64 protein-coding genes, 1 pseudogene and 1 riboswitch (2 of these 66 only partly in view) are annotated in these 115,343 nt (G+C 43.0%); of the genes and pseudogenes, 53 read left to right on the top strand and 12 right to left on the bottom strand.

The genetic code is table 11. The features are described from left to right. The 19 genes and pseudogenes from MAMMFC1_RS15950 to MAMMFC1_RS16035 all read left to right on the top strand — a co-directional run. On the top strand, positions 1-3,037 hold the end of the coding sequence (locus MAMMFC1_RS15950) for an SDR family NAD(P)-dependent oxidoreductase (protein ID WP_126309448.1). 8,207 nt of this gene lie to the left of the window's left edge; 3,037 of the gene's 11,244 nt are visible here — the last part of the coding sequence; the start codon falls outside the window, past its left edge; its stop codon occupies positions 3,035-3,037. Then, entirely contained in the window at positions 3,030-16,364 is a 13,335-nt protein-coding gene (locus MAMMFC1_RS15955; RefSeq protein ID WP_126309450.1) for an SDR family NAD(P)-dependent oxidoreductase, read from the top strand. Before MAMMFC1_RS15950 ends, MAMMFC1_RS15955 begins: the two co-directional genes overlap by 8 nt. A 16-nt stretch (positions 16,365-16,380) precedes the next feature. Then, the gene (locus MAMMFC1_RS15960; RefSeq protein ID WP_126309452.1) at positions 16,381-22,014 is read left to right on the top strand and encodes a type I polyketide synthase; all 5,634 of its coding nucleotides are present in this window, start codon (positions 16,381-16,383) and stop codon (positions 22,012-22,014) included. Position 22,015: 1 nt separating this feature from the next. Next, positions 22,016-25,585, top strand: a complete 3,570-nt coding sequence (locus MAMMFC1_RS15965) for a beta-ketoacyl synthase N-terminal-like domain-containing protein (protein WP_126309454.1) — start codon at positions 22,016-22,018, stop codon at positions 25,583-25,585. Then, positions 25,582-36,624, top strand: coding sequence for a non-ribosomal peptide synthetase (locus MAMMFC1_RS15970; RefSeq protein ID WP_126309456.1), 11,043 nt, complete (start codon positions 25,582-25,584; stop codon positions 36,622-36,624). Before MAMMFC1_RS15965 ends, MAMMFC1_RS15970 begins: the two co-directional genes overlap by 4 nt. A gap of 22 nt (positions 36,625-36,646) precedes the next feature. Next, positions 36,647-40,492 carry a beta-ketoacyl synthase N-terminal-like domain-containing protein gene (locus MAMMFC1_RS22735; protein WP_269471844.1) on the top strand — a complete coding sequence of 1,282 codons (3,846 nt, stop codon included), beginning with the start codon at positions 36,647-36,649 and terminating at the stop codon, positions 40,490-40,492. Beyond that, a complete protein-coding gene (locus MAMMFC1_RS15980; protein ID WP_126309460.1) occupies positions 40,492-41,241 on the top strand; it encodes a polyketide synthase in 750 nt (249 codons plus the stop codon). The genes MAMMFC1_RS22735 and MAMMFC1_RS15980 overlap by 1 nt, the downstream gene beginning before the upstream one ends. A 646-nt stretch (positions 41,242-41,887) precedes the next feature. After that, complete coding sequence (locus MAMMFC1_RS15985; protein WP_126309462.1) at positions 41,888-42,880, top strand: hypothetical protein; 993 nt, start codon at positions 41,888-41,890, stop codon at positions 42,878-42,880. Positions 42,881-42,935: 55 nt separating this feature from the next. Beyond that, entirely contained in the window at positions 42,936-43,451 is a 516-nt protein-coding gene (locus tag MAMMFC1_RS15990; RefSeq protein ID WP_269471893.1) for a nucleotidyl transferase AbiEii/AbiGii toxin family protein, read from the top strand. A 158-nt stretch (positions 43,452-43,609) separates the two neighbouring features. Beyond that, positions 43,610-43,738, top strand: a complete 129-nt coding sequence (locus MAMMFC1_RS22740; protein ID WP_269471845.1) for a hypothetical protein — start codon at positions 43,610-43,612, stop codon at positions 43,736-43,738. Positions 43,739-44,092: 354 nt separating this feature from the next. Then, positions 44,093-44,191 (top strand): annotated as a pseudogene (locus MAMMFC1_RS22440) (carboxymuconolactone decarboxylase family protein); the annotation flags it as partial. 73 nt (positions 44,192-44,264) lie between these two features. Next, the gene (locus MAMMFC1_RS22445; protein ID WP_232035854.1) at positions 44,265-44,414 is read left to right on the top strand and encodes a cupin domain-containing protein; all 150 of its coding nucleotides are present in this window, start codon (positions 44,265-44,267) and stop codon (positions 44,412-44,414) included. A 19-nt stretch (positions 44,415-44,433) separates the two neighbouring features. Continuing rightward, positions 44,434-45,150 (top strand): dihydrofolate reductase family protein, encoded by a 717-nt coding sequence (locus MAMMFC1_RS16005; protein ID WP_126309466.1) that lies wholly within the window; start codon positions 44,434-44,436, stop codon positions 45,148-45,150. Between the two features lie 16 nt (positions 45,151-45,166). After that, on the top strand, positions 45,167-45,592 hold the full coding sequence (locus tag MAMMFC1_RS16010; RefSeq protein WP_126309468.1) for an aldo/keto reductase: 426 nt from the start codon (positions 45,167-45,169) through the stop codon (positions 45,590-45,592). A gap of 62 nt (positions 45,593-45,654) precedes the next feature. Further along, on the top strand, positions 45,655-46,278 hold the full coding sequence (locus tag MAMMFC1_RS16015; RefSeq protein ID WP_232035825.1) for a flavodoxin family protein: 624 nt from the start codon (positions 45,655-45,657) through the stop codon (positions 46,276-46,278). 79 nt (positions 46,279-46,357) lie between these two features. After that, positions 46,358-46,744 (top strand): MerR family transcriptional regulator, encoded by a 387-nt coding sequence (locus MAMMFC1_RS16020; protein WP_126309472.1) that lies wholly within the window; start codon positions 46,358-46,360, stop codon positions 46,742-46,744. Between the two features lie 4 nt (positions 46,745-46,748). Continuing rightward, positions 46,749-47,045, top strand: a complete 297-nt coding sequence (locus MAMMFC1_RS16025; protein WP_126309474.1) for a flavodoxin family protein — start codon at positions 46,749-46,751, stop codon at positions 47,043-47,045. Positions 47,046-47,398: 353 nt separating this feature from the next. Beyond that, positions 47,399-48,217, top strand: coding sequence for an ATP-dependent sacrificial sulfur transferase LarE (gene larE / locus MAMMFC1_RS16030; RefSeq protein ID WP_126309476.1), 819 nt, complete (start codon positions 47,399-47,401; stop codon positions 48,215-48,217). Between the two features lie 113 nt (positions 48,218-48,330). Then, positions 48,331-49,353 (top strand): DUF362 domain-containing protein, encoded by a 1,023-nt coding sequence (locus MAMMFC1_RS16035; RefSeq protein ID WP_126309478.1) that lies wholly within the window; start codon positions 48,331-48,333, stop codon positions 49,351-49,353. 414 nt (positions 49,354-49,767) lie between these two features. On the opposite strand, the gene MAMMFC1_RS16045 is transcribed toward MAMMFC1_RS16035, so the two are convergent. From MAMMFC1_RS16045 to MAMMFC1_RS16060, 4 genes are all read right to left on the bottom strand, one after another. Beyond that, a complete protein-coding gene (locus MAMMFC1_RS16045) occupies positions 49,768-50,460 on the bottom strand; it encodes a DUF4405 domain-containing protein (RefSeq protein WP_126309480.1) in 693 nt (230 codons plus the stop codon). A gap of 139 nt (positions 50,461-50,599) precedes the next feature. After that, complete coding sequence (locus tag MAMMFC1_RS16050) at positions 50,600-51,232, bottom strand: flavodoxin (protein ID WP_126309482.1); 633 nt, start codon at positions 51,230-51,232, stop codon at positions 50,600-50,602. Between the two features lie 323 nt (positions 51,233-51,555). Further along, complete coding sequence (locus tag MAMMFC1_RS16055; RefSeq protein ID WP_126309484.1) at positions 51,556-52,977, bottom strand: sensor histidine kinase; 1,422 nt, start codon at positions 52,975-52,977, stop codon at positions 51,556-51,558. Next, the gene (locus MAMMFC1_RS16060; RefSeq protein WP_126309486.1) at positions 52,961-53,653 is read right to left on the bottom strand and encodes a response regulator transcription factor; all 693 of its coding nucleotides are present in this window, start codon (positions 53,651-53,653) and stop codon (positions 52,961-52,963) included. Before MAMMFC1_RS16060 ends, MAMMFC1_RS16055 begins: the two co-directional genes overlap by 17 nt. 353 nt (positions 53,654-54,006) lie before the next feature. On the opposite strand from MAMMFC1_RS16060, the gene MAMMFC1_RS16065 reads away from it, so the two are divergent. The 20 genes from MAMMFC1_RS16065 to MAMMFC1_RS16170 all read left to right on the top strand — a co-directional run bounded on the left by MAMMFC1_RS16065 (position 54,007) and on the right by MAMMFC1_RS16170 (position 79,801). Beyond that, positions 54,007-54,567 (top strand): MotE family protein, encoded by a 561-nt coding sequence (locus MAMMFC1_RS16065; protein ID WP_126309488.1) that lies wholly within the window; start codon positions 54,007-54,009, stop codon positions 54,565-54,567. Positions 54,568-54,695: 128 nt separating this feature from the next. Further along, positions 54,696-54,887, top strand: coding sequence for a hypothetical protein (locus MAMMFC1_RS16070; RefSeq protein WP_126309490.1), 192 nt, complete (start codon positions 54,696-54,698; stop codon positions 54,885-54,887). Positions 54,888-55,323: 436 nt separating this feature from the next. After that, entirely contained in the window at positions 55,324-55,656 is a 333-nt protein-coding gene (locus MAMMFC1_RS16075) for a hypothetical protein (protein ID WP_126309492.1), read from the top strand. Between the two features lie 105 nt (positions 55,657-55,761). Then, a complete protein-coding gene (locus MAMMFC1_RS16080) occupies positions 55,762-56,367 on the top strand; it encodes a DedA family protein (protein WP_126309494.1) in 606 nt (201 codons plus the stop codon). A gap of 186 nt (positions 56,368-56,553) precedes the next feature. Then, complete coding sequence (locus MAMMFC1_RS16085) at positions 56,554-57,027, top strand: hypothetical protein (RefSeq protein ID WP_126309496.1); 474 nt, start codon at positions 56,554-56,556, stop codon at positions 57,025-57,027. 92 nt (positions 57,028-57,119) lie between these two features. After that, entirely contained in the window at positions 57,120-58,259 is a 1,140-nt protein-coding gene (locus MAMMFC1_RS16090; protein ID WP_126309498.1) for a phosphatase PAP2 family protein, read from the top strand. A 45-nt stretch (positions 58,260-58,304) separates the two neighbouring features. After that, the gene (locus tag MAMMFC1_RS22450) at positions 58,305-58,481 is read left to right on the top strand and encodes a hypothetical protein (RefSeq protein ID WP_232035481.1); all 177 of its coding nucleotides are present in this window, start codon (positions 58,305-58,307) and stop codon (positions 58,479-58,481) included. A gap of 54 nt (positions 58,482-58,535) precedes the next feature. After that, positions 58,536-59,162 (top strand): flavodoxin family protein, encoded by a 627-nt coding sequence (locus tag MAMMFC1_RS16100; protein WP_126309500.1) that lies wholly within the window; start codon positions 58,536-58,538, stop codon positions 59,160-59,162. 590 nt (positions 59,163-59,752) lie between these two features. Beyond that, positions 59,753-60,211 (top strand): FMN-binding protein, encoded by a 459-nt coding sequence (locus tag MAMMFC1_RS16105; protein ID WP_126309502.1) that lies wholly within the window; start codon positions 59,753-59,755, stop codon positions 60,209-60,211. A 488-nt stretch (positions 60,212-60,699) separates the two neighbouring features. Next, a riboswitch (cyclic di-GMP riboswitch) is annotated at positions 60,700-60,792 on the top strand. A gap of 257 nt (positions 60,793-61,049) precedes the next feature. After that, on the top strand, positions 61,050-63,035 hold the full coding sequence (locus MAMMFC1_RS22455) for a methyl-accepting chemotaxis protein (RefSeq protein WP_126309504.1): 1,986 nt from the start codon (positions 61,050-61,052) through the stop codon (positions 63,033-63,035). Between the two features lie 396 nt (positions 63,036-63,431). After that, complete coding sequence (locus MAMMFC1_RS16120) at positions 63,432-64,298, top strand: DMT family transporter (RefSeq protein WP_126309506.1); 867 nt, start codon at positions 63,432-63,434, stop codon at positions 64,296-64,298. A gap of 164 nt (positions 64,299-64,462) precedes the next feature. Next, complete coding sequence (locus tag MAMMFC1_RS16125) at positions 64,463-64,723, top strand: type II toxin-antitoxin system Phd/YefM family antitoxin (RefSeq protein ID WP_126309507.1); 261 nt, start codon at positions 64,463-64,465, stop codon at positions 64,721-64,723. A 489-nt stretch (positions 64,724-65,212) separates the two neighbouring features. Then, on the top strand, positions 65,213-69,484 hold the full coding sequence (locus MAMMFC1_RS16135) for a hypothetical protein (protein WP_126309508.1): 4,272 nt from the start codon (positions 65,213-65,215) through the stop codon (positions 69,482-69,484). 37 nt (positions 69,485-69,521) lie between these two features. Then, entirely contained in the window at positions 69,522-71,186 is a 1,665-nt protein-coding gene (locus tag MAMMFC1_RS16140) for a hypothetical protein (protein WP_126309509.1), read from the top strand. 107 nt (positions 71,187-71,293) lie between these two features. Next, positions 71,294-72,946 carry a hypothetical protein gene (locus MAMMFC1_RS16145; RefSeq protein WP_126309510.1) on the top strand — a complete coding sequence of 551 codons (1,653 nt, stop codon included), beginning with the start codon at positions 71,294-71,296 and terminating at the stop codon, positions 72,944-72,946. 17 nt (positions 72,947-72,963) lie between these two features. Continuing rightward, complete coding sequence (locus tag MAMMFC1_RS16150) at positions 72,964-74,781, top strand: pentapeptide repeat-containing protein (protein ID WP_126309511.1); 1,818 nt, start codon at positions 72,964-72,966, stop codon at positions 74,779-74,781. Positions 74,782-75,246: 465 nt separating this feature from the next. After that, positions 75,247-76,800: an ArnT family glycosyltransferase gene (locus MAMMFC1_RS16155; protein WP_126309512.1), complete on the top strand. Its 1,554-nt coding sequence runs from the start codon at positions 75,247-75,249 to the stop codon at positions 76,798-76,800. Positions 76,801-76,944: 144 nt separating this feature from the next. Further along, positions 76,945-77,637: a response regulator transcription factor gene (locus MAMMFC1_RS16160; protein WP_126309514.1), complete on the top strand. Its 693-nt coding sequence runs from the start codon at positions 76,945-76,947 to the stop codon at positions 77,635-77,637. Further along, the gene (locus tag MAMMFC1_RS16165; protein WP_126309515.1) at positions 77,618-78,913 is read left to right on the top strand and encodes a sensor histidine kinase; all 1,296 of its coding nucleotides are present in this window, start codon (positions 77,618-77,620) and stop codon (positions 78,911-78,913) included. Before MAMMFC1_RS16160 ends, MAMMFC1_RS16165 begins: the two co-directional genes overlap by 20 nt. Before the next feature lie 69 nt (positions 78,914-78,982). After that, entirely contained in the window at positions 78,983-79,801 is an 819-nt protein-coding gene (locus tag MAMMFC1_RS16170; RefSeq protein WP_126309516.1) for an undecaprenyl-diphosphate phosphatase, read from the top strand. Positions 79,802-79,918: 117 nt separating this feature from the next. On the opposite strand, the gene MAMMFC1_RS16175 is transcribed toward MAMMFC1_RS16170, so the two are convergent. After that, positions 79,919-80,245: a DEAD/DEAH box helicase family protein gene (locus MAMMFC1_RS16175; protein WP_158618795.1), complete on the bottom strand. Its 327-nt coding sequence runs from the start codon at positions 80,243-80,245 to the stop codon at positions 79,919-79,921. Positions 80,246-80,334: 89 nt separating this feature from the next. On the opposite strand from MAMMFC1_RS16175, the gene MAMMFC1_RS21590 reads away from it, so the two are divergent. After that, positions 80,335-80,472, top strand: coding sequence for a hypothetical protein (locus MAMMFC1_RS21590; protein ID WP_158618796.1), 138 nt, complete (start codon positions 80,335-80,337; stop codon positions 80,470-80,472). 82 nt (positions 80,473-80,554) lie between these two features. After that, the gene (locus MAMMFC1_RS16180; protein WP_197723843.1) at positions 80,555-82,249 is read left to right on the top strand and encodes an MDR family MFS transporter; all 1,695 of its coding nucleotides are present in this window, start codon (positions 80,555-80,557) and stop codon (positions 82,247-82,249) included. Positions 82,250-82,382: 133 nt separating this feature from the next. On the opposite strand, the gene MAMMFC1_RS16185 is transcribed toward MAMMFC1_RS16180, so the two are convergent. After that, positions 82,383-83,054: a flavodoxin family protein gene (locus tag MAMMFC1_RS16185; RefSeq protein WP_126309519.1), complete on the bottom strand. Its 672-nt coding sequence runs from the start codon at positions 83,052-83,054 to the stop codon at positions 82,383-82,385. A gap of 294 nt (positions 83,055-83,348) precedes the next feature. On the opposite strand from MAMMFC1_RS16185, the gene MAMMFC1_RS16190 reads away from it, so the two are divergent. Together MAMMFC1_RS16190 and MAMMFC1_RS16195 are read left to right on the top strand one after the other, a co-directional pair. Beyond that, positions 83,349-84,020 carry a Crp/Fnr family transcriptional regulator gene (locus MAMMFC1_RS16190; protein WP_197723844.1) on the top strand — a complete coding sequence of 224 codons (672 nt, stop codon included), beginning with the start codon at positions 83,349-83,351 and terminating at the stop codon, positions 84,018-84,020. Between the two features lie 89 nt (positions 84,021-84,109). After that, on the top strand, positions 84,110-84,445 hold the full coding sequence (locus tag MAMMFC1_RS16195) for a pyridoxamine 5'-phosphate oxidase family protein (RefSeq protein ID WP_126309520.1): 336 nt from the start codon (positions 84,110-84,112) through the stop codon (positions 84,443-84,445). A gap of 102 nt (positions 84,446-84,547) precedes the next feature. Here the strand turns inward: MAMMFC1_RS16195 and MAMMFC1_RS16200 are convergent, their stop codons facing one another. Continuing rightward, positions 84,548-84,838 (bottom strand): zinc-ribbon domain containing protein, encoded by a 291-nt coding sequence (locus MAMMFC1_RS16200; protein WP_126309521.1) that lies wholly within the window; start codon positions 84,836-84,838, stop codon positions 84,548-84,550. Between the two features lie 170 nt (positions 84,839-85,008). Continuing rightward, a complete protein-coding gene (locus tag MAMMFC1_RS16205; protein ID WP_145987649.1) occupies positions 85,009-85,839 on the bottom strand; it encodes a nickel/cobalt transporter in 831 nt (276 codons plus the stop codon). Between the two features lie 488 nt (positions 85,840-86,327). On the opposite strand from MAMMFC1_RS16205, the gene MAMMFC1_RS16210 reads away from it, so the two are divergent. The 4 genes from MAMMFC1_RS16210 (at position 86,328) to MAMMFC1_RS16225 (ending at position 104,948) form a co-directional block, all read left to right on the top strand. After that, positions 86,328-86,867 carry a 3D domain-containing protein gene (locus tag MAMMFC1_RS16210; protein ID WP_126309525.1) on the top strand — a complete coding sequence of 180 codons (540 nt, stop codon included), beginning with the start codon at positions 86,328-86,330 and terminating at the stop codon, positions 86,865-86,867. Between the two features lie 25 nt (positions 86,868-86,892). Beyond that, positions 86,893-87,663, top strand: a complete 771-nt coding sequence (locus MAMMFC1_RS16215; RefSeq protein WP_126309527.1) for a DUF364 domain-containing protein — start codon at positions 86,893-86,895, stop codon at positions 87,661-87,663. Between the two features lie 412 nt (positions 87,664-88,075). Then, positions 88,076-95,773, top strand: a complete 7,698-nt coding sequence (locus tag MAMMFC1_RS16220) for a SpvB/TcaC N-terminal domain-containing protein (protein WP_197723845.1) — start codon at positions 88,076-88,078, stop codon at positions 95,771-95,773. A 58-nt stretch (positions 95,774-95,831) separates the two neighbouring features. After that, positions 95,832-104,948 (top strand): Tc toxin subunit A-related protein, encoded by a 9,117-nt coding sequence (locus tag MAMMFC1_RS16225; protein WP_126309529.1) that lies wholly within the window; start codon positions 95,832-95,834, stop codon positions 104,946-104,948. 85 nt (positions 104,949-105,033) lie between these two features. Here the strand turns inward: MAMMFC1_RS16225 and MAMMFC1_RS16230 are convergent, their stop codons facing one another. The 3 genes from MAMMFC1_RS16230 to MAMMFC1_RS16240 all read right to left on the bottom strand — a co-directional run bounded on the left by MAMMFC1_RS16230 (position 105,034) and on the right by MAMMFC1_RS16240 (position 107,411). Next, positions 105,034-105,687, bottom strand: coding sequence for a tetratricopeptide repeat protein (locus MAMMFC1_RS16230; RefSeq protein WP_126309531.1), 654 nt, complete (start codon positions 105,685-105,687; stop codon positions 105,034-105,036). A gap of 142 nt (positions 105,688-105,829) precedes the next feature. After that, complete coding sequence (locus tag MAMMFC1_RS16235) at positions 105,830-106,186, bottom strand: DUF3846 domain-containing protein (protein WP_126309532.1); 357 nt, start codon at positions 106,184-106,186, stop codon at positions 105,830-105,832. Positions 106,187-106,361: 175 nt separating this feature from the next. Then, the gene (locus tag MAMMFC1_RS16240) at positions 106,362-107,411 is read right to left on the bottom strand and encodes a response regulator transcription factor (RefSeq protein ID WP_126309534.1); all 1,050 of its coding nucleotides are present in this window, start codon (positions 107,409-107,411) and stop codon (positions 106,362-106,364) included. Positions 107,412-107,567: 156 nt separating this feature from the next. Here MAMMFC1_RS16240 and MAMMFC1_RS16245 point away from each other — a divergent pair, with 156 nt between their 5' ends. The 4 genes from MAMMFC1_RS16245 to MAMMFC1_RS21595 all read left to right on the top strand — a co-directional run bounded on the left by MAMMFC1_RS16245 (position 107,568) and on the right by MAMMFC1_RS21595 (position 111,825). Further along, positions 107,568-108,746 (top strand): GNAT family N-acyltransferase, encoded by a 1,179-nt coding sequence (locus MAMMFC1_RS16245; RefSeq protein WP_126309536.1) that lies wholly within the window; start codon positions 107,568-107,570, stop codon positions 108,744-108,746. Between the two features lie 276 nt (positions 108,747-109,022). Continuing rightward, positions 109,023-110,384: a sensor histidine kinase gene (locus tag MAMMFC1_RS16250; RefSeq protein ID WP_126309538.1), complete on the top strand. Its 1,362-nt coding sequence runs from the start codon at positions 109,023-109,025 to the stop codon at positions 110,382-110,384. Between the two features lie 572 nt (positions 110,385-110,956). Next, positions 110,957-111,595: an HD-GYP domain-containing protein gene (locus MAMMFC1_RS16255; RefSeq protein WP_126309540.1), complete on the top strand. Its 639-nt coding sequence runs from the start codon at positions 110,957-110,959 to the stop codon at positions 111,593-111,595. Between the two features lie 65 nt (positions 111,596-111,660). After that, complete coding sequence (locus tag MAMMFC1_RS21595; protein ID WP_158618797.1) at positions 111,661-111,825, top strand: hypothetical protein; 165 nt, start codon at positions 111,661-111,663, stop codon at positions 111,823-111,825. 285 nt (positions 111,826-112,110) lie between these two features. On the opposite strand, the gene MAMMFC1_RS16260 is transcribed toward MAMMFC1_RS21595, so the two are convergent. Further along, positions 112,111-113,229, bottom strand: a complete 1,119-nt coding sequence (locus MAMMFC1_RS16260; protein WP_126309542.1) for a zinc-dependent alcohol dehydrogenase — start codon at positions 113,227-113,229, stop codon at positions 112,111-112,113. A 334-nt stretch (positions 113,230-113,563) separates the two neighbouring features. Here MAMMFC1_RS16260 and MAMMFC1_RS16265 point away from each other — a divergent pair, with 334 nt between their 5' ends. Continuing rightward, positions 113,564-114,061, top strand: a complete 498-nt coding sequence (locus MAMMFC1_RS16265; RefSeq protein ID WP_158618798.1) for a GNAT family N-acetyltransferase — start codon at positions 113,564-113,566, stop codon at positions 114,059-114,061. Between the two features lie 276 nt (positions 114,062-114,337). Continuing rightward, positions 114,338-115,343 carry the 5' portion of a DUF6398 domain-containing protein gene (locus MAMMFC1_RS16270; RefSeq protein ID WP_126309546.1) on the top strand. It continues 578 nt past the right edge of the window, so the window shows 1,006 of its 1,584 coding nt (coding positions 1-1,006); it begins with the start codon at positions 114,338-114,340; the stop codon falls past the right edge of the window.

A 115,343-nucleotide genomic window follows, 5' to 3' on the forward strand; every position in this document is an offset into this window, starting at 1 on the left:
TGAGAGCTTAAAGATATGTCTTAAGGCTTCTGGGGCGTTAGATTGTCTCTATTTTATCTCAGAATGCCGAGACGACCACAGCGTTCCCGATTTTAATGCCATAATACAAAGCCAACAATACAATGAGCTTCAGTTATTACGGCTGATAAAGCAGCTTAAACGGCAAAATGGAACTGATAAGCAAATGGATTGTTATATTATTTCTCAGGATAATTATTCTGTTGGTGCTGCCGGTGTCAATCCCCGCGGTGGAGGCATTACCGGTTTGGCTTATTCGATTGCTCAAGGCGATCACCGGTTCTTAGTCAGAAATATTGATATATCCCAGGGAGATCTTTCGACAAAACAACAACAGGAAGAATTAATTAGACTTATAAGCAATGAGGCACCTACGAATAGAGGGGAATTAGTAAAAATCAAAGCTGGCCTCCGCTATAAGCAGGAATTTCGCCAGTTGGACACAAGTGCTTATACTTCCCAGGAGCCAAAGTTCCAACGGGGAGGAGTCTATGTAATCTTAGGTGGCAGTGGCACAGTGGGGGGAGTAATTACCCGCTGCTTGTTGCAAAAATATAATTCCAGAGTTGTATGGATTGGCCGAAAACCGGCAACGTCTGATACGATTCGTAAAAAGCTAGAATCCTTGCAGGCGGTGGGAGAACCTCCATTATATGTTCAGGCAGATGTGACTAATTTGGCAGAGATGAAAAACGCGCTCACAACAATAAAGCAACAGTACCCAGTTATTAATGGCGCAATTTTCGCAGGAATTGTCTTTAACTCCGAAAACTCGGTGACTAAAACAGATGAAGCTGAGTTTTTGAAAATATTAAATACTAAGACAAAAGGCAGCGTTAACTTTTACGCCACCTTTAAAGATGAACCTTTAGATTTTATGTGTTACTTTTCTTCCGCACAAGCCTTTTCCTTTTCGGGAGCTGCTAATTTTTCTGCTTATGCCACAGGCATTACATTTTCCGATGCCTTTGTCCAATTTATTCGCAGACAATCTGTATTCCCAATAGGAATTATTAACTGGGGGTTTTGGAAATCATCGATAGTAGAAGCAGGGGAGAAACTTATTAACCAAAATACCGGGACACTGCAAGATAAGGAAGGCTTTGAGTGTTTTGAGCGTTTTGTTAACTTATTACAACAAGGCAAGCTAAACCAGGTTATATGTTTAAAAGCTACGAAATCCGTGCTTGAGCTAATGAAATGTAAAGACAATGAAGTAGTATCACTAAATGAAAGCAGTATTAATTCACTTATCGGCTGCCTATGGGGAAACGAAAAGTTAGTTGAGCAGAAGCTGGCACTTCTTTATAAAAACACCAGTAATACTTCGGAAGAAATAAATAGCTGGCTAGCAAAAATGCTATTCGTGCAATTGCGGCGAATGGGTTTGTTCCGTCTGGGAGGAATTGCTAGAGACATTACATTACTCAGAAATTCAACCGGCATAGTAAATAAATATGATCGCTGGCTGGACGAATGTCTGAATGTTCTCCAAATGAGAGGCTATATACAATGTATAGAAGATATGATATATCCGCAAGAGGATTGGAATTTCAGTGATGAAGAGCTGGTAACGCAGCAATGGGAAGTCGTCAAAGAAGCTTATTTAAAAGATGCCGACTGGAAAGCGCAGGTAAGGTTAGCGGCTATATGCTTGCAGCGCTTACCGGAAATTTTGCGTGGCGAAATTTTAGCTACCGATGTTATGTTTCCAAATTCATCTATGGAAATGGTGGAAGGAATTTATAAAGATAATATTCTGTCAGATTTTTATAACTCTATAATGGCAGATGCCGTAGAGGAATATGTAAGACAGTGGGTAGAGGCGAAGCCAAAAACAATAGTGCGGATTATTGAAGTAGGTGCAGGAACTGGGGGGACGAGTAAAACTGTTCTGGCAAGATTAAAACCATATGTTGATCATGTTGAGTATTGTTATACTGATATTTCCAAATCCTTTTTGTTATTTGCGGAAAAACAATATGGGCCGGACAATCCTTATTTAAGATACAAACTTTGGAATGTAGAAAAACCGGTAGCGGCTCAGGGGATTGAAATTGGCAGTTACGATATAGTAATTGCCGCTAATGTTTTGCATGCAACAAAAAACATCCGACAAACACTCAGAAATATAAAAGCAGTTCTTAAGCGGAATGGAATCTTACTTATAAATGAAGTTACTCAGAAAAGTATATTTACCACACTGACTTTTGGATTGTTGAACGGTTGGTGGCTATATGAAGATGAAAATGCAAGAATTACCGGATCGCCGCTCATTCGTTTGGAAATGTGGAAGAAAATACTGGAAGAGGAAGGCTATAGACAAGTTCAACTTCCTACCGGTTCAGAGGAAAACACCGGCCAGGATATTATTGCGGCCGAAAGTGACGGTATTGTTAGAAAAGAGTTGGAAACTAGAATTGTTAAGGAGGATATAAAAGAGAACCCGGTAAAAGGCATAGCCGGTGTTTCTGACCAATCGGTTCATAACGACGCTATAATGTCATCTATCCCAACAGCGAACGGAAATGCGGATAATTATATTGAAAATGCAATTCGCGGGCTCTTAGCAGAGTTGTTGAAGGTATCACTAGATGATATTGATGGCCATGTTGCATTTTCAGATTACGGGGTGGATTCGATCATTGGGGTTTCATTAGTCAATCGGCTAAATGAATTATTGGGAACGAATATTAACAGTGCCGTTCTTTTTGATTATACAACGGCAGATCGGCTTAAAGATTATCTGGTAAAAACATATAAAAACCAGATTAAAATTCAATTGCCGTCACATTCATCCGAAGGGATACCTCTCCAAAATGATATTAAAATTAGCGATACTTTGTGTCAGTCTACTTCTGATTGTACACCAGGTATTTCTGAACTGGGTTTGTCTGAACAAACAGAGATTAGCATGATTAAAGATTTACAAAATCGATTTTTTTCTAATGAAATTTCTACAGATTTATTAGTAGAGACATTATCAAATAAATATAATAGGGGGGTTAATAATGGATAGCAATAACTTTAATAACATTGTAGAAAAGTTACGCATGAGGGAAATTACCTCCGATGAAGCTAAGGCGTTGTTCAATGTGCTAAAAAATCAAGAGACAGCCAATCTTTCTCAACAGCGGGATAATTATGGGCATAAAGATAGGGTAAAATTGGGTTTGTCGGACATTGCCATTATCGGGATATCCGGACAATTTCCTGATGCCAATGATGTGAATGAGTTTTGGAACAACTTAACAACCAAACATAGTGCAATTCAAGAATTGCCATCAAATTATCTTCGGAATGTAACAGGAGAATATTATAAGTGGGGCGGCATTCTCAAAGAGCGGAATTGCTTTGACCCCCTATTTTTTAATATCTCTCCTCGGGAAGCGGAATCTATGAATCCTCATCAGCGCTTAATCCTACAAGAAAGTTGGAAAGCATTGGAGGATGCCGGATATAATCCTCGGCGGTTTGCAAATATGCCGGTAGGTATTTTTATTGGCGCCGAACCCACGGGATATATACATGAATCATTTACAGGCGCTTCGGATGCTATTATCGCATCACGTCTGTCCTATTACTTAGATCTGAAAGGTGCCGCTATGGTTGTAAATACAGGCTGTTCTTCGTCGGCTTTGGCTATTCATCTGGCTTGTGAGAGCTTGCGCAGTAAAGAATCGTCTTTAGCCATAGCGGGAGGGGTTTTTGCCAAACTAGATCCAAGCGGATTATTACGGTTATCTCAGATTGGGATGCTGTCTCCTACCGGAAGTTGTAATGCATTTGATGAATCGGCTGACGGCACGGTTTTAGCAGAAGGGGTAGGCATTGTTGTCTTGAAGCGGCTTGAAGAGGCCATTGCTGACAGTGATCATATATATGGTGTTATTAAAGGATCAGGGGTGAATCAAGACGGAGCCAGTAATGGCATAACTGCGCCAAACGGAATAGCACAAGAACAATTAATTACCAGTGTATATAAACGTTTTAATATTAATCCTGAGGATATTTCCTACATCGAAGCGCACGGAACAAGTACCAAACTAGGTGATCCGGTTGAGGCCAATGCTCTGGTACGTGCCTTTAAGCATTTTACCGGAAAGACTGGATATTGTGCTATAGGCAGCGCCAAGTCATATATTGGCCACACGGCAGCAGCGGCAGGGGTTATTGGTTTGATTAAGATATTACTGTCTTTGCGTTATCATAAGATACCGGGCATTAATAGTTTTAAGAAACTAAACCCCCTGATCGAATTAGATAAATCTGCTTTTTATATAAGCACTGATTTATTGGAATGGAAATCAGAAACTGGCAAGCCGTTAATGGCGGCCCTAAATTCCTTTGGCCATAGCGGTACTAATGTTCATATTGTTATCGAGGAGTGTATTCCTACTCCCAGAACTTGGCGAAGCTCTGAAGCTGATAAAATCAATCCGGTACTAATTCCAATTTCAGCTAAGACGGAAGATTGCTTGTTAGCTTATGCCCAAAATCTATTGATGTTTTTAAAGCGGGCATTGCCGGAGTCTGAAACAATCATAAAGTATTATCAGCAAAACAGTAATGAGGTTTTTCCAAAAGTAGGAACAGTTATTGGTAGCCCGCCGCAGGAAAAAAATATTGAAAATATCGCGTATACTCTCCAGGTGGGACGCGAGGCTATGCAAGAAAGAGTGATCTTTCTAGTACAGGATATTTATGAGCTTATCGGAAAATTAGAGGAATTTACCGCAGGCAAGCAAATAATTGACTGCTGTTGGAAGCAGGTTGGGCAGAAAAAAAATAATATACGATTCTCTGGCTCAGAGGAAGATCGGCATGCGATGGTTGAAAACCTAATAGCAAAACGTGTTTTTGATAAAATTGCAGAATTATGGGTACAGGGATACAGTATTGACTGGAATATGCTTTATGGAAAGGTAAATCCTAGTCGCATCAGCCTGCCTGCATATCCTTTTGCCAAAGAGCATTATTGGATGCCTGATGAGGTTAAAGCTGCTTCTAACCCGATTGCTTTCAATAACATTATTCATCCGTTGATTCATCAAAATACTTCCGATTTATCAGGACAAAGATTTAGTTCGTATTTTACCGGACAAGAATTTTTCCTTGCAGATCATGTTGTGAAGGATCAATTAGTTTTACCTGGGGTCGCAACGCTTGAAATGGCCCGCACGGCGGTGTATGAAGCAACAAGGCTTTTAACGAAAGAACCTACAATTATTCGTCTCAGAAATGTAGGGTGGGTTCGGCCAATTGTCGCCGGAAACGGACTGGCGAAGGTGCATGTTGCGCTTTCTCCTGAAGACAATGGTGAGATAGCTTATGAAATTTATAGTGAGTCTGAAGAAACGGACTCTGGTTTTTTGATTCATAGTCGGGGTGGTGCAATGCTAAGTCCGGCTGTAGAAACCGAGGCATTAGATATTGCGGCCTTGCAAGCAAAGTGCAATAAGCGCATTATTGACGGGTCTGAGGTTTATGATGCTTTTAAGGTAATGGGGGTTGCGCTTGGGCCGGCATATCGAGGTGTTAAAAAGGTTTATGTGGGGGACGAAGAGATTTTGGCCCAAATTTCGTTGCCTCTATCTGTTCAAGAAACTAAGGATAAATTTGTTCTTCATCCTAGTATGCTGGACTCTTCTTTACAGGCGTCGCTTGCTTTGAGAAATGTTACCGGGGATGCAAAATTAGCTGATTGTGTTGAACTAGATAAACCTGTTCTTCCTTTTAGTCTGGAAGAAATCGAAATTCATAGCAGTTGTCCAGCTTCAATGTGGTCTCTGGTTCGTTTCGGAAAAAACAGTGAAGGGAGAATCCAGAAGCTTGACGCCGATTTATGCGACGAAAACGGGAATGTATGTGTGCGCGTTCGGGGAGTTACCAGCAGGGTGTTGGAAGGTGCAGTTGGCTCGGTAGGGTTATTGCCGGTAAACGGAACATTAATGCTTAAACCGTGCTGGCAAGAACAATCTATTAGTCAAAAAGATAGGGTGCCTGCTTCCTATGGTAATCACCTGGTACTTCTTTGTGAACTTAATGATATTTCCAAGGAAACAATTGAAACGCAAATAAATGGAGTGCGTTGTATTACGTTAAAATCTCAGCAGGCAGCTATTGAGCAACGGTTTGAGACCTTAGCAGTTTTGGTATTCGAAGAAATTAAAAATATTCTTAAAAACAAACCAAAGGACAATGTGTTAGTTCAGCTTGTTATTCCTGCTCAAGATGAGCAGGAACTTTTTGTCGGACTGTCCGGATTGCTGAAAACCGCTCATTTAGAGAATCCAAGATTAATCTGGCAACTTATTTTAATTGAAAACAAAGATACTCTAAGCATAATCGAGAAGCTGAGAGAAAACAGCTGGTATGCTGCTGAGGGGCAGATTCGATATTGTGACCGAGGAAAACGTTGGGTTACAGCTTGGGATGAAGTAAAAACACCTCTCGAGCCAGTGAAGTATCCATGGAAAGATAAGGGGATATATTTAATTACTGGCGGAGTTGGTGGCTTAGGACTTATTTTTGCCAAAGAAATCGCAAGCAAAGTCAAGGATGCTACATTACTGCTTACCGGACGGTCAACACTTGATACTAAAAAGCAAGCTGTACTGGATGATTTGCGAGCAATGGGAGCCCGGGTTGAATACAAGGCAGTTGATGTGACACAAAGTAAAGCTGTTAATAGCTTAATTCAGAATGTTAAGGAGAAGTTTGGCAATGTGCATGGCATTATCCATAGTGCCGGAATTATTCAAGACAATTTCATCATTAGAAAAACAAAAGAAGAACTGCAAGAAGTCATAGCACCAAAGGTCAGAGGCTTAATAAATCTTGATCATGCCACTAAAGATTTGGAGCTTGACTTCTTTATTTTGTTTTCCTCAATTGCGGGCGGAATAGGGAATCCCGGGCAGGCTGATTATTCCACAGCAAATGCTTTTATGGATGTTTTTGCAAAATATCGTAACACATTGGCGGCAAATCGGTTACGGTATGGTCAGACACTATCAATTAACTGGCCTCTGTGGAATGAAGGCGGAATGCATATTGATAAACAAAATGAGAACAGAATGCGGCAAACAACGGGAATGGCTGCTATTAATACTTCCTCCGGCATTCTTGCATTATATCAAAGTTTGGCATCCGGCCACCATCAAGTAATGGTTGTCGAAGGCGAACTTAGACTGCTTAGGGAAACTTTTTTTGGTCAATATCCTGAAATGGAAGCAGTTTCCAACATAGAAAAAGGCGTGAATAAATCTGTTGAAGATCAAGACATGTTTAGGCAAAAGACTATTCAGTATTTAAAACAGTTGCTTTCTTCAGTTATCAAGCTGCCTGTACAGCGGATTGAGGAATCTGTACCGATGGAGAAGTATGGTATAGATTCAATCATGGTAATGCAGCTGACTGCTCAATTGGAAAAAACGTTCGGCTTGCTGCCGAAAACACTTTTCTTTGAATATCAAAATATTCAGGAGTTAGCCGAATATTTTCTTGAATCTTACCGGAAGCAGTTGGAAGAATTAATCGATGGTGGGGATAAAGCGGCACCAACTACTGTAAAAGAACCTGAAAAAATTGCCAGGATAGAGGAGCCGATATTGACTAGCAGTCGACGTAGGCAGCCAGTAGTAACTTCTTTGCCAAGCACCACCAGAGAAGCACAAACAGATGAAGCCTTAGATATTGCAATTATTGGTTGTTCCGGACGGTATCCACAAGCTAAAAATATTGGGGAATTGTGGAAGAATATCAGGGACGGTAAAGACTCAATTACCGAGATTCCGTCTGACCGTTGGGATTACAGATTATACTATGATATTGAGAAAAACAAGCAAGGAAAAACTTATTGCAAATGGGGAGGTTTTATCGAAGGAGTAGATCAATTTGATCCGTTGTTTTTTAATATTTCACCGCAGGAAGCGGAAACTTTGGATCCCCAGGAACGTTTGTTTTTGCAATGCGTATATGAAACATTAGAAGATGCCGGATATACCCGGGATAGTCTCGGTTTTGATTTAGAAGGTAATGTGGGCGTTTATGTAGGCGTTATGTATGATGAGTATCAGCTTTATGGTGTAAAAGGCGGGATAAAAGGGAGTCCGGCTGCGCTGCCGGGTTATTCAGCATCTGTAGCTAACCGAATTTCTTATTTTTGTAATTTTAGTGGACCAAGTATGGCGATTGATACCATGTGTTCCTCGTCACTGACGGCTATTCACTTGGCTTGTCAAAGTATTCGGCGGGGCGAATGCAAGGCGGCAGTTGCCGGTGGAGTTAATTTTTCGATTCACCCCAATAAGTATTTATTGCTTGCTCAGAAAAACTTTGTGTCAAGCAAGGGGCGGTGCGAAAGCTTTGGTCAAGATGGTGACGGTTTTGTTCCTGGCGAAGGTGTAGGGGCAGTGTTGCTCAAACCTCTAGCGAGAGCAATTGCCGATCGGGATCATATTTACGGAGTTATTAAAGCAACTGCAATTAATCATGGAGGTAAAACCAACGGCTATACCGTTCCTAATCCGAATGCCCAGGCTCGTGTTATTTGCATGGCTCTCCGGGAAGCCGGAATTAATCCCAGGACAATAAGTTATCTGGAAGCTCACGGAACGGGTACCGCTTTGGGAGACCCTATTGAAATAGCAAGCTTGACTAAAGCTTTCAGGGAGTATACCGGTGATAAGCAATTTTGCTCAATTGGCTCAGTAAAATCAAATATTGGACATTGTGAAAGTGCGGCGGGAATTGCAGCTGTAACCAAAGTACTGCTGCAACTTAAATATTGTCAACTAGTGCCTTCGTTGCATTCTAAGGCGCTCAACTCCAATATCGATTTCATCCAAACGCCCTTTAAGGTTCAACAAGAACTTGCCAGTTGGAACCAGCCTGAGATCAGCATTAATGGAAAGACTAAGAAATATCCGCGAATTGCCGGAGTTTCATCTTTTGGTGCTGGGGGATCAAATGCCCATGTGGTGATTGAAGAATACCGTACTGATGACTTAAAAGAAGTGAGTGATGAGACTACGCAGAGCAAGGTAGGTATTGTGCTGTCTGCCAAGAATGAGGATCGTCTAAAAGAACGAGTGCAGCTCTTATTAACGGCTATTCAGGAGAAAAAAATTACCGATAACGATCTAATTAATATGGCTTATACTCTTCAAATTGGCCGTGAGGCCATGGAGGAACGTCTGGCGATAGTAGCGGATTCTATCAAAGAATTGGAAGAGAAACTCACGAGTTTTCTTGCGGAACAGGAAGGGATTGAAGAGTTATACCGTGGCCAGGTAAAACGTAATAAGGAATCAATGGCTGTTTTTGCCGGTGATGAAGATATGGCAAAAACAATTGAGGCTTGGATAATTAAAAGAAAATATACAAAACTTCTTGAACTTTGGACTAAGGGACTAATGTTTGATTGGAACAAATTGTACAACGACTGTAAGCCTAGCCGTATTAGTTTGCCCACCTATCCCTTTGCCCGGGAGCGGTATTGGGTATCTGGCATTGAACAAGAATGTATGAGTATTCCTGCTGTCACTTCACCGATAAGCTCAGTCATTCATTTATTACTGCACCGCAATACCTCGGATTTTTCCGAGCAGCGGTTTAGTTCAATTTTTACCGGAAAGGAGTTCTTTTTTGCAGATTATCTAGTAGCTGGACAGCCGACTTTACCTGAGACAGCTTGTCTGGAAATGGTACTGGTTGCAATAAGGCAGTCAACAGGAGACTTAATAGATGGGCAAGCCGGAATTCATTTTAAAAATGTCATTTGGGCTAGAGCTATCACTATAGGGGAAACGGCAAAAGAAATCCATATTGGACTTTACCTGGAGGGTGACGGCGAGTTTGCCTATGAAATTTATAGTTTAGAAGAAAACCTTGGTGAACGGGTAGTGTATAGCCAGGGCATTGCTATAGTAAGTCCGGTTAAAAATGGTACACGACTGGATATCAATACTCTACAAGCACAATGTAACTACAACAATCAGGTGCTGAGTCAGTACTATGAGACTTTTAGAGCATTAGGAATTGAATATGGATCGGCATACCGGGGAATTGTCAAGATATATGCTAGCGTAGGCATGTTATTGGCAAAAATCGCTTTACCTGCCTGTATTTCAGATACTAGCGATCAATTCTCTCTGCATCCCAGCATAATGGATTCAGCGCTACAAGCAGCAAGGTTATTAATTGAGTCAAATAATGCGGCAGGGCTGCAAAAATGGCTAATTCCTTTGAATATTGATGAAGTTGAAATAATTGAAAAATGCGCATCTTCCATGTGGGCCGTAGTCAAATACAGGAGTGATAGCCAAACAGATTGTGAACGGTATAAAGCAGATATTGATCTTTGTGATGAGCAAGGTTCAATTTGTGTGCGGATGAAAGGAGTATCATTTACAAGGATTGGCCAGGAAATGGAGGCAAGCGAAAAATTCATGCCGTCAGGGCAGTTGCTGTTTGAGCCAAGTTGGAAGGAAAAAGATATCGGCCATGAACCTACCGTTCCAAGCTATACTAAGCATTTAGTTATACTTTGCGGGACGGAAGAAGAAATATCCAGGGAAACTATCGAAACCAACATGACCGGGGTTCAATGCCTTGTGCTGCAATCTCAACAAAACTGCATTGAGGATAGGTTCCAAGATTATGCTGTTCAGCTATTTCAAATAATCCAAAGCAGCATGAGAGATAAAAAATCGGAAAAAACATTTATCCAGTTCGTAGTACCTCTTTGTGAAGAACAACGGCTTTTTTCGGGACTCATCGGACTTTTGCATACCGCCAGGTTGGAGAATCCTCACATTATTGGACAACTGGTAGAAATTGAAAACTGCCAGAATATTATACGACAACTGACAGAAAATAGTTGTTCACCTCTTGCTAGCCGGATTAGGTATCAGAATGGCAAACGCTTGGTTGCCGGATGGAGCGAAGTACTAGCTGTACCCAAGACACCGAAAATGCCGTGGAAAGATCGGGGAATATATCTAATTACTGGTGGTGCCGGTGGGCTTGGTCTTATTTATGCAAAAGAAATTGCCCGTAACGTTAGAGAAGCAACTATTATACTTACGGGACGGTCTGAACTTAACAGCAACAAGTGTATAATGCTTGAAGAGCTAAACGCAATGGGAGCTAGGGCTGAATATCTGCAAGTTGACGTGGGAGAAAAAAATGAAGTTATTAATTTAATTCTGAGCATTCAAAAAAAATTTGGCAGTCTTAATGGCATCATCCATAGTGCAGGTGTAATACGGGACAATTTTATATTGAAGAAAACCAAGGAAGAGATTTTGGAAGTTTTAAGGCCTAAAGTTACTGGGCTGGCCAACTTGGATCAAGCAAGTAAAGACCTTGAACTTGATTTTTTTGTACTGTTTTCTTCGCTATCCGGAAGCTTTGGTAATACGGGACAAGCTGATTATTCCGCCGCCAATGCGTTTATGGATGTGTACGCCGAATATCGTAACATTCTGGTAGCTGCAAAGCAGCGTCAAGGGCAAACATTGTCAATTAATTGGCCTTTATGGGAAGAAGGCGGCATGCATATTAATGAAGTTACTGCAAAAATAATGATGGAAAACACGGGTTTGAGCGTAATGAAGACTTCAACTGGCATACAGACCTTTTATCAGAGCCTGGCGCTAACTCATAATCAAATAATGATTGTTGAAGGTAATTTGAAGCAAATCCGGGAAACATTGTTTTCCGTCGATACTAAGCCTATATTGGTGGCTGAGGCTTACCTCCCACAAGTAGACTCGCGGTTGCTCCATGACAAGACTTTGTTTGAGCTTAAAGGGCTATTAGGACGGGTTACCAAACTGGGTATAGATAAAATTGACGCGGATGAACCGTTAGAGACATACGGTATTGATTCGGTTATGATAACTCAGCTCAATAACTGGTTGACTGATATTTTTGGTGAATTATCGAAAACCTTGTTTTTTGAATATCAGACATTAGGCGCTTTAGCAAAATATTTGATTGATAATTATGCTAAAGAATGTATCGACTGGACGGGACTTGCGCCTAAAGCGAACACAGTATCCCACGCAGCTTTGGTGGCAAATAGCAATAATGCATCTATCAGTTTGACCTCTCTGAAAGCAAAGAAAAAGAAGAAAGATATTGTTACAGTAAAGGCTCCCCAAGCCGAAACTCGGGAGCCAATTGCTGTTATTGGTATGAGTGGACGCTATCCCCAGGCAAAAAATTTGCAAGAGTATTGGAGAAATTTATCTGCCGGAGAAGATTGTATTTCATTAATTCCTAATACTCGATGGTCATTGGATGAATTTTTCCATCCTGACCCGAAAGAAGCTGTTGCGCAAGGTAAAAGCTATTGTAAATGGGGCGGATTTATTGAAGATGTTACCGCCTTTGATCCACTGTTTTTTAATATTTCGCCACGAGAAGCGATTACTATGGATCCTCAGGAACGACTATTTATTGAAACTTGTTGGGAAGTAATTGAGGACGCCGGCTATACTAGGGAGCAACTGGCTACCGAGTATAAAGGGAGAATTGGTGTTTTTGCCGGAATCACCAAAACAGGTTATGAGTTATACGGCACGGATTTGTGGCGACAGGGAGAAAAAGTATTTCCCCATACTTCATTTAGCTCGGTGGCCAACAGGGTATCCTACCTTTTGAATTTGCATGGACCAAGTATGCCAATTGATACGATGTGCTCGTCTTCCTTAACTGCAATTCATGAAGCATGCCAACATCTTTACCGGCAGGAGTGCGATATGGCAATTGCCGGCGGTGTGAATTTATATCTTCATTCTTCAAATTATAATATATTATGTGCCAATCGAATGCTTTCATCAGATGGCCGATGCAAAAGCTTTGGAATTAATGGTAATGGATTTGTACCTGGCGAAGGAGTAGGGGGTATTTTATTAAAACGGTTATCACAGGCAATTGCCGATAAAGATCATATTTACGCGCTTATCCGCAGTACCAGTATTAATCATGGTGGTAAAACTAACGGATACATAGTGCCTAATCCGGTAGCCCAAGGCAATCTCATTCGGGATGCACTGGATAAAGCGAGAGTTAACGCTCGGACAATCAGTTATATTGAAGCGCATGGAACAGGAACAGAACTAGGTGATCCTATTGAGATCTCCGGACTTGTTCAGGCATTTGAGAAAGATACGCAAGACAGGGAATTCTGTGCTATCGGTTCGGTAAAATCAAATATTGGACACTTAGAAGCCGCAGCGGGAATTGCCGGAATTACTAAAGTTATATTGCAAATGAACAACCAAAAACTTGTTTCCAGCCTGCATGCCGAAAATTTGAATAGTAATATTAATTTTCCAAAAACACCATTTGTCGTTCAGCGGGAACTTAGCGGATGGAAACGCCCGGTAGTCACGATTAACGGAGAAATAAAGGAGTATCCAAGAATTGCCGGCATATCTTCGTTTGGTGCGGGGGGAGCGAACGCTCATGTGATTGTTGAGGAGTATGTGCCTGAAGAATTGCGGCCTCTCCCTATTAGTATTGATAATAACAAACCTGTAATTATTCTACTGTCGGCAAGAAATGAAATACGGCTAAGGGAACAGGCAAAACGGTTGTTAACTGCAATGAGGCAGCAAAATCTTTCAGACACAGATTTGGTCAGCATAGCCTATACACTCCAGATTGGGCGGGAAGCAATGGAAGAGCGGTTAGGCTTAGTTGTGCGGACGATGAAAGAATTGGAGCAAATGCTCGAAAGTTTTGTTGAAGGGGTTAAGGATGACCAAAGCGCACTGTATCGTGGTCAGACCAAATCTTTTAAAGATACTGTGGTTGCTTTTTCAGTAGATGAAAATTTATCCAAAACAATTGATGATTGGATTACTAAAGAGAAGTATGATAACGTTTTAAGTCTTTGGGTCAAGGGTTTGAATATTAATTGGAACAAACTTTATAGCGATGGTAAGCCGCAACGAATTAGTTTACCTGCCTATCCCTTTGCCAAAGAGCACTATTGGTTACCTGAAATCAATACCACAAGTGCTGGCAAAGGAACCGAAACCTCTACTTCGGCTTGGATTCATCCAGTCCTTCATCAAAATAATTCTGATTTCTACGCACAAAGGTTTAGTTCACTCTTTACAGGCCGGGAGTTTTTCCTGACAGACCATGTCGTGAATGATAAGCGGGTTTTGCCTGGGGTGACATATCTTGAGATGGCTAGAGAAGCAGTTATACAATCATTCGGAAATTTGTGGAATGGGAAAAATGTAATTCAACTTAAAAATGTTGTTTGGAACCGTCCTGTCATCGTAGAGGAACAGCCAGTAAAAATATATATCAGTCTTTCTCCGGAAGAAGGCGGCGAAATTACCTATGAAATATACAGCGAATCAGAAACAGCTAATGCGGAGTTGGTAATACATAGTCAAGGCAGTGCGGAATTGGGTTCGTTAACAATACCAACCTTGGATTTGTCTGCAATTAAGTCTCAAGTGTGGGAAAAGACGGTTTCCGCCACCCAGTGTTATGAGATATTCCGTATTATGGGAATTAACTACGGGCCGGGTCACCAAGGCATTAAAATGTTAAATGTGGGAGCTAATTATGTTTTGGCTGAGCTTTCTTTACCTGTTTCTGTAGCCGAAACCAAGGATATGTATATAATGCATCCAAGTATGCTGGATTCGGCTTTGCAGGCGGCTAGTGGATTAATGATGAATACCGGGGATTTGTCATCAGATAGTAGCAGGATATTAAAACAGTATGTACCGTTTGCGGTGGATGACATAAAAATATTTGGAAAATGCTCTAAAACTATGTGGGCTCTTATCCGCTATAGTGATGGCAGTAAAATCGATGGTAAGATACAGAAGCTTGACATCGATTTATGTGATGATAACGGAACTGTATGCGTAAGGATGAGAGGGCTTTCCTTCAGAGAAATGGAACGCAGCGATAGTATCGCCGAGTCTAACGCAACTGTTGGTATGCAGCTAATTTGCCCTTGCTGGAAGCAGCAAGTAATAGACCAAGAAGTCGCAGATCCTGTCTATAACCAGCATTTGGTGATACTGTGTGAATTTGATGGAATTACACCAAAAGATATTGAAAATCAAATTAGTAATACACGGTGTCTTAGTTTGCTAACTGAAGAAGAGGGTATAGAGGCACGGTTTCAAATTTATGCGACTCAGGTATTTGAAGAGATACAGAGTATTCTTCGGGGCAGACCAAAGGAGCCTGTATTATTACAGGTTGTGATTCCGGACAAAATCGAGCAACAGGTATTTTCCGGTCTTTCCGGTATGCTGAAAACGGCTATGCTTGAAAATCCGATATTTATTGGTCAAATAATTGAAATTGAGTCTGGAGAAAATGCCGGATTGATTGTAGAAAAACTTAAGGAAAACAGTCGAATTTCTCGGGATAACCACATTCGCTACCAAGACGGCAAGCGCTGGTGTGCCGATTGGAGCGAAGTACAAGTATCCCCCGACGCAATAAAAATTCCTTGGAAATATCAAGGGATTTATTTAATTACAGGCGGTACTGGCGGTTTGGGGCAAATTTTTGCCAAAGAAATTGCGCAGCAAGTTAAAAAAGCTACTCTGATTTTAACAGGGAGAAGACCACTTACTGAGGACAAACAAGCTTTGCTGCAGGAATTGGTTTTGCTGGGGGCTAAGGTCGAATACCAGCAGGTTGATGTGTCGAATAAGGAACAAGTTGTGAATTTGATTAAAAGCATTCGTGAGAAATTTGGTAATCTCCATGGCATTATTCATTGCGCGGGCATACTCAAGGACAGCTTCATTCTGAAAAAATCCAGCGAAGATGTAAAAGAAGTTTTAGCCCCCAAGGTTTCCGGACTGGTAAATCTGGATCAGGCAAGCCGGGACTTACCTTTGGAATTCTTTATTCTTTTTTCTTCTCTTGCTGGGGTTATCGGTAACCCAGGTCAAGCAGACTATGCTACTGCTAATGCTTTTATGGATGCTTATGCCCGGTATCGAAATATTCTGGTGAAATCAGGACATCGACAAGGGCATACACTGGCGATTAATTGGCCGTTATGGAAAGAGGGTGGAATGAGTGTAGATAAGGAAACACAGAAAATGATGAGAGAAAAACTAGGCTTTGTGGCTATGGAAACGCAACCTGGTATTCAGGCTCTTTATCAGGCCATGGCTTCCGGCAATGAGCAGGTAGTGGTAATGAGCGGGATAAGGCAATTTATTGATAATGAATTTGTTTATGCAAATTATGAATTATATCATGACGTAGTAACAAGAATTTTTGAAGATCAATTAACTGAAGAACAGTTTATAAATTTAATTTTGAGGTAAAGAGGAAAAGAGTGATATGAATAATCAATTAAGTAAATTGTATAAGCAATTACAAGAAGGAAAAATTAGTCGGGAAGCTGCGGTAAAACAAATTATTGAGTTTAAGTTGCAGCATAAGAGCGTGTCTTTTTCTGCGGACAATGATTTATCGACAGAAATAGTAAAAGTACCTGTTACTACCTTAGATAAAAATAAAGTAATCGCTGAATTTGACAATGATTTGCTTCGAGAAAAAGCAATCCATTTCTTCAAAAAGCTGCTTTCGACGGTAATCAAATTGCCTGTGCAACGGATTGAAGCCGATGCTCCCATGGAGAAATACGGAATAGACTCGATTATGGTCATGCAAATGACCAATCAATTAGAAAACACTTTTGGTTCTTTGCCAAAAACATTGTTCTTTGAATACCAAAGTATCCAGGAAATAGTTGGCTATTTCCTGGATACTTACCGGGAAAAACTTGTGGAATTGCTGGCGGCCAAGAATGAGACAGAGACGTTCAGCAATAATCCTCCGATTTCCCCGCCTGCTGAGCGTCCGGTAAGTCAAGGCCTTCGTAACCGCATTGCACCAGCCATTGCAAAATCCCGGGGAAAAACAGCCCAAGGGCCTTTTGATATTGCAATAATTGGTGTTTCCGGCCGTTACCCCGGCGCAAAAAACATCAAAGAATATTGGAAAAATCTTCAGGAAGGTAAAGACTGTATAAGCGAAATTCCGAAAGACCGCTGGGACTACAGCCGTTACTTTGACGAAGATAAAAACAAATCCGGAACAATCTATAGTAAGTGGGGCGGGTTTATCGAGGGCGTGGATCAGTTTGATCCTCTTTTTTTCAATATTTCACCACGGGAAGCGGAGTTTATTGATCCTCAGGAACGCCTGTTTTTGCAATGTGTCTATGAAACATTAGAAGATGCAGGCTATACCCGGGAAACCGTCGGCATGAACCGGGAGGGTGGCGTAGACGGCAATGTAGGTGTTTATGTAGGAGTGATGTATGAAGAGTACCAACTTTACGGCGCCCAAGAGCAGATGATGGGTAGGCCAATAGCCCTTACTGGCAGTCCGGCATCAATAGCCAACAGAGTATCCTATTTTTGCAACTTTAACGGACCGAGTATTGCCATAGATACCATGTGTTCCTCCTCTTTGACAGCTATCCATTTAGCCTGCCAAAGCCTGCAAAGCGGCGGCTGCCAACTTGCAATTGCGGGAGGCGTCAACATATCGGTTCATCCCAACAAATACTTAATGCTCAGCCAAGGTAAGTTCTTATCCAGCAAAGGGCGGTGTGAAAGCTTTGGCCAGGGCGGTGACGGCTATGTACCGGGAGAAGGTGTCGGTGCAGTATTGCTCAAACCACTGGACAGAGCCGTCGCGGACGGTGATCATATCTATGGAGTAATAAAAGGTATCGCCGTAAATCATGGTGGGAAAACCAACGGGTACACAGTTCCTAACCCCAATGCCCAGGCAACTGTTATTGGACGGGCATTAAAGCAAGCACGAATCAATCCAAGAATAATCAGTTATATTGAAGCCCATGGCACAGGGACATTCTTAGGAGATCCGATTGAAATCGCGGCTTTGAGTAAAACATTTCAAGAATATACAGCAGATAAACAGTTTTGCGCCATTGGCTCAGCTAAATCAAATATAGGGCATTGCGAGAGCGCGGCAGGTATTGCCGGAGTGACCAAAGTACTATTGCAACTGAAATATCATCAACTAGTTCCCTCTTTGCATTCCGATGTACGTAACCCTAATATTGATTTTGGCAAGACTCCATTTATCGTCCAACAAGAGCTTGGCGAATGGAAAAGACCAAAAGCTGCGCTGGATGGAGTCATGCGCGAATATCCAAGAACCGCCGGCATTTCATCTTTTGGTGCGGGAGGTTCAAATGCCCATGTAGTGATTGAAGAATATATACCTAATTCCCGGGAAGTGCAAATACCATCGTCACCCGCAATAATTGTATTGTCAGCTAAAAATGAAGAAGGGCTTAAAGAGCAAGCTAAAGAGCTATTATGTGCCATTGAAGAGCAATGCTTCGCTAATACTGATTTGGCTTCCATGGCTTATACTCTCCAAGTAGGACGAGAAGCCATGGAAGAACGGTTAGCTATGACAGTAGGTTCAGTGCAAGAACTTGAAGAAAAACTTAGGGATTTTGTGCAAGGAAAAGATAATATTGATGATTTATACTACGGTCAGGTAAAACGCAATAAGGAAACGCTGGCAGTTTTAGCAACTGACGAAGATATGACGAAAGCAATAGACGCTTGGTTCAGTAAAAGAAAATATGCTAAACTTCTGGAGCTTTGGGTCAAAGGCCTGAATATTGACTGGAACCGGCTGTATCCTGATACGAAACCGGAGCGAATTAGCTTGCCTACATATCCTTTTGCAGTTGGGCATTATTGGGTTCCGATAACTAAGGCGGATTATCCTAATTTAGCCAAGGAAAACTTCGTTGACGATAGACTTACGGTACAGAAAAAGATTTGCACATTAAAAAAACAGTGGAAACAATCTATAGCTACGCCAACTAAAACTATGAGCCGTTCTATTATCATCCTGTCAACGCAAGAAACTGAAGGGGTAGCGATTGAACTTTCCAAGCATTTTGCTGAGAGCTATGTTTTAAATATTAATGATATTGAACCAAAATACAGTCTACCGGAGGACTGGCAAACTTATGATGGTTTTGTAGACTTGGTCGGTTGCGGCAGTGAGAGTAATGAATCGCTGGTTTGGATCGTATTACTGCAACATTTGATCGAGTTAGGCCAAAGTAGAGGCTTAACTTTGCTATGTGTTACAAAAGGACTGGAATCTTACAATAATATCACGATTAATTTGGCCGGAGCTTGCCGTGCTGGATTGTATCGCATGCTGCAAAGTGAGTATAGTCATTTGCAATCACGGCATATTGATGTTGAGCCATGTGTTGCTGATAGTACACTTGCTCAGCAGATTGCTACAGAGTTTTCAATTGATAGTGATGATTCGGAAATCTGCTATCGGGACGGAACCCGTTTTGAGGCTTACCTTGCGGAAACCGGAGAATATGTGAACAGGCAAAGTCTTGTGAAGTTCCCCGAAGACCACGTCCTTTTGGTTACAGGTGGGACACGCGGGCTCGGACATTTATGCGCGCGGCATTTTATAAAAAATTATGGTGTCAAAAGATTGGTTATAACAGGACAAGAAGCTTTGCCTGCACGCGAGCAATGGAACTTCTATAAGGGATTAAATAATACTTTGGCGAAGAAAATCCGGGCTATTGAAGAGATAGAAAGCCAAGGAATACAGGTATGGGCACTTGCATTAACAAAAGAAAACAATTCTCAACAGATTGTGAATGAGATTAGAAAAAGTATGGGACCCATCGGCGGGGTTATCCATTGTGCCGGAACTGGTGATTTTGATAATCCTGCATTTGTCCGGAAATCAATTATTGGAATTGAGCAGGTACTAAATCCCAAAATTAGCGTACTGAACGATTTATATCAAGCGGTAAAAAATGAGCCGTTGCAGTTTTTTGTCATGTTTTCATCAGTCTCGGCGATTATTCCTGCTTTAGCTTCCGGGCAGAGTGATTATGCCATGGCTAACGCCTATATGGATTATTTTGCGGAAGCTAACAATTCTGGCTGTCCAATAATTAGTATTCAATGGCCTAGCTGGAAAGATACTGGCATGGGAGAAGCGAAAAGCAAGGCTTATCAGCAGAGTGGTTTGTTAAGCATAACTGATACGGAAGGACTGGATTTTCTAGATTCTATTCTTGCACACAAGGCCGGTCCCGTAATTCTTCCCGCCGTGGTAAATACGGATTTATGGAATCCACACCAATTAATGAAGCGTAAAATTCAAAAACCGATAACAGGGGCTACAAAGTCTGAAAAGAACAATTATGTGAAGTCAATAACTACTGCAAATAATCTTATAAAAGCAACTCAAGAATGGTTGGTGGCGTTATTTTCCCAGGAATTAAAAATAGAACCTTCTCAATTAGATATTGATATTCCGTTTCAGGATTTTGGTGTAGATTCTATTTTCTTGGTTCAATTGTTGCGGCAAATCAATCAACTGTTATTAGAGGAAATAGATCCTTCGAGTTTCTATGAATATTCTACCATTGAGTTATTAGCCGGGTGGCTTGTAGAAAACCATGCTTCCTCACTAGAAACGCTGGTTGCTGTAGATACGCAGAATTCCTCAGCCGATTTGTCTTTTAGTCCGTCTCAGAAACCGGCGGTGGTTTCTTTAATAAAAAGGTTACCTCAAAACTGGAATTCAGCGGATATTGCAGTGATTGGAATGTCTTGCCGATTTCCCGGGGCAAATAATTTAGGAAAATATTGGGAGATGCTATTGGCAGGAAAAACATCAATTGGCGTTGTTCCTCCAAAACGATGGGGAAAAGCAAATAATTATTACGCCGGTTTACTTGACAATATAACAGATTATGATCCTGACTTTTTCCAAATACCCAAAGAAGATGCCAGAGTCTTGGATTTGCAAGCTTTGCTGGTGCTGGAGGAAAGCCTTAAGCTTTGGTATCACGCGGGCTATACCCCCAAAGAAATAAAGGGGCGTCAAGTGGGAGTCTATCTAGGAGGAAGAAGTCGCCACCAGCCTGAAGAAACTATTCTTAGTCGAGCACACAATCCAATTATGGCTATCGGTCAGAATTATTTGGCGGCTAATATATCACAGTTTTATGATCTTCATGGTCCCAGTGTTGTTGTGGATACTGCCTGTTCTTCCGCCTTAGTTGCGATGAATATGGGGATTCAAGCCCTGCACACTGGCGAAATTGACTCTGCCGTTATAGGGGGAGTGAGCTTATTAAGTACCGATGGAGCGCACCGGACTTTTCAGCAACGCGGAATTTTAGCAAATGAACCGCAATTTCATATTTTTGACAAACGATCGCACGGAGTGGTTTTAGGAGAAGGCGTAGGGTTAGTGCTGCTGAAAACAGTGGAACAGGCGATTGCCGATGGGGACTATATTTACGCTGTAATTAAGGCAGTGTCAATTAACAATGACGGCCGGACAGCTGGTCCTACCTCTCCGAATTTCCAGGCGCAAAAAGAAGTTATGCAGGCTGCTTTAAGTAAAAGCGGTAAGTGTGCAGAAGAAATTAGTTATGTGGAAGTTAATGGTTCAGGTTCTGAAGTTACCGATTTACTCGAACTTAAAGCAATACAAAGCGTTTATCGTCTTTCCAACAATGCTTCTTTGGGATTAGGCTCAATTAAGCCTAATATTGGTCATCCGCTATGCGCGGAAGGCATAGCAAGTTTAATAAAAGTTTCGATGATGCTGGAACAGGGGCAAATGGCTCCGTTTTTATCTGGCGAACAGCCAATGACACATTATAGTCTGGAATCCTCCCCATTTTATTTTTGTCGTAAACAGACTGCTTGGCTAAATAAGCCTCGCACTGCAGCTATTAATTGTTTTGCTGACGGAGGTACAAATGCCCACGTGATTTTGGAAGCATGGTCAGATACTGAAGCGCGTAAAATAACGCGATATCCATTAATTCCCCCGGAATTGAACCGTTCCAATGTGCAATCTGGAATTGTCTATAACAGTATTTGGAAACAAAAATTAGTGGAGGCATAACATGCAAAATACAATTGTTTTGGATGCCAATCATCCCCTGGTTAAGAATCATCAGATTAATGGATTAACGTTATTACCGGGGCTGGCATATATTGATATGTTATATCAGCTATTGTGCCAAGCAGGCCATGATTTTACCAGACTTGAACTACGCAATCTAACAATTTATAATCCGCTGGCCATAAACGATGAACAGAGTATTATACTCAACATTTTGTGTTGTGAAACAGGTGAAGGCTGTTGGCAGATCAGGATTGAAGGTCAAAAACAGTCCAGTGGAGCGCAACCAGTAGATAAAGAACTATACATTACCGCCGAGATGTATCTCAGAGAGCCTGTGATGTATGATGAAAAACTAAATCTTAGTCAAATAAAAGAAATCGCCCAGAACACTATCAGCTTAGATAAAGTTTATGAGCACTGCCGGCGTGAGAGGCTTGTTCATACCGGATTTATGAAAGCGGAAGGAGTGGTATATGATATAGCTACAGCGGCAATTGTTGATATTGCCATCGGACGGGATGCCCTCGCCAGCAAAGAAGAGGTAATGTTTCACCCGGTTTTAATTGACGGCAGTGCAATAGGCGCTTGGGAAAAAGTTGCCAGTCCGGAAACCGAGGAGCAAAAGTTATATCTACCTTTGTATTATGAATCATTTCGTGCTTCGGCTCTCATGCAAGAACGATGCGTAGCTAGACTAAAGATGGATTCTTTTCGGCAGAATAAAGAGCTCGTTTATATAACTTTAGAATTTTTTAATACACAAGGGGAAAAAATCGCCGAATTAAAAAACTTTGCTGCAAAATTAATTCGTGATACTAGTGCAATAGGTCTAAAACAACAATATCCACTATTATCTACTGTACAACCCAATATGGAGATAAAGACAGGGATAGGGACTTACGCTAACCTAGAAGCAATGGAAAAGTTATTGGAAGAACTATTTGCTGCTAAATTACAGCGACCAATAAAAGATATCAAATCTGATGCCGGATTTTATGAAATGGGAATGAATTCAGTCCGGTTATTACAAATGGCAACTGAGCTTGAAGAAAGATTGGCAATCAAATTTGCACCCACATTATTATTTGAATATTCAACAATTGCTGAATTGGCTTCTTACCTAATTAAAAACTATCAAGACCAAATGAAGCAGTTTATTTCTACAGAACAAACCACTGTTGCTGATGATAAAATGGCAAACTACAACTTTAATGAAGACGTAGTAAAAGTAAGATGCACAGAAACAGCTATTAATAACAATACAGAAATTGCCATTATTGGTATTGCTGGACAATATCCTGGGGCAAAAAATATTGACGATTTTTGGTGCAACCTGCGTGATGGTAAGGATTGTATTACAGAAATCCCTCCAGAACGTTGGGAACATAGCAAATATTATGATACAGACAAAAGTAAGCCGGAAAAAACTTATTGTAAGTGGGGTGGTTTTTTAAAAGGGGTGGATGAATTTGAACCACTATTCTTCCATATTTCGCCTAAAGAAGCCGAAGTCATGGATCCGCAGGAACGACTTTTTTTGGAAAATGTTTGGAATCTATTTGAAAATGCAGGTTACACAAGGATGACTTTGCAGCAACAGTACCAAGGCCGGATTGGTGTATATGTTGGTGCAATGTATCAACAATATCATGCGTTTGAATCAGATATAATGACAAAATCGCTAATATCCTTGTCTTCTTACAGCTCTATTGCCAATAGAGTTTCTTTTTATTTTAATTTTCAAGGTCCGAGTATTGCTGTAGATACTGCCTGCTCTTCCTCGACAGTTGCAATTCATATGGCTTGTGAAAGCTTATTAAGAGGAGAGTGTAAGTTAGCTGTTGCCGGGGGAGTAAATCTTTCGATACATCCGCAAAAGTATTTGGGACTAAGTCAACTGCAAATATTAGGGAGTAGTATTAATAGCAGAAGTTTCAGCAATGGTGATGGATATCTTCCGGCAGAAGGGGTAGGCGCTGTATTACTGAAACCACTTTGGCAGGCTATCCAGGATAAAGATAGAATTCTCGCTGTGATAAAATCAACAACAAGCAATCATGGCGGACATTCAAGTGGATATAATGTTCCCAATCTTAATGCCCAAGTACAACTGATTGAAGATAATTTTAAGAAATCTGGGATTGATCCCAAAACCATCAGTTATGTGGAAGCTGCCACTAACGGGTCGCAAATAGGGGATGCTATTGAGGTTGCTGCGTTAACGAAAGTATTTCAAAAGTATACTAACGAACAGCAGTTTTGTGGGATTGGATCGGTAAAATCTAACATCGGCCACGCTGAAGCCGCCTCAGGTATTTCGCAATTAACTAAAGTGGTATTGCAGTTACAACATAAGCAATTAGTACCATTAATTATAGCGGCGGACTTAAATCCTAATATTGATTTTAAAAATTCACCATTTTATTTGCAGCAAAAACTCCAGGAGTGGAAACGCCCGGTGATAGTGGTTAATGGGGAAAATCAAGAATGTAAACGCCAGGCGACAGTAAGCTCATTTGGAATGGGGGGAACGAACGCTCATATAATTGTGGAAGAATATGTCCCGGATAACCAAGAACAAAATATAGTCGGCACTATGCAACCTCAAATCATAATTTTTTCCGCTAAAAGTCAGGAGCGGTTAGGGGCTGTTGTCCGTCAGATGCTTATGTTCGTGAAATTTTCCAGTGAATGTCTTTTAACAGATATTGCATATACTCTCCAGGTAGGGCGTGAACCCATGGAATATCGGATGGCGATGCTTGTCGGTACTCAGCAAGACCTAATCCATGGATTAGAAGAATATTTAAGAATAGCGGTACTGAACGGTAATTTCGATGAAGCGTTGGTACCGATTTTTACGGGAAACTTAGAAACAGAACAATCCGATATCAGCAAATTGTTGTTTGGTGAAACAGGAAAAATATTGGCACAAAAATTATTGCAAGAACATGACTACAAAAAACTTGCAATTTATTGGGTTCAAGGTGGTGGTGTTAATTGGGAATTGCTGCATGAAGGGCAAAATGCTAAAAGAATTCCTCTGCCCACTTACCCATTTGCCAAAGAAAAATATTGGGTTTCAACTGGCCAAACGGAAGAATGCGGTAGTACGTTAAATCAACTTGTCACAATGAATGCAGAATTTATTTGCCAAAATGAAATAGAGGATAGTATTCAGCAATACATTAGCCAATTTCTAGCGAAAGAGCTAAAAATCGTCCAGCAACAAATTAGATTAGATAAAAACATCCAACAGTATGGGGTAGATTCTATTATTCTCACGAAACTTATTCGTGATATTGAGCATTGTTTTACCACTACCATTACAAGACGGGAAATAATTGAATACCGGACGATAAAATCTTTAGCAGCTTATCTAGCACAAAAAATTAAGTCAGGAGTTCAACAATGCGGAACACCAACTGCAAACATAATATCGGAAACAACTCAAGAAACAGAAGCAGTAACAAACGAACAAGTTGTTGGTGTTCTAGAACAATTTGTACAAGGAAACATTAGCGTAAAGCAAGCGCGAATTTTATTAGAAGGAGGAGAGAAAGTATGACTCCCAGAGAAATCTTAGATGCTTATAAGAATGGAAAAATAACTATCCGTGATGTTCAAAAAAGTTTAAGCGCACTTGAGAACGAACCGTTAATTATTCCTTTGTCCGAAGGACAAAAGGGCTTATGGATGTTGCAAGCAATGTCTCCTGAAATGAGTGCTTATAATATTCCTATATGTTTTCGTATTTGTCAGCAGGTGGATGTTGAGCGGTTCAAACAAGCTTGTCGTTTGGTTATGGAACAATATCCGGTTCTTGCCGGTACAATTAGACAAGATGCTGGCGCTCTCAGTCAGATTGTCAAACCAGCAGAGCCGCTGGCCTTTAACCAAGAAGATATTTCAACCCTTGAAAATCAAAACATTGTACCCTATCTTAGGGAAAAAACAAAAGAACCAATTTCATTGGAAAAAGGTCCTTTGATGCGCATTTATCTTTTGTCTCGCTCAACGCAAGAGTATATTATTCTCTTTATTATTCATCATATTGTGTTTGATGGAAACTCGGTTGCCCCCTTTATCTCAACATTAATAAATGCTTATCAAAAGCTGGTTCACGACGAAACTCCCGAACCAGTCGTACTTTCGCAAAATTATAATGAGTTTGTGAAATGGGAACAGGAAATGCTGGCAACTGAGGAAGGGGAGGCGCATCGTTCTTATTGGAAAAAACAACTTGTAGAACCCTTGCCGATTCTGGAGCTGCCGACCGACCATTCTCGTCCTATTAACACCAGTTTTGCCGGAAAAGTAGCTTCATCCAAGTTATATACAGAATTGAGCAAGCAAATAAAGTCTTTTACTTATTTGCAAAGCATAGATATATCTGTTGCTTTTTTGGGTATTTTCAAATTGCTGCTGCATCGTTATACAAATCAGGAAGATATTATTGTAGGAATACCAACTATCGGGCGTCCGCACGAGCGGTTTAACTCTTTGGTTGGTTATTTTATCAATATGATTGCAATTCGAAGTCAAGTAACAAGTAAGCAGATTTTTACACGATTCAGTCGGGAGTTACAGTTAACCCTTGCTGATGGGTTAGATCATGCCGCTTATCCTTTTCCCGTATTGGTCCGGGAACTAAATGTGCCGCGTTTACAAACAACCGCACCGGTGTTTCAAGTTGCCTTTGCCTATCAAAATTTTTCTCAATTCCAGAATCTGCAGCATCTCTGTCAACAATATCAGGAGATACTTCCCTTTGAGTTTGTCGAAAACATCCATCAGGAAGGCGAGTATGAACTTGAACTGGAAGTAGTTGAGCAAAAGGATAATTTTCTGCTGAACTTTAAATATAATCCGGATTTATTTGATGCATCAACAATTGAACGAATGATAGAGCACTATAAGAACTTGGTTCAAGAAGTGCTTGAAAATTCCGATATTCCGTTTAGTGAATATCAATATCTATCGCAAATAGAGAGGAATAGCATTTTTTTAGATTGGAATGCGGCTAAGAACGATTTTTCCACAGAAAGCTGTATTCATGAAATATTTGAGGAACAAGCCCGAAAAATGCCAGACGTAATTGCGATAGTTTTTGAAGAAAACTACTATACATACCAGGAATTAGATAAGCAAAGCTCGTTGTTGGCAAGCTATCTGCAGACATGCGGGGTATGTCCTGATTGCCTAGTTGGAATCTGTATGGAACGCTCTCCGGAGATGGTTGTGGGGATATTAGGAATCCTAAAGGCAGGAGGGGCATATGTACCAATGGATCCAAACTATCCGGACGAACGACTGGATTATATGATCCAAGACAGCGGAGTTTCCCTTGTTCTTACCCAATCTGCCTTAATGGATAAAGTGCGGACGTTAAGTAGAAATCGTGCTAAGTCAATTGTTTTAGACAAGATGTGGGAAGAAATAGCAAGCACAAATAAGGGAAGGATAATTGTAAAGCGCGAAGTACAGCCTCGCAATTTGGCCTATGTCATTTATACATCTGGCAGTACGGGAAAGCCCAAAGGGGTTATGGTTAGCCATGCAAGCATTCTTAATACGTTGTATTTTTTGCAAGCAAATTACCCTATGACCAATCAGGACTCTTACTTGTTAAAAACAAATTATGTTTTTGATGTGTCTGTAGCAGAATTGTTTGGTTGGTTTATTGGTAATGGGCGCCTTGTCATTCTTCCGCCAAGCGGAGAGAAATCTCCCGAAACTATTGCCGATTGTATTAGCAAGTATAAGGTTACTCATATTAATTTTGTGCCGTCAATGTTAAATGTTTTCTTAATTGGGGTATTAGATAATAAGTCGTTTTTGGAAAATTGCCCACTTAAGTATATAATGGTTGCCGGCGAGGTTTTTCCAAAAGAACTTGCTAACAAAACAGTAACCACTTTTCCCAACGCCAATGTTGAAAATATATACGGACCAACAGAAGCATCCATTTATGCCGCGTTCTTTTCCTGTTCGAAAGAAAAACTGATACAAAGAACCATTCCAATTGGTAAGCCCATTTCGAATGTAAAGCTATACATATTAGATGATAATTTACAGATTGTTCCAATTGGTATTCCGGGTGAACTTTGTATAAGTGGCGAAGGTTTAGCTAGAGGATATTTAAATCTACCTGAGCCAACGGCTGCAAAATTTATTGAGAATCCCCTTGAACCTGGAACGAAGCTTTATAAAACGGGTGACCGTGTTCGCTGGCTGGCTGATGGGAATATTGAGTTTTTAGGCCGGATTGATCACCAAGTTAAAATCCGGGGTTATCGCATTGAATTAGGAGAAATTGAAAGTCAACTTGGTACCTATTCCAAGGTACAGGATTGCGCGGTTGTTTTGAAAGAACAGGACGGCATTAAACGGCTTATTGCCTATTATACAACAAATAATGATGATAAAAGGGCTCTTGATCCACAAGAGCTGCGTAAACATTTGAATTCTCGTTTACCCGAATATATGGTACCTGCTTTTTATAACCAACTGGAGAAAATGCCACTTACAGCAACCGGTAAGCTAAATCGGAAAGCATTAATGAACCAAGAGGTTATAGTTACTGGAGATAAACCTGCAATTACTGAAAATAGATGTACAATTGGTTCAAAGTCTAATATTGAAGACAGGGTATTAAAAATATGGAAAGACGTGCTAAAAGTTAGTAATATAACTCCACGGGATGGCTTTTTTGATGTGGGAGGAGATTCTATTTTAGCAGTCGTGGCAGCACAAAGAATTAAAGCAGAGTTAAATTGTGATTTTACAGTAACAACCTTGTTTAAATACCCAACTGTCCAGGAGATTGGTAAATATATTGCAGGGTTAGAACTTTATGACAACGCTCATAAAGTTAATTTAAACAATGAAGCTTATGATAATCAAGATGAAATTCAAACGTCTTACCCTGAGTACTACCAAAATAGTTTGGCCATTATTGGTATCTCATGTCAGTTTCCCGGAGCGAAAAACCATATTGAGTTCTGGAAAAACCTAATAAAGGCTAAGGAAAGTATTCGTTTTTTTTCTAAGGAAGAGCTTGCAGAGTTAGGGGTATCGAAAAAACTGACCGAGCACGCTAATTATGTTCCGGTACAATCAACCATAACGGGGAAAGCGTTGTTCGATCCGGCATTCTTTAATATTTCACCTAAAGATGCAGAATATATGGATCCCCAATTAAGGCTATTACTGCTTCATTCCTGGAAAGCAGTAGAGGATGCCGGTTATACTCCGGAGCAGATCCCGGATACAGGTGTGTTTATGTCGGCAAGCAATAGTTTCTATCAAATCTTATTATCCCAGACTATGACAAATAACTCAGATGAATATGTATCATGGATTTTAGCGCAGGGTGGGACTATTCCGACAATGATTTCACACAAGTTAGGTTTGAAAGGACCTAGCTTTTTCGTTCATTCAAATTGTTCGTCGTCGTTATCTGGATTGTATTCGGCTTATCAAAGTTTACAAGCCGGCGAAGCAGAGTATGCCTTGGTGGGAGGTGCAACGATATTTCCTACTTCAAACATAGGTTATTTGCATCAACCTGGATTGAATTTTTCAAGTAGCGGACATGTTAAAACCTTCGATGCTTTTGCCGATGGAATGGTTACAGGAGAAGGGGTTGCGGTAATCATACTAAAGAAAGCGTTAGATGCAATTGCCGACGGAGATAATATTTATGCCCTACTACGGGGAATTAGTTTAAATAATGATGGAGCCGATAAAGTTGGCTTTTATGCGCCAAGTGTTAAAGGTCAATCTGAAGTGATTCGGAAGGTACTTGCGCATACCAAAGTTTCCCCGGAAACTATACAATATGTTGAAGCGCATGGGACAGGCACTAAATTGGGTGATCCTATCGAGTTTACGGCTCTAAGTGATGTTTATAAAGAATTTACGGATAAAAAACAGTTTTGCGGTATCGGGTCTGTGAAAACCAATATAGGGCATTTGGATACTGCCGCAGGTTTAGCAGGATGTATTAAAGTTGCGTTAAGCTTGTACTACAATAAAATTCCGGCATCACTTAACTATAAAACGCCAAATCAAAGTATTGATTTCAATAACTCTCCCTTTTATGTTGTTGATACACTTCGTAACTATCAAGATACACTTACCCCTCTCCGGTCGGCACTAAGTTCGATCGGTATAGGGGGGACTAATGCCCATGCAATTTTGGAACAATATACCGCTATTGATACACTAAAATCACATTCGGACTGCGGTAATAGCAATAATTCATCCTTATTCATAATCCCGCTATCTGCTAAGGATAATGAACGTCTTAAAATTTATGCTCAGAATTTACTCAATTATTTGGTACATAATCGGGAGTATGTTTACAATTTGGCAGATTTATCCTATACATTACAAGTAGGGCGAAAAGCAATGGATAGTAGAGTAATATTTACTGTACAGTGCATTGATGAATTAATAGAAAAACTAGAAAAGTATATTGCCGGAGAAACACAGGATTGTCTAGTGGGGGATGCAACACAATCCCGCGAATTTGTGCAATTGTTTGAAACGGGTAAAGATTGTACTGAAATGATTCAGGCTTTGTTAACGAGAAAAGAATATAACCGTCTCATGGAGCTATGGGTAAAGGGATTCAATATTGATTGGAATTTATTATATAACAATACTAAACCGCAGCGAATGAGTCTTCCCACATACCCATTTGCGCAGGTGCATTGTTGGCCTGGTAATGATAGTAACAATAGACAATTAACTGAAAAGGTTGGTGTTTCGCTTCATCCCTTAGTACATCAAAATACCTCAAACTTATTTGAGCAACGGTTCAGTTCGGTTTTTACCGGCCAAGAATTTTTCCTATCAGACCATGTAATTAAAGGACAGCGGATTTTGCCGGGGGTAGCTTATCTTGAACTGGCTCGGGAGGCAGCGGAACAGGCAGCAGGGGAACTCGAGGAAAAAAATAGTAGTATTCGACTGAAAAATGTGGTTTGGACTCGGCCTGTCATCGTAGGTAATGAACCTGTCAAGGTACATATCGGGCTATGTGCTGAAGAAAATGGAGACATTATGTATGAAGTCTATCAAGATTCAAAATTTGAAGCCGAGCATACCGTTTATAGTCAAGGAAGTGCAATGTTTAGTACTGTCACGGATGTTCCAAACTTAGATATTAGTGCATTACAGGCTGAATGCAACCAACGTGCTTTTTCAGCGAAGCAGTGTTATGAGTTATTTGAGTCTATGGGTTTTGACTATGGCCCGGCACACCAGGGAATTAAAGAGCTGTATGTGGGACAAGCGAAAGTATTAGTAAGGCTGGGGCTACCTTTATCAGTGTCAGGTACGGAAGAAGATTTTGTCCTTCATCCAAGTATGATGGATTCAGCCTTACAGGCATCAATCGGACTAATATGGGGTGTTGGCGGCGCTGTTAAGCCGGCGATGCCTTTTGCTCTTGACGAACTTGAAATACTGCAGCCATGTACTGCGTCAATGTGGGCTTTAGTTCGGGCCAGCGGCAATAGAGTAATGGACGATAAAATTCAGAAACTTGATATTGATTTATGTGATGATCAAGGGCTAATTTGTGTCCGCATGAAAGGGTTCTCAATTAGATTGCTGGAAGACGAAGGTGTCTTGACAGAAACTTCGGCAACAACCGGGACTTTATTATGTTTTCCTGGCTGGAAAGAACAATTCGCTCTTTCCCAAGGCACAATTGCTGAATATGTTAGGCATTTAATAGTCCTTTGTGAGCCGACAGGAATTGGCGTGAAAAATATTGAGACACAAATACCCGGCGCGCAATGTGTAGTTTTACAATCTGGACAAAATTGTATAGCGGAGCGGTTTCAGGCCTACGCGGTTCAATTGTTTACCGAAATTCAAAGCATAATTAGAGAAAAACAAACAGGTTATACATTAATACAAATTGTAGTTCCTAATCAAAAAGAACAACAATTATTTTCCGGTTTATTAGGATTGTTAAAAACAGCTATGCAAGAGAACTCAAAACTAGTAGGTCAACTAATTGAAATAAGCCCAGAGGATAATTCCGGGCAAATTGTGGAAAGGCTTAAAGAGAATAGACTCTGTCTTGATCATCATATACGGTATTTAGACGGTAAACGGTGGATTGTTGAATGGAGTGAAATAGAGGATAGTGCTGAAGAAGTAACGCACCCATGGAAAAACCAGGGGTGCTATTTAATTACAGGCGGTACTGGTGCTCTGGGGCTTATTTTTGCTGAAGAAATTGTAAGAAAAGTGCAATCCGCTGCTTTGATTCTTACAGGCAGATCTCCGCTTACTAAGGATAAGCAAGCTAAGCTTAGAGAATTGGAACAGATGGGCGCTAAGATTCTAATTAAGCAAGTTGACGTAACTCAAAAAGCGGCCGTTGATGACCTTTTTCAGACAATCAAGAAAGACTTTGGGAGACTTGACGGCATAATTCACGGAGCCGGAGTGATTAGTGATAATTATATTATCAAAAAAAGCCAGCAAGAACTGCAAACCGTTCTTGCCCCTAAAGTGACCGGACTAGTCAATTTAGACCAAGCGAGTAAAAATATGCCGCTCGATTTCTTTATATTACTCTCATCTGGCTCTGGAGTTGTTGGAAATCCGGGGCAAGCTGACTATGCTGCTGCCAATGCCTTTATGGATGCTTATGCCAGATATCGTAACGCTCTGGTTATGGCGAAACAACGTCAGGGTCAAACTCTGGCAATCGATTGGCCACTCTGGAAAGATGGCGGGATGAGAGTTGATGCCAAAACTGAAAAAATGTTAGGCAGAAATACGGGAATGATTGCCATGGATACTTCAACAGGTATGCAAGCCTTATATCGGATTATAACTGCCGGCAAGGAGCAAGTAATCGTTATGGTAGGCGAAGTTGCAAAATTGAAACGCAGTTTTCTTTCCGCTGCGGCAACTACAGTGCCGACAATTAATATAATGCCTGAAGTATCTCAACCGGAAATTGATATTAGTAACTTAGAATACAAAATACTGGCGGACTTTTCACAAGTAGTTTCTACTTTACTGAAGGTCAGGGTTGAGGACATTGATGTTAATACGGAATTTACTGAATATGGATTTGATTCTATTGCGCTGACTGAATTCGCCAATGTGCTTAATCAAAAATATAGTCTGGATTTAAATCCTACTATCTTTTTTGAATATGCTACCCTCAAGAAGCTGACTAAATATGTTCTGGAAAAATATCAATCATCAATTGGGATACACTTCACCAAAAAGCGGGAGCAGCTTTTTGCTAAACCTACTGCAAAGAAAGACATAGGTACGCATCATCATGCTCAGTTTAAAAGAACTTCTACGTTAGTAAAATCGCAAATTGATAGCAAAACAGAGCCTGTTGCAATTGTCGGAATGAGTGGTTTATTCCCGATGGCTAAGAATTTAAATGAGTTTTGGGAAAGCCTGGCGGGAGGCAAGGATTGTATTACAGAAGTCCCCAATGACCGTTGGGATTGGCGTGAGTATTACGGCGATCCGGAGAAGGAAGCAAACAAAACAAAAGTTAAGTGGGGCGGATTTATTGAGGGGGTAGATGAATTCGATCCACTATTTTTCGGAATATCCCCTAGAGAAGCTGAAGTGATGGATCCGCAGCAACGCTTGATGATGACTTATATTTGGAAGGCTATCGAAGATGCAGGTTATTCAGCTCAAAGTCTTTCAGGCACACAAACCGCAATATTTGTTGGCACAACAAGCAGTACATATAGCTTATTGCTTGCTAAAGCTAATATAAATATCGAAGGCTATTCGTTTACGGGACTGGTACCTTCCGTAGGTCCGAACAGAATGAGCTATTTTCTCAATGTTCATGGCCCCAGTGAACCAATAGAAACTGCCTGTTCTAGCTCTTTGGTTGCCATACACCGGGCTGTCTGTGCCTTAAATGATGGAGCCTGCGAAATGGCAATTGCCGGCGGAGTCCATATTATGCTAACACCTGAGGCTCATATCAGCTTCAGTAAAGCCGGAATGCTATGCGAAGATGGACGCTGTAAAACTTTTTCAGATAAAGCCAACGGTTATGTACGCGGTGAGGGTGTCGGAATGCTTTTTTTAAAAAAATTAAAGGATGCCGAAGAAGCAGGTGACCATATCTATGGAGTAATCCTTGGAACTGCGGAAAACCACGGCGGTCGAGCTAATTCGCTGACAGCTCCTAATCCCAAAGCTCAGGCGGAAGTGCTAAAGGCGGCATATATCAAGGCAAACATTGATCCAAGAAGCGTGAGTTATGTTGAGGCGCATGGAACAGGAACAGAACTGGGTGATCCTATTGAAATCAATGGGCTAAAGACAGCCTTTAAAGAACTTTATCGGCTAACAGGAGATACTGAAGTCAGCAATGCTCATTGTGGGTTGGGTTCGGTTAAAACCAATATCGGACATTTAGAGCTTGCCTCAGGAGTTGCCGGCGTAATAAAGGTATTATTACAACTTAAACACAAAACTCTGGCGAAAAGCCTGCATTGTGATACTTTAAATCCGTACATACAATTAGAAAACAGTCCCTTTTATATTCTCCAAGAAACTAAAGAATGGAAAACACTGCATTCTCCAGACGGTAGCGAATTGCCACGACGTGCAGGTATAAGTTCTTTTGGCTTTGGCGGTGTTAATGCCCATGTTGTAATAGAGGAGTATATTCCCCAAGCGCTGGCACTTTCTCAAAGCAGGGTGTTTAGTGATAATCCGGCAATTATTTTACTTTCGGCTAAAAATAAAGACCGGCTTTATGAGCAGGCTAAGCAGCTTCTGGCTGCTATTCAAGAACAACAGTTTACTGATGATGATTTAGCCAATATGGCCTATACGCTTCAAGTCGGACGGCAGCCTATGGAAGAGCGGCTGGCTGTAATAGTTGATTCTATTCAAGAACTTGCAGAAAAACTTTCAGGCTTTTTAAAAGAACAGGATAATGTATCTGATTTGTTTCGCGGGCACGTCAAGAGTAATAAAGATACTATAACAATTTTTGATGCAGACGAAGAGTTGCAAGAAGTCATTCATAAATGGATTCAACGTAAAAAATACGATAAACTTTTGGATTTCTGGGTTAAAGGCCTTAATTTTGATTGGCAAAAGTTATATGGAGATAGTAAACTTAATCGCATTAGTTTACCCGGATATCCTTTTGGTCGGGAGCGATATTGGATACCAACTGCCGAAACTAAACCCTCGGAAGAAATCATGAAAGTTGCTTCTGCATCTTCGCAGCAGCAGGATTCCTCCATTTTAAGCAAGCCCTCAATAAAATTAACTGTTTCCCCTAATATAGTACAATCAACAACAGAGAGTATTTCTGACACTTCGGATAACCCAAAAGCTTTAGTATTAAGGAACTTATCAAATGATGCTGTTTCAGATACAAAGATTGTAGAGCAGCCTGGTAAATCAATAAACGATTCGCTGATAACACTTTCAACATTGCCTGAAGAACATCATGACAAACCTAAAGCTCCTAATAATATTCAAGCTTTTTCACCAGATGTATTGCTGGAAGCATTGGCAACAAGCTTGGCGGAAGTTTTATACATAAAGCGTGAAGATATTGATATCGATGAAAAATTTATTGACTTAGGGTTAGATTCGATTCTTAGTGTAGAATGGGTTAAATTGCTTGAAAAGCAGTATAGAATAACTGTCCAGGTAATTAATGTCTATAACTACCCAAGCTTGAGTGAGTTCTCCACGTTTTTCCAAAAGGAATTAGATAAGCATAACCGGGTTGCAACAGATTCAATTATTCAAATACCGGAAGAAGTAACACCAGCAGTAGAAACAGTGACTTCCGCTTTTGAAACAACTAAAACGCAAACACAGGGAAAAATTGTATCGGTAGCTGTATTGCAGGAAGAATTGGCAGCAAGCTTAGCGGAAGTACTATATTTGAAACATAATGATATCGATATTGATGAGAAATTTGTTGATTTGGGTTTGGATTCAATTTTAGGTGTAGAATGGATTAAATTACTTGACAAGCAGTACGGTACATCCATCCCATCAACCAAGCTATATGATTTTCCTAATCTTTGTGAATTTACTGAGTTTTTCAAAAAAGAAATAGATAAGAAAACTGAGTATTCGCAGCCAAGTATTCAAGAATATTTGGAATTGGCAAATGATACTCAGGCTTCTGAACTCAATAAAACCAATATACAAATAGAGAAATTGGAGTGTAATACCGGAGGCACGATATTAATGGAGGAACTGGCAACAAGTTTGGCAAGTGTTTTATATGTTCCGTATAACGAAGTCAATATAGATGAGAATTTTATAGATTTAGGGTTAGATTCTGTATTATGTGTAGAGTGGATACAGACCATCAATAAAAGGTTTGATTTATCAATACCGGTAACTAAAATCTATGATTGCCCTAGTTTGCGGGAATTTGCAAAGTACCTGGAAACTGAGCTGTATAAAGAAAGAGAAAAAATGAATCAAGAACAAGCCAAAGTTGTTCTTTCACTTGATGACATATTACAAAAAGTACAACAAGGAACTCTGGCTGTTGAACAGGCAGCCAATTATTATCAACATCATTATAAGATTTAAAAAAAGGAGAGTTAATGTTGCTATGAATGTACATGATATTTTTGGCAGATTGCAGGCAGGCGCAATAAGTCTGGAAGAAGCAAAAAAGAAATTAGCTACTGAAACAATATCAGAGTTTTCTGATCTTAATCTGGTAAAGCCGCTTCCCGCAGAACAAACTTTAACAAAAGAGATAAAGTATCAAGATGGTATTGCTATTGTGGGAATGTCAGGCAGGTATCCTGAAGCAGACAATCTGGAACAATATTGGGATAACTTGGCCAATGCAAAGAATTCAATTAAGGAAATTCCTAAATCCCGGTGGGATGTGAGTCAATATTTTGATCCGCATCCTGCACAAAAAGGAAAAGTCTATTGTAAATGGTTAGGCGCATTAGACGATATTGAATATTTTGATCCGTGTTTTTTTCATCTTTCGCCATCGGAGGCAAAAACTATGGACCCGCAACACCGTATCTTTTTACAAGAAAGCTATAAGGCATTTGAAGATGCAGGCTATAATCGTCAAATGCTTAGCAACAAAAAGTGCGGCGTTTATCTAGGCGTAATTATGAGCGGCGAGTATGGTCTACTAATGTATAAAAGTCAGGCTGGCTTAATAAGTGTAACAGGTAATAATTTTGCGATAGCAGCGGCCCGTATCTCGTATTTCCTGAATCTTAAAGGACCGGCACTTCCAATTGATACCGCATGCTCTTCTTCACTGGTAGCAATACATTTAGCATGCCAAGCGCTGTTAAACAAAGAAATTGATATGGCATTAGTCGGAGGGGTTACTTTATATCTAACACCGGAGTCATATATTGGTCTGTGTTCAGCGGGAATGTTATCACCTGATGGACGGTGCAAGCCATTTGATAATGATGCCAATGGTTTTATTCCGGGAGAAGGCTGTGGAACGTTAGTTTTAAAAAGATTAAAAGATGCTGAACTTGATAATGACAATATTTATGGTGTAATTATTGGCTCAGGAATTAACCAGGATGGTAAAACAAACGGAATTACTGCCCCGAGCGTGAATAGCCAAATTGAGTTAGAGCGGGAAATATATAGCAAATATAACATACATCCTGAAAGTATTAGTTATGTTGAGATGCACGGAACAGGGACTAAATTAGGTGATCCGATTGAATTAGAGGCATTGGCAACAGTATTTAAAGAAAAGACTAATAAAAAGAATTATTGTGCAATAGGTTCAGTAAAAAGTAATATTGGGCATACTTCGGCGGCTGCCGGAATGGCAAGTATCCACAAAGTTTTGCTTAGTATGAAGAATAAAAAACTAGTTCCTACCCTACATTTCAACAAGCATAATGCGCATTTCAATTTTGATGATTCTCCATTTTATGTTAATACTAAAGTTCGGCCTTGGGAGAGAGGAACAGGGACTTTACGTCGTGCGTGTGTTAGCTCGTTCGGCTTAAGCGGTACAAATGCTCACATTGTCATCGAAGAATATCAGTCCAAGAATGATGTTAATAATACAGCAGTTGCTACTAAGGCTAAAAAACCGATATTGTTTGTATTATCTGCGAAATCTGAAGAACAATTAAAAATTTATGCAGAATGCATGATGAGGTATGTTGAAGCACATGAAGATATTGACCTTGACGACATGGCTTACACCTTGCAAGTAGGCAGGGAGGCTATGGACTACCGGTTAGCCTTTCTGGCAGATTCGCGGACAGTCTTATTAAAAGCGTTACATGATTTTACTCATGATAATTCATCAATAGGATTATTAACGGCTCAAGTAAAGAATAGCAAAGCTGAAGTGGCGCTTTTTCAGGAAGACGAAGATGCTAAAGCCTTACTTCAAACTTGGATCAGTAAAGGCAAACAAAATAAAGTTGCTGAATTGTGGGTAAAAGGTCTGAATATTTCTTGGGATCAGTTATATAGTTATACAAAACCCCATCGTATTAGTTTACCTACTTATCCTTTTGCCAAAGAGGGCTATTGGGTGGCTAACAAAACAAAAACTATTAATGGCGCTGCAATGGTAACAAATGATTCTTGGACGGATTTAGGCGGACAAAAGCTTAATTCGGAGTCTTCTAAGCAACCTTTACAGTCGATAATTCCGACAAAAACAGATGTTTCGAAAAAAACTGATAGTGGCAGCAAAATTTCGTTACCATCCATCTCAGCTTATCAGAATTTATCTAAAGAAACTATAAGTAAAAATGAGCATTTAATAACATTATCTTCAACCAACATTTCATTGCCTCAAACAGGAATAAATGATAAATCTAACTCTGAGATTCATGCTCAAGTTCCTATTATCATCAATTCACTGCAGGATGAGTTGACAATAAGTTTGGCCAAAGTTTTGTCAATGAAGTGCAGCGATATTGATCTAAATGAAAAGTTTATTGAGATGGGCTTAGATTCAATTATCGGAGTTGAATGGATTCGCACAATTAATGAACGCTACGGAACTAATATTGCCGCGAATGAGGTTTATAATTATCCTACAATCATCGAATTTGCCGGGTTCTTAGAAAAAGAATTAGCAAAGCAAGGCGATACAAAACAGGTTAATACAAGGCTGGTTCCTTCTGGAGAATTATTGCAGCAAGAATTAACAACAAGTCTAGCAAAGTTATTATCCATGAAACAGGGCGACATAGAGATGGAGACGAAATTCATTGAAATGGGGCTGGATTCAATTATTGGCGTGGAATGGGTCCGAATTATTAATGAACGCTACGGAACCAATATTTTGGCAAATAGTGTTTATGATTATCCGACCATGCGGGAATTTATTGCTTTTCTGGAGAAAGAGTTGATTCAATGTAAAGGGAATTTAAATCATTTACATGCAGGGGGTGATGTAAATGCTCCCTGCGATGAAGCATTACCGGAATCTCAGGCGGAGACAGAGGACGTAATTAGTTGCCCGGCAGGATTTGGTGAAGTGAACGGAATTGTAATTGAATGGTCACAATTTCCTGAACTTATTCATCTAAATCATTCCAACAGCGGCAGGCCTGTGTTTTGGTTTCATACTGCGTTAGGGGGAGTAGAATTATACCAGGTACTTGCTAATAAGTGCCAACGTCCCTTTTTTGGAATTCAAGCACGGGGATGGCTAACTGACCGGCCGCCATTACGCGGAATTCAAGCTATGGCTTCCTATTATGCGCATATTGTTCAGTCGGTACAACCCAAAGGACCTTATGATCTAGGTGGATATTCTTTAGGTGGAACTTTGGCTTACGAAGTCACTCGCCAATTGCAGGAACTAGGAGAAGCGGTCAATTCAATTGTTATGTTGGATTCACTGGACACTGTTGGAAGAAACAGAGTAAAGTCTTCGCCTCAAAATGTATTTTTACAAACAATTAACTTTGCGTTATTACCTACAATGCTGCAAGAACCAGAAAAAGCGGCAAAAATACTTATTAATAAGAATGAAATTGATGAAGTGCTGGGGGATGAAGAATATTTTGAGCGATTGTTTATGTTGGCTCAGTCGCGTGGATTAAATAAAGCTAAAGATGAAATATACACACTAATTCAACAAAAACAGAAAGTCCAAAACGCTTATGAAACCGAGCGTTTTAATATTTTACCCCTGCCTAATCCTCAAGCAGTAACATGTTATTATTTTCGCAATAAAAGTGGATTATTATATGCTGAATTCGAATCGTATTTAACCAATACCGCCAGTCATTCTTCAATAGATAATACAAAATATTGGGGAGAATGGGAACGATACCTTCCAAATTTTTATATGATCGATGTCGATGCCCCTAACCATATGATGTTATTATCGGAAGCTAAGTCTTGTGAAAAGATTTTTGCTTTTTGTGAAAAATTATATTCTGAAAAAGGTATGTTAACATACGAGGGAGAGAAATAATGACAGAAGCGGTGGTGAGTTTACAAGAAATTGAGCCAGGCATTGTTCAACTTACAATGCAAGACCGGATTAATAAGAATACATTTTCAGAAGAATTGGTTACCGGGCTAATGCAATCGTTTGAATTCATTCAAGCTAATTCAAGTTATAAAGTGGTAATTCTTACAGGATATGATAGTTATTTTGCCTCTGGTGGAACTAAAGATGGATTATTAGCCATAAATGAAGGTAAGGCAAGTTTTAGTGATCTTAATCTCTATAGCCTTGCCTTAGATTGTAAGATTCCGGTGATTTCGGCAATGCAGGGGCATGGAATCGGCGGTGGCTTTGTGATGGGGCTATTTGCCGATTTTGTGATTCTCAGTCGCGAAAGTGTCTATACTACTAACTTTATGAAATACGGATTTACGCCAGGAATGGGTGCCACATACATTGTCCCGAAGAAATTAGGATTTAGTTTGGCGGAAGAGTTATTACTAAATGCTGCTAACTATCGAGGTGCGGAACTGGAGAAAAGGGGTATTCCATTTACCGTTTTACCTAGAGCCGCAGTAATGGACTATGCGCTTGAATTGGCTCGGCAAATAGCCGAAAAGCCAAGGCTATCGTTAATCATACTAAAGGAACATTTGGTTGCGCCGTTGCGTAAAGAACTTTCCAAGATAGTCGAAGAAGAGCTGGCAATGCATGAGAAAACATTTCATCAAGCTGAAGTTAGAGAACGGATAGTTGCTTTATTTGGAAAATAAACAATTTTATATATCGAATAACAATTATGGCAAAAAATTCCTACCAGAATGTATATGATATTCATTTGTCTTAAAAAATGTTTCGGAAATTACTTGTAAGAACAAAAAGAACACTACCATCGTTAAGCGCGGTTAAAGACGTCCTAATTGTGGTGGTGTTCTTTTTAATATCCAAGGTTTCAAAGATAAGTCTGCCAGTGTTAAAAGCTGGGAAGGAAAGCAGTTTGCTTTGTGAATGCATTAATGAAACAATTTTCCCCAAAAGTAGCTTTCATATTAATTCATGATCAGAGAAAAACCAGGTGTGGGGACTTGCGTCTATTTGCGATAATGAGGTTTATGCAACATTTGCCTCTGTATAAACTGCATAAACACCAAAATGAAAGCTAGGAGGTTGCAAACGTGCGCCAATCCTAGCTTTTTTATTTTACACAACTGAATTTTATCGGACCATAATCCTATACCGCCCCCAATTTAAGTGAGACGATTGTGTTACCGAGACTTGTTGTTCTAGAAACTACAATTATTTACAAAAGTAAGAAGGGAGAAGTATTTTTTTGGCGAACAAACTACATTAATTTATTTTTTTGGTGTATTTTGGGGTAAAAACATAAGGTATGAATGGATTTGAGGGGGATATGTGTAGATGTTAGAGGTAAGTACTAATCGAAGGTATAGCTTAACTATTCCTTATTTTGTAGATTTAACAAAAGAAGCCAATTGGGAATGTCAGGATAGTAAACAAACTTGCTTTTTAACCCAGAGAATTCATTTATTTATTAAGAAAAGAAATTTAGGGACTGAAGTGAGGACCGGTGAAATAATCGCAGCGTATTCTAGTCCTAATGGAGTCAAATCCACCCAAGAGATAACTGGTACCTTTGAGCACTCTTATGTTAAGATTGATCAAACGATTCAGGACACCGTGGATGCTACTGAAATAGCAGGCCACATATTTAGTGATTGGAAAGCAAATTTGAACATCGCAGGTGGGTATAAGCTATCATCTAACATTAATGCAAAAATTTCAGAAGTTGTTAAGAATTCTACGAAATGTTCTTCTCTTTTATCAAAAACTGTTGGAACTAAAAGTATAACAAGTGCCGCCATTCGTAGGGAAATTTCACCAGATAAAGACGGAAAAACATTCTGGGTCAAACCTTATGTTCAATATGCATATGACATATATCTTTCTTATGTTGACTTTTTACTTGTGGAATATAAAAAGTCCTTCTTAGGACTTAGGAAAAAACGTCATAAGTTTCCAGGACCACATATGAACAGACATGTTTTCAAAATGCCTCTTTTTTCAATGCATGTCTGGGAATTACTTAGATACAGCGACTGGCTTGTTGAAGAAAAGGACTATGAATTACAGGTTGAAGACCCTCTCGAAGTAGAAATTGCTCCGTTCATGCAATGGACAGTTCCATATATGCCAATACCTGTTGAAGGAATACCAACATTGTACCAGATATCTAATGCAGCTTTTCCGATGAAATGGGTAAAGCGCAAAGGTGACGGATGGACGGAAGAAGAGCTTCGGCTTCTTGAACAAGAAGAATACGAAGGTAGTGAATTGACGCGAAAAGGATGGTTCTTATCAAACAGTGAATTTGAAATGAAACAAAGTAACTAAGAAAACTTCTTAGGGGGTTCAAGAATATTCTTTTGAGATTGTAAGCTTAACCGAGATCAGGGAAGGTGATGTGTATCCAGGCATTCGCGTGGGGCTGAAGGCGAAATACCCGCCCCTGGATGTTCCGTTATCCGTTGATGTTACGACCGATGATAGAATTACGCCGCGGGAAGTGGAATATACCTTCCGGCTCATGTTTGATGAGCGTACTATTAACATTTTAGCTTACAATTTAGAAACGGTTTTGGCCGAAAAAATAGAAACCGTGCTTTCACGCAGTATCGCCAATACCAGACCGAGAGATTTTTATGATATTTACATCCTCCATACATTAAGAAAAGGTGAATGCAATCCCAGCGTATTGAAAGAAGCATTGGCAAACACGGCGGAAAGACGGGGCAGCCGGCATATTTTACAAGAACACGCGACCATTTTGGATGCCATTCAAAGCAGTGACACTTTGCAGGGGTTTTGGACAAAATATCAAAAGGAATTTAACTATGCGCAAGACATTGCGTTTGACGATACTTTACACTGTATTCGTGAAATGATGAAAGGCATTTGTGAATAAAAAGGGAAAAGAGCTTGTGAATCCTATGCGGGGTTGGTGCAACAGCCCCGTTTTTATATGGATGATGAAATGCGGAAAAGGGGTGGCACGCAGCCGCCCTTTTTTATTATGCTCGAAGCGGAACCGGTAATGGAGTTTCGAGGAGGCGAGTTTGGTGGATGTATTTAGATGCATTGCTTTCGCGGGGACAGGCGTATAAGCTGAAGCCGCAGGAAATTAACGTAGATGGATATTCTGGAGTGCATAATAAATTGTGGGTACCGAAAAAGATAAAAGGTATTATCTGACTTGACGAGTTGAATGGCAGTATTGTTAGAGCTGCAGCAAGCTGGCTAAAAAACTCAGAAAGAATATAGATAAAACTTATCTTTTTCCTATGGAAAATGTAGGGCATTTCTATCTGGGAATCGCTTGACATGGAGTAAACTCCATGTCATATACTAGCAGTAATAAAAAACATTAGGAGGTAAAATCTTTTTATATTACCTAATTCTATTAAAAAATGTAGAAAAATTACTTGACTTGGAGTTTGCTCCAAGTTTTAAACTAAAAGAAAATAGATCATCAATATAGTAGAAATTTATGAAGGGGGGAATTGTATGGCAATTACCCGTACCGGCCTTGATTACAAAATGCGTGAGATGATTACCTTTTGCTTTCTGTCCGCACAGGGCGGCTGTGAGCCGCAGCTTACCAGTCATGCAGCGGCAAACATGCGCATTGCCAATGACAAGCAGTTTTTAATTAAAATCATATCCCAGTGTCTTCCGTATATCGGATATCCAAGAAGCCATAGAGCTGCGTCCGGGAGATGTGGTAAATATTCCGCCGGAAGCAAAACACTGGCATGGAGCAGCCCGCGACAGTTGGTTTTCCCATCTAGCCGTGAAAGTGCCTGCCGAAGGTAGTTCCAACGAATGGCTGGAACTGGTGGATGACGAAGTCTATGGCAAGCTGAAATAATCAATCGGGAGGTGCGCCTATGGACAGACCGTACATCATATGCCACATGGTGACATCGCTGGACGGAAAAGTTACCGGCGACTTTTTGGGAAAAAGTGCATACAGCGGACTCATTGAGGACTACTACCGAATACATCGGGAATATAGCGCAGACGGCTTTCTCTGCGGCAGGGTGACGATGGAGGGCAGTTTTCCTCAACCGCCCGTTTCGCCGGCGATGTACGGCGGTCCGCCTATTGCGCGGGAGGATTATATCGCGGAGAAGGCGGCGTTTTATGCGGTTGCCATCGATCCGCAGGGCAAGCTTTGGTGGAGCGGCCGCGCCATTGCCGACACTGACGAAGGCTACGATGGCGCGCATATCATCGAAGTGTTGACACAGAGTGTTTCCGACGCCTTTTTGGCGCATTTGCGGGCCAAGGGCGTTTCCTATCTTTTCGGTGGCAAAACCGAGTTGAACCTTGCCCTTGTTGCCCAAAAGCTCAAGCGGCACTTTGGCATGGAAAAGCTGCTGCTGGAGGGTGGCGGCATTGTCAACGGCTCCTTCCTGCAGGAGAGCCTGATCGACGAAATCAGCCTGGTGGTAGTGCCCGCAGCCGAGCCTTCGGAACAGGCGGTTCCGCTCTTTAAAACAGGCAAATATCAAATCGACGTTGCGGCGGCAGCTTCGCTTCGGCTGAAAGAAGCGAAAAAACTGGACGGGGGCGGCCTGTGGCTGACCTACCAAAAACAATAATGAAGGAGTGACCAACATGTACAATTTTGTTTTTCAAAACACAACGAAAATCTATTTCGGAGAAAATCAGCTGGGACATCTGACCGGCACGATTCAAAAAGATGCGAGCTTCGACAGTTTGGATTTTCGCCGCATGGTTCCACGCTTCACGCCGGAAAATATCACGGCAAACCAAGAACTTGTGAACCTCATACAGAATATGGCTGCCGTTAAGAACATAATGCCGGCGCAGATTGCCCTCTGGGTGCTTGCGCAGAAACCGTGGATTGTTCCGATTCCCGGCACTCGTAACATGAAACGCTTGGAAGAAAATTTAGGGGCGGCAACCGTCCCGCTCTCTGAACAGGAACTTACTTTGTTGAATGCAGCACTCACTAACATCAAAGTGTCAGGAGATCGTTATCCGGCAGGTTCCGATGCAGCTAAGCGGGTAGGGAAATAGGGCGTTTACGGCGTACAATATCAGCCGTGTCATTTAATAAAGGAGTGAACACAGTGAAAGTAATGCTGGTTAATGGCAGCCCCCACGAAAAGGGCTGCACGTATACGGCGCTTATGGAAGTTGCCGATACTTTGGAGGTGGAAGGTGTCAATGCGGATTTCTTCTGGATTGGCAATAAACCTCTGTCAGGCTGCATTGCCTGTAAATCCTGCGTAGAAAAGAAAAAATGCGTGTTTAACGATAGCGTCAACGATTTCCTTGATCTCGCCAAAGATGCCGATGGATTTATTTTTGGTTCTCCTGTGCATTATGCGGCCGCAGGCGGAGCGATTACTTCCTTCATGGACCGGGCATTTTATGCAGATTTGCTTGCCGGCCGACAGTCCTTTTATCTGAAGCCGGCGGCAGCCGTTGTATCCGCCAGAAGAGCAGGAACAACCGCCACCTTTGACCAGCTAAACAAATATTTCACCATATCGGAAATGCCGGTTGTTTCATCGCGATATTGGAATATGGTTCATGGCGCTACGTCGGAAGATGTGAAACAAGATTTGGAAGGGCTGCAGACTATGCGCATACTGGCACGGAATATGGCCTGGTTCTTAAAATGTAAGGAGGCTGGCATGAAAGCCGGCGTTCCATTCCCGAAGAGAGAAGAAAACATATTTACCAACTTTATTCGATAAAGAAGCACTATTCCTTTCAATATCCTGACTTGAAGCTAACTCAAGGTGTTATGTATCGAATTAGGAGGTGCGAAACTGCATGACGATTACAGAAGCAAGTCAAAAATTTGATATTTCACAGGATACGCTTCGCTATTATGAACGCATCGGACTCATTCCCCATGTGCATCGTAATAAAAGCGGGATCAGGGATTATACGGAAGAGGACTGTAATTGGGTCGAATTTATCAAATGTATGCGGGATGCAGGTCTGCCGATTGAAGTATTGCTCGAATATGTTGAGCTGTTTCAACAGGGTGATGAAACCATTCCGGCAAGAAAAGAACTGTTTATCGAGCAGCGTAGACAGCTTCTAAAAAAAATGGAAGATATGCAGAAAACGCTGGAACGCCTGAATTATAAAATTGCAAGTTACGAAGGTGCAGTAGTTGATGCCGAAAAAACGTTAAAAAGGTCGGAGGATTAGTCCTGTGAGTAAAACAGTATTGATATTATCTTCGAGTCCGAGGAGAGGCGGCAATTCGGATCTTTTATGCGATCAATTTATGCTTGGCGCGAAAGAGGCGGGTAACAAAGCAGAGAAAATCTTTTTGAGAGACAAAAAGATTAATTATTGTGTGGGCTGTGAGGCCTGCCAAGGCAATGTCGGTAATTGTGTTCAGCAGGATGACATGACGGAAATTCTGGAAAAGATGATCACAGCCGACGTCGTTGTCATGGCAACACCTGTTTATTTTTACACCATGGATTTAGGGTGGTGTGCCTAACTGCAAAAAGTTAACCAATTGTAATCCGCGAAAAAAGCTATCGGAACATTCCATAGCTTTTTTCTAATTGTATAAGAAGAATACCACACGTCAGGCATGTGGTATTAAAAGTTTATAATTATGTAATTAGAGTGCGATTTTAATGTACTTCTTAAAAAAAATACTTGACTTAGTGTTAACTCTAAGTGTTACTCTCATTATAAGAAAGTAAAAATTGCGCTTGCCAAAGCAAGTAAAATAAAAAACAATGAACCAGGGCAAAAAGAGGAGGAGCAACAGCTTGCCTTCAGGAAGCGACAGTGAAGGTTGTTCTGCAATAGAAGTCTAGAATATGGAAAAAGGGGCTGGTAACTATGAATGTTGAAATTCAGTCTAAACTGGATCACTTAATGGAATTATTAGCTGGTCTTGGCAGCGTCGTTGTAGGATTTTCCGCCGGAGTTGACAGTACATTTTTGACGGCTGCCGCCGGCCGCAGCCTGAGGGATAAAGCGATGGCTGCAACCGCTTATTCGGCTACCCTGCCGGCGTCAGAGAAGGAGGAAGCGGCAGCGATTGCCGATCAGTTGGGTATACACCACGTTTTGCTGCCCATTGATGAATTGGAGAGCGCAGAATTTGCCGCCAACACCGGACAGCGTTGCTATTATTGTAAAAAGACCCGTTTTGGCGTTTTGAGCCGATGGGCCAAAGAACATGGCTACGCCTGGGTACTTGACGGTGCCAATGCCGATGACTGCCTGGATTACCGGCCAGGCATGAAAGCAATCGGAGAACTGGAAGGAGTACGCAGCCCGCTCTTGGAGGCTGGCTTAACGAAAGCGGAGATACGGGAAATTTCCCGGGAGTGGGGGCTGCCTACCTGGAATAAACCCAGTGCCGCTTGTTTGTCATCCCGGGTGGCCTACGGTCTGGCGATTACCAAAGAGCGGCTGGGGCAGATCGAGCAGGCGGAAAAAGTGGTAAAAGAATTTTGCAGTGGCCAGATCCGGGTACGTCATCATGATAACTTAGCCCGTATCGAAGTTTCCCAGGCTGATATACCGGTTCTTGCCGCACCTGAAAATGCTCGGCGTATCTATGATGCTTTAAAGCAATTGGGTTTCAACTTTGTTACTCTGGATCTGGCCGGCTATCGTACCGGCAGCATGAACGAGGCGCTGGAGAGGTAGTCCATGGCCGTGAACTGCACGAAATTGGTGAAATTGAAAAGGACGATGAAGAATACAGAAATTGCAGATTCTGGAGTACAATAAAAATAATAAGACGTTGGGGGTGTATTTCCATGAAAGAAATTAATCGTCGTGACTTTGTAAAAATGGCAGGCGCAGCCGCTGCTGGCTTAACTTTATCACAAGTTCCTGGCTTGGGAAATGCTTTTGCACAGGTTCCGGTTATTGGGAGTACTTACGTGCCAAAAGCTGGCGGCAATGGCTCTTGCGCCAAGGTTTACTTTACGGAGCATATCGATGCTCAGCATCTAACGAAGCTATATGACATCATCAATGAAGGGATTTATGGTAAGGTGGCGATTAAGCTTCACACTGGTGAGCCGCATGGGCCGAATATTTTGCCGCGAGATATGGTGAAAGATTTTCAGGGACATGTGCCAGACAGTACAATAGTTGAAACAAATACGCTTTATCGGGGCAGCCGTTATACGACAGAAGATCATAGAAAGACGCTCGAAACAAACGGTTGGACGTTCTGCCCGGTGGATATCATGGACGAGGAAGGTGATGTGTCACTTCCAGTGCGCGGTGGCAAGCATTTGAAAGAGGTCGCAATGGGAGCGCATATTACCAATTATGACTCCATGATTGTGCTCACACATTTCAAGGGACATGCTATGGGAGGATTTGGCGGTTCGTTAAAGAATATCGCGATTGGCTGTGCCTCGGGACAAGTTGGCAAACGTCAAGTGCATGGTGTAGTAGACAAAATGCCAACGGATTTCGGACAGTGGCCGATGCAGGATTATCTCATGGAACTGTTGGCGGATTCTGGTAAAGCAACTGTAGATTATTTTGGCAAGCATATTGTATTTTTAAATGTTATGCGCCGCATGTCGGTTGATTGCGATTGTGCAGGTGTAAGTGCGGCGGAGCCGACGATTGGCGATATAGGTATTGTTGCATCTACGGACATTTTGGCAGCGGATCAGGCATCCATCGATATGGTTTATCGGCGGCCCGATAATCATGATCTTGTAGAGCGCATCGAATCGCGTCATGGGCTTCATCAGCTTGCGGCTATGCGTGATCTTAAGATGGGCAACGATAAATACGAGCTCATTTCGATTGATTAGTTTTATAGCTAGGAAAAAAGCAGGGTTATCGTTACCCGGGGCCAGACAGATGCCCTTCCGCCTCACGCGGGGGAAAGTAGCGGTATTTCTTGATTTCCTTACCACTGTACTGGGATGATTAGTGATTTTTCTGGCAATAGAAGCCAGAGATTCACCGTCCAATAATCCTTTCTCAATCTTAATCAGGATTAGCTATGTTGTTCAACCGAATGGACAAATTTTTTAACGACCCCGCCATACCGATAAGGGTGGATGATTTTATTCCTATGTTACAACTTTGAGTAGGCTCAAAGTCAATAGGTTTGTAGATAATAATTTAATGTAGAAAGTCCTTAGCTGTAACAACGGGTCTTTATCTATTCTAAGATAAGAAATTTCGAAAATCCTATTGACTTAGCTTAATAAAGCCCAATTTTATGAATGGAGGAGAATATTTTTTGCAGAGTTTCGCTGCAGCAGTTTTACCGTGTAATAAGTCACGCAGACACAGAGCCCCATGATGGACAGGTAATCAACAAAAAAGATCGCCGGGGATTGGTCATAGTTCCAGAAATCAAAGGTATAATATAAAATCAGCTTGGCGCCTATTTCTCGGCTAAAGAAAGCATATACTCCATATAACGCAAGCAACACCGCCATAATTTGCAGCGCCAAGGTTCGGCTGCGGTTCGCCGAAGTCAGTTTCGCCTTCTTTCGCACCGCATCCATAATCATTCCCCAGTGCATCCCCAGATGTACAGAAATAAGGATAAAGCCCCAATAGGTGAACAGCATATGCAGCTTACGGGCGAATAAGCCGCCGTTTAGGTTCAGAAAGGCAAATACAGTGCGGGAAAGCATTACACCGCTTAGCAGCAGCGCCAGTATCGTGATAAGTAGCAGCAGATTGACTACGGTATGAAAAATACGAAGTGTATTGTACCTTCCCTTCAGCAGTGACTTATACCATCGCCAATTCAAAATATTGTGGATGGCAAATAGTACAAACAAGCTAACGCCCAATAGCTCATGAATGGTGGTCCCGGTTAAACGGCAAGCCATTGCTATCAATATGAGAACGGTCATAATAAGATCAATGATCAGTTTGTAAAGCGCTTTTGTATTCAAAACATCCTCCTTTCCAGAGTGAAAAATGAAGTGGCCTATCTAGCTTGCAGCCAGCGGTACAATCAATACGGGCTTGTACCGCTGGCTGAGTTCAAACAAAACATCCACCGGGCTTTCCAAGTTAGCTGGTAGCGTTGCATTATTTTACCATGCCGATTTGGCGAAGCCATGTGGCTACATCATTCTGGGCGTTTCTTACACTCGAACCCCGGACGGCGAGACCATCAAGGATATTGGCCTGCGGGCAAAGCTGACGAAGGTCGCTGACACTTCGCCCAAGGCGGCTGCCTTCGTGGGTGCAGAAAGGGATGATGGTTTTTCCAGAGAAATTATATCCCTCCAAAAAGGTAAATAACGCCATGGGCATCGTACCCCACCAGTTGGGATAACCAAGGAAAACCACATCGTAAGCAGCCATATTCGGTACTGTTGCGGTAAGCTTTGGCCTGTAGTTGCTTTCCTGTTCCCGCTTGGCCTGCTCAGTAGTTGCATTGTAATCCACGGGATAGGGGTCTACCGTCTTAATCTCGAACAGATCGCTGCCAACGTTGGCGTGAATTTGGTTGGCAATTTCACGCGTATTGCCGGTTTTCGAAAAATAAGCGATAAGCATACTGTCCGTTTTGGCATTTTGCGGACTGGTTCTTTCCTGAGCGGCCGCATTGGGGCCATTGCCCGCATCGCCCAATCCCGGCAGTTTAAAGCCGCATCCGGCTAGACCCAGTGATAATAAACCATAACTAACTCCATTGATAAATTGCCGTCTGTCCATAAAATCTCCTCCTGTTATTCTCCTTTCATACCTGTATCGCCTATTAGCGAAATAGGTGGTCAAAAGGTTGTGGGATGACCGACTGCATGGTCAAAGAACCGTCATAAAGCACTTGACAGTGCCGTTCGCCTTTCGTTGGGTATCTTTCAATATTTCATAAAGTTCCTCTGTTTTTAAGCGTAGCCGCTTATTTTTTTATCTTACAGTATGGAGTTAACTCAAAGTCAAGAGAATTTAACCAACTTCAGTAAAAAATTCCTGCTTTTTTCTTGATACTAAATAAAATATGCGGGACCAACATTTTTGCCGATCCCATCCTGTTATTAGCCTAATTGTTTTATCAATGGAATTTTAACAGTGACAGTTGTACCCACTCCAGGCTTGCTGGTCAGTTGAATGGAACTAGAGTGCTGCTCGGCAATCCAACGGGCGATGGACAAACCAAGACCAGTACCACCGGTGGCTTTGGAACGGGATTTATCCACCCGATAAAACCGGTCAAAGATTTTTGGTTGATCTTCCTCTGGTATGCCTATTCCAGTATCTTTAATAGTGATGTCTAAATAGTGGTCTGCCTTTTGAGAGATCACGCTAATCGTTCCGCCTTCGGGTGTGTACTTGATGCTGTTTTCGATAAAAATTCGTAGCATTTCTTTGATAGAAGTGAGGTCGGCATAGATGGCAGCCGGGTCATTTTGGGGAAGTTCAATCCTATGGCCTGGGGCAATAAGTCTGGTTTCCTGAACAATATCGGTGATAAGGGGCTCCATAGCTACTGTTACTTTATTGATTACTTGCTTACTTTGGTCAGCACGTGCCAGAAACAGTAATTTTTCAATGAGTCTGTACATGTTGGCCGCTTCTGATTTGATTGCACTGATGCCTTCCTGAAGGGCAGCAGGGTCTTGCTTGCCCCAGCGGTCAAGAATATCGACATACCCGCTGATTACCGTAATCGGCGTGCGCAATTCATGAGAGGCGTCGGCAACGAAGCGCCGCTGCTGTTCGAAACCGGTTTGAATCCGGCTGAGCATGTGATTGAAAGTTCTGGCCAATTCTTGCAGTTCATCGTTGCTGTCGGTCACTTCGAATCGTTTACCAAGCTGGTTGATTTCAATTTCTTTGGCGGTTTCGGTGATGTTGCGAATGGGGCGCAAAATTTTGCGGCTTATATAGATGCCGGATACAACAGCAACGAAAAGTCCCAGTGCATTGGTCACTAACAAACTTTTAATAAGGTTCTTGATGAAATGTACTTCTTCCGCTATCGGCTTCAAGAAATATAGTTGATAGCTTTCGCCGCTCTGCTGAACCACCACCTGATTCGTAAAAAAGAAATAATTCCGGTTTATTCGGACGATAGTTAAATACGGGCTCTTTAGCGGGACAAACTTCGTAAAGCAATAGTCTTCGTCCAGCTCTTCCAATAATACCCGGTTTCCGGCAGCATGAGGGGCACTGTCAATCAGCAAACGGTTCTGTTGGTCCAAGACTTTTAGTATCACACCTGGTGCAAGAAGATTCGCCTCCAGCATATTTTGATCCAGCGGCTTTCCTGCCGCCCAATAGTGGTTCACGCTGTTCATGCTTGCGCTGATATCGCTGTTCGCCTGCTTGTACAGCATATAATACAGGCCCGCCACGGTCAACGTGCTGGTCAGGAGCAAGATGCAAGACAGAATGGCTGCATAAAGAATTGTTAGTTTAACCGATACCGGTATGGCAAGTTTAATCTTTGACCACATAGCCTACGCCCCTTACCGTGTAAATGTATTTTTGCCCGAACGGTTCATCCAGTTTGCTGCGTAGGTAGCGCACATATACATCTACCACGTTGGTATCGCCCATATACTCGTAACCCCAGACCTCCAGAACGATGCGCTCGCGGTCAAGGACCCAGTTTTTATGGCGCACCAGATACTCCAGAAGGTCATATTCTTTCTTGGTCAATTCCACATGCTGTCCGTCAATTTGCACTTCATACCGGCTTGGAAACAACACCATGTTTTTTACGGAAAGCACGTCCTCAGTCTGTTGTTGTGCAGAAACATTATGTTTGCGAAGCGCCGCTCGAATACGTGCGAGAAGTTCCGGAACGACAAAAGGCTTGGTTATATAGTCGTCGGCTCCGGTATCCAGCCCCGCAACCTTATCTTCGATGTCGCCCCGGGCTGTTAACATTATGATCGGAACCGTAGAGACTTCACGTACCCTTCTACAAATCTCTACCCCATCCATCTCCGGCAGCATCACATCCAGCAGAATCAAGTCAAAATTTTCATGAATGATTCGGTCAAGGGCCTTCCGTCCGTTAGCTTCGATAACCGTCGTAAAACCTTGATGCACTAGTTCTAATTGAATAAAACTGGCAATTTTAGCCTCGTCTTCCACTATTAAAATTTTTATAGTTTGCGTTAACATTCTTTGGCCTCCCACGTTTAACTCTAATTGCGATAAATTAGACAATTATATAAAAGCATTTTTTTCAACGGATAGAAAGAGATTATCGATAATTCTAATCTGATTCTAATCTTCGTTTAATTGCCATGTAATGTTCACCTGCTATCATGGATTTGTAAGAAAGCAGAGGAAACATTCTTTATGTCCAGAGATATCAGGATAAAGACGATGAACACGAACAATATATTGGCTGTTTCTTAGCGAAGGACTTTATCCCCCTTTTCAACCACGCTGAATCCACTTTATATTTACAGAAAAAATGAAAATTATGCAACACAATCGTCCAATCAAACAGATAATTGGAGGCAATAATTATGGCGGAACCAACCAGAAAACGTAAGGTATTTACTTGGGTTACAGGAGGAATTTTAGTCTTGATGCTGGTAGGAACAGTGGCAGTATCGATATATCTTAAACTATTACCATTTGAATTTTCTCCAAAATTCCCATTTGTGTCACGTATTGATAGTACCAATACCAATTCCAATACCAATTCCGTGAATGTATTGAACGACAATCAACAGCAGGCGGCGAATCCGTCGCCGGTTACAAACAACAGCGCCGCGGTGCCTGCCAATACACAAAGTACGGATGCTATATCACTGGTCGCCTCTACTGCGACAAATGCCACTTTGGCCAAAAATCAAAACAACAAGAATATAACAAAAGTATCCCAAGTGTATTCCAATATGAAACCGGAAGAAGCAGTCGCCATATTAAATAATTTTGATATCAAAACAGTAAGTGACATCTTACAAAAGATGGATGAAAATCAAACGGCCAAGATATTAGCTGCTATGGACCCCAAACGAGCTTCAGCTATTTCGCGGGAACTGCTTCAATATCGATCAACACCTAATCCAGAAACGAACTAAGCCACCTGGTTTCATCTAGGTACGGGGAAATATTCCTTTCCGCTGTTAGTAATTTTCCGGAATATTATAGTCGGCAATTTTAAATGCCAGACTACTTACATAGATACCCTAACGAAAGGAGGGTCAATATGAGCGCTTTGGCCATTTCTCCATCCGCACAGCATTTGCCTATCCACCAAGCCACAGCGGCAATGGCATTGCGAGTGAAGGACAACGATGGGGATTACGACAATGGTACGGGCAGAGATGATGCTGTAAGAAAGACGCTACAGGCTGCCGCGCAACCTCACTTGGGTGCTAACGTCAATATTAAAGTTTAATAGTAGCTCCATATTGTTGGCGGGGGATTATATCTCCCGCCAACTTATTTTGTTGAGAAAAAAGATCCGGCGCGGCCTTGTCATAGCAGTAGCTGATTCGCCCCATGCTGGGGAGAAAACCGTGTCTCTTCAATAGGTCACGGTAAGCTTCGCGTGCGTACTGGGCACCTCGATCCGTATGATGAATGATCCCTTATGATGGGCCACCTGCTGTAAGGTTCTCATACAAAGGCTTTGTGACACGTACTTAGCCTGCAATGTTCCGACTGCCTTAATTGGCTTCAAGCGTAGCTCCAACTATACGAAGGCATCTTTTCCGACATATAGGAAGAGGCAGCCCTGATTTTTAATCAGATTCTAATCTTGGTCTAATGGCTGTGTAATGTTCACGGGGTATTATAGTCTTGTACCAAATAAACACAGGAGGAACTAATTCATGATAAAAACTTTCATTGCTCAGGCCAAGAATACTGTGGTGGCCAACAAAAAGAAACTTTATGGCATCGTAGTCCTGGCTGCCCTGATTGGCATACTAACCGTCGGCGCGCATGCGATGTTTCAAGTGCGCGGGGTGGTTACAGGTGTCGGCAACAATAGTATTACCGTAGCCAATTTCTTTCGGACTCAAACGGTCGACCTTACCGGATCAACGGTAAACACAGCCAATATTAAGATCGGCGACAAAGTGAAAATCCAAAAGGATCTTCACGGTAATGTTCTTTATGCCCGGACATCTTTGGACAAAGACGGCGAGCATGACGATGACTAAGCCAGCATTCAGCCCATTGTAAATACAACAGCGAACGGCGGGCTCTGATTACGCTCTGGCCCCGCCGTTCGTTTCGCCATAGCGACTACCGAAAGGATGGAAAAAATGGAACAATTTTATGCATTGATCATTCAATATATCAATGTCTGGGGCTACGCCGCGATCATCGTCGGCATGGCGATGGAGAGCGCCTGTCTGCCCGTTCCCAGTGAACTGATCTTTGGTTTTGCCGGCTATCTGGTCTTCCTGGGCCGCATGGACTTCACCACGGCGGTTATCGCCGGGGTGGTCGGAGGGCTGCTGGGCTCGGTAGTCTCTTATCTGGCAGGCTACTATGGCGGGAAGTCTTTCGCGGAAAAATACGGAAGGTACATTTTTTTGTCAAGGCGGCATGTTGACTCTGCGCAACAATGGTTTGACCGCTACGGGCTCAAAGCCGTCTTTTTGGCCCGGCTCCTGCCCGTCGTCAGGACCTTTATCTCTTTGCCGGCCGGTTTTGCGCATGTCCCTTTCAGCAAATTTGTATTCTATACGGTATTGGGGTCAATACCTTGGACAACCGGCCTTATCTATGCCGGGATGCTGCTCGGCGAGAACTGGCATAAGATTGAGGCCATGGGTCACAGCGCAGCTCTGCTGGTAGGGCTTGGCCTGGTGATAATGGGAATACTGTGGCTCAGGCGGCATAGGGGAGAGGTCGACGCCAGCTAGCTATAGGCCAAAATGTGTAACAAGGGCCAAGAAAGTTAAGGAGCCAACCGGAAACGCGCGGCAGGAAGGCTCGCCAAAGCGTGCTGGGCGGCGAATGGCTATTTCCATATATAACCGCGGAGAAGATAGCTCTCCGGGATTACCGGGGAGCTAATCGCGTTTTTAACCTGTCTTTTAGCCTTCTCGTTGCATCGCCCTAAGTTTACTGCTTTATTTCGGAGCCGGCTGGCTGATTGGGACCCGATCATTCGCGGTCGGCGGGCCCACTATTCGCTCGCTGCTCTGTCGGCGGCGATATTTCTGGTTACTCTCCCTTCCAGTTTTCGCGGCTATCTTCAGGAATGGCAGATTATGATGCCGTCGGAGGCGAAGGCCAGCATCATGCCGCCACTGGTGGCGAACCGGGATCTTCTCGTCGTGTCGCTGCAGCTGAAGAAGCCGGGTACACGGTGGGGCAGGCTGCGAGCCATTCGACAATTTGACCGTGTGGCCGCGCCGCTAGTCAATCTGGCGACAATCTTGACGGTTTTGGCAACCAGCCTTGTGCCGAAAAATGGCACCCTGCTGTTGGACTATACCTTAACTCTGATGGGGCAAGGCCTTAGTGCGCGGGATGCGGTCATTGCAGCAGGAAAAACGAGGCTAAACCAATCGTTATGACGACTTTGACCATGGTGGTGGGTATGCTGCCTACGGCTTTGGCAATGACGTCCGGAGGCTGTGGACGAATGTTTTAAGGGGGTTTAGGATAAATGGAGCGGGTACGGCGGTATGCTATTCTAGTATGTCTCCTGTTAGCAGGCCATTTAGCAATTGCCTACGGAGCCGAAAGCGTCGAATCTCCAGCCGTTTTTTCCCACGGGGACATTCATATTGCGGCGAGCCGGGTAATCGAGAGGCTGATGGTTGCCGGCGCAGATGCTACGGTGCGGGGAACTGTCAAAGAGAGTATTGTGATCATCGACGGGAATTTGCATCTCGCGCCCACGGCCAGAATCAGGGAAAGCGTTATAGTGCTAGGGGGCCATGTGGAGCGAGAAGTCGGGTCCGAAGTGGAAGGGTATTTGATCGCTGTTCCTCCGCAGGGTTTTCCAATGCTGAAGCTGTTGACCGTATTGCTGTTTCTTTTAGCTATATTGAGTCTGATAGCCCTTCCGCTCTTGGCGTGGCTAATTTTTCACATGGGCCAAAGATTTCCCGCTTATCGGGTAGCAAGGGATTGGTTGTTAAATATTCAGCGTCGATGGCCGCTTTTATATATTGTGCTAACCTTGGGATTTAGCTGCAGTATGCTGGTATTGTTTATGGAACTTGCCTGGAAAACAATATTCCGCCATGCGATGGGGGTGTTTGACAGCTCCATTATCTGGCTTGTACGATATTTTGCCACTCCTGCGCTAGACCGAGTTATGGTTTCCATTAGCGATCTTGGCTTCGGCTTTTCGTATGCAGCTATTGTTGTAACGGTTTTCGCTGCTCTGGCTGTTTATCGTCGGTGGCTGGAGGTGGAGGGCTTGACTCTTAGTTTTGCCGGTGGGGCAGTGCTTAACTATGTGTTGAAAAATCTGTTTGAGCGGGCTAGGCCGGACGCATTTCATCTGGTAGCTGCAGCGGGATATAGTTTCCCAAGCGGACATGCGATGGTTTCGCTATGCTTCTATGGCATGTTAGCTTTTTTGTTGGCGCGCACTGTATCGTCATGGCGATGGCGCTATTTCTTGGTCATAGTGACCGTGCTTTTGGTTATAGCGATAGGAATCAGCCGGATTTATCTAGGGGTTCATTATCCTAGCGATGTCGTTGCGGGTTATACAGGCGGTACCATGTGGTTGATGTTTTGTATATCGCTCCTCATGTTGGGGGAGAGAAAACGCAGGAAAGTCAAAATTTAATCGCTAGGCAGGCAAAAGGGCAACGCCGGCGCAGATCGCCCTGGCATGGGTGCTTGCCCAAAGGCCGTGGATTGTTCCGGCACGTGGAAGCTGGAGCGTCTGGAGAAGAATCTGGGTGCGGTGGACGTTGAACTGACAGGTGGAGAACTGCGTAATCTGGATGACGCGCTTTCGAAGATAGAGGTTCCGGGGAGCCCTATCCGGAGGTTCAGATTTTGCTAAGAAGCGGGTAATTAAGGGGAAACTGGTCTGACATAAGATGACGGAGGGAAAAGCATGAATGTTTTATTAGTAAATGGTAGCCCTCATGCCAATGGCTGTACCTATACTGCACTTGCAGAAGTGGCAAAGGTGCTGAATGCCGAGGGAATTGACACCCAGATATTCCAAATTGGAACAAAACCTCTGGCCGGTTGTATTGCCTGCAGAACTTGCTCAACAATCAGGCGCTGCGTTTTTTCCGACTGTGTTAACGACTTCCTTGATCTCGCCAAAGATGCCGACGGATTTATTTTTGGTTCTCCTGTGCACTATGCGACCGCAAGCGGAGCGATTACGTCTTTTATGGACCGAGTATTTTTTGCGGATTTGCTTACAGGCAAACAGTCGTTTTACTTAAAACCGGCTGCGGCTATTGTTTCCGCCAGAAGGGGCGGAACAACTGGAACAACTGCCACTTTTGACCAGCTAAACAAGTATTTCACCATATCGGAGATGCCTGTTATCTCGTCGCGATATTGGAAAGTTCACGGTACGACGCCGGAAGATGTGAAGAAAGATTTGGAGGGGCTACAGACAATGCGCGTGCTGGCAAGGAATATGGCATGGTTCTTAAAGTGTAAAGAGGCAGGAATTAAAGCCGATGTTCCATTCCCGGAGCGGGAAGAAACCATATTATATTGACCAATTTTATTCGGTAAAAAAGCATTGTTCCTTAACTTGTTAAAGGACAAATTGCCAAATTTTATTTGTTTGATTTGCGGACTAATCCCGAACTTAAAGAATATAAGAGCAGCCAAGCCATGGATCAAATACTTACAAAGCCTTGTTTGGACTGCAAGTTGCCGCCAACCGAAGTGAGCGCGTTTGGAGACAGAACACGACATGTTAACACAAAATTATTCTTAACTTAATAAATCGTGGAAGGAGATTTATCTACCTGGAACAAAATAATCTACTTGGAGAATTTTATACAATGATAAGTTCCAGGGGAGGACTCAATTGCAGGATTTTTTTGTCCAAAACATGTATCTCGTATTCTTTGTCTAAAAGCATGGCAAGCGGAAAGAAGGATGAGAAGCGATATTGACGCGAAAATGATTATGGCGATCTTTTCGGCGCTGGTGGCCTGTAGAAACACACAAGGATGAAATCAGGATCGGGTCCACGCTTGATCGAATATCTGGCCGAATTTACAATGAAGGGGCTTTCTGGATTGCTCTGCCGAAACGCCGAAAACCGTAGAAGATTAAGAATGAACAAGGAGTGAAATAATGAGCAACGACACTAAACCAAAGCGGAAAATTAAGATGTGGGTCGTACTATTGATTATTTTCGGGGTTCTGATTGTCGGGGCGGCCGGAGGATTCCTCGCCGACGCACCCGGCAGGCACGAAATTCAGGAGCTTGTGATTCAGGATGTGGATTTCAAAAAACTGCGTGATGGTACTTATGAGGGAGCGTATACGGGGACAAAAAGCCATTCCAGAGATACGCAGGTTGAGGTAACGATATCCGGCGGCGGGATAACCGCTGTAAAAATATTAAAGGGGGCCTTGGACAAGACAGGAAAGCCCGCCGAATTGACAGGAGGGTTAAGCATAGAGGATTTGTTTGGCAATGTTATTGAAGCGAAAACGCTTCAAGTAGACACTATCAGCGGAGCGACGCTTACATCCAAGGCACATCTGAAAGCATTAGAGAACGCACTGAAGCAAGCGCAAGGAAAATAGGGGAAATAAATGAATCTTATATAGGAGACACGGGGACAAATAAGGGCGCACATCCTGTACCGGCTGCTGCGCCCCTGTTCTTTTATTATAGTCACATAGGATGTCTCCTAAATTGCTCGGGATTCTTAAAACTTTTTTCTGGGAGTTGATATTTCATTTTGAAGAAAGCAGGCAAGTGGCAAGTCGCGGCGGGCCGGATTGCCGAAAATACACGCAAAAAAATCGAAGCGGATACAGGTAAGCCTGTTATTACAAAAAAGAACACTCGGTGAAAATTTCTGTAATTGCAGTAATAGCGGAAACAGCTACCATTAGTGAACTGGCAAAAATGATGCGTATTGATCGTACTACTTTGAACCGTAATATGAAGCCAGCAGTTAGAGGATGGAAGTTAATCTGAAATTTTTTTTAAATATAAATTATTATTTAATAATCGTTAAAGAGGATTTTTGTGGTAAATGTCGAACTATATAAATTAATGTAGAATGTAGAAAAATAGGCAAACTTATCCGAAAGCTAAGGGCGCAAAGCCATGGGTCTAAGGGACGAACTAAGGAGCCTATGATTGCCAGGTTGCGATTGAGCGCATTCAGTCACAACTGGCATTTTTAATTGTTCTTTGGAGAAGTCTTGGGGGGAGCGGATGAAGACGTTTATTTGCCTTGATTATGGATAGTGGTTTTTCGTCGGTTTTACAGAGTAGCCCTGCGGAAAATGCAGTGGCAAAGTCAAAGAAATTCTTCGTTGCGAGGAGGAGAGAAGACCCAAATAATCCGATACCTAAATCTATTTTATTTTTCGTTTAACGCAATAAACGAATTTTTTTTAGGAGGTTTTTATGGGCATTCTAAAATCGCGACTGACTATCCTTATTACCGCCGTTATCGTGATAAGCTTGTTACTTGTTGGCTGCTTAAGTTATATTAATCAACGAGATATTATCTTGGGGGATGAAAAAGAAGTTTTCCAAAAGATAGAGCTTAGTGTTAACCAAAGCATTGCGGAATATCTGCTCCGGTCGTCTTCCGTCGCGTCTTCCATTGCCTATAATCCAGAGGTGGCGCGATTATTAAGTTCTCAGGACCGGGATGGGTTGTTTCAGCTAATGAACCCGATATATATAAAGTTAAAAGAACAGGGCTTGGAGCAGATGCAATTTCATTTATCCCCAGCCAATTCCTTTCTCAGGGTTAACGCACCTGATAAGTTTGGGGACGACCTATCCGGTTTCAGACAAACAGTTGTGGAAGCTAACAAATCGCTTAAGCCGGTAGTCGGCATTGAGGCCGGAGTCACTGGATGGGGTTTTCGGGCCGTTATACCGATTTACTATAATAATGTGCACGCCGGTAGTGTTGAAACGGGTATGAACTTTGACACTCAATTTCTGGAAAAGCAGTTAAAAACGAAATACCCAGGGGAGTATTACCTTTATGCTCTAAACCCCGATGGGTCGGGTAAATTGCTCGCTGCGACTAACCAAGACGATACGTTAGCATTGCCCGTTGGTATTGTACAGAAAATAGTATCCAGCGGGACAATGTCTTATGGCTATAGTGATAACAATGACAAGGCATATGTCGTTGTTCCGGTTAAAGACTATTCCGGCCAGATCAAGGCATTTATAAAAGTAGTTTTAGACCGACAGGAAACACTCAGCCAGTTAAGAAAAAATATGCTGATTACCAGCGTCCTAAGCGTGGGTGTTTTGCTTATTGCCGTGCTATTGATTCTCTTTGTGATGAAACGACAGCTAGTACGGCCAATACAACTGCTATTAGAAAAAATGGAGATAGTGGCAAACGGTGATTTGAGCATTGGCTTCGACCAAAATAAGCGGGGTGACGTTGGGCGTTTGGAAGGTGCAATAAGCAATACGTTATACCACCTTCGCGCCCTGATTGGCCATATACAGCAGGCGGCAACTCAACTTGCTTCTTCCAGTGAGGAATTAACCGCCAGCGCCGATCAGTCAGCCCAGGCTGCTAACCAAGTGGCTACCGTTATTGGCGAAGTGGCGAGTGGGGCGGAAAGACAACTTGAAGCGGTGGATGCGGCCGCCGCAGTCGTTGGGCAGATGTCGGCCAACATCCAGCAGATCGCTGCCAACGCCAACGATGTTGCCAGCGCATCAGCCCAATCCGCTGAAACCGCGCAAGATGGCAGCAAAACTGTTGAGAATGTTATCAAGCAGATGGAAAATATAAAAAATGCCGTTACCCGTTCTTCTGAGGTAGTCACGAAGTTAGGTGAACAGTCTAAGGAAATCGGACAGATAGTTGATACGATTTCCGGTTTAGCCAGTCAGACGAACCTACTGGCCCTCAATGCCGCTATCGAGGCGGCACGGGCTGGCGAACAGGGCAGAGGGTTTGCTGTGGTGGCAGAAGAAGTTCGAAAATTAGCCGAACAGTCGCAAGACGCAGCTAAGCAAATCGGTGACTTGATTGCTATCATACAGCAAGACACAGACAACGCTGTGATTGCGATGAATGAGGGGACAAAGGAGGTTCATATCGGGTCGCAAGTTGTGGTTGATGCCGGTCACGCCTTTAAAGAAATTTTTAAATCGATCAATGCGGTGTCAACTCAGACAAGGGAGATTTCTGCAGCTATTCAGCAAATGGCTAGCGGCAGTCAGCAAATTGTGAATTCCGTTCGGGATATAGATGCCATCAGCAAAGAAACAACTAGTGAAGCTCAAACGGTGTCCGCTGCTACCGAAGAACAGTCAGCGGCCATGGAGGAAATCGCGGCATCCAGCCAGGCCCTCGCAAAAATGACTGAGGACCTAATGCAAGCTGTCAGGAAGTTTAAAATATAAGATATAAGATAAATTATTTACTAAAAATTTGGTGCCAGCCTTTTGGCTGGCACTTCAATATTATTGGCTTTAGCCGATGGAGCGCGTGAATTTTGGCTCCACAATAAACCACCTGCTATGCTAGAATTTGGATATAGTCCGGATTTTGCAATCTATGTTAATAGGCAATGATTGGCATGGAGGTGTTTGGCAAGTAATGGTGAATTATATGAGTACTAATAGTTTTCTTTTGGTAAAGGGTGGAAAAGAAGTGAAATTTCAAGTTGCGGACACTACTCCCATATAAAATATTATCCTGAGTATGTTGCAAATGCGTGGGATGCAGATGCTACGGAGTTCAAATTACTATACTATACCAACTAGAATAAAACTAAAAGATGAAGAAAGGATTAAGCAATGGCAGAAGAACAAAAAAAGGCAGCTTTTTTCCTAGTTTTAACAGCTATTCTTTGGAGTACAGGCGGTGTTTTAATTAAATTAGTGGACTGGCATCCTATGGCACTGGCAGGTGCTCGCAGTATTATTGCAGCTTTAATAATTGGAACGGCTTTTCGTAAGCAAAGACTTTCGTTTTCCAAGCCACAGTGGGCAGGAGCAGCAGCCTATTGCTGCTGTGTCAGTTTATTTGTAATTTCCACTAAGTTAACCACAGCAGCGAACGCTATTTTACTGCAATATACCGCTCCGATTTATGTGGCTCTTTTGAGCGGCTTGCTGCTTGGCGAAAAGACTACTCGCCGCGATTGGCTAACAATTTTTATGGTATTAAGTGGAATGCTTTTTTTCTTTATAGATAAATTAACGACCAGTGGTATGGTGGGAAATATCTGCGCAGTTGCATCGGGAATCGCTTTCGCGCTATTCATTATTTTTATGCGAATGCAAAAAAAAGACTCGCCTTATGGATCAGTTTTGTTAGGTAATTTATTAACTTTTGCACTCAGTCTGTTCTTTTGGTCAGGTAATTCGCTGCAACCCTCTAATTTACTCGGCATCTTACTGCTCGGAGTCTTTCAACTGGGACTCGCGTATGTCCTCTACTCGTATGCCATACGGTATACTACCGCACTGGAAGCTACTTTGATTACGTCGGTTGAGCCTATCTTAAATCCGGTTTGGGTTTTTATATTTCTCGGGGAAATACCCGGCTTCTATTCTCTAATTGGCGGTTTAATCGTACTGGCCACCATCACTTTACGTTACAGTTTAAATTTTAATGCAGTGAAAGAAACTACTCTATTGAATGTCGGGGAGACAAAATAAAATAGGCTGTATCAAGACGAACATCAATAGACACTTTAGACACTTTCCGCGAAATTATAAATCTAAGTATCTTTCCAGGAGCTTACAACAAAGTAGGCTCCTTTTTTCATTGATCGTAGGGCGTAATTGTGGTACAGTAAAGCCATAAAAAGGAGGTGGAGACTATGCCTCGGATTATTCCAATTCGAGATTTGAAAAACACAAGTGAGATTTCTCAAATGTGTCACGCATCCAATGAACCTATTTTTATAACCAAAAATGGTTATGGTGATATGGTAATCATGAGTATGAAAATATATGAAGAAAAAATGTTCATGCTTGACGTATACAGCAAGCTCATTGCATCCGAGGAACAGTTGGCGGAAGGAAAAGTGCTGGATGGTGACGCTTCGTTAAAAAGCATAAGAGAAAAATACAATGTATAGATTGATTGTCTCAGAACTTGCGCATCAAGATTTAGACAATATTGTTTCGTACATTGCCATAAAATTGGCGAATCCTATGGCAGCTAGAGATTTCCTAAATGAAGTGGATAGCTGCTGCTATTATGAATATTCTAGACTTTATAATCATCTGCCAATCACAGGTGATTTTTTTATGCCTATTTTCAAGGGGTGATTCCTTGCGCATAACCATTTCGTTTACTAAGCGAAAACTGGATTTATTGTAAAGCAAAGTCTTCAGAAGCTGGAATTTGTGACAAACGGATAATCCTTTTGCCTTGAGAAAAACCGTTGGATATATAAGTTATTTAATTTTATTTGCAAAAAAATCAAAATAAAATCAAAATTGGAATTATTTAACTTGTGGAGTATCAGCTTGATGTATAATACTATTGATATAGGAAAAAAGAGGCAAAATATCGTTTTAAACATTACTAATCATTTGATAATTGAAAATAAGGGGGAAGCTGTATGAATATCGACCATTCCAAAATGGAAAAAAGGACATTTCATTTTAATTTGAATCATTGTTCGAAAATCCAAAACTTTAAGCTTGCGGTCGGAGCAACCAAATATGAAATAAAACGTCACACCCCTGAGACTATCGCGTTTTACCGACGTGAAAACCGGTTTCTAGCCTTAATGGCTGAAGATGAGATTCGAAATATTACCCATTATGCTGAGGAAATTGCCCTGCCGAATGAGACAGTTCAAATGCTAAAAGTGACATTTGATACAGGGGACACGTCGGTCAATATTCCGGGATTGGCGTTAATGTGGGTTCATGTTCCAGCAGCTCATCGCCTCAAGCACCGGCAGAAAAAGATCAATGCCGGCAGCAAAATTCACCATCCTAAAGTAAAGTTGCTTTGCGATTCAAAACCTTTTTCTATCGATGAAATGCTCAGGATTTATGGCGAAGCCGATTATACAATTACCCCCATGGATATTGCGGTAGCGATAGTGTTTCAGCATCCCCAACTTGCAAGCATCGACCCGAAAACTGCCGCCATCGTCCTCGATGATCATATCAAGAAAGCGCCGGACCTAATTAATTTTGCAAATTCCATTTCCGCTCAGGGTCCCGCGACCCCCGCGGGAGGATGGGCCACCATTTGTCCCTCAGTCGACAAGGACGGCAAGGCATTAACATGGGGAAAAGACTACCCTTCCCATAAAGAGGGCGATGTGGTCTATCAATATAAGCTTTCTGCCAAAACCCTGGACGCCTCGGGCGATTCATTAAGTTATTCCTTAACCTCATCACAGGACGATGACGCTCTTAAAAATATTACATGGTCTGTCAATCAGGGTTCCGGCGCCATGAGTGTTCAAAATTTATCCACCAGTAAACTTCTGGCTACAGCTAGCGATAATAGTGGTTATTCCTTTACAGTAAACTGCAAAACAGCAGGTTGCGGCCTGACGGTTTACGATAATTCACTGAAATATTCCAAGACAGATAGTACTTTTTCAATTAATGTCAAGAACAACTTTCTTCGTACTTTAAGCGCCTATGTCGAGTTTTATGATGAGGCGGGCAATGTCGTTCATAAGCCGGATAATTGGAAAGAGAACTTACCCGATTGGCTGCAAAGCATTTTTGAGACAGACAGTAAAAAGTTCATCTCTTCCGTAACCTGCGTTAATGTCATCTTGGGGATTCCGATGCCCACCGACCCAACGAATCTTTCATTCTCATGGCCGGAAGAGGCTGTATCTTGTAAGATCATGCTTGGTGGTGCGGGAACCAGCGAGTGGGACGAAGCTGTCGATTTAGGGGGAGTATTTTTAACCGGCATATTCCAATTTGGCATTCCCCTTCTGTTCCTGGCGGCAGGGGCCGTCATCACCAGCACAAGCTGGTTTAAATCGTTTATAGCCGATAAAGATAATGTTGCTGCCGCTCTTGGAGTCACCTTTGGTATAGTAGGGGGCGGAACAGCGACCGCCTGCGCGGTTTTTAATGTCAAAAAGGTATTAACTATTCTCGCCGACGCGATAGCCGGCATTATTGCCGGGCCGGGGCTTGAAAAACTGGCTGTCTATATATGTGAAAAGTTAACAGAGGCCGAAATGGAAGAGGCCATTCCCTATGTCGGCATGGCGACTGCCATTGCCAACCGGGCCATCCAATTTGGTGAGATAACCGAATCAACCGTTGAAATCCTCTGTTCGCCCGCGACCTACAAAGTCGATGTCAACCGCACACTGCCGCTCCAAGTGAAGATCCATCCCGATCCGACGCATGGTACCGCCGAAAACCCAGCGGTTTGGCCTGAGGTTAGCGACCATTACCAGGTCATTGTCCAGTATAAAGGCGGCACCAACTTTATTATGACCGGCGATATGCCAACAACAACTAAAAGCGAGCCATTGATCCTAACCTTCCCCCAACTGCCGGCAGGGGGAGAAATCCAAGTTTCCTGTGGTATTTTTTCCGAGACGAACTGGCTGGCGGGCAAATGGACCAGTTCCTGGGTGAAGGCAGAGCTTCCGGTCGACCGGGACATTTTGGCTCTGGAAGGGAGCATCCAGGAAAATCTGGTGCCGTTAACTGCAGATACATATTACTCATATAAAGAAAAGATCGTTTACGACCCAGTCGCGGCGGCCCACCGTTGGCAACCTGCAATGTTCGTACTGCCTGATGGTTCTGATAAATCGCTTGATAGTGCAGTTATTTCAGACGCAATCCGACAAACTTTCAGTGATAGCGCCATTAATTTATCCACATCGGCAAGCGTCCAGATCGTTAAAAAAGGCAGCGAGTGGAAAATTAACGATGGCGCTGACAGCTATGATGTCAAAAAAGTTCAAAAGGATAGTATTGGTAATATGGAAATCCAGGTATATACTCATAATCAACCCCTGCAGACTGTTGATTGCCTCAACCCGTCTAATGATGGTCACAATCTTGGAAAATTGGTGGATATCACCATTAATGATCATGCATATATGCTGGGATATTGCTGGATGGCCTCCGGTCAAAACATCATTCCCGACGGCGGTCAACAGCCGACTAACGTTCAGATGTATACCTTCCAAAACATTAATGTTCTCGGGTGTCCCGAAGACTCTTTAAAGTTTCCGGCATACGGGTTTTCCAAGCAGCCGTATATACTCTATGATCAGTTCGGACCGGCTCCGCTTTTCGCAATGCCCATCGCGTATGAAACGGATCTGGACAGCGGAAAAATCACCCCCCAGATAAGTACTTTATTTACCACTTATGGTTATCCGCTTCCCACAGATGCAACCGTAACGATTGTTGTTCAAGGAACCGAATGGTATGTGGGTGAACCCGGCAAGCAACCGGCATACGACATCAGGCGGGTTACCGATCAACTTGAGGTTCATCCTTATCCTTGTCAACCATACAGTCCAAATAATTTCTATGTCGATCCTGTCGGCGATGTGTATCATTTGCGCCAAATAACCTTGGACAATGAAACGCCGTTGGATATGTCGCGCCAAAAAAGCTGGGGCTGTTTCACTGAGCCGCATATGGATGCCTTTGTGGTGCATCCGCAGGGTTATGTACTAGGTGTCAGCTGGATGAACAGTAAAATGGAGATTTTGAAGCTGCCGGATCAACCGACAACCGATGATCAGGCTGCTCCTGCCATTATCGTCGCGGGAGAAGGCGCACGTCAAGGCTTAATGAGTGGTCCGGTTGCCCTCAATGTCACACCCGATGGACGGGTTTTGGTTCTGGAGACCGGCAACAGCCGCATTCAGGCTTTTGATATCAACGGCAATCCGGTACCATCCTTTGACGGCTCGGCAGTTGCCCAAGCCGCCGCCGCCTTTGCGCCGAATTTGGATGATCAATGCGTCCCTCTTGCTCTCCGGCAGGTTTATGCGGATGCGGGATCTCCGCTCAGCGAAGAATGGAATCTGCAGGACGGCGATATGATTTACAATATCAACCGAAGGGCTGATGGACTGACTGTCACCATGCAGGGCGCCAATATTTCGCAAAACTGGCAGATCGATAATGAAGGAACCTTGTATCAGTTGAAAATTTCCGGTCAACAGATCGATGTTTCTCAAAATTCCCGGACACTATTCACGTTGGACGCGGAATATGCAGCTTTGCTGGATATAGGAATCACCGATGAAGTTCGGGCGGCCTTCCAGGCGCAAACCATAACATTATCCCCAAAGGCTCAAATCGCCGGTGATACGTTTATTTTGTCCGCCGCTTCCGAAGAGACGCTGGCCCTGAACAGCATTCCCCAGGAACTCATCGACGGCTTGAACGCTAGGCTAATACATATCGGAACCAATCCCGCCCTGCACTCGGAGGTAATGGTCATTGTCAATAAGCCGGGGCAACAATGGCTAATCCGGGATCTTCCCCAAAGTAACGCTTATAGCGTAACCTTTGACAAAGATCATAACCGGCTCAACATGGTGAACTGCCTAAGCTACATGCCTCTTTACAAAAAGACTGGCGAGACCGATACAACCTATCTGGATATGGCATCTGAGATCAAAGGATATATTTATGTCCTGGCCTATAATGACGACGGCAAAAAGATAGCCGACTACTATATCGACATCTACGAACCTGGCGGGAAATGGCTGAGCAGGACTTACGGCGTCAATGCCGGCAAGTTTATTGTGGATATGTGGCGCAATATGTTCACGCTGAACTTCGAATCGCAATTAGGGCCTGGCGGCCGTACCGAACCGTCGGTCAGTGAATGGATCCCTTCGACGCCGGACGGCAACTAACCTTAATTCGATCAAATTAATTAAAGGAGGCCCGCCTGTGGGTGCAATTACAACCGCAGTATCCCAGAATGGCATGAAATATTTTCTTTCAACTCCCAGCATGATTGACACGATTAAAAATTGTTTGGCCGGGCAGACAATCAACCATGATAAAATCTCTAACCTAAATATCCCAGTCGGGTTAACCACAAGTATCGTAGACATGGAAATTAACATGTACAACGGCACCACCTCCAGCGTCAGCGTGGTTTGGGACAACAGCGCATTTACCCAGAGCGACAACGGGAAGTTCAGCCTGGGTTTCACGGCTTCATTCGATGTTAAGTATGAAAAATGGCATGAAGAGGGCACCAGGCTCAAAACCACCACCTCAATCCCGGTTAAAACACCCTTCGATCAAGACTGCAAGGACCAATTCCACTTTCATGTCGATTTGGAATATCACATTGATCTCGTTTTATCCATCAGCGACGGCAATTTTGTCTTTCAGGTCAAAAAAGTGACCCAGCAAGATATTGAAGAATCTGACATCCACATCCCGGACGACAGCGAAATCTCAGGCATCGAGGACACATCCTTCCTAAAAGATATTCGCGACAACATCAACAAACACTTTGTTGATGAGATCGACTTTTCCAGCGCCGTCAAAAGCGCCTTGAATCCGAAGCTGGCTTCCATCCCCAATAGCGGACATCTAACCGATAACATCATTTTCTTCTTTGCTCCGGATCAGATCGCCTTCCCCAAAGATGGGGACGGCAACTACTACACTCAAAGTTCGGTTTCAGGTCAAGTAACATATAAAGGTCAACCGTATCCAGGTGAGCTCCCGTCCGTCCCGCCGATGCCGGACAATATCCCGGATAAACACGTCCATTTAAATGTGACGGATTACGTATTCAACGGGTTGTTCTGGGGTTTCTACAACGACGGGCTTTTAGAGCTGGAAGTCGTAAAAAGCATGTTGGCTGATCCCCAGGAATTAAACACTAACTATTACAGAGACACCTTTCCTCCCATATATAAATTCGCACCCAATTGCGATATGACGGTGGATGTGGCGGCTATTCAGGCCCCCGCCCAACAAAATCAAGCCGCCTACGAAATAACTGACACCACGATCCAAAATCTGACCGGTAAAGTCCCCGACGATGTCTTGAAAACCCTGGCAGCCGATATGGAAGGTTTAATTTATATCGACATTGATGATTTTAATTCCGACTTGAATACCTACCTCGGCGCGGATAATTTTAAGCTTTACGGCAACCTCATTGACATCCAAGCGCAAACCATCGCCTCCGTCGTCCGCCACAGCATGTCCTTTGATGTGTATGCCCTTATGCCGGACAGCGGTGGCAATACCCAGAAAACATTTATGTTTGAATGCAATGTCAGCCAGACCGATTACCTGAACGACTATGTTCTAGGAAACCAGGCCGACGTTCAGACGCTGAAATTTTATTTTAATCTTCACGACGCTAATGCGACCCTCGTCAAGTCCAATGTTCCCGGTTTGACGACGCAGTATGATTTTAACATGCTATGGAGCTTCATTATCCGGCCGGAAATGGCCAAAACCATACAAAAAATGGGTGATAACGGGGTGCCATTGCCATCAGTAAAAGGATTCCTTTTTGAAAATGCCACAGTCGATTTATTTGAAGGCTATACATCAATTGCTTCTGATATTAATATCGGATAACGATAACTATAGCAGCCTGTTAGCCGGATATTTTGAAAAAACGTTTTGATTGCGGTGAGTTAACCTCACCGCAATCAAAAATAAACTTTTTATAAGGAGGCTCACATATGGGCGCAATTACAGCTGCAGTATCCCAAAAAGGCATGAAGTATTTTTTTGCCACTATTATGGCGGACACAATCAAGAACTGCCTGGCCGGGCAGACGATTAGCCATGAAAATATTCCAAACACTGGTAAAATTGTCGGCACGTACATCGAAAACATCAATATCGACATGGATAACGGCGCCACCTCCAATGTCAGCGTCGCTTCAAATGACAACGCATTTATCCAAAGCGATAGTGGAAAGTTCACCATGAGTTTCTTGGCCTCATTTGATGTCTCGTTTGAAAAATGGCATGAAAAAGGAAGATATTGCGTTCCTAGCAATCCGCCGGACGTTGTTTCCTTCGATGACGACTGCCGCGACAAATTTCACTTTCATGTCGGAAATCTGGAATATAAAATTGATCTCTCTTTATCCGTTAGCAAGGGCAATTTTGTTATAGATGTCACCAAGGTGACCCAGGGAACAATTCAAGAATCCAACATCCACATTCCTGACGATAGCGAAATCGCTGGCATCGAGGGCAACTCCTGCGTCCCAGGCCGATTTCTCAGCGGCATCAATACGCACTTTGTCGCCGGAATCGATTTTGCCAACAATATTAAGAACGCTTTGAACACTAATCTGGCTACCATCCCCAACAGTGGCCACCTAACCGATAAAATTGTCTTCTTTTTCGCGCCGGATCAGATTGCTTTCCCCAAAGATGGTGACGGCAATTATTACACCCAGAGCTCGGTCTCAGGTCAGGTGACATATAACGGGGCTGCGTATCCTGGTCAGATCCCTTCTGTTCCGCCGCAACCAGACAATGTTCCGGGCAAACACATTCATTTTAACGCTACGGATTACGTATTTAATGGATTGTTCTGGGGTTTTTACAACGACGGGCGTATAAAGCTGGAAGTTGTTAAAAACATGTTAGCCGATCCCCAAGAATTAAATACCTCGTATTACAAAGATACCTACCCCGCTATATTTAAATTCGCCCCCAACTGTGATATGGTGGTGGATGTAGCGGCTATTCAGGCCCCAACCCAACAAAATCAAACCGCCTACGAAATAACCGACACCACGATCCAAAATCTGACCAGTAAAGTCCCCGCCGACGTCTTAAAAACCCTGACGGACGATATGAAAGGTGGGATCTATATTGGTATCGACAACTTCAACTCCGACTTGAATACCTACCTCGGCGCGGATAATTTTAAGCTTTACGGCAGCCTCATTGATATTCAATCGCAAACCGTCGCCTCCGTCGTCAGCCATAGCATGTCCTTTGATGTTTATGCCCTTATGCCGGACACTGGCGGCAATGTGCAGAAAACCTTCATGTTTGAAGCTAATGTCAGTCAGACCGATTATCTGAACCAGTATGTGCTTGGAGTGCAAGGCAACGCTCAGACGGTGCAGTTTTATTTTAATCTCCACGATGCTAATGCGACTGTCGTCAAGTCCAATGTTCCCGGTTTGCAGGATGATTTTAATAATTTCTGGCTCTTCGTCATCCGTCCGGAAATGGCCAAAACCATACAAAAAATGGGCGACACCGGGGTTGCCCTGCCCTTCGTCAAAGGCTTCCTGTTCGAAAATGCCACGGTAAATTTATTTGAAGGCTATACGTCGATTGCTTCCGATATAAAAATCGGATAATAAAATAGGAGAGTTATATGATAGGAGCTTTTTTTGGCAAATATGCCTTCCAATCCAGAACCGGCGATCTCCAGAGCTGGTACGTTACTTATTCCAGCGATGACAATGGCACAATCCTGAAAATGGCGGCGACGCAGATTACCGACACCGAAAAATTTGCGGTTTACCGTACCGGCGAAGATGCGCGTTCTGTCATCTGTCTTTTTAACTGGCAATTTGTGACCGTAGATCATAGCAGCGGCTGGCTCATGGCTTCCTCTGGGCTGGACCAGGCCGCCACGCTGTATTTTGCCTTCTCCGACTACGACCTGGCTAGTCTGACCATGTTCAACCAGGATGGTGAGTTGGTGATGATGCGCTATACAGTAAAAAATCCCACGCCGTTTCTTCTATTTCCCAATATTTCCGATAATGCCGCGGCTGTTCAAGCCGCGGATAATGCCTTTTTCATCCTACAGCTAATACCGATTACGCCTGGTATTAATAGTCTACGAAAGACGGGAGGATACAAAAACGGTGACTTTAAGCGAGTCGATTTGACAAATGTCGATTTATCAGGGCTTGATTTGAGCGGAGGCGATTTTGATGGCGCCATTCTCAGCGGCGCCAATTTTTCGAATGCCGCGCTGACCGGGGCGAACTTTAAAAACGCTTGTCTGAAAGGGACTATTTTCTGCGGGGCGAACCTAAGTCAAGCTGACTTCAGCGGCTGTGACATCACTTCCGCGATATGGGACAAAGACGTGGTCGCCAGTCAAGCCATCTTCAGGGATTGCAATGCCGTAAAAGTAAATATGGAAGGCGCGCAGTTCGATCGGGCCGACTTTACCGGAGCTGATTTTGACGGCGCTACATTCAAAGGCGGCAATCTTCAGAGGGCTGTGCTGCAAAATGCCAATTTTTCAGGAACAACATTCGAGAGCGCGGATCTGAGCGGAATCATTGCCGGAAAGACTACCGGTTCGCCCGGAGTTAACCTATCCTTTGCCTATATGCCTGATGCCAAATTAACGGATGCACATCTCAACGGGGCCAATCTGTCTCACGTACAGTTGTACGGTTCATCCGCCCGGGCCGACAATGCCGTGTTAGAGGAGGCCGATCTAAGCTTTTCCAATTTTACCGGCATGGATTTATCCCAGGTTCAGCTCCAAGGGGCAATCTTGGATGAGGCGATTTTGGCGAATTGCGACCTGTCCGGCGCGAACTTAATTCCTTCGGAGGATGGCCAGGCAGTGTCCTTTGTGAAGGCAAACCTCCAAGGGGCGAACTTTACGGGTGCTATTTTAAAAAAGGTCAACATGAGTAACAGCGCAGTAGCACTCAGTGACGGTGTGCCACTGTTTACGATAATCTCACCGGATTATATCTCAGATTTGAACAAAGGCATTTTTCCTCAAGGATTGGCTGATGATTTTTCAGCGCATGGCTATTGCCTCTCCGACAACCCCACGGTTACAGTCATCAATCCCAATTCTACCTGGAATGTTTCCCAAAACTTGCCCCTTGAGGAGCTAGGACTCGGATATAGCGAATTTTTGCTTCAAAACTCGCAAGGAAATTTGAAGGTTTCAGGGAAAACTATAGTAATAAACCGGATGAATGATAAAAAAGAGTTGGAAAAATATTTCGTAGCCGTGACGGCGACCGGCATAAGCGACGATCTGCTTGACGAGGATAGCACTTGTCCTAACCAAGCGACCTGTAAAACGAATACCCGGAATCATGTCTCATGGACGGACATGATGACAGCCGCCACCCCACCCAGTCCGCCCAAGTGCATTCCTGATCCGTATCACTGGTGTCCGCAAACCTGTACCTGTCAAAAAAGTTGAATATAAATCTAACCCCATTTTCGCGTATTAGTATCGTTTACGGAGAGATCATCCGACAATGATGAAAAAGATGGCATGTAATCATAGAAAACCGCACTTGAAAAAGTGCGGTTTTCTAATACCTCTTGTAACAACACTATTTATGAACTGATCATATCTTAAGGAGGCTGAAACATATGTCTGATGAATCCAACAGTGTTACCAATCCGGCCCCGCCGACTCCCGTTCAAATCGATATCGCCAAAAATCGCGACAGCGATTGACGGCTATTTCCTTTTCATAATATTTTCAGATTGACTTGTTACACTCAGTCTGGCAAAAGCATTAACGGGCGGTAATGTTTTTCATCATATCGCCTAAGGAAGCTTATGCTCGATGTTGCGTGCTCTGCAACGCTGAATATGCGTTTGGGGAAATTGAACGAGACAAAATGGAAAAGAACTATGGAAAGGGACTATTGACACAATGACAAATAAAAAAAAATGGCTCTCGATTGCGCTGATTTTATGTGTAGCCGGTATACTCATGTTTACCTTTCTGGGAACTTATCCCTTGTTGGACCCAGATGAGCCTGTGTATGCCGAGACAGCCAGAGAAATGCTGCAATTCCAGGATTTTATTTCCCCCCGGATTTATGGCGATTTCTGGTATGATAAACCGCCGATGTATTATTGGCTGGTGGCAGCGGCATTTAAAATTTTTGGAATTGGTGAATTTGCCGCCCGATTTCCTTCCGCTTTGCTCGCGGTAAGCGGGGCTGTTCTGGTCTATTTATCGGGCCGGGAACTATTCAATGAACGGGCCGGCTTGCTTGCGGCTCTGGTGTTGGCCACTAGTCTGGAATATTTCTATCTCGGCAACGCCGCTGTCACCGATATGACACTGACCTTTTTCCTGACGGCAGCATTGCTGTCGTTTCTGCACCGGAAATATTATCTGTTGTACGGATCTGCCGCACTCGCCGTAGTGACAAAAGGCCCGGTTGGCATCTTTTTTTGCGGTGTGATTATTATCCTGTACCTGGTCTTGACAGGTAAATTAACAATGATGAAGAGGATGAAGGTAGTTAGCGGGGGCGTACTTTTTGCACTGATTGCCCTGCCGTGGTATGCGGCGATGTATTCTCTCCATGGAATGGCCTTTATTGACACTTTCTTAGGTTTTCACAATGTAACCCGTTTTTTGCAGCCGGAGCACGCAGCCGGAGCAATCTGGTATTACTATACTCCAGTGTTAATCCTGGGCTTTTTCCCGTGGTCTGCTTTCTTAGTCCAGGCCTTCTTTACAGGGCTCAAGGAAAAAGGAGAATATCACAATACGTGTGTTTTCCTGGTTATATGGGCAGCGGTCGTATTTTTGTTTTTTTCTATATCACAGACAAAACTAGTCTCTTATATCCTGCCGATGTATCCTCCGTTAGCGTTACTGGTCGGTTATTATTTTGACAAAGCATGGGCAGAGGAGCATCATCGGGCGTTAAAATACTCTGCCAGCGTTTTCGGAATAGTGGCCGCACTCCTGATCTCAGGCTTGGTTTATGCCGGAACGGTGGTAATGGCAGAACTGATGCCTTCTGTCAAGATTATGACAGTGATTTTAGCAGTGCTGGCGGTTTCGGTTCTGTTTCAAAGCTTTCGCCGTAACTTCCGCGCTGTGTTTACCACCTATGTACTGGGAATGATGATATTTTTAGTTTTTTTAATGTCGCAAGCCCTTCCCGTTATTACGTCTGCATTTTCTGTACAACCGTTTGTCAATGAATTTAAACAACATTATGACGGACAAGCCCCGGTTTATGTCGCAAAATTTTACCGGCCCGGTCTCATGTATTACAGCGGTATGGCAGGCGCTGAACTAAGCCAGGAGGAATTGGCGGCGGTTGCAGCCGGCGAAAAAGACAGAGCATATTTTATTATGAAAAAGAAGAACTATGAAAAACTGTCCCCGGAGATTCAGAATAAACTTCACCTGCTCGTTGTTCGAGAGGATAAAACTCTTCTAATTCGCGAAAACAATTAACATAGTAAAGGACAAGCAAAGAGACCGATTTCTGCTGGCGGTAGCTAAATTTAAGTATCAGCTGCTAAAAAGTAGCGGAGGATTGTCCTATTATTTAATCACGGAACAGGAGCGTCGCTGGCGCTGAAAAAGGAAGGGGTTTGGATGAGAGTATTACTTGCCGAAGATGATGCTAAGCTGGGAAAGTTAATCAAGCATATGCTGGAAAAATCCGGGATACAAGTTGACTGGGTGTTAAGCGGGGATATGGCGCTGGAGTATGCACTTTACGATCCGTATGATGTGGTTATCCTGGATTGGATGATGCCCGGACAAACCGGCATTGCCGTCTGTGACCAACTGCGTAAACGGGGTTATCACGGAGCTGTTTTGATGCTGACAGCAAAAGACGCTATTGATGACCGGGTGCTGGGCTTGGATACGGGAGCCGATGATTATTTTGTTAAGCCATTCGAGTTTGCGGAGCTGCTCGCCAGGCTTCGCGCCTTAGCTAGGCGCAGTAGTGTGAGATTAACGGAAAACATTTTGCAGGTCGGCAACTTAGTCTTTAATGGATTGACACATTGTGTACAACGGGGTGATACGGAAATACAGCTTACCAGTCGCGAATTTCAACTGCTTGATCTGCTGGTCCGCAATCAGGAACGCGTAATCCCGAGAGAAGTTATTTTAGAGCGAATATGGGGCTTGGAAACCGATGTTTCTTCGAATAATCTGGATGCCTATGTACGGTTGCTGCGGCGAAAACTTAGTCCATTTGAGGATGTAGTCGTGATACAAACTGTCCGGGGCATTGGCTATAAGCTGGAGGTCCAAGATGTTTGCGAAAATCCGTAACAGGTTAACTCTGCGGTATGCAATGGTCATGATGCTGCTGATGATGGCTTTTATTGTCGCAAGCTCCGCAGGACTGCTTTGGATCCTTTATCAGGAAGAACAGCAGGACCTGCGGTCTTTCGCAGAAGAAGAGGCCAGAGAGCAAGCTGGGATGTACAAAGAAAAAACTGCTTTTTTTCAACTGCCACCGAAGGAAAATAAGGATATAAATCACGGTGCAAAGATTTTTTATTATGTTTTCGATACCAATAGACAAATGGCTGCTGCCGAGGAACCATCACATGGAATTCGAACCGGGGTGTTACGCATTATACACAATTGGGACGCACCGGATGGAGAAGTTGAACTGAAGAAATTTCATCTTCCTAATGGAGACAGAGCCGTAGTCATGTTATGCAGCATGAAAATATACGACGAATCCCAAGTGCTGGGCACCATTTTTGTGGGGGAAGATATCAGCGCTTATTATCACATGCTAAAAATGTTATTCATCATGATGGTGATAATTTCTATTATTTTCTTGATAATTGCCGCTTTTGCCGGACATTTATTAGCGGGGAAGGCAATGATTCCAATTAAGCAGGCTTTTTCCCGGCAACGTGAATTTGTCGCCGATGCCTCCCATGAACTGCGTACCCCCCTTAGCATCCTCCAGACTTCAGTAGAGGCAGTGCAGAACGATGATGACCAAAAGCTATCGCCATTCGCCATTCAGGTGCTTGATGACATGAAAAGTGAAATCCGCAGGATGACCAAACTGGTAACCGACTTATTAACCCTTGCCCGGGCTGATGCCGGAGCAACCAATATTATAAAAGAGAAATTCGATCTGGTTGCCATAACGGAGCCGCTTATTCACTCACTACAGCCGTTAGCGGTGGTGAAAGAGATTGATTTGAAAATGAGCGGTGATGAAACGGTTCCCATTATGGCCGACCGCGAAAGAATAAGCCAACTGCTCTTAATTCTGGTTGATAATGCGATCAAATATACTCCTGCCGGCGGTAGGGTGGATGTTTTGATCAAAAGGACAGCAGCTCCGAAAACATCGGTTACGATTGCCGTGCATGATACGGGTGAAGGCATTCCGGAAAACGAGCGAAAGCTAATCTTCGAACGCTTTTACAGAATAGATAAAGCAAGATCACGGGAAGAAGGAGGTACTGGCCTTGGACTGTCTATCGCCAAGTGGATAGTGGATGTCCATGGCGGAAAAATAAAAGTGGAAAGCACTCCGGGAAAAGGTAGTACCTTTATTGTTAGTTTACCCATGTAATCTTTGGGCGGGCACAGACGGATTTAGTAGCATTCGGCAAATTATTCAAAAAGGGAGCAGGGTGTATATATGTTGTGGTATATTGCGATTATTCTTGGGATTGTGCAAGGTATTGGCGAATTCTTACCCATATCCAGTTCAGCACACTTAATTCTCACTCGCTGGTTTTTTGACTGGGACCCCATTATCAGCCGTTCAGGGGGAAATATTGATCTAGTCTTAGATGTGGCCCTCCATGTCGGAACATTGCTGGCAGTGCTTATCTATTTTTTCCGAGATTGGCTGCAACTGCTTACACACGGTCTATCCACAGGGATTAAGACGCGAGAGGGAAAAATGTTTTGGTATCTCGTGGTGGCTACCATTCCCGGAGGGATCGCAGGACTTGCTTTGGAATCGGTAATTGAGAATTTTATTCGATCTCAGATTCTGATCATTGCCGTGAGTTTAGCGATTATGGGGATTATTCTTTACTATGTTGACAAAAAAGCGGTACAAATCGTCAGTTTTGAAAAAATTACCTTTAGGCATGCAATTCTGATCGGTATTGCCCAGGCGTTAGCCCTGATTCCCGGCGTATCCCGTTCCGGTATTACTATGACTACAGGACGACTGTTAGGCTTTTCACGGGAGGCGGCCGCCAAATTTTCTTTCCTGTTGGCCACGCCGATCATTGCCGGTGCTGCACTAAAGCAAACTCCCAGCATCATTCATAACATTGCCAATCCCCTGTTTTTGGCTGGAACCATTACAGCGGCTATAGTAGGTGTTATCAGCATTGGCTTTTTACTCAAATATCTTAAGAGACATAACTTTGCTATATTTGCAATATACCGATTAGCAATAGCAGCACTCATCATTATTGTCTATGTGGTCCGGGGTGCTTAAAAAAACAGTAGACTTGGCAGCGATTGAAGGATAATAGATTATGAGAAAAATCAATTGAGTGGTGGCGGAAAAGCCGGTTTGAAGTGGAACTTTTTCCACCTCAAGCCGGCTTTCTCCTTAATATAAGGTATATTTAAGACTCAATTCCGTAAAAGCGTAAATTGCCCCTCGCTGGTACAGTTTGCTAAAACTTACCAATGATAACAGGCCGTCTTTCTCTAGGGAATAGGTGTCAAGGCCGAACTGAGCAAATGCTTCCCTGACTTCATCTTCTTCCTGCCACCAGCATCCTTTAAAAACATGAGCGTCTTTTTGCAATGCATGCTTAAAAAATGAGGCTTCCAACTCAAAAATTTCATTCTTAGAATTTGTTATAACCATAATGTGTTCGCTCTGATTGAATTTGGCGCAAAATAAATCGGCTTTAGCAGTAGAGGTGATCACATTAAAGAATTGAAATTATATCCGGGTATTAGGGCTTTGACGCTGTCGCTTAACCTCAGCTTATCCTAATACCCGGATGGCATTTTTTAATGCGACATATTAGCATTGCAAATGATGTAAATACACAAACCGGCGGCCACGACCAGTTAAAGGTCAAAGCAATGCAAGTACGCAGTTCTCCAAGGCTGGAGTTGGCCTGCCGCCACTATTATACGAAAGAAAATTAACAGGATAATTCCTCCCTGTCATGTACATTATAGTAGGGTCAAATTATACTTGGGTCCAAATCCAAGGGAGGCGAAAATGCACTTGTCTGCTAAAAGTCAACATGCAACGCTCGTGGCAGGACTATTACTGGCAATGTTTTTTTCTTCGCTGAATCAGACTGTAGTTGGGACCGCTATGCCGAGAATTATTGGCGAACTGGGCGGGTTAAGCATTATGACGTGGGTAACCACTGCTTATATGTTAACCTCGACAACAGTAGTGCCGATAGGCGGTAAACTTGCCGATCTCTATGGCCGGCGAGTGGTTTATATTACCGGGCTAATCATATTCATGTCGGGATCTGCCCTTTGCGGAACCAGCAGCAATATGCCGCAATTGATCTTCTATCGAGCGTTGCAAGGTATTGGCGGCGGTATCATGATGCCTTTGGCGATGACGATTGTAGGGGATATATTTACCCCTGAGGAACGCGGGCGATGGCAAGGGATTATGGGGGCCATATTTGGGCTGGCATCAGTAATTGGCCCGACTATTGGAGGCTGGATTGTTGATTATTCATCGTGGAAGTGGGTATTTTACATAAATTTGCCAATTGGACTTTTAGCGACAATTACGATATATCTTGGATTAAAGAATGAAAAAATACTGACTGACAAAATAGTTATTGATTATTCAGGCGCTATTACCCTGATTACCGGAACCGTAGGTTTGCTGTTAGGATTAAACCTCGGCGGTACGGAATACCCGTGGTCATCGTGGCAAATCCTTGCTTTGATGGGAGTGTCGCTGATATCCTGGCTGCTATTTATTAATTTTGAAAATAAGGCTGTCGAACCCGTATTAAGTCTAGCATTATTTAACAATAGGATTTTCACGGTTTCCAACATTGTCGGATTTTTAATGGGTTTAGGAATGTTTGGTTCAATCATATTTTTGCCTCTATTTTTCCAGGGCGTGCTGGGCATAAGCGCGACCAGTTCAGGCAACACCATGTTGCCGATGATGATTTCCATGATGATTACAAGTGTTGTCGTTGGCCAATTTGCAACTAAGATCGCATTTCGGTCAATGTATATAGCCGGGATGGCTTTAATGTCAGTTGCTTTTTTTCTCTTGAGCACTATGACAGTGAACACGACACAGCTCGCAGCAATGCTGTATATCGTTATCCTAGGGATTGGAATCGGCATAGTAACACCTATACTTACCCTCGCTGTGCAAAGCGCTTTTGGACCGGAACAGCGCGGGGTGGCAACTTCAGCAACTCAATTTTTCCGGAGTATTGGCGGGACTATAGGCATTACAGTACTCGGGGCATTTTTCAATAGTTATTCAGTAAACATGATGCGGCAAGAATTTTTTCCTGCCGTACAGAATGCACCATTGGTGATGACCGATACTGTGTCAGACATGTTGACAAAGGCTCAAACCGATCCCCGCAGTTTATTCAATATTTTGCTCAGTCCAGAAACTCTTCACAAGATGACGATTAATATGCAGCAGTTATTGCTGCCGCCACTCAAAAATACCCTGGCCGATTCGCTGCATATTGTCTTTTGGGTTGCCATGATCGTCTCGATTGTCGGTATCCTCGTCAGCCTGCTAATGGGGAAAGCGAAGCTTAATAACAAAAACAAAAGGTCAATGGCAGAGCAGGCAGGTGTAACCTTATATACTGACAGGTTAGCTGCCGAAATGGAATTGGCTGCTGATCTTGTTCCCGATCTTATTGATGGAGACCACCCCAAACGAAAAAAGGACTGCTATCGGGGGTGAGTATGGGGGTCATATGGGCCTTGCCAATTACAAGAAAGAAAACAAAATGACCTCTTGTCGAATCTATGTGGATTGGGCAGGAGGTCATTGCTTTCGCTGCTATTCAGATGTTGGCAATATTATAGGGGTCTGCTCACGAAACGGAAAAAGGATGAGAGATATAGGGGAGAGAGTCAATTTCACCGCGAAGAAACTGGCCCAGTAAGTTGCCTGCGTTTGTGGCTTCTTCCCATACCGGCTGTTTTTCAACAGCGATACAATGATCTTTTGAAGCCTTTATTTTATTGGGAAATACATGGGGTATTCCGCTATTTTTGCAGTTATCGCCGTAGCCGCAGGTAAGGCATGGTACATTTCCTTCAATAGATAATTCAGCTACGTGATGCATTCTTTCCATAAACAATTCTGTTGCTATCGCATCGAGGGCTCCATCTCTTATCTCTTTAAACAGGCCGGAAATAATGGTGATGACGTACTTATTTTCATTCAAGCTATGCAAGTGCCGCATTGACCATAGTCTTTCGAGAAAAGCTTTGGTGAAACCGTCCAATACCCTATATGGCGTATATCCTCCAATTACCAATGCCTGGGCATCCAGTAATTTTTTAGCCAGTGCCGGAAAATCATCATTGACTTTGCAAATATTGTCTTCCACACAGGCTTTACAGGCCAGGCACGGCCGTACATTAACAGTGCTTAGCTTTACAAATTCGAAGTCTAATCCAGTTGCCTTTAGTACTTGCAATACCAAACGGTCGGTGTTGCTGCCGGGCACAGGGCTTCCTGATATACCTAATATTTTCATTTTAGATCTTCCTCCATCTTCCAGTTTTAATTTGTTTCCTTCCTTCTTTGGCCGTTGGCCTTTGGCGAAAATTTCTGCAGCTTCAGGATTTTGGCGACTATTATTATAATTATAATCGCTTTCAATATTAATAGCTGTTAAGTATTTAACATACTACCCGGTAATATCATGCCAAAATAGAGGAGGAACTTGACAGAGCCAGTAGTGTTTTATAAGATCATACTATACCATAATACTGCCACCGTACTACTTGATGGCTATTTTGAGTTGTGAGGCTCAGCGGGGGTGAATCAATTGGATAAGAAGCGTTACTTGTGTTTGCATGATATTCCGCTTTTTTCGGGGCTCAGCATGGAATTTTTCCGTCAGATCTGCCTGGCAACTGATAAACAACACCTTACTAAAGGACAATCGTTATTTCGGCAGGGGGAAGTATCAAACCGTATTTATATAATCAAAGAAGGTTATTTTAAGTTGTTGAGGATAACTCCGGATGGAGATGAAACAATTTTGCAGTTCGTAGGCCCGGGTGAGATCATCGGCGAAACCGCATTGTTTCGCGCTGATAAAGCTCAGTTAGCTACGGCGATTTCCGTGGGAGAAGCCAAGGTTTGCAGTATTGATCATAATACATTTGAAAAAATCATCAAAAACCAGCCTAATTTAGCCTGGGAGTTGATCCGGAATCTCGGTGACCGTCTTTACGGCGTTTGGGAACAATTGTCTGAGACAAATAGTCAGACGACCCAGGAGAAGGTACTCAGTCTGATGATCCGAATGGCTAACGAACATGGTGAATCCTGCCACGAGGGTGTCCGGATCACAATTCCGTTAACCCAGCAAGAAATTGCCTCCCTGGTTGGAGCATCCCGGGTCATGGTTGTGCAGGCGATAAAAGAGCTAACGATGCAAAATTATCTTTGTAGGGAGAATCGGTATTATATTCTAAAAAATAAATGCTTCTAGATGATATGCTGTTAAATATTTAACAGCGGATTTTCATATGAACCACTATGCTAGTGTTAGTAGGTAACTAAAACTAAGGAGTGGTTAAAATGACAAATGAGACACAATGCACAAAGAGCCTTATTACCATTAATTCCGAAATAAAAGATGTAATCCTGGCATCTCCATTTATCGCCCTGGCATCGGTATCCGAGACCGGCCAGCCCCATTTGATTGTTGTAGGAAAAGTAAAAGAAATCAGGGACGATAGTCATCTGGTTTTTGGCGTATACAAGATGGATGTGACAAGACAAAATCTGTCGCAAACAGGTGATCTACAGGTTGTAGCCGTTTCCGGAAAAGTGGGCTACCGCTTTACCGGTAAAGCGGTAGTCCAAGATTCTGAACTCGTATTTTCAATTCATCAAGTTGATACGTTATTGTAATTTACGAATGTTTTATATGAAAAATTAAAGCATGGCCTAAAATTGGACCGCCCGATAACTCGGGCGGTCCAGGCTTTCGACAAAATATTGTCAATAGTCTTTTTATTGTCTATTTAGTCTATTAAAACAATCTCTGCAATATACGGGGCGATCGCCGCTAGGACGGAAAGGAACCTGAGTTTTTGCGCCGCACTCAGCACAGATTGCATCGAACATTTCCCTTTGGGGCCTGCCATTATCACTAGATCTCTCCTGGCGTCTACGGGCCCGGCACGCGGGACAACGGCTGGGATCGTTTGTAAAACCCTTTTCCGCATAAAACTCCTGCTCCGATGCAGTGAATAGGAATTCGGCGCCGCAGTCACGGCAAATTAGCGTTTTGTCTTGAAACACAATAGACTCCTCCTTGGCGACGTACTGATATAATCAATAATAATACTCTTAAATAATATTATTATTAATTACAGTATAACACCAAATTTCTTCCAGTCAAGAAAGGAGTTGTCCATAACGGATGATGACAGCAAAAATTTTCAAAAGCATTCTACTCTGCCTTATAAGAATTAGAATGCTTTTTGAATATTTGTCAGTATAATCAAGATGCCAAGTACAATAAAAAACAAGGCGCTAATTACATTTATTAATTTTAAAAAGAACTTTGATACACTATCGTGATAACAGCCAGATTGCATCGCCTCATTCTTAAGCAACCAGACGGTTATAGCCACCACAAAGAGCGTTAGGCCCATTCCCAGCGCGAAGGCTGCTACAAGCAGCAGTCCGTTTACCACCATATTCGTCGTCATGCAATAGATAAATATCGCAGCCGCGAGCGGACAGGGGATAATACCGATGGATAGGGCAATCCAAACGGGATGAACGGATTGCAAGTTATTAGAGGGTGTCTTGGTTTTACATCTCTGTTTGGAATATTGTTTGTAATTTTCGCCAAGCAGCTGAAAACCGGCTATAATTAAAGTTGCACCCGATACTACATTGAGCCCAAGATACGTGGCCCTCATAATTCCAGGAAAATAGTTTCCCACAAAATAGAAAATAAAGGCAACAATGGCAACGGCGCTGAACGCATGAAGAAAGGTCGCACCTATTGCTACCAGTGCAATATCTTTAAGGTGACGTTGTTGGGTTAGAATCCAGCCGGCGATAATAGACTTACCATGTCCGGGACTTGTTGCATGGAGTACTCCGTATAAAAATGAAAACGTAAACAATGCCTGAAAAAGATCTGGGCTGTAGTTATTGCTTAATACTTTAATTTTTATGGCAGCGTCTTTATTAAATTCCGCTTGCCAGTTCGTAATGTGATACATCACCTGATCCCGCATAGGGAAATCATCGATCAAGAAAAAAGCAACCAAAACAATGATTACCAAAAACGTAACTATCAATGTATTTGATTTATATTTTCTTAAATTAATTAACAGGGCTAAACGCCTCCAGGATCAGACAGGATCGGATTATCACGTAATATTTATTCGATTGATATATTGCTCGGTGAGAATGGTCAGAAATGGAGCGGGCCCTTTTGACTGCGAAGTAGTTTGAAATCGGAACTTGTTTCATATGCCGATAGGTGTGGAATGATCGTTAAAAATATATGTTTGTTATAGTTAAGCATATTCTTTGTTTAGACAATAACCAATCAAGTGTGCGCATGAGAGATCAGACAAAAAGTATTGATTAAGCGTAAAGCCAAACAACTCCAAAATCCATTTCAATGGATTTTGGAGTTGTTAATTTTGATTTAATTTTGCTTTGATGGACTTTAACGGGGCTAAGAAAATTTATCCATTGATACTGGCTCCACTTTATCGATATAATATAAACTAAGCCTCAATATATCCCTTGAAGGAGTGATAGGATGAGACTAAAATTGAATAAATTGACTATTGGCACGATTATAATAGTCCTAATGCTCAGTGTCGGCATCAACTACAAAATAGCTATTGATCAAGAGCAAGCAGACGAAGCACGAATAGCACAATTAACCTCTGAGGCCCAAGTAAATCAGCAAATGGTTGAGAAGATGCAAAAGGACATAGCAATTCTTAGGCGTGAACTGGCTGTTCAGCGGGAAGTCTATCCGACCAGCCGTGGTGGGCGGCGGGTGGTTCACTACATAGATGGCGCACAGGTGACCTGGTACAACGACAAAGGTAAAACAGCATCAGGCACAACAGCCACCGCGGGCAGGACTGTAGCGGTTGACCCGGACGTGGTTCCCCTAGGTGCGGAAGTTGAGATTGTTATGCCTGACGGCAGAGTATTTCGGCGTACAGCGGAAGATACTGGCGGAGCGGTTAAAGGCAAAGTGTTTGACGTTCATATAGACGCTTCCGATGAAGAATTATATGAACTAGGGCGGACGCATGGGGTGAGGGTATTTGTTCTTGATAGGTAGAGACTCAACAAGGAGGAAGAATACATTGCTGACTATACAAAAACGTCTGATTGATTTCTTACTGCCCCCTGCGGAGCGCGTGGCAGTTAGCGATGTACGCATTGGACTGGGGTATACTGCCATAAAGATTGAAAGTGGTCATGGCGGGGTGGCATGGACTCCGGATTTCTCAGCGACCAGCTGTACCTATTGCGAAAGCGCCGGAACCCTTGCCGGGCGTCCGGCAAAAGAGTTGCTAGCCATGCTCGTCGACGAGGCGTCCGTCTTGGCGCGGGCGCTCGGTCTGGCGACGGCAAATGCTTTGCTCGCCTCTTTGCCGAATCCCCCGACCTTAAAAGAAGAAGTCATCTCATCGCTTCATATTACACACAATGACCGGGTCGCTATGGTAGGATATTTCGGCCCGGTAATAGCCCAATTGCGCAAGACTGGATGCCGGCTCGACATCCTGGAACTAAATGATAAACACAGCGATACGCTTCCCCCTGAAAAAGCCGGCGATGCCCTGGGTGCTTGTACAGTAGCCGTCATTACCGGCACATCGCTTATCAATGGAACCTTTGACGAACTGATTGCCGGACTGGTAGAGCCTCGTGCCGCCGTCTTGCTAGGACCATCTTCACCTCTGTGTGGCGACATCTTTCAGGATACAAAAATCACTCACGTCGCTGGGGCACGGGTACGCGATACGGACGCCGTTCTACGCGTTGTTTCGGAAGGAGGCGGTACCATGCTCATGAAGCGATATCTGGATTTCGAGACAGTAAAGTCAGGAACGTGCCATACTAGACAATAATATGGCATGAGTAGCTTCATAAAAATTTTGTGCGTAAGTTAGCTCACCTTACAAGCTTCTGCCTGAGGTGAGCCTTTTTCATGGGTAAAATGTCCTTCCCGGATAAACCCAGCCATGGTGAATTGTTCCAAACCAGGACATTGCATGTCTGGCAGGATGCAGCTAACTTTTTGAAAGTTGGCTTACTAATTTTTATGAAATTTTTTTTAGTTCTGGAAGGAAAAATTATGCAATTTAAGGAAAGTTTATATTAAATACTAAATAAGTATTAATAGTTATAAGGAGGTAATGCTTTTTAAATGATATACGATATAAATAAGAAATATCAAAAAGGGTAGCAAAAGATTGATGGCACTTGCGAATAATCAACTTTCAGAGCATTGCCTATCTATCGGAATTAGAGGTGAAAAAAGTGATAAAAGAAACAGAAAATTCAAAAATCTCTTCGCGATTTCTTAAAACAGACGGAGGAAAAACTAAGTCCAATGCAATTGAGATTCCTTCCATTTCTTTGCCGAAGGGTGGCGGCGCCATTAAAGGAATTGATGAGAAGTTTTCTGTAAATGCCGTAAATGGAACAACTTCCTTTTCCATAGCCCTTCCTTTCTCGCCAACCAGGGGCGCTTCACCGGCACTGAATTTGACTTATAATTCAGGCGCCGGGAATGGTATTTTCGGCTTAGGCTGGACTTTGAGCCTTCCGTCCATCAAACGCAAAACGGATAAAGAGCTTCCCCAATATCTGGACGAAGCGGATTCGGATACATTCCTTTTTTCGGAGGCTGAAGACCTTGTTCCGGAATTCGCAAAAGCGGCAGATGGCAGTTTTCGTACAGATGGGAGCGGGAAATACATAGTCAAAGAAAAAGACTCACCGGACGGCTTATTTACCATCAGGTTTTACAGACCGCGCATTGAAGGTTTATTTGCCAGGATTGAGAGGTGGTCGGGGAAAACATCACGGGAAATCAAATGGCGTGTTATTACGAAAGAGAACGTAACGACACTTTTTGGCTGGAGCGCCGCAGCAAGAATTTTTGACCCCAAAGACGCAAATAAAGTATTTGCCTGGCTGCCTGAATTTGTCTTCGATGACAAAGGCAATTGCGCTCATTACATTTATAAGAAGGAAAACGACAAAGGACTTAATACTTCATTGCTGCACAATCGAAATCGCACGGAAAATGGCATTATCACATACACCAACCTATATTTAGAAAAGGTATTTTACGGCAACAAAACGCCATATACGCCCTATAAAAATTTAAATTACGCCTATCCGGATGAAAACGATTACCTGTTCCAAACGGTATTTGATTACGGCGAGTATGACACTAACGCCCCGTATACCAAAATAAAGGATTGGGATTTCAGAACAGACGCATTTTCAGAATACAATGCCGGTTTTGAAATAAGAACCACACGACTTTGCAAACGAGTGTTGCTGTTTCATTATTTTGCTGAACTTCCTGGCGGCTCGGCTTTGGTAAAATCCCTCAACTTTGGCTACAGTACCGCCGGCGAAGCAGATTTTACATTTTTAAGCTCTATCACCGCTTATGGCTACATTAAGAAACCAGACGGGACCTACACCGATAAAAAACTGCCGCCTGTTGAGTTTGAATATCAAAAACACGATTGGAACAAAGCTATCCAATTCATTTCACCGGAGGCTCTCATTCACGCCCCGGCGGGGTTGGCTGAACCGCTCTATCAATTCACTGATTTATTCAGCGAAGGTCTTGCAGGCATCCTGACCGAACAAGGCGAAGGCTGGTTTTATAAAAGTAATTTAGGCGACGGTAAGTTTGAACAGGCAAAACTGGTTTCACCAAAACCCACTTTTACAGGCCTTGGTTCACGGTTGCAATTAATGGATCTGGATGCGGATGGAAGCAAACAGCTGGTAAATATGAACAGCGAACCAAAGGGGTATTTTGAATTAAGCGACAAGGAAGAGTGGCAGGCTTTCCGGCCTTTTGAAAATCTGCCTAATATCAATAGCGCTGATGCAAATACCCGGATGATTGACCTTAATGGGGATGGCAAACCGGAAATTTTAATTACAGAAGATTATGTATTCACCTGGTATGAGTCAGCAGGCAGAAAAGGCTTTATAAGTTCCCATAAAACAGGCAAGCCCTTTGATGAAGAAGCAGGTCCGTATGTCGCCTTCACCGACCCGCAACAAACCATTTTCCTGGCGGATATGTCAGGTGATGGTTTAACGGACATCGTCAGGATAAGAAACGGCGAAGTCTGTTATTGGCCGAATCTCGGCTACGGAAGGTTTGGTGCCAAGGTAGGCATGGATCACGCCCCGGTTTTTGACCATCCTGATGCCTTCAATCCGTCCTACTTGCGGTTAGCCGATATTGACGGCTCCGGCGTCACCGATATTATTTATCTGGGTAAAAACAAATTCACCTGCTGGATGAACTTAAGCGGCAACGCTTTCAGCGCCGTTCCCTTCGAAATCGATCCCTTCCCGGAAATTCATCAGCAGGCAAAAATTACGGTTACCGATTTGCTGGGCAATGGTGTTGCCTGTATCGTCTGGTCAAGTCCGTTATCCAAGGATGCCGGAGCTCCATTAAAATACATCGACCTGATGAACAGCAAGAAACCTCATATTATGACTGCTTACAAAAACAATCTCGGCAAAGAAGTTACGCTGGAATATACCCCCTCCACCAGGTTTTACATTGAAGACAAACTTACAGGCAGGCCATGGATTACCAAACTGCATTACCCGGTCCATTGCCTTTCCAAAACCGAAACAAGAGATAGAATTTCCGGCTATCGGTTCGTTAGCTCATACCAATACCATCATGGCTATTACGACCATGCCGAAAGAGAATTCAGGGGTTTTGGCATGGTGGAACAAACAGATGCCGAAGCTTTTGAACATTGGGCAAAAGGGGATGCAAGCAATATCGTGGACAAAACCCTGCATCAGGACCCGATAGTCACCAAAAGCTGGTTTCATACCGGCGCCTTTTTAAGCAAGGAAACTATTCTCAATCAGTTTGCCCGTGAATATTGGGATGAAGAAATGGCAAAACAGGGCTTTGCTGTTGTAAACCATGAAAAGCCTTTGCCTGATGCCCGGGTCATTGCCGCGCCGGGATTAGATCCATCCATCATTGACCATCTCAGCGCCCAGGAATGGCGAGAAGCTTTACGCGCCTGCAAAGGCATGAGCCTGCGTTCGGAAACCTTTGCCCATGATGCTCCGGCAGCGGGAGCCACCCCTGAGCAAATTAAAAAACAGCTCACTCCTTTCTCCGCAGCAACCCGTAATTGTGTGATCGAGCTGCTGCAGCCAAAAGGGCAAAACCAGTACGCCGTATTTGTTGTCAAAGAGAGGGAGGCCATTGCCTACGGCTACGAGCGGAACACGGAGGACCCGCGCATTGCCCATACCCTCAATATCAAACTGGATGAATACGGGAATGTGTTGGAATCGGCCTCGGTGGTCTATCCGAGGATACAAGCGAACCCTTCCCTGCCCATAGAAACACAACAAGTACAGAACAAAACCCTGATTACCTATACGCAAAAGGGCTATACCAATGACATTGATACTGACAATGCCTACCGACTGAGACTTCCGGCCGAAGTGAAAACTTACGAATTAGAGGGTGTTGCCAAAAGCAGCCCATTCTATGCCCTGAATGATTTTGAGAATATCCTTACGGCTGCCGTTGAAGTGGAATATCATCAGGTTGATCAGAATCCTGCACCCGGGACTTCACAAAAGAGACTAATTGAGGACATACGCACCATTTATCGCAGTGACAATCTAAAGGATGCTTTGCCGTTACATCAGTTGGCATCATTGGGGTTGCCTTTTGAAAGCTATCAATTAGCTTACACGCCGGCCCTTGGCGATAATATTTTTGGCGCCAGGATTAATGAAGACCTGATGCTGGAGGGCAAATTCACTCAGCGGGAGGGGGATGACAGCTGGTGGATCCGCTCGGGAACCACCCAATTTGTCGATACAGGGGAAGCTGTTGCCGATGCTCAAAACCGTTTTTATCTTCCCGTTTCCTATACCGATCCCTATGGCGCCAGGACAAAGGTGAAATATGACGGCAATTATCGCCTCTTCATTGAAGAAACGGAAGACGCATTAGGCAATAAAACAACAGTCGAGCTTTATAATTTCAGGACACTTTCGCCGCAACGAATGAAGGACCCGAATAACAATATTTCCGAAGCCGTCAAAGATGAATTAGGACTGGTAAAGGCCATGGCGGTATTTGGCAAAGGCAATGAAGCCGACGATCTGATTGGCTTGAATGAGTTTTCTTCCCTGTCTGAAAATACACTGGTCAATGATTTCTTCCAGGCGCCGGTTGCCGATCTATTGGTTATCCATGGGAAAGATTTATTGCAGCATGCCACGGCAAGATTCGTCTATGACTTTGACGTTTATAAAAATTCAGGCAAGCCTGTGGCTGTCGCCTCCATTGTAAGGGAAGAGCATTTTAAGAAAAGCAATGATTCGCCGGTTCAGATCAGTTTTGAATACTCCAACGGCCTGGGGCGCGTGGTGATGAAAAAAACGCAGGCCGAACCGGGACCAGCCAGGCAAGTGACGGTCAATCCCGACGATTCCTACATAGTCGCCGACATCGATACCGCCACGCTTAACCCCAGGCAACTGCGCTGGATTGGCAACGGCAGAACCGTGCTCAACAATAAAGGCAATGCCGTAAAACAATACGAGCCCTACTTTTCGGTAACGCACAACTACGAAGATCTGAAGGAATTGGTGGAAACCGGAGTTACGCCCATCATGTATTACGATGCACCGGGGCGGCTCATCAAAACCGAAATGGCTGACGGCACTTTGTCCCGTACGGAATTTGATTCCTGGAAACAAGTCATTTACGACCAAAACGATACGATTCTGGAATCTTCCTGGTATTATAACCGCACCAACCGGCTGATAGATGCCGAACTCATTGCGGCCGGCAAAGACCCGGAGCGGGAAAAAACGGCTGCCGATAAAGCTACCAAACATGCCGGCACCCCCAATGTCCAGCACTTTGATACATTGGGCAGACCTGTTTTGTCGGTCGACCATAATAAGCATTTGCAAGCCGGTGAGGATGAATTTTACCTGACCAGAGCCGAACTCGATATCGAAGGCAATCTGCGCAAAGTTACCGACGCCCGCGGCAATGTGGTGATGCAATATAAATACGATATGCTGGGCAGCAAGGTCTATCAGCGCAGCATGGATGCCGGCCAGCGGTGGCTGCTGATGAATATTCTGGGCAACCCGCTGCGCACCTGGGATGAGCGCGGCTACGAATTCCAATATTTTTATGATACCCTGCACCGGCCTACCCTTAGTAAAGTCATAGGCGGGGATGGCGATAACCCTCTTAACCATATTTTTGGTAGGATATTTTACGGCGAAGCGGAGGCCAGCCCCGAACTGAAAAACCTCAGGGGACAGGTAATCAAGCATTACGATACCGGCGGAATTTTGATAACACCTGAATATGACTTAAAAGGACAGCCAAAATCTACTACCCGTAAGCTGTTTAAAAATTATAAAGGTATTGCCAACTGGACAGACACCAATATAGTCGCAGACCTTGAGTCCGAAAGCTTCACCTTTATTACGGAAACAGACGCCCTGGGAAGAGTGGTTAAACAAACCGCGCCTGACGGCAGTATTATCACGCCTTCTTACAACGAAGCCGGTTTGCTTAACAGTGAAAGCGTTGCCTATGTCGATCCCGCCGTTGCCACTACCCATATAAAAGACATAGATTACAATGAAAAAGGCCAGCGCAATAAAATCATCTATGGCAATGACGTAATCACTCAGTTTTATTATGACAAGGAAACCTTCCGGCTAAAGCGTTTGGAAACCAAACGGCAAAACAACGATCCGCTTCAGGACTGGCATTACACCTATGATCCGGTGGGCAATATCACCCATATTGAGGATAAAAACATACCGGTAGCATTTTTTGATAACCAAAAAATTACCGGGGTTTCCACCTATACCTATGATGCCCTTTACCGTCTGGCTGAAGCCACAGGCAGGGAGGGCAACCTGCCGTTTTCCTTTGACAGCAAAGACAATTGGAACGACATAGCCTTCATGCAACAATTGAATCCCGGCGATCCGGTGGCGATGCGAAATTATACCCAAAGCTACATCTATGACGCGGTCGGCAATATCCTGCAAATGCGGCATCAGGCAGCGGGGAACAACTGGACGAGGGATTATAACTATCAGGCCGCGAATAATCGCCTGATCAGCACGCAAATTGGGGCAAATACTTACAGCTACCCGCATCATCAGCGCCATGGCTTTATGACGGCCATGCCCCATTTGGAAGACATGGGATGGAACTTTAAAGAGGAACTGGTGCGAACAAGCCGTCAGAAGCGCACGGATGGCGGCACACCCGAAACAACCTATTATCAATATGACGGGCAAGGGCAACGGATAAGAAAAATAACCGAAAATCAGGCCGATGCAGGTGCTGCCATACCAGGCAAAAAAGACGAGCGGATTTATATCGCCGGCTATGAGCTTTACAAACAGTACAGCGGCGCGGATGCGGGGCTGGAACGCACCAGCCTGAGCCTGATGGACAGGCAGCACCGTTTTGTGATGATAGACACCGAAACCAAACCTAAAGTGGTAATGGGCGTACCGATGGGGCGTACCGACCCCGCCCAAACTGTGCGCTATCAGTTGCACAATCATCTGGGGTCGGCGGCGTTGGAGCTGGATGATACGGCGAGGGTGATCGGCTACGAAGAGTACCACCCTTACGGCACCACTGCTTATCAAGCTAAAAATGCAGCCATAAAATGTGCCGCCAAACGTTACCGCTATACGGACCTGGAGCGGGATGAGGAGAGCGGCCTGGAATACCACAGTGCAAGGTATTATTTGTCCTGGCTGGGCAGGTGGTTGAGTGCGGACCCGGCCGGGATTGAGGGAGGGACGAATTTTTATACGTATTGTCAAAACAATTGCATAAGGAAATGTGATAAGAATGGAAATCAGGGGATGGATGTGAATGAAATTGGTATGGCCATGATGTGGGATAGAATGGGCCAGGAGCTCAGTGCTATGTGGACAGGCTTATTTGGAGGAAGGGCATATATAAGTCCGCGAACCAATACAGTTGATATTTCAGCACCTAGTGGAGGCGTGGGAGGTGTAACCGGAGGGATTGTCAGAGCCGCTACATTGCGAATTGTTCCCATAGAAGATGACCCAACGCTATCAAGCTTATACGGACTTGAAATGGGCGCCGGGTTCGTTCCCGTATTAGATCCGGGAACCAGATTAGTCACAGGAACCACAGTTACCGGGCAAGATACCAGTCGCGGCTGGGCTGCATTTGAATTGGGAGTTGATGTTTTACCCTTCGGACTTGAACTGCATGCGATGGCTGCTGAATCCCGTGTTCTGTCGGCAGAATCGCGCGTGCTGTCGACAGAATCCCGTGTTCTCTCAACTGAGGCCCGAACGGTTTCTTTGGAAGCAAATGCACCACATATCGGATCTTCCGGAAATCCAACCAGACGGCCGACCATAACCAATCCTACATGCAGAGGAGATTTGTGTGTTGCCGATGTAGGCGCACACGAAGCCAATATGAATCTAAATCCCGGTCAGCCACCGGTAATAAATACTGAATTTGTCGAAGCCGCAGGCAGACCGGTAAGTAGAATTGAAGCACCAATTACCGACACCGGTGAGGCAACCGGTGTGTTAAATAAAGGGTTTGAAGCACTGCATCAGAGTGGCCGAACTAGCAGGCCTATCAGGGCTTCCGTTCCCATTGAGCCCGTACCACAACCGGGCAATTATATGGCAATTGTAGATGATCCTATGGGAGCACATGCCATTCATGCTACAGTTACCGATGAAGTTATAGGAAGGAGATTTATTTCTCAAGGACGATTAGTTACTGAAGCCGAAGCCTTAGAGATTGTAGAGAATGGCGGCACTTACACAACCCAAAATATTTACAGAATAGAATATTATGACCCCCAAAATGGTGTCTGTTTCCAACCAACTTCTCGTCCAAGATCATTTGTGAGATTACAATAATATAAAATTTAGGAAGAATGTGCCTGATAATAACATTTAAATATGGGAGGGACATGCTATGGCCGACCAAATTAAAAACCTCAAAAAAATTGATTTAAAAATTGATTTTTTCAATCTCGATTTAAAATCTGAAAAACAACAAAAAGCTTTCGAGCGCATCTACAAAAATAACAACGGCAATTGGGCCGCCGTCAAATCCGAACTCACCGGGGAAGAAGGTTTTACGCCTGCAATCATCAACGACCTGGAATTCACCCATCGCCTGGCTGAGTGGGGTAAAGACAACAAAGACCTGATTTCGGTTTTTAAAAAAGATGACCAAATCAATTCAATGCGTGATATTGCGGCAAAATTTAATAAAGCCGCATTCATCGAAAAAGTGAAGGATATTGCGCGGGGAGAATCGGAGGAAGAGAAAAAGGCTTTTGCCCTTAACCTGCATCGCGAGCTATTCTTCTTGGAACCAACCCCCATGTTGGTCAACATGATCAAAGACCCGCAAGTCCCGATCTTGAACAATGTAATCGGCGCCAATGTCGCGGCGGTTTTAGAAAAACAGCCTGATTTCAATATCAAAACCACCTCTGTCTACCAGGTCCTCAAAAACGAAGAAGCGTTGCAAGACATCCTTCCCGCAAACCATGAAACAGTGATCACCGAGCTTAAAACCCTGCAGCGCATCACGGCGGTCAGCCCGGATACAGATGCATTGCCGGCGCTATACAACGCCAACCTGCATTCGGCCATGCAGATATCGGCCATACCCCAAACTCAGTTTATCGCAGATCTGGGCAAGAGCGGTTTGGATGATAACACCCTGATACAGATTCATACTAATGCCCAACAGGTGCGTGTGCGCAATGAACAGGCAATAATGGCCCTACGGGAAACATATAGCGGTACGGGTGTAGCCATGATCGATAACAGCCTGAACATGGCCGTTGCCGTAAAAAATAAAAAAGTTCCTTCCTTTCTCGAAGAAACCCTGGCAAAGCATAACCTTTCCTGGGACTTGCTGTTTGGCGACGCGGATTTCTGCGAATGCGACGAGTGCGGTTCCGTGTATAGCGCGGCGGCATATTACGTGGAGCTGCTGCAATATCTGCGCAACAACAATCTTGATCCTGATGCCGGCGGCCCGACGGCAAAGAAGACCAATCCCCGGGATATTTCCGGCACACCGCTGGAAAAACTTTTTGACCGCCGGCCTGATTTGGGCTGCCTGGAACTCACCTGCGAAAATACCAATACCGTCTTGCCCTATATTGATTTGGTAAATGAGGTCATGGAAAATTATGTGGCCTTTAAGTACCTTAAGCCTTTTAACGTGGAAGATGAAACCAGCGGCGAACTGCTTGCCGAACCCCAGCATACCGAATACCAAGCGTATTGCATCCTGAAGAACGAGGTTTATCCTTTCCTATTGCCCTATCACCAACCCATCGACGCCGAAAGAATTTACTTAAAGCATTTAGATACCAGCCGCTACGAACTGATTGAAACTTTTAGAAAAAATAATACGGATAATAAGGATAATAAGGATAATAATGCGAAACTCACTCATTTAAAAGATGACGCCCTGGACAGGGCCGCTGATGCCGAATTTTTAGGGCTAAGCATGGAAGAATATGTAATCCTGACCAAAGAGTGCTTTGAAAGCAAAGAATTGATGGACAAACTGAAAAATAAAATCCATACCGAAGACGAGTATCGGCAATTGATTGGCGTAAAACCGGTCTGCAAATACTATGGCTTCGATGATGACAACGCCATGCTGGGGGACGAAGGGCTCACCCTCATTAAAAAAGAGTTTTTGCGCCGTACGGGTATTGATTACTTTAATCTGGTCGATTTGTTAAAAACCGGGTACATTAATCCTTATCTGCCCCGGGGCAAATCAAAAACAATCATGGAAAGCCTGCATTTCAGCTATCGTTTTCTGCAGAACTACGCTAAGGCATATGGCATGGATAAAATGGCGGAAGACCTGGTTAAAGGCGAAAAACTGGCCGAGCTTGTTCCGTTGCTAAAAGAACAGATTGATTTGCTCACCGACAAAAAAGCCTTGAGCTGCCCTAAGCCGAACCGGGATGAAATCCAGATCTCCGATAAAGATATCATTCACTGGGTGAAATGCCACTTTAAAAAAGTAGGCAAGATGATTGTGATTGAGAGCGGCAGAGGTTGTGTGAATGGCAAGATTGTAAGAACAAATCAGGAAATGATTAATCGGGTGACTATAGTTGTTGAAGATTGTAAAATTTTCTTTGTCAATAATGATCATGCTAAAACAGAAATAGGAAGTATTGATAAAAAAACCGGCGAAGTATTGCTTAAAGATTCCCAAATTCCCATAGACCAGGGCCTTTTTAAAGACCTATCGTTCATTGGCGATAAAGGTGAAAAAGGTATTTTTCTGGTCATTGATCATAAGATTTATCTGGTCTTTTTAGAACAGAAAGACAGTTGCGATCTTGATACGGCGCTGCTCCAGCATTTAGACGGCACGCCTTTAACTGTAGAGGAATATGACAGGATTCATCGTTTCCTCCGTTTATGGCGTAAATTAGGCTGGACGATTAATGAAACCGATCAGGCAATTGCGGGCCTTAGCCAGGTAATAACCCAGGACATTAAACCGGCAGACAGCATATGCGATCTTTGTGGCGAAGAGGATTGCAACAGTGAAGCTTGCGGTGGCTGTGAAGAAAACACGGTCACGCAGGATTTCGACATCAACCCCAATTTGATTCACCAGCTTGCAGCTGTAAAGAAGCTTTTGGATAAAACAGGTCTTGAACTGATTAAACTGCTGGCTTTTTGGAGCGATATCAGCACAGCCGGGGAAAAGTCCCTCTATCAGCGGCTGTTCCTGACTCACAATGTATTGGGGATCGATAAAATATTCAAGGTTGATGATAAGGGGAATTATCTGACGGGTAATGCCAAATTACTTGAACATGTCCCGGTAGTGATGGCGGCTCTCAATCTTTCTGCCGATGATATCCAGGAGATTATGAAGGCTGCCGGCATGGAAGATAAGCTTACGCTGAGCAACTTGTCCATTCTTTATCGTTATCGTCTGTTATCCAAAGTGCTGGGTTTAAAAATCCCCGCCTTTGTAAGTATTTTGCCGTTGTACGGAAATATCTTTCAGGATGCCCAGGCATCCCTCGAATTTCTAAATCGTTGGGAAAAGATGGAGTCGGCCGGATTTACCCACCAGCAACTGAATTACATCATCAAGGATGCAGATGATGAAAAGAAACCGTTTGCCCCCAGCCAAAAGGACATTTTGCAGCTGAGCAAAACCTTGTATGACGGCCTCAATGCAATTGATGAAGAGCATAAAGACTTGAAAGCCGATGATACAATCACAGACCCCGCATTGCAAAAAATAAACATCCAGGAACAAGCAACCGGTGCGTTGATACGAACAAAAGCCAGTCTGCTTTTTGAAACCGGCATTGTTGAAAAAATTATCGGCATATTGGAAGGCACCAACGTATTTACGACCAATGCCCCCAAAAATTTGGACTTTACTTTCCCGGATACCAATACGCTTAAAAATAAACTCAAGTACGATAAAACCCTGGGAATAATTCAGATTACAGGCATTTTGACCGAAGCGGAAGCTGCTGATTATCAAGCCGTCAACAATAGCCCCGATTGGGTTAAGGCGCTGACCCGTATCCAAAAGCAGCAGGACAAATTGTTTAAAGAACTTTTGTCAGGTATATTTGAAAATGAACAAACCAAAACAGGGGTCGAAAAAACACAATTAGAAGCAATTATCAAAGCGGGCGATATGATAATCCCGTTGGATCAAATCCCCGAAGGAGAAGCAGATCCCAATACCGCCCCCCTGAAGCGAGCCGCCTTCCTGGAAATATTTTTGCCCTATTTGCGCCAGCAGTTATCCCATCGTTTTGTGATCGATACCCTTGCCAATTTTACCGGGGTTGAAGGGAAAATCACCGACGTTCTGGTTTCAGAGGTGCTGAAACTGGGTACGCCGGCAACGCCAATTTACAGCATTTTTGCAAAAGTCAAGGAAAGTGCCAAACCGGAGGAGACGAATTGGAGCGGCTATCTTATCCCTGCCGCCGACGCCGGTTATACGTTTATTATTAAAAATAGCGATACTAAACCCACTGTCAGCATTGATGGCGAAGCTTTGGATTTTACAGCCCAGGAAGACCCGACTAATGAATGGTGGAGCGGGACTAAAGCGTTGCAGGCCGGAAAATTGTATAAGCTGGCTGCGACCGGCGGCGAGCTTAAAAATATTTTCTGGAAAACACCCGCTGCCGCGATTACTTCGATCCCTTCAGCCGCATTAATACCGGATTTTGCCTCCGGGCAATGCAAGCCTGCTTTAATCGTTTTGAAAAAAGCGGCCATGCTGATTTCCGCCTTTGATTTAAGCGCGGATGAAATCCGCTTTTTAGACCTTCGCAAAACCGACTTTGACAATTTGGATTTTAATGCACCTACCCTAACACAGTGGCTGCGCCTGGAGGCATTTATCAGGCTGCGCAATTCCTTGCCGCAGGCCAAGCTGAACCTGCTTGAATTTGGCAATTGGGTCTATAAAGCCGCCGCCGATGAGACCGAACTTATTGAAAAGATAGCTGACCTCACTACCTGGAACAAAGAACGCATCAAGAAATTAATAGCTGCGGATCATTTTAATATCGGTAAATTGGCAGATTACCGTAATGAAAAAAATCTGTTAAAACTACAGGAAGCCTTATCGGTAGCCGACAAAATCGGCATTGACATTGATTTGCTTTTCCAATGGGCAGTGCCTGTCTCCAAGTTCAACACCTGCCGCAAAATCGCTGCCAGCATTAAAAACGCCATTCGGGCCAAATACAACCAAACCGATTGGGAGCAGGTTGTTAAACCTCTCCATGACCAGTTGCGGAATAATCAGAAAGAAGCGTTAATTGGTTACTTATTGCAGCAAAAAGAATTGATAGCCTGGAACGTTACTGACGCGGACGGATTATTTGAATATTTTCTGATCGATGTTCAAATGGATGCCTGCATGGAAACCTCGCGCATCAAGCAGGCCATCTCATCCGTGCAATTATTTGTGCAACGCTGCTTCCTGGGCTTGGAGGAAGAGCACAACGGCATAAAGCCCAATGCTCTGGATAGATCGCGCTGGGACTGGATGCAGCGTTACCGGGTATGGGAAGCCAACCGCAAAGTATTCCTGTATCCTGAAAACTGGATAGAAAGCAACCTGCGGGATGATAAAAGCCCATTTTTCAAGGAGCTTGAAAGCGAACTGCTGCAAAAAGACATTAATAAACAAAATGTCACCGATGCTCTTAAGTCTTATCTTTATAAAGTGGATGAAGTGGCCAATATGGAAGTGGTCGGGTTATATATCGTCGGCACAAGGACCGGGACCCAGTGGAGTAAAGATGCTAAGCTGCACATTTTCTCCCGTACCCGCAATGCCCCCTATATCTTCTATTACCGTTACCTGGCATTAGATGAGATGAACTGGTATCCCTGGGAGAAGATGCAGATTGATATCCCCAGCTATGATGTGGAAGACCCGAATACCCATGAAGTGAAAGATAATGGGTGTTACCTCACGCCGGCAGTTTGGAACGGCCGTTTGTTGGTATTCTTTCCGCAGATCATGAAGAAAACTAAACCTAATTCTGCTTCCAATACCGGCAGTTTCAACTCCCTTGGCAATGATTCCGATGGGATTGGCAAGTCAAAGCCTATTGATTACTATGAGATCAAAATGGCTTGGAGCGAGTACAGAAATGGGAAATGGACACAGAAACAACTCAGTAAAGACGCTGTTTTTTCCCAACCAATAGATGATAAGCACGATATTCAGTTTTTTAAGTTTATCCCCATTGTTTACACCGATAAAGTAGTAATTGATGTGGATGATTATTTGGACAGTGATGGAGGCTACAAAGGCGCCTTTGAGTTTAACGGAACTGCTTTAAAAGTCAGGGCAGTGATAAATACGGAACCAATTCCAATTAACTATTTTAATCAAGATGATGGAAATTTGTATTCCTGGCAAATCGATTCTTCCAGTTTTCAAAGACAAAACGAGGATGTTTATTTTTATGAAGACAGCGCCCGAGAACAAGTGCAGGGGTTAAATCCTGTTCAAACCAAATTTAATGATCCCAATACGCAAAATTTGTTGGGGAAAATGAATCTTGGCCAATTAGAGGGTTTTTTCAAGGAAAATTTATCTATGCCGGCAAACAACTTTGGTCCATTTGACCAGGATGACAATTCCGCCACACCCAATATTTATCACGAGCTTAAACAGCCATATTCCCTTTATAATTGGGAGTTATTTTTTCACACCCCTATACTTTTAGCGGATGCGCTCAGCAAAGCCCAGCAATTTGAGGAGGCCATGAAGTGGTTCCACTTTGTGTTCAACCCGATTGCCGATGGCAACGAGGATAACCGGTTTTGGCAATTTAAACCGTTCAAAAGTATCAACAGTCAACGGGTATTGGACAGCATCTTCAATAACCTCAAGCCTAATACGGCGGATAAAACCATTAACGAGTGGCGAAATAAACCTTTTATGCCGCATGTGGTAGCGCGGAGCAGACCGGTTGCCTACATGAAATGGGTCGTAATGAAATACATCGATAACCTTCTGGCCTGGGGTGATTACCTTTTCCGCCAGGATACGATTGAAACCATCAACCAGGCGACCCAGCTCTATGTTCTAGCAGGCCACATACTAGGCCCGCAGCCGATGATGATACCCAAGCGAGGTACAATCAAACCGCAGACCTATCTTGGCTTGTTGGATAAATGGGATGCTTTCGGCAATGCAATGGTTGAGCTGGAATTGACGGCGCCCTTCAGTAATCAAACAACTTTACCTTTTGGTACGGTCAATAATGAGCTGGCTTTTGCCAATATCTACGGTTTGGCTTCGTCTTTATATTTCTGCATTCCCAATAACCCTAAACTGATGGGCTATTGGGACACTCTGGCCGACAGGCTATATAAAATACGTCATTGTCAAAATATTGAAGGAGTTTTCCGGAAACTTCCCTTGTTTGAACCACCTATTGATCCGGCTTTGCTGGTTAAGGCCGCCGCCCAGGGTTTGAGCATAGCTTCGGTATTAAATGACCTCAATGCACCGATGCCTAATTATCGTTTTTACTTTTTGCTGCAGAAGGCTCTGGAATTATGCACGGAATTAAAGTCATTGGGCGGCGCCATGCTTTTGGCCATTGAGAAAAAAGACAACGAAACCATCGCGCTTATTCGTGCCAAACACGAGGGAGTAATGCAGAATCTGGTGATGGAAATCAAGAAAAAACAACTGGAAGAGGCGCAAAAAAATATTGAAAGTCTGCTGCAAAATCGTAAGACACCGGAAGCCAGGATGAAATATTACCTGAAGCTTAGCGGCCTGGATGAAAGTCTGGTGCCTGCTGATACGGCTGATTTCAATGGGTTACCCAATGAGATTGTGACTGTGGACGGGGATGGCGGATTAAAATTGATACCATTTGAAAAAGAGGATATGGAAAAAGCAAGTGAAGCTGCCGATTGGCAGGAAGCCATCGGCGTAACTGAAACTATTGCCAGCATACTTAATATAATTCCTTCCCTGGGAGGCTATGTGACGCCAATCGGAGTAGGAGCAACCGCTACCTGGGGCGGATCGAATTTAGGATCGGCTGCTTCGGCAGTTGCCCGGGGCATGCAAACCCATTCGGCCAAACTTACATTTCAATCTGCTCAAGCCGGTAAAAAAGGAGGCTTTACCCGCGCCTTGCAAGAGCGCATTTTCCAGGCCAACGCTGCCGGTTATGAGCTAAAGCAGATAGACAGGCAAATTACCGCCCAGCAAATACGTATCGATATTGCCAACCAGGAAATAACCAATCAGCAAAAGGCTATTGACAACGCCACTGAAGTGGAAGAATTTATCAAGAACAAATACTCCAGCGAAGAGTTATACACCTGGATGAGAGGGAGCTTAAAAACCTTATACCATCAGGTTTATAACCTTGCTTATGAGCTCGCTAAAAAAGCCGAGAAAACCTATTGCTTTGAAAGAGGCCTCAGCAATGCTAATTTTATTCAGCCCGGTTATTTTGATGCCGGCAGAGATGGACTGTTGGCAGGGGAGCAGCTCTATGTGGGGCTTAAACAACTGGAAGCAGCTTATCAGAACGAACGGGGGCATGATTACGAGATAACCAAGCAGATCTCCATATATCAAATTAATCCTTTGGCGGTCATACAGCTCAGGGAAACCGGCAAATGCGAATTTGTCCTGCCGGAAGTATTATTTGATATGGATTACCCGGGTCATTACAAACGCCGCATCAAAGCGGCAACTGTTTCCATTCCTTGCATTGCAGGTCCTTATACCGGTATAAATGCCACACTCAGTCTTTTGGAAAACAAATTCCGCAACACGGCTATAGGCGGCAAAAATTATGAAGAAGATAGCGAGGAAACGGATGACCGGTTTAGTTCTTATGCTATACCGATAAAGGCGATAGCGGCCAGTTCCGCTCAAAATGACAGCGGGATGTTTGAGCTTAACTTCCGGGACGAGCGGTATTTACCCTTTGAAGGGGCAGGGGTTATCAGCAAGTGGCGTTTGGAATTACCCCAATTTACCCAATTTGACTATCACAGCATTTCAGATGTAATTATTCACTTACAATACACGGCCTGTGAAGGTGGCGAACGACTCAAAGCCGCTGCCGCCAAGTCCTTGGCGAAATGGTTAAAAACCGTTGACGAGGAACTTAATGAATCAGGCTTGCAAGTAGCTTTAAATATGAAACATGACCTGCCCAATGAGTGGCTGCTGCTCAAAAATAATGGCTCTGTTGACTTAAAAATTGACAAATCAAGGTTGCCATATATGTCTCAGCCCTTTGATGCCGTTATTGAAAATGTAATGTTTCTGGCCAAGGTTAAGGATAACCCGGTAGCTTTTTCAGTGAAAGTTGACGGTGAAGCTACTAATCTTGACCGAATAGATGCATGGAAGCTTTGCCGGGGCAACAACTCAGACATTATATTGAATAAATCGTTTGCACTGTCGGTTGATCCCCAACCGCTGGATGATCTTGAGGAATTGATGATAGTTGTGAAGTGGTCTTTAAAATACAACGGATAGATTAAAAATAGAAATCGCTATTTGTGTCTTGGCAGACGAATAGCGATTTCTATTACTTTTATTACTTTGAGAATAAGGGGGGATGCTAGCGCACTAAGGCTTGAAATTCCGGCATGTTGCGCATCTGCGCAAAATGAGACTGTTGTTGGGCTACTGCTTTTACGGCCTGGTCAAGCTCGATGGCCTTCTTTAAATATTTTAGAGACTCTTGCGTATTCCCCCGGTCGGCATAGATTGTGGCAATACCATAATAGCTCCAGGTATTATTCGGGTCGCCCTGGATGGTTTTTTCAAACCAATACAGCGATTTATCATAATTGTTTTGCAGTTTATAGGCCATAGCCATATCATAAAAAGCTGGCACATAACCCGGGTTCATGGCGAGAGTTTTTTGTATCAGCGCCAGGCCGCCCCGATAATCGCCTTCATAACAAAGAGCAATCCCCTTGGCTGTATAAACTTTAAAATTGGCGGGATTAGCGGCGATAGCCTTATCGAAGTTAGCTACTGCCTCCCGGTAATTGTATTGCTCATAGAGATTCAAGCCCTGAGCGAAGAATTCTTCTGACTCTGCTGCCTTAACCGGGTCGGTATCGGTATTCGGAGCGGGGGGCAATGGCTGAGAGCTTGACTCTGTTTCAGACCCGGTTCTCGGGTTACATCCCTGCAAACTCACGAGAAGTACTGCGAGAAGTACTATTGATGCTATAACCGTAATTTTTCCGGAACTGCTTTTCATGTGCTTGCCTCCATCGTTGTGCGTCTACAAATTTCATAATAATTTTACCATGCATAACCCGATTTTTAAATGCTGCGGTTTTTTAAATGCTGCGGTAGTCAATCGGCGGCATGTTTTTGCACAAAATGGCGTTAAAGCTCTTTTATTGGTCGTTAGCAAGTTTCCCCATATTATTATCCATACTTTTGGTCAGAACAGTAGCAATTTGTTTTTCGGTAAGTGAAGAAAATCTAGATCCGGCAACATTGCCAACAAATAAGCAAGTACCTACGATTGCATCATTACCATATGTAAAATTAGCAGGAAGGTGTTGTGACGTTCCTTCCTTATTGTTAGCGATAATTACTATATCATCTTGAAAATCAATATACTTTATCGAGTCACCAACGATTTTATGCACAGATTCCAGATCATTGGGAATGTACTGCAAAACAGGAATTTTAAAGGGTTTTTTCACTATAATCAGAATTTCATCAGCAGGGAAACCTTCATTTAACATTGTAGTCCCCTTTCCATATAACCCATCCTAATACACTCCATATTTTATATTTCTGTCCAGCTGAAATAAACATGAAAAACTCATATTCTAACCCTAAAACTTCGAAAATAATAAATGTAAAACAGTCTGCGTCCCCAAATAGCGATGCAGACTGTTTCTTTATGTTCTTATATACTCATGTATTCATTTTTTTGAATTCAACCGGCGTATAGCCTGTATAGTCTTTAAATAGGCGGCAAAAGTAGTCCGGACTGCTATAGCAAAGTTTGTCGCTTATTTCATAGTTTTTAAATTTACCTGTCCCTAACAAATATTTAGCATGTTCCATTTTTACTTTTGTCACATAATCATTAAAATTAGTTCCGGTTTTCTGTTTAAACAGCTTACTGATATAACCGCCGCTGATATATATTTCAGTAGCAATATCACCTAATTTTACATCTTCTTCCACATGGGTCATTACATAAGCGCATATTTTTTTCACTACACTGTCCGCGTGGTGCAGTTCATATTTTTTTATTATTTCCAGCATAATTCCGATATAATTTAAAAATTTTTCCTTAATTTCACCAAGCGACTCTATATTAGTGAAAATACCATCAAAGACCAGCTTTTCGAGGGTTGCCAAATACGGGAAAACCTTATAGATTTCTTCGCTTAAATTTGCCAGCGTTTTTTCCAATAGTATACCGGTCTTAACCGGGTTTTGCTCGGCTAATTTAGCCAGCTCCCCGCAAGTACTCGCGGCTTCAGCCATAACCTTATTACTGCCTGCCAGCATTAAATCCGTAAGCTTTCTTTCCTGGCCTTTCGGGTAATAAAATTTAAGGTTATCTTCAATCAGCCTTTTTTCATCCAAATGTCTTTTAATCCGTTCCAAAGCTTCACTTAAGGCCTTATCATCCACCGGTTTGGTCATATAGTCAAATACACCCAGACGGATGCCCTGCTGGGCATATTCAAAGTCATTGAATGTACTCAATAATATCAAACAAGGATTTAAATTCCTGGCTTTAATTTCAGTTATCAATTTGAGTCCGTTCATGCAAGGCATTCGAATGTCAATAATCACCAGATCAAAGCATTGTGAGGATAGTTTTTCCAGGGCTTCTATACCGTCACAAGCTTCATCGGCAATAACAAATTCATAGGATTCCCACTGCTGATATTGCCTAAGCTTTCTTCTTACCGGCATATCATCATCAACAATTAATACTTTATACACGTATATTCCTCCGATTCGGAATACAATTACGGATTATTAAAAACATAAAATGGTTCCATAATTCTGTATTCAAAGGGGCGGGATTTGATGTAATATGGAATTAATTCGGGAAAAATACAACATTTTCCCGAAAAAAAGTAAAAGGAGAGATAGCTTATGGAAAATGTTACGCAGGCAGTATCTTTGTCCCCCGCCGGGGCCCCAACAGAAAGGATCATAATCGGTGAGGCAACAACAGCTAAGGAAAGGAGGGAAATCTACCGCCTTCGGTATCACGTTTATGCTGAGGAAATAGGCTACAAGTTCGTAACTGCCGATCATGTCAACAAACTGTTGCAGGATGAGTTAGATGAAAAGGCACTGCTTCTCTATGCTAAGGTCGGGTCGAAAATTATTGGCACAGGAAGGGTTAATATTGGCAGACTAGCGGATTTTTCTCCTGATTTAATACAAACATATCGTATGGATAAATTTAAAAAATTTCACAGCGAAGAAAACGATCCATATTTTGCAGTGGCTTCAAAGGGCATGATACTGCCGGAATACCGTAATTCGTCAGCAATTTATCGAATCATAGCCAAGCTTTATGAGTTATATTGTGATTACCGAATACAGTTTGCTTTTATTAACTGCAATTTCCATCTGATCCCATTTTATGAGCGTTCCGGATATGTTCGCATTGACAAAAATACCGTAGACTCCAACGACGGTAGTCCGCTAACCAGTCTTGTTCTGGCAGTGGATGATGTTCAACATTTACAAAGAGTAGGATCGCCATTATTCCGTATTGCTCGGGGAAGAACGTCATTAAATACTGAAGTGGTCAACCGGTTCAATTCAGTATTTTTTAGCGAAATGAAAACCCCTGCCATTAACAGCCAACTCATTACTGTGGACGAGCTGTGGTCGATTATTTGCCGGCACCTTGGCAATGCGCCAAATCAAACTATAGATATAATGAACGACTTGTCCATTTTAGAGGCCAAGTTTTTTTTGCATTCCTGCAGCACCATTGTTCATTGTCATGCCGGGGATCATATTGCCGTGAGCGGCAATACAAGTCAAGAGCTTATTATTTTACTGGCGGGAACAGCACAGTCGTCCTTGCATGGCACCATCTTGCCGGGGCAATACTGCGGCGAAAATGGCTTGGCTCATCGTTCAAGACATTTCTCAAGCGTTATAGCCTTAGATGAGGCAGATATTTTAGTCTTTTCATTTTTTCTGTTCAGTAATTTTCAAAAACGTCATCCCAATATTGCACGTAAAATACTAAATAATTTACAACAAAACTATTATCCTAACTCACATAGGATGGTTTCAAGAGGCAGTTGATTAATTCTCTATTTTCCCATAATATTTTGCAGCCGCTAGCGGGACTAACAATATAATCAGTAAAACAAAATCCAATATATTAATACTACTGCACACAACAGATGGATTAGCCTAATTCTCTTAGGCTAGCCATTTGTTGTGTGTTTAAACTATAATTTTTACATATATTTTTCTCCATAAATACTAAAGTTTGCTATAATATAATACATATTTAGGATGTGCTTTTAGGGGTAATAATATAATTTAGACATTTTAACGAAGGAGAATAAAGTTAAAATGGATTATCTTCATGTATCTAAACTTATGATAGTAATTGCAACGCTTTTAATGGACCTTATCTATGTTTATTTATATGCCCTTTACCGCGAACGCTTTGTGGGAATATGGGCTATAACTTGGACTATTCTTCTTTTTAGAGTTGTCATATTTGATTCTGAATTATTCAACTGGGAGGAAGCATCCCTTGGCCCTTTATATTACCAAACATTTTACATTGTATGTACTTTTCTTTTTAATTATGGAACACACCTTTTTATCAATCAGCCCCTTACAAAATATTGGTTTTATGGTCTTTGGCTAACAATAACTTTAAGTATTGCGGCTGATGTAAGCCAACTGCCATTACTCTACAAGCTGATACCCCCTACCTGGTTCGCCACCATTGTACTTATCTACGCAGGTTGGATTGTTATCAATGTTAAAACGCGTGGAACAGGAAAATATATTGCCGGCTGGGCTTTAATTTTATGGGGGCTTTTGACCTGTTCAGTGCACTTTTTTGATTCAAATAACGAAATTTTATCGTGGATCAACTTTGCTTGCGGCATATTACGTCTATTTATCGGGTGCGGTATGATGTTAGTGTATTTCGAAAAAACGCGGGCAGATTTAATTAGTAAAGAGGAAGCCTTGCGACAAACCAACCGTGAGCTTAATAACTTCTGTCATTCTGTAGCCCATGATTTAAAAGGCCCGTTATTATCGATTAATCAGCTCGCCGAAGAACTTGCAGGCGCAGATAACTTTAAACAGGACCAATATCCATTAATCCAGTATATTAAGGGCAAATCAGCAGAGCTGGTTAATATTACCGAGTATTTGCTTGAGCTTTCCCGGATGTCCCAAAAACAGCTAAAAATTGAAACGATTCAACTGGAGCCGTTGTTCTGCGATATTTATGCTGATCTGTTAGCGCTTCAGCCGGGAAGACAGGTGGATTTCAAGATAAGAAAGCTGCCTAAAATTTGTGGCGACCGCATAATGATAAAGCTGCTGGTGCGCAACATTCTTTCCAATGCGTTAAAATTTACCCGGAAGCGGGAGCTGGCAATCATTGAAGTCGACACGGAAGAAGTCGAAAACAATTATGTTATTTCCATAAAAGATAACGGCGCGGGCTTTGATATGAGCGAATCTTCCCGGCTGTTTGGCATCTTTGAAAGGCTCCATCCCAGCAGGGACTTTGAAGGACATGGTGTAGGACTTACAATATGTCAAAAAATTTTACAAAGACACAACGGCAAAGCTTGGCTGACAGGAAAGGTAGACGAAGGAGCTGTTTTTTCTTTTAGTTTTCCGAAAGATATGTCCAAGCAGCGCGTCTGGCCCGTACTCGTTGCACCGGATACAATAAATTAGTGCTTCAGTAAATTATTATCACTAAAGGTGAATATTTCTACAGAAATTGCCATATCCCTCCTTTTATTCATAATTTTATATTATATTTTACAGCTTAGTAAATAAATGCAAAATTACCTGAAGGATATTTTTATTTTTATAATGCTTGTAATTATATCCTTATAATATAATGTAAATTATAGCAATTATAATTTTTACATTGTTAACAAATTTTATCAATTTCAATATATATGTTTGTCCAAAAAGATAAATTTTCCTTGTTTATAAAGTTTAAATTTTGCTTATAAAATTATTAAAAATTATTTAACGTATTGACACTGGTGGAAGAGTATGTTATTCTTTAAATGATAATTGTTATCATTTAAAGCCTTTTATATCTTTGCGGGGCAAAGTTTTTTATTTTATCAAATTAATGAGAATGAGTATTACTACTAATTAAATATAAGACAGGGGGTGAAAGATATTATCAAAGGGGGGCGTGCATTTGCAGGCTTTTATCCATCTGTTTATGATCCTGATACCCGGTTAATAAATAAACCAAGTAAACTGTGACTGAATACAGGGAGAAATTTATGTTGAACTGTTTTACACAGGAAGATTTACACGAGATTGTAGAGGCGCTAACTACGGCGCTGGATGCCAAAAACCCGTTTATGTGCGGCCATTCGGAGCGGGTAGCCGAACTTTCCCTGTTATTAGCGACAGGAATGGGTTTGTCGCTTGCGGAACAGACAAGAATCCATATCGGTGCCCACTTGCATGATGTCGGCAAAATCGGTGTTCCCGATATGATTCTTAATAAATCCGGCAAGTTGACGGAAGCAGAATTCGCCCTGATCCGTCAGCATCCCGAAATTGGGGATAAGATTGTCGGCAAGGTCCAGGTTCTTCAGTCTGTTGCCGATATCGTGCGCCATCACCATGAGCGGTTTGACGGCAACGGTTACCCTGACAGACTGTCCGGTGAAAAGATATCACTGGGCGCTAGGATCGTGGCTGTTGCGGACGCTTTTGATGCCATGACCAGTACCCGGACCTACCGCCCGGCGCTTAGTTTTAACGTGACAATGAACGAGATGCGGCGCTGCCGGGGCAGTCAGTTTGATCCGGATGTTGTTGATGCTTTAATCACCCTGGCTGCGAAAGGGAAACTACTGGCGGGTGGAACTGGTTTATGCCAAGAGATCCAAGAGATCACGGTTGGTTTTTGAGGAGAAACTTAGAACAGGCAAGTATATTGGTTCTACGCATAACAAATATTTGGAGGAGGCCTGAAATGGAAACGGTAGTTTTAGGTGGAATCGGTGCAGCCGCACTCGGATACATGGTTTATCTGGTTTGGCGGGCTATTAACGGCAAGGATGTTTGTAATTGCGGCAGTAACTCGTGTCATGAATCTGCTGAAAGTTGCCGTTGTAAATCAGGGAATTTGCCGAAATAATTAACTTTATATTTATTATATATTTATAAGGAAACTTTCGGCGCATTATTAACAAGAAAACAAAGAGAGCCAGCATTTACGCAAGCGGGATGCTGGCTAATTTTATGGGAGTATGCTGTTTTAATTTATAATACGATTTTATATAATTGCCGTCAAATGGCTTATATACGGCTTTAGCCAATTTCGAAGACACCCACTTCTATAAGTGGGTGTTACCACTTCCAAACTTCGGTGGGGGTAGAGTCCCCCACCGAAGCCCCGAAGTTTAGCAGAAGCTAAACGAGTTCACTTTTTTGTAAGATTTACAATTACTTTGCAATTATTCGTTTGGATTTCTTCACTATTTTCCAACAGCGCATTTACTTCTTCCAGTCCATCCACAACAGTGGTTACTACTTCACCCAGGTCAAGCCGGCCGGCTTTGTACAAATTCAGAATACTGCTAAATGCTCCGCATAGATGCCCGCGGGATCCTTTTAGATTGATTTCATTGGTGATCATATAATCTACATCGGTTATGGAAAGAGGATTGCCGCTTCTTGCGAGAAGGACAACATGTCCATTGGCATTAATCTTATGAAATATTTTTTTTACATTATCCAGATTTCCCGACGATTCAATCACCACGTCAACACTGGGCGGGCATATTTCAAAAAATTCCTCGATATCATACACTCTGTCTGCCCATTTTCTGGCAAAATCTCTGCGGTATTTAAGCGGCTCAACAAGATATACTTCTGAGGCGCCAAAGGCTATCTTACTCAGGATTGCCGAAAACGCTCCAATTGGTCCGCCGCCAAAAACAACAACAACGTCGCCGCCTTTAACCATGGCATTTTCACAAGCGACATATGCTACTCCTGCGGGTTCAACACATGCGACTGCGATTAAGTCCTGTTCGTTTTTTACATAATCAGTGATATTATGAGCTAGTTTAGCCGGCACATCCACAACCGTGCCCAGCAACCCATCCTTTTCCAGCCCTAACAACAGCGCATTGCGGCATTGGTTGAAATGGCCTTTCCTGCATACATCACAAGTATTGCAGACGAGGATTGATTCAAAGGTTACGTACATATCGGGTTTTATATTTTTAACATTTGCCCCGACTTCCAAAACCTTCCCTACTCCTTCATGCCCGATTATGCGTCCTTCTTTCGGAATGGAAAGGGGGGCAGTGCAGCATATATATCCAGTTTCCGGATTGTTTGTCGTTAAATGCACATCGGTGCCGCAAATACCGACATAAAGCATTTCAACCCTTATTTCATCAGGATTCACTAATCCCAAACATCTCTCTTCAATAGAAATCTGAGTGTTTTTATAAATCTGATTGGGCTTGGGGTTTTCAACTCCTTTCATAGGGTCTTCATCAGCTTTTACCAAAAGCACTTTTGTTTTCATAGGGCATAACTTCCTTTCTCAATAGTATTTCTGGTACGGAGGGGCAGGTACATTGTCCCTTGCAGATGGGTAGATCACACTTGCCCGAGTGGTAAATCTGGCCCACAACTTCACTATTCAACCGAGATTCCTGTAAGGGCCGTTATTTGCCAAATTGCAACATTTTACGACTTTGACGTCACAGTATCATTTTACCATTCCGTCTATGCCGCTTCCAGTTAAATTTAGATAACACAAAGCGAGGATTTTTTGTTGATTTCAGTTGCATATAGGAATAAAATCAAAATTAAATATAAATCACTTTACTTACTTTATGAATGGAGGCCTAATCTTAATGGTGGCAGATTTAAAATACCGTGAAATGAGGCCGGATGAAATTCAACAGGTCTCCGACATGGTGAAAGCAGTATTTGATCAGTTTGTTGCCCCCGGCTTTTCGCAACAAGGGGTTTGTGAGTTCTATAAATATGTTCAGCCAGAGCGCATTTTGCAGCGATTACAGGAAGATCTAAGTTTTATTTTGCTTGCTGAAAATCTGGGGAATATGGGTAACGGCGATAAAAAGATAGTCGGTGTAATTGAGATGAAGAGAGCTTGTCATGTCGCTCTCTTATTCACAGACGGAAATTATCACCGTCTTGGAGTAGCTAAGACTTTATTTCAACTGTCACTGGACAAGTTACGGGCAACCGGTTTGAAAGTAAATATTTGTACTGTCAACTCTTCGCCTTACGCGGTAGAGGCCTATAAGCGGCTTGGTTTTTGCCCGACTAAATGTGAGCAAGAAAAATATGGTGTACGGTTTGTTCCCATGGAAATATTTTTTGTGTGAATATTACCTTTCTATAGTCTATAAGGAACGCCTTAAAGAATTGAAATTATATCCCTCAGCTTATCCTAACACCCGGATGGTCAATTCTTTAAGGCGACATATATATTATAATGAACCCAGCCTTTTAACTTGACGGTCCACTGGTCCGCTACTGGCAAACATGTTATAATTATTTCACTAGGTTTTCACAAGCTTTTTACAAGCTTTTTATAAGCTTTTCACGAACTTTTCACGAACTTTTCACTAGGTTCATTAATAAAGGAGTTTTCATAATTGATGACTAACAATAACCCTGATGAAATAAAGAATGTATATGATGAGGTTCACTTGTTTTTCGAACAGGAATTAGAATGCCCGGCAGTGCTTAAACGGGAATGGGTTGAAGGATTTCTTCGCCAAAAGGCCTGGCAAGGGGTTCAGGATGAGTCGTTACGGGATATCTGGAGAAACTTGCAGATGTTTATTCTATATATGTCTTACTCTGGCGACAGTGATATTGAGGATATTGGCGTATCCGAATATAGTTTGGCGATAGAATGGATGATCGTCCAGATTGAGGGATTCAAGGCGGACATAAAAACAGTACGGCATTTTTTTGAAGTACTTCAGGATTTTTATTTATTTCTCGCCGGCCGCAAAATGCTTACCGATTCCGGTGAATTGAAAAAAGCGGCGGAATATATGACCGGCGGTAAAAAATTAAGATTTTACGATTCGGCTGAGCATTTGGAGCAGCTTGACGATGACATTAACAATAAATTCGCCAGGAATCGATTGATTGTACCTGAAGAAATTGGGCGGATTGTGGGTGAGGCGGTTGAACGCCTTATGCTAAAATTCAGTTCTTATTTTCAACAGGATGGTTTTGTTGACGATTTTGACCGGGCGCTTATGCTGTATCTCGGCCCAATGGTGCAGATACCCGACCGGGATGAAGAAAACGACGATGACTTTTGGTTAGGTTTCTGGGATTATTTTTTATTTGATTATCATTTGTTAGCTAATGATCTTACCCCGCTCAATAAGTTCAAAGAAGCTTACGCTGACAGGCTTTCCACCGAGGAACGCAAAATCCTGTCCGAACTTATGAGTGCCCGGTTTACCGTATTTTATATTGAAAGTATTATTAATCAGGATTGGGTGGAGTGCGTTAACTTGTTGACGGACGAAAGATTTCGTTTGCCCAACCCGAACTTTGATTACAAAGTGAGCAAAAAAATGTTGTTCTTCGGACATATCTTCTTTCAAGAACGTGAACAGGAACTGGTAATGATCAATTTCA

Source organism: Methylomusa anaerophila, from assembly GCF_003966895.1.
In the GTDB taxonomy this organism is placed as follows: domain Bacteria; phylum Bacillota; class Negativicutes; order Sporomusales; family Sporomusaceae; genus Methylomusa; species Methylomusa anaerophila.

Excerpts from the sequence above, each read along its gene's own strand:
- MAMMFC1_RS15955 (WP_126309450.1), top strand. The coding sequence starts at position 3,030 with ATGGATAGCAATAACTTTAATAACATTGTAGAAAAGTTACGCATGAGG.
- MAMMFC1_RS15960 (WP_126309452.1), top strand. The coding sequence starts at position 16,381 with ATGAATAATCAATTAAGTAAATTGTATAAGCAATTACAAGAAGGAAAA.
- MAMMFC1_RS15965 (WP_126309454.1), top strand. The coding sequence starts at position 22,016 with ATGCAAAATACAATTGTTTTGGATGCCAATCATCCCCTGGTTAAGAAT.
- MAMMFC1_RS15970 (WP_126309456.1), top strand. The coding sequence starts at position 25,582 with ATGACTCCCAGAGAAATCTTAGATGCTTATAAGAATGGAAAAATAACT.
- MAMMFC1_RS22735 (WP_269471844.1), top strand. The coding sequence starts at position 36,647 with ATGAATGTACATGATATTTTTGGCAGATTGCAGGCAGGCGCAATAAGT.
- MAMMFC1_RS15980 (WP_126309460.1), top strand. The coding sequence starts at position 40,492 with ATGACAGAAGCGGTGGTGAGTTTACAAGAAATTGAGCCAGGCATTGTT.
- MAMMFC1_RS15985 (WP_126309462.1), top strand. The coding sequence starts at position 41,888 with ATGTTAGAGGTAAGTACTAATCGAAGGTATAGCTTAACTATTCCTTAT.
- MAMMFC1_RS22740 (WP_269471845.1), top strand. The coding sequence starts at position 43,610 with ATGTATTTAGATGCATTGCTTTCGCGGGGACAGGCGTATAAGCTGAAG.
- MAMMFC1_RS16005 (WP_126309466.1), top strand. The coding sequence starts at position 44,434 with ATGGACAGACCGTACATCATATGCCACATGGTGACATCGCTGGACGGA.
- MAMMFC1_RS16010 (WP_126309468.1), top strand. The coding sequence starts at position 45,167 with ATGTACAATTTTGTTTTTCAAAACACAACGAAAATCTATTTCGGAGAA.
- MAMMFC1_RS16015 (WP_232035825.1), top strand. The coding sequence starts at position 45,655 with ATGCTGGTTAATGGCAGCCCCCACGAAAAGGGCTGCACGTATACGGCG.
- MAMMFC1_RS16020 (WP_126309472.1), top strand. The coding sequence starts at position 46,358 with ATGACGATTACAGAAGCAAGTCAAAAATTTGATATTTCACAGGATACG.
- larE (WP_126309476.1), top strand. The coding sequence starts at position 47,399 with ATGAATGTTGAAATTCAGTCTAAACTGGATCACTTAATGGAATTATTA.
- MAMMFC1_RS16035 (WP_126309478.1), top strand. The coding sequence starts at position 48,331 with ATGAAAGAAATTAATCGTCGTGACTTTGTAAAAATGGCAGGCGCAGCC.
- MAMMFC1_RS16050 (WP_126309482.1), bottom strand. The coding sequence starts at position 51,232 with ATGGACAGACGGCAATTTATCAATGGAGTTAGTTATGGTTTATTATCA.
- MAMMFC1_RS16055 (WP_126309484.1), bottom strand. The coding sequence starts at position 52,977 with ATGTGGTCAAAGATTAAACTTGCCATACCGGTATCGGTTAAACTAACA.
- MAMMFC1_RS16060 (WP_126309486.1), bottom strand. The coding sequence starts at position 53,653 with ATGTTAACGCAAACTATAAAAATTTTAATAGTGGAAGACGAGGCTAAA.
- MAMMFC1_RS16065 (WP_126309488.1), top strand. The coding sequence starts at position 54,007 with ATGGCGGAACCAACCAGAAAACGTAAGGTATTTACTTGGGTTACAGGA.
- MAMMFC1_RS16070 (WP_126309490.1), top strand. The coding sequence starts at position 54,696 with ATGAGCGCTTTGGCCATTTCTCCATCCGCACAGCATTTGCCTATCCAC.
- MAMMFC1_RS16075 (WP_126309492.1), top strand. The coding sequence starts at position 55,324 with ATGATAAAAACTTTCATTGCTCAGGCCAAGAATACTGTGGTGGCCAAC.
- MAMMFC1_RS16080 (WP_126309494.1), top strand. The coding sequence starts at position 55,762 with ATGGAACAATTTTATGCATTGATCATTCAATATATCAATGTCTGGGGC.
- MAMMFC1_RS16090 (WP_126309498.1), top strand. The coding sequence starts at position 57,120 with ATGGAGCGGGTACGGCGGTATGCTATTCTAGTATGTCTCCTGTTAGCA.
- MAMMFC1_RS22450 (WP_232035481.1), top strand. The coding sequence starts at position 58,305 with ATGGGTGCTTGCCCAAAGGCCGTGGATTGTTCCGGCACGTGGAAGCTG.
- MAMMFC1_RS16100 (WP_126309500.1), top strand. The coding sequence starts at position 58,536 with ATGAATGTTTTATTAGTAAATGGTAGCCCTCATGCCAATGGCTGTACC.
- MAMMFC1_RS16105 (WP_126309502.1), top strand. The coding sequence starts at position 59,753 with ATGAGCAACGACACTAAACCAAAGCGGAAAATTAAGATGTGGGTCGTA.
- MAMMFC1_RS22455 (WP_126309504.1), top strand. The coding sequence starts at position 61,050 with ATGGGCATTCTAAAATCGCGACTGACTATCCTTATTACCGCCGTTATC.
- MAMMFC1_RS16120 (WP_126309506.1), top strand. The coding sequence starts at position 63,432 with ATGGCAGAAGAACAAAAAAAGGCAGCTTTTTTCCTAGTTTTAACAGCT.
- MAMMFC1_RS16125 (WP_126309507.1), top strand. The coding sequence starts at position 64,463 with ATGCCTCGGATTATTCCAATTCGAGATTTGAAAAACACAAGTGAGATT.
- MAMMFC1_RS16135 (WP_126309508.1), top strand. The coding sequence starts at position 65,213 with ATGAATATCGACCATTCCAAAATGGAAAAAAGGACATTTCATTTTAAT.
- MAMMFC1_RS16145 (WP_126309510.1), top strand. The coding sequence starts at position 71,294 with ATGGGCGCAATTACAGCTGCAGTATCCCAAAAAGGCATGAAGTATTTT.
- MAMMFC1_RS16150 (WP_126309511.1), top strand. The coding sequence starts at position 72,964 with ATGATAGGAGCTTTTTTTGGCAAATATGCCTTCCAATCCAGAACCGGC.
- MAMMFC1_RS16155 (WP_126309512.1), top strand. The coding sequence starts at position 75,247 with ATGACAAATAAAAAAAAATGGCTCTCGATTGCGCTGATTTTATGTGTA.
- MAMMFC1_RS16160 (WP_126309514.1), top strand. The coding sequence starts at position 76,945 with ATGAGAGTATTACTTGCCGAAGATGATGCTAAGCTGGGAAAGTTAATC.
- MAMMFC1_RS16165 (WP_126309515.1), top strand. The coding sequence starts at position 77,618 with ATGTTTGCGAAAATCCGTAACAGGTTAACTCTGCGGTATGCAATGGTC.
- MAMMFC1_RS16170 (WP_126309516.1), top strand. The coding sequence starts at position 78,983 with ATGTTGTGGTATATTGCGATTATTCTTGGGATTGTGCAAGGTATTGGC.
- MAMMFC1_RS21590 (WP_158618796.1), top strand. The coding sequence starts at position 80,335 with ATGCGACATATTAGCATTGCAAATGATGTAAATACACAAACCGGCGGC.
- MAMMFC1_RS16185 (WP_126309519.1), bottom strand. The coding sequence starts at position 83,054 with ATGAAAATATTAGGTATATCAGGAAGCCCTGTGCCCGGCAGCAACACC.
- MAMMFC1_RS16195 (WP_126309520.1), top strand. The coding sequence starts at position 84,110 with ATGACAAATGAGACACAATGCACAAAGAGCCTTATTACCATTAATTCC.
- MAMMFC1_RS16210 (WP_126309525.1), top strand. The coding sequence starts at position 86,328 with ATGAGACTAAAATTGAATAAATTGACTATTGGCACGATTATAATAGTC.
- MAMMFC1_RS16225 (WP_126309529.1), top strand. The coding sequence starts at position 95,832 with ATGGCCGACCAAATTAAAAACCTCAAAAAAATTGATTTAAAAATTGAT.
- MAMMFC1_RS16230 (WP_126309531.1), bottom strand. The coding sequence starts at position 105,687 with ATGAAAAGCAGTTCCGGAAAAATTACGGTTATAGCATCAATAGTACTT.
- MAMMFC1_RS16235 (WP_126309532.1), bottom strand. The coding sequence starts at position 106,186 with ATGTTAAATGAAGGTTTCCCTGCTGATGAAATTCTGATTATAGTGAAA.
- MAMMFC1_RS16245 (WP_126309536.1), top strand. The coding sequence starts at position 107,568 with ATGGAAAATGTTACGCAGGCAGTATCTTTGTCCCCCGCCGGGGCCCCA.
- MAMMFC1_RS16250 (WP_126309538.1), top strand. The coding sequence starts at position 109,023 with ATGGATTATCTTCATGTATCTAAACTTATGATAGTAATTGCAACGCTT.
- MAMMFC1_RS16255 (WP_126309540.1), top strand. The coding sequence starts at position 110,957 with ATGTTGAACTGTTTTACACAGGAAGATTTACACGAGATTGTAGAGGCG.
- MAMMFC1_RS21595 (WP_158618797.1), top strand. The coding sequence starts at position 111,661 with ATGGAAACGGTAGTTTTAGGTGGAATCGGTGCAGCCGCACTCGGATAC.
- MAMMFC1_RS16260 (WP_126309542.1), bottom strand. The coding sequence starts at position 113,229 with ATGAAAACAAAAGTGCTTTTGGTAAAAGCTGATGAAGACCCTATGAAA.
- MAMMFC1_RS16265 (WP_158618798.1), top strand. The coding sequence starts at position 113,564 with ATGGTGGCAGATTTAAAATACCGTGAAATGAGGCCGGATGAAATTCAA.